Raw genomic sequence first — 115,343 nt, 5'->3', positions numbered from 1 at the left:
TTTTTTTACCGAATGCTACAATATCTGGTCTTGCTTTTTCACTAAAATGTTGGTGGCACCAGAATTTTCCGGTTAAACCAACCCCAGTCTGTACTTCGTCAAATATCAAAAAAGCTTCATTTTCATCTGCCAGTTGGCGAAGCTGAATTAAAAATTCTTCACGTAAATGATTATCGCCACCTTCTGACTGAATTGGCTCTATAATAATGGCACAAATTTCATCCTTGTTTTCGGCAAAAGCCTTTTTAATTTGTGCAATGGACAGTTCTTCGCTTTCAATTGCCGATGAAAGATTTTCGTTTTCTAAAGGGAATTTAGTTTGAGGGATACTTACACGAGGCCAATCGAATTTTGCAAACCATTTGGTTTTATCTGGCAAAGTATTGGTTAAGCTAAGCGTGTAGCCAGAACGACCGTGGAAAGCTTTTTCGAAGTGTAAAACCTTAAAACCTTTCTCTTCGGTATATCCTTTTGCAAAATTTTTCTGAACTTTCCAGTCCATGGCTACTTTAATCGCATTTTCTACAGCCAATGCGCCACCAGCAATAAAAAATGCATGCGGCAAATAACTCGGAATACCGACTTTTGAGAAAGTACTTACAAACTCTGCGTATTGTTGTGTGTAAACATCAGAATTTGATGGATTGGCCATTGCAGCCAATAATAGGTTATGCTTAAAATTTTCGTCATTTATCATTTTTGGGTGATTATAACCCAAAGGAACAGAAGCAAAGCAAGTGAAAAAATCAAGCAGGTTGCGGTTATATTTCGAATCGTAAATATAAGCACCTTTACTTTTCTCCATGTCATAAGTCAAGTCAAACCCATCGGCTAAAATGTGTTGTTTAAGCGTTTGGTTAACTTGCTCTGGCGATACACTAAGTTTATACATATTTTCATAATTTGGTATTTTCAAATGTAAAGAAATGTGCCAAATTATCAAATTTAAGAGGTTTTTGCAGGTCTAGGGCAAAAAGTAGGTTTAAAACGTTTAAAGTTAGATTTTAACTGAATTTTAACCGGTTACTAAAAAATGTGGAAAAATAAAGTCGTAAATTTTATCCTAGTATCCTTTTTTTGAACGGAAAATTTAAATCAGCCCTGCTCAATTATTATTAACTATCTTACAGCACATTAAAAAAATAATTATGAAATACGGTGTAGTGATTAGCTTCAATACTATTAAGCAAACTGGTAATATAAAAGACAATACAACAAATATCGAGTATGGTTTTCTAAAGGCCGACTGTCCTCATGCGGTAGAGATGTTAGATGAGGTTAAGTTTGATGTAGTTTTTGAAAAAAATAAAAACAAGGCGATAAATGTTCAGTTAGCTTAATCTTTATTAATTGCGTTGTAAAATGCTTCTCGGTAAGATTCGCCTAACGCAATATTTTGATTAGCAATTTGAATACGATTTCTTTCGATGCTATGTATTTTTCCAATTGATACAATAAAAGACTTGTGAATTCTAACAAATTGCGATGAAGGAAGTTGCTCCTCGGTTTTTTTCATCGTTTGCAACGTAATTATTTTTTCGTTTGTAGTATGAATAGTCACGTAGTTTTGCATAGCTTCTACATATAGAATTTCAGCTGTATTTATTTTTACCAGTTTATATTCGGTTTTAACAAAAATGTAAGGCACTTCTTTTTCTGCAACAATTAAGTCATCGCTTTTAATAGGTTTTTTTAGTGCATTTATTACAAATTGTGCTTTTTCGGCAGCTTTATAAAATCTTTCGAAAGAAATGGGTTTAAGAAGGTAGTCTATTGCATCATTTTCAAATCCTTCTAAAGCGAATTCTGCATACGCTGTAGTAAAAACAACCTTGCATCTGTCTTTTACAATTTTTACAAATTGAAGTCCGGTTAATTCTGGCATCTGGATATCGAGGAAAACTAAATCAATTCCTCCTTGCAAAATTTTATCTAAACCCTCCAGTGGATTTGTTGTGGTGAAACAGAGTTCTAAAAAGCCAACCTTATCTATGTAGTGTTTTAGTACATCTATAGCCAAAGGTTTATCATCTACAACAATACATCTAATCATAAAAGGTCGATAGTTAAGTTTACGATAAATTCGTTATTAAGCTGATTAATAGTTAACGAGTGTTTCTCTGGATAAATTAAAGATAGTCGTCGTTTTACGTTTGTCAATCCAATTCCACCCGTTTTATCTTTTTTAAATTGGTTTATTTGGTTAATGATTTGAAAATTAAGCCGATGTTTATCTACAATAATTAATAAGGTTATAGGTTTCTCTCTATCGTTAAATATACCGTGTTTAAAGGCGTTTTCAACAAAGTTGATTAAAATTAGTGGCGCTAACTTGAGTTCGCTTATGTCTCCTATCACCTCAAAACTTACAAAAGATGCGCCTTTTTGCCCAATCTTTTGCAGTTCGATTACATTTTCTAAGTACAGAATCTCCTTTGAAAGTGGCACGAATTGGTCGTCGCTTTCACGCAACATGTACCTTAACAACTCTGAAAGTTTTAGCAAAGCATTTGGTGCTTGGGGAGATTGTTGTTGGGTTAATGCGTAGATATCATTAATAGTGTTAAACAAGTAATGCGGATTAATTTGCGATTTTAGGAAAGCTAACTCGGTTTTAAACTGTTCCTTTTCTACAAGTTCCTTCTGTACGCTCATTGTGCGCCAATCCATCAAATAGCTTAGCAATAAACCTAAAAATATATTAACGAAGTTAGCGCTCAGAGTTATCATCAGTGCAAACCAAAAATTTAAGTCTAATTCATAACTTTTCCACCCAATTAACGGATACAGATGCTGTTCTAAATAATAATAGATTGGAGAAAAAATAACTAAAGTAACGATAATAGCTATTAAATATTTAACCAGATTTCCTTTCTTTAAAAAAATAGGGATAAGGAAAAGGTAATTCGTATAGAAAAATAATACCGAGCAACCTATCTGAAGGAATTTAACGGGTAAAACAATTCGGCTGAATAAATTCCAATCAAACGAAGTTCCCAATACTCCGGTTCCTAGCGATACCATTAGGGTTTGTATTAAAACCAGTATCCAATACCCTACATGCAAATACTTAAATCTATTATTCATCCGCTAAAAATAACTCAAATAACACCATTGTGGGATAATAATACATGAAAGGCCAAATCTTATTGACGAAAGCCGGCATTTTACACATGAAGTTAAAAGCTTTTTAAAATCCAGTTCGTCAACTGATTCACAGTTCTTGTCAATCTCTTTTCTTGATGAAAAATTGCTTTTAGACATTTGGAGCATAATTAGAAAACAATGAAAAAGATAGTACTAAAAAAGGTGAGCACTTTATTTATTTTATGCTCGTTCGCCATTTCTGCGAGCTATGGAAATACAGTTCAAAACATATCAAAGCAGAATAAAAACATAGAGGCTTACATTAAGGTATGGGGTTTAGTAAAATATCGCTCGCCTTTAAGTATTGCAGGTAAGTTTGATGTTGATAAAGTGTTTTTAGAAAATATCGAAGATGTTAAAGATGCTAATTTTGAAGAGCTTAACCTGCTGTTGTTAGATATGACTAACAATGCTGGCGTTTCAGTAAACAGCAGAAATGCATCAAAAAGTTGTACAAATTGCTTAACTAAAAATATGGATGATAAATGGATCGGGAATAAGCTATTTTCTAAAGAAACTAGATTGAAATTAAAAGGTCTTTACCACAATATTAACTTAAGCGAAAGTCATCATTATATAAATAAAGTTCATTACGAAACGGAAATTCTCAACGAGCCACAATATAAAGATTATGTCGCCTTTAAAGATGAAACTATGAATCTTTTAGCCTTAGCTAAGTCTTGGAGCGCCATTGAATATTTGTATCCTTATAAATATCAGATGGATAAAAATAACCATCAAATACTTTCAGAGATGATTCCAGTATTTAGAGCTGTAAAATCTAGGGCTAGTTATGAAAAAGCAGTTTTGGCCTTAGAAGCCAATATTAACGATACACATGCGGCTGGTTTTTTGGATCAGTTAAAAAGCAAAGCCGAAATTTTTAAAATAAATCTTTATCCGCCGTTTGACTATAAATGTTTAGAGAAGGGAATTGTAGTTGAAGAATTTTTAAATGATTCTTTAGAATGTGCTTCAACCTTAAAAAAGGGCGATGTAATTTTTGCAATTAATAATGTTAAAATTAAGAATTGGTTCAGTAAAAAAATGGAGCTGTTGCCAGCCTCTAACATGGCTGTAAAATATCGTTTGCTATCTATGGATTGGAGAGGGAATGTGTTTGCGTTTTATGATGTAAACGACGATACCTTAGATGTAAAGGTTTTAAGAGGCAATCAAAGATTATCGCTAAAACTTAACATGCTTAAGTTAACCAACAAAAATTCTTTAACGATTATAAACAAATACATAAAAAAACGTGTAAAAGAAGATGAGCAAGTAAAACCTTACGAGAATTTAGGTGATGATGTAGCGATTATTAGAGGAGGATATTTTTCTAGTGAACATTTGCCTAAAAACGAAAAAGAAGAAACGAAATTTTCTGAAGAACTGAAGAGCAAAAAAGCGATTATTTTCGATATGAGAAAATATCCAAATGGAGGATTGTTTTATTATTTTATTCCGATGGCTTTGGGAAAAAAATCGTTCGAGTTTGCCAAATACTACCGAGCAAATTTAGAAGATCCTGGATCTTTTTCATTAGTGCCGGGGTTAGAACTCTATCTCTCGAATGATTTGAAAACTGACGATAATCCATATAAGGGTAAAATTGTAATTCTTACTAATGAAAATACACAGAGTAAGGGAGAATGGTATACCATGATGTTAAGGCAGTTAAGCAAAAATACAACTGTTATCGGTAGCCAAACTGCTGGCACAGACGGCGATTTAAAACTGCTTAACATCCCGGGAGGTTATCAGTTTATATTTACTGGAAATGGCATATTTTATCCAGATGGAAGAGAAACGCAAAGAATTGGAATTGTACCAGATATTTATTTCAACCCCTCAATTTCAACAATTGCCAACGATAGCGATGCACATTTACAAAGAGCACTTGAATTTCTTAAACATGGAAAATAGAAAGTCAGAAGGATGAATTAAACTTGTCCTTCATGCCTAAAATCCCAAATAATCCGCCGGTGTGTAAGGCTAATATTTTTGAATCGGTTTTAATCTGACCTCGTTCTACCAAATCTTTAATCGCATAAAACATTTTTGCAGTGTAAACTGGATCTATTAACATTCCAGTTTCTGAGGTAAATGTTTTTATAAAGGAAATAAGTTCTGGCGTTGTTTTAGCGTAACCTCCAAAATGATAATTTGTATGCAAAACTAAATTAGCCAAGTCGTTTTCGTACTTGGCTATTTCAGTTTCTATAAAACTGCCACCTTTTAATACCGGTACAACATTTAGTGTAGTATTTAATTGGTTTTTATTTATGCCTTTTAAAAGACCGGCTGCCGTAGTGCCTGTTCCGGCTGCGCAAAAAATATGATCAAACGGCTGATCAAGTTCATCAATAATTTCCGCACAGCCTACGGTAGCTTCATAACTTGCCCCGCCTTCATCAATAAAGAAACATTGCTCATCATCCCCAAAGTGGGTATTAAAAAGGTCTATTTTGTTCTTGTAGCTATCTCTATCTGTAAAAATTAAGGTCATTCCGTACAGTTTGCACAGTAATAGCATTTCGTTCTGTACATTTTCGCCCCTCACAAAAGCGGTAGCTTTTAGGTTGAATCTGGCAGAAGCTGCTGCGGTGGCAAGTAGGTGGTTAGAATAGGCGCCCCCGAATGTTACCAGGTGATTTTTTTTTTGATTTTGCGCCACTTTTAGTAGGTACTTAAGCTTTCTCCACTTGTTGCCAGATATAAACGGATCAATTAAATCGTCTCGTTTTACCGAAAACGAAGGTAGCCAAGTGGTGCTAAAATGTTGCGTAGGACTGAAAATTTGCATATAAAAAAAGCCTTTTCAAATAGAAGGCTTTTTTCTGAAGTTGCAAAATTAATCTATAAAGCAATTTATTGAAATTGCCAGACTAATAACAACACAATGAATAAAATTTCTTTAAAACTTAACGGAAATAGATCTTTCTGATAAGATATGGAAAGAAATTCATTACAATTTTTACGTTTTGTGTAAAATTTTTCATAGGCTTTATTGTTTGAGTGCGATTATAACATCCCTTTAACAAAAAGTAAGCCAATTTGTTTTTTTATTTTTTCTAATTGTTAATACTACTTTTGCACCATGGAAAACCACAATATTTTAGAGCAGGAAGAAGAGCAGGATTTATTTGAACATTTTAATATTGTCGTAGATAAAGGACAGTCGTTGTTGCGAATAGACAAATTTCTTATGCTTCGCTTGGTAAATGCGTCACGCAATCGTATACAAAATGCTATTGATGCGGGTAACGTACTGGTAAATAAAAATACCGTTAAATCAAGTTACAAGGTTAAACCAGCAGACGAGATTTCTATTGTTTTCGCGCATCCGCCTAGAGATACAGAAGTTTATCCTGAAAATATTCCTTTAGATATTGTGTATGAAGATGAAGATTTATTGGTGGTAAATAAACCAGCCGGAATGGTTGTCCATCCTGGATTTAATAACTACACTGGTACCTTAGTTAACGCTTTGGCTTACCATTTTGAGCAGTTGCCAACCTTGCCGGGTAATGATGGTAGACCAGGTTTGGTACACCGTATAGATAAGGATACATCTGGTTTGTTGTTAATCAGCAAGAACGAGATAACGATGACTAAACTTGCAAAACAGTTTTTCGATCACTCGATTACGCGTAAATATGTAGCATTGGCTTGGGGAGATGTACAACAAGACGGAAGAATAGAAGGTTATATCGGGCGAAGCCTAAAAAACCGAATTATTATGGACATGTACGATGATGAAGAAAAGGGAAAGTGGTCGGTTACAAATTACTCAGTATTAGAAAAGTTGGGTTATGTTACCTTAATTAGTTGTCAATTAGAAACTGGACGCACGCACCAGATCAGGGCGCATATGAAACATATTGGTCATCCACTTTTTAGCGATGCCAATTATGGAGGTGATAAAATTTTAAAAGGAACAACATTTACAAAATATAAACAGTTTGTAGCTAATTGTTTTACAATTATGCCTAGGCAAGCACTACATGCGCAAACTTTGGGCTTTATACATCCAACAACGCAAAGATATTTAGAGTTTGAGGCGCCATTGCCAGAAGATTTCTCTAACGTATTAGCCAAATGGCGTAACTACGCTCAAAACGCAGAATAATCTATGTCGCATTTTATATTATTTAACGATGAATTTTTGCCAGCAGATGTTGCCATATTAAAAGCAACAAATAGGGGTTTTAAATTCGGCGATGGATTGTTTGAATCTATGCGAATGTGCAATGGCAAATTACAGTTGGCCGATGAGCACGCAGATAGATTAAAAGCTGGGATGAAGGCATTAAAGATGGACGGCTACAATTTGTTAGACGCTTATTTTCTACGCCAGAAAACAGGCGAGCTGCAACGCAAAAATAAGCTTCAAGGAAATTTACGCTTTCGGTTAACTATTTACAGAGATGGCGAGGGTTTGTACACGCCGCAAAGTAACAAGATTGGCTATTTGTTAGAAGTATCTATTTTAGAACAAAACAACTATGAGCTTAACCAAAAAGGTTTAATTATTGATGTTTACGATGAAATTCCTAAAGCTGTAAATAAATTATCGAACTTTAAAACTACAAATGCATTGCTTTATGTAATGGCAGGTTTGTTTCAAAAACACCATCGGCTAGACGAAGCACTTTTGTTAAATCAAAATGGCTTTTTATGCGAAAGTACAAGTTCTAATATTTTTGTAGGTTACCAAAAGCAGATTTATACTCCTGCCTTATCTGAGGGCTGTGTTGCTGGAGTTATGCGCACAAATGTAATTAGATTGGCCCGTATGGAAAATTTGCAAATTATTGAAGCCCAGATAAATCCGCAGATATTAAATGAAGCAGAAGAAGTGTTTTTGACGAACGCAACCGGAGGCATACGTTGGGTAATGGGCTACGGTAGAAAACGTTATTTTAATGAAGTAGCAAAAAATTTAAGTTTAAAACTTAACGCCTCCATTATTACTTAGCAGTTAAAATTCCCCTTGTTATTTTTGCTAGACCGAAATTGCGGCTTTATTTCCGTAAATTTGCCCAATTATAAATTAAGTAGAGAAAAGTGTCTTTAGAGCAATTAAAATTAAGCAAACCTTTAGTGTCGGCTATGACGGCGGCGGGTTACCTAAGCGCAAAAGAAATACAGGCAAGAACCATGTCTCGCATTTTAGGCGGACAAGACGTTATAGCCATTGCGCCGGATGGTAGCGGAAAAACCACAACCTATGTTTTAGCAACTTTAATGCGTTTAAAATATGGTTTTGAAGAGGCGCCCCGTGCTTTAATTTTGGTGCCTACCAAAGAACGAGTGCTAGAGGTTATAGAGCAGTTCAACTTACTTAACAGAAATCAAACGATACGTATTGTTGGCATACATGCCGATGCGAGCATGGAAGCCCAAGTTAATGAGTTAACTGATGGCGTCGATATCGTAGTGGCTGTTCCATCAAGAGCTAGAGCGGTGTATTTAAAACTTGGCTTAAACACTAACAAAATACAAATGTTTGTGGTTGACGATGCTTCCGAAATGGTAAAACAAGGTATGCAACTTCCTATAAATGAATTGGCAAATAGTATTCAGAAATGCCAACACCTGATATTTACCGATGTAATGCACGATCGTTTAGAAAAAATGATCGAGGCGTTTATGAGAATGCCTACCATTATTGAAGTTGATGATTTAGGCGAATCAGAAACGGAAACACATCATCAGCTTTTGTATCACGTACCTAATTTTAGAACAAAACTTAACCTTTTAAATCTGTTGCTTAAGGATGCTGAAGTATTCGATAAAGTAATTGTATTTGTAAACACGAGGTTAACTGCCCAAACTTTATCTAAAGATCTGTTTGATGGTAAAGCAAAAGATATTTTTGTTTACAAACCTTTGTTTTTTGATGAAGCTGGTTTTGATGATGTAGATGACTTTAAAAACGATAGCGAGGCGAGGGTGCTAATTGTTGCAAACGAAATTTTAACAGACATCGATTTATCAGAAATTCCGTTTATAATTCATTTTGAGCTACCTGTACAAAAAGAAACCTATCTAAATAGAGTAATCAAATATGGCGATGAAGAAATAGTAGCCTTAACCTTTGCTACAGATTTAGAATTACCTCAATTGAGGAAAATAGAACAAGCTATTGGTCGGAAGGTGGAGGTTGCAGAGCTCCCAGAAGACCTGCTAATTGAAGATGTAGTGAAACCTACTTCAAACAAAAATAAAATTGCAAAAGAGCAAGCTGAGCAAGAAGCATTTTTAGATGCAGCTTTTCATAAAAAGAAAGAAAGTAATGCCAAAACATCAAATTTTGGTATTGGTCAAAAAGCCATAATGAACAAAAAAAAGAAGCACGGTTAGTGCTTCTTTTTTTATATTTCTATTACCTCTAAACTTATTTTAGGGTTTGATTGTAAAGAGCTCTTCAAATTCTTTTAACTAAAAATTACAATTTTTTAGCCTCGTTCCAATAAACATCCATTTCTGCTAAAGTCATATCCTGTAAAGCTTTGCCATTTTCTTTCGCTTTGCTCTCTAAAAACTGAAAACGTTTGATGAACTTCTTGTTCGTTTTCTCTAAGGCATTTTCTGGATTGATATCTATAAAGCGAGCGTAATTAACTAAAGAGAAAAGTAAATCTCCAAACTCGCCTTCCGCTTTTTCAATATCGATATTTTCGTTTTCGGCAATGTTAAATTCATCTTTAAACTCCTGTAGCTCTTCTTCAACCTTTGCCCAAACCTGCTCTTTTTTATCCCAATCAAATCCAACGCCACGGGCTTTTTCCTGTATTCTACTTGCTTTTACCAGCGCAGGCAATGAAGTCGGAACGCCACCTAAAACAGATTTGTTTCCTTCTTTAAGTTTTATCTGTTCCCAATTACGCTTCACATCTTCTTCATCTTCTACTTTCACATCGCCGTAAATGTGTGGGTGTCTATTAATCAGTTTATCGCAAACACCATTAAGTACATCGGTAATGTTAAAGGCGTTTTCTTCATCCGCTATGCGAGCGTAAAAAACCAAATGCATCATTACATCACCAAGTTCTTTTTTTATCTCCTGTAAATCTCCATCTAAAATGGCATCAGATAACTCATACGTTTCCTCAATGGTTAAGTGGCGCAAGGTTTCCATGGTTTGTTTTTTGTCCCATGGACACTGGGTACGCAATGTGTCTAAAACAGTTAAGAGTCTTAGAAATGCAGTTTCTGGAGTGGCAGTTGCAGGCGGAATAATATTTATAGGCATTTAGTTTACAATATTTAATGCAATTAGCATTGTGGTAATAAAAAGTACAATTAAGCCAGCCAAAAATAAAACATCGGCAAGCCTTTCTAATTTAACGGATTGCGCTGTGTCGTTTCGCATAGCGAGGAAAGAAAATAAACAACTGCTCATAAAAATTACAATGGCTAAAGCAGCACCTTCATCTATAAAAGACGATTCTTTGAGGTTTGATATTTTTACGGATGTTAACACGATGAAGCAAAAGCCTAATAAATTGGCAGATGTATTTAGTATGTGTGGAGATCTGTTTTCTTTCATCTATTGGCAAAACTAACTATTCTGCTTCTTCTAGTTTTATTTTTTTAGTAATTCTGTAAGTTCTTCGCGGTCGCGGACTATCTTTTTCCTCCTCACCTAACAAAATTCCCCAAGCTTGCAATCCATCAACTCTTTCGAAAATAATTTTAAGCATAGCCATATATGGTATGCACAAAAACATACCGGAGATTCCCCAAATCATTTCGCCGATTATGATTCCGATAAAAGCAAAAAGTGCGTTTATCTTAACTTTAGAGCCAACTACTAAAGGCATTAACAGATTTCCATCTATCGTATGGATACCAATAAAGGCAAAAATTACAAATAATGCTTTTGTTGCACCAGCTGTTGCAAAGGTTATTAAAACACTAATGATTAAAGCGGTTGAAATACCTAAGTAGGGGATGATATTGAAAATACCAGCTATTAAGCCTAAAAGTATGGCATATTTTACACCTAAAACCGAAAGGGTAATAATCATCAGTAGCGAAACGATTAACATTTGAATAAATAAGCCAACTATATATTTTTTAATAATACGTTGAATTTCGTTTACTATTTCGGCAACTTTAGCTTGGTGTTCTTCAGTAAAAACACTTTTTAAAAACCTAAATAAGAGTCTGCGGTAATTAAGTATAAAAAATGTAAATAGTAAGGTAAATGCTAAAAACAATAAGCTAGAAGATAAGGTGAGTAGCGTAGAGCCAACTATTATAGCACTTGTAGAAAGTGATTTTTCAAAACCTTCTGTTATGTAGGATTTCTGTTTATTTACATTAATATCAAAAGTTTTGGCTACCCAATTTTGCACATCGTGAAAGGCCGCAGTACTTTGCTTTACCAGCAGTGGCCAATCGTTCCATAATTGCGCTAGCTGATTACCAAAGAAATAAATAACCCAATAGATAATTACAATCATCAGTATAACGGCCATTAAAGCAGCAATACTGCGTTTAAACCGCAATCTTTTTTCTAAAGCATTTGCAACTGGCAAAAGCAAAAACGCCATTAACAAGGAGAAAAACAGCGGTGCCAAAAGCGTTTTGCCTAATATGGCAAGATAACCGAGCATAATGATTGATAGTAGCACTAACGCCAGCTTGGCTACAAAAGGTAGGGTAATGTTTTTCATGATTTGGTGCAAATAAAAAGTGCCAAAAGGTAAATTTTCTGGCACTTAAATATAGCAGTATATTTTTTCTAATAACTACTAGCTTCGTTTAATAACGCAATTTCTTCATCATTTAACTTAATATTTATCGCTTCTTTAAACGAAGCTAATTGTTGCAAGCTGGTAACGCTAGCAATTGGTGCTGTAACCGAAGGGTTTTGGATTAACCAAGCAAGTGCAACAGATGCAGGCTTGCTCTTGTGTTTTTCAGCCACATTATCTAATGCGTTTAAAATATCAAAACCTCTTTGGTTTAAATACTTTTTAATTCCGCCCCCTCTGGCGCTTTTCTCCAAATCAGCTTCGCTACGGTATTTTCCCGTTAAAAATCCGCTAGCCAAAGAAAAATACGATATAACTCCTAAACCAAAATCATTACAAATTTGCTGATGTTCTTTTTCAAATTCTGCCCTGTCGATTAAATTGTAGCCGGGCTGGTAAACCTGATATTGAGGCAAATTATGTTTGCTTGAAGCTACCAAGGCTTCCTTTAGTCTTTCTGGCGAAAAGTTTGATGCCCCAATCCACCTCACTTTTCCTTCTTTTATTAGCGTTTCATAAGCTTGTAAGGGCTCTTCCACGCTGGTGTCTTCATCATCGAAATGAGAAAAATATAAATCGATATAATCTGTTTGCAAGCGTTTTAAAGATTCTTCAACCGCACCGATAATGTAGTTTTTCTTTAATGATTTTCCGCTGCCCATATCAGAACCAACTTTTGTAGAGAGGATAATGTCATGACGACGGCCACGTTTTTTCAGCCAGTTCCCAATAATCGTTTCAGACTCGCCACCACTATTTCCGGGCTTCCAAGTAGAGTAAACATCTGCAGTATCAATAAAATTGAATCCTTCAGCCACAAAGTGATCTAATATTTCTATAGATTTTTGTTCGTCTATCGTCCAACCGAAAACGTTTCCGCCGAAAACTATAGGTACAATCTCTAAATCCGTACTTCCTAATTTAACTTTTTCCATGTTTAATAATGTTGATGATTAGCTAACACAAAAAACAGGTTTCAGTTTGTACTTATAGTTGGTAAATTGTAAAATTGAAATGCTAAGCTAATTTAGTCGCTCTTAGCATTTCGCGTTTTCCTGGCGCTCCCGGTAGTTTTTCTATTATAAAACCGCAAGCCTTAACGGCTCGTTTTAACTTTCCGGTAATGGCGTAGCTTACAAAAACGCCACCTGGTTTAATCAAATTGCAAACTTGGTTTATAATTTCATCAGTCCACATTTCTGGCTGGTGCTGTACAGAAAAAGCGTCGTAATAAACTATGTCAAATCTTTGGTCGGTTTTAAATTCATCCAGCTTAGTATGCGCTATTTTTAAATCGCAATGCGATGATAATGTTTGAGCACTGTTTATAGCATCATCGTATTTGTTGATGAATTTGTCCCAAATAGCTGCTGGCACATAAGCTTTATAACCAGTTTCATCCAATACTTCTCGCGTTAGCGGAAAAGCTTCAATGCCTGTGTAATTTAGCCTCACAAAGTTTTCTTCGCAATGCGAAAAGCTTAAAATAAAATTTAATCCTGTGCCAAAGCCTACCTCCAAAACTGATATTTTGCTAGTGTCTTTTTGTCCGATAACATGTTTTAAACCAGCGTTTATAAATACATGTCTGCTTTCTTGTAAAGCACCGTGTGCAGAATGGTAGTGCTCGCCAATGGTTTCGTTAAATAAGGTGTTAGAACCATCAGCGGTAGGAGTAAGGATATTCATGATGCAAAATTAAATTAAATTACTGGATTGTTGAGCGCAGTAAATTCGTTTGCTTAACTATTAAAACTACATTCTAAATGTAAAATGCAGGCCACGTAAAAGTCTTTGTCCTTTATACATGATCCTTTATCTTTACCTTATGGATATTGAAACTTTTAGAGAATTTTGTTTAAGTCTGCCCGGTACCACCGAAGGTATGAAATGGGACCATCTTTGTTTTATGATCGAAGAAAAGATATTTGTTATCATCGCGATTGACGATGGGAACCGATTTTCAACTAAATGTACTCCGGAAGAATTTGATGAGCTAACCGCTCGCGATGGAATTCAGCAAGCATTTCACCTCGCAAAAAGACAATGGGTACAGGTAGAAAATCTAGAAGTTTTAAATGATAACGAATTAAAAGAGCGTGTAGAAACCTCTAGGGCATTGGTTTTAGCCAAATTGCCAAAGAAGATTAGAGAAAAGTACAATTAGCCTAATTTTTATCTAAGCAAAAGCTATTATACTTTAAAAACAGAAGTAAAACGACAAAAAAGCCTAAGTGTATCAACTGTGATGGAATAGAGTTCCATTCCTCAATCATGCCTGAACCGAAAATTAATACAATCATAATTGCAGCACCTGCAATCAAGGTTTGTTTGGTAAGCAATCCGAAAATCAGAAATAGGCCTAAAGCAAATTCTAGCACTGGCAAAACATAACTGAAAGGTAAAACAAGGATTTTGGGCAAAAGAGATTTTTCAAAATTGCCAACCATCCAATTGCTAAAAGTTTCTAGTTTCGGAAGTCGTACCAATCCGTGTGTAAACATACTGGCAGCCAAGCCAAATCTAGTTAACAAGAATGCAGTTTTTTCGTTTTCCATATTTATCGTGTTTGTAAGCAATATAAAAAACCGTCATTTCGATAAAATTTCTATCGGTGGAAAATTTCTAATGTTAGCGCAATGCCAATATTGTTATAGATTTTTCCTAGCCTTAGTCTCTCGAAATGACGGTTGTAAATTATTTTACAGTTAAAAAACTACCACAACCTAATTCTATCTTCTGGTTTTTTGTAAAGTTTGTCGCCAGGTTGTACGTCAAATGCTTTATACCAAGCGTCCATGTTTACTGGTGCACCAATTGTGCGGTACGGACCAGGCGAGTGCGTATCGGTTTTAATTAGTTGCGCCGCATTATCTGGTAAAATGTTACCTCTCCAAACCTGCGCCCACGCTAAAAAGAAACGTTGATCTGGTGTAAAACCATCAATTTTTTCATCACTTTGACCTTGTTTTGTCATCTTGAAAGCTGTGTAGGCAGCATTTAGACCACCCAGATCGCCAATGTTTTCGCCCATTGTAAACTTGCCATTTACATGTATGGTATCTAATACGGTATAGCTGTCAAATTGTTCGCCCAATTGTTTGGTTCTTTCCTCAAATTTCTTTCTATCTTCTGCCGTCCACCAGTTTTTAAGGTTGCCATCTTTATCATATTGGCTACCAGAGTCGTCAAAACCATGACTCATTTCGTGGCCAATAACTGCGCCGATACCACCATAATTTAATGCATCATCAGCATCGGGGTGGAAAAAAGGAAATTGTAGGATACCAGCAGGGAAAGTAATCGAATTCATGGTTGGACTGTACGATGCGTTAACCGTTGGGGGTGTCATTCCAAAACGTTCCCTGTCAACAGGCTTGCCTAATTGGTTTACGTTTTCGTTGTATGCCCATTTACTTGCATTAATTAGGTTTTGTAAATAAGTACCTCTATTAATTACTAAACCATCGTAGTTTCTCCATTTTGTAGTATAACCAACTTTTGGTGTAAAAGCATAAAGTTTTTCCAAAGCTTTTTGTTTTGTTTCATCACTCATCCACTCCAAGCCTTTAATGCGAATTTCGAAAGCTTTGCGCAAGTTTTCGATCATTACATCCATACGTGCCTTTGCTTCTGGTTTAAAATATTTGTCTACATAAAGTTGGCCTAATAGCTCACCAATAGTTCTGTCAGTTAGCGAAGACATTGTTTGCCAGCGAGGGGTTTGAACCTTTTGACCAGTTTGTGCTTGTGTAAATGCGAAATTGGCTTTTACAAAAGGAGAACTTAAATTGCCTGCAGCGCTTTTTAAAATATTCCATTCTAAATAAGTTTTCCAGTTGGCAACAGAAGTTGAGGTCAATAAGTTATCCAAACTTCTAAAAAAGCTTGTTGAATTTACCAAAACGGTATCCTGGCCATTTACTTTAAGTTGTGTTAAAGTATTTGTCCAATTGATATTAGGTGTAAGCTTGTTAAGCTCGGCAATAGTTAATTTGTTGTAGGTTTTGTAAGGGTCACGCATTTCTAAGCGAGTCATTTGCGCTTCTGAAAGTGCTTTCTCTATATCAAAAATAGTTCTCGATTTTTGCTCTGCAACTGTGGCGGAATAACCAATTAACTTAAATAAAGTGGTGATGTAGGTATGATACGCATCCCTTATTTTAACACTTCTGCTATCATTATTCAAGTAGTAATCTCTATCGCTAAGCGTGGTTCCGCCCTGCGATATATTTACCATGTATTTATTTACATTTTTGCGGTCCTGACCAATTCCAAATCCAAATAATGCGCCACCAATTCCGTTTGTACGCATATAATTAGCATGGCTTAATATACCTTGCAAATCGTTGATTTGTTTTAGCTTTTCAAGTTCAGCTTTAATTGGCGTATATCCTAATTTTTCAATAGTAATACTGTCCATTGCAGCCGCATAGAAATCTCCAACGCGTTTAGTAACGGAGCCTGCGGGCGCAGACTTATCTGCAACTGCAGTTTCTACTAATCCCTTTACGGCCTGCGCATTAAACTCACGTAACTCGTTAAAAGATCCCCACCTGGTTTCTTTTGCAGGTACTGGATTGTTCTTAATCCAGGTGCCGCTAGCATATTGATAAAAATCGTCACCTGGCTTAACGGTAAGATCCATGTTAGCTGGGTCGATAAATTTTTTGGGAGCGTTTTGGGCATTTACTGTAAAACTACATGCCATTATGCCGAGTGCAGCAAAATAGCTCTTCATTTGAACTTTCATACTTTATAATCCTTTAAAGCGGAAAAGTAGCAAATCGAGCTTAAACCAAAGAGATGTTAATAGAAATATTACTTGTTAAACCAATAATAAATTCTACTCAAGCTAAACTTGCGAAAAATCTCGTTATTGAAGATTGATAACCTGAACGATTTCATGTTTTTGAAGTTTTATAGTTATTTAACATTTTTTAACATCTTTTATTGTGTGTTACGAAAAAAATAGGTGTTAGGCATTAGTTTGTTAAATACGTAGATTTGATTAATCCTATAAATTCCTTATGCACAAACACGATATTAAAGCCGACGATAGTTGCTGTAGCCATAGCCATCAACATGAACAAAGCCACGATCACGATGGAGAGCACGACCACGATCACGGAGATGCAAGTGCATTTAAAACCTATCTTCCATCAATATTTAGCTTGCTGTTTTTGCTCGTCGGTATTGCATTAGATTATTTTAAGATTAGCTTTTTTGAACAACCGATTAGGTTAATATGGTATTTGTTGGCATATATTCCGGTAGCTTACCCGGTTCTTAAAGAAGCATTTTTTACCATAACCAGAGGTGAGATATTTACCGAGTTTTTACTGATGGGCCTAGCAACCATTGGAGCACTTGCATTGGGCGAATATCCGGAAGCGGTTGCTGTGATGTTGTTTTACACCGTTGGCGAATTATTTCAAGGGGCCGCGGTAAGCGGTGCCAAAAAAAATATCAAAGCATTGCTAGATGTGAGACCCGAAACAGCAAACGTTTTTAGGGACGGCAGATTTATAACCGTAAAACCAAAAGAGGTTAGCATAGGAGAAACAATCCAACTAAAAGTTGGCGATAAATCTGCTTTAGACGGGGTTTTGCTAAGCGACAGTGCAAGTTTCAATACGGCTGCGTTAACTGGCGAAAGTACACCAAGAACAGTTAAAAAAGGAGAAGAGGTTTTGGCCGGCATGCTTAACCTTGATAAAGTGGTGGATGTAAAGGTAACTAAAGAGTTTGCCGATAGTGCTTTATCTAGAATTTTAGAAATGGTACAATCTGCAACCTCACGCAAGGCGAAAACCGAGTTGTTTATTAGAAAGTTTGCGAAAATTTACACGCCTATTGTTTTCTTTCTGGCAGTTGCACTAATTATTTTGCCTTACTTTTTTGTAGCCGACTACCAATTTAAAACTTGGCTTTACCGATCGTTGGTTTTTTTGGTTATCTCTTGCCCTTGTGCGTTGGTAATTTCTATTCCTCTCGGCTATTTTGGAGGTATCGGTGCCGGTTCTGCAAATGGCATTTTGTTTAAAGGTTCGAGCTTTCTCGATACCATAGCACAAATAAAAACCGTAGTTATGGACAAAACAGGGACCTTAACTCATGGTGTTTTTAACGTAAAAACCATACAAACATCCTTACAAGAAGACGAGTTTTTTAAGTACTTAGCTTCTGCAGAAACCAAATCTACACATCCCATCGCTAAAGCTATTGTAGCCTACCATAACCAAGGTGCCATTTTTGATGTTGCCGAACTAACCGAAATTGCCGGACATGGGTTAACCGCAGTTATTAATAATCGTAAAGTTGCTGTTGGTAACACTAAACTGCTCAGGAAGCTAAATGTAGCTTATCCTAAAGCTATTGATGAAGAAGTTGAAACTACTGTGGTAATGGCAATTGATAATCAGTTTGTGGGTTATGTAATAATTGCTGATGAAATTAAAAAGGACGCAAAGTACGCCATAGACGAGCTACACCTTTTAGGCGTAACACAGATTGTAATGTTAAGTGGCGATAAAACTGCGATTACCGAAAAAGTTGCCAAAGAGCTAGGTTTGGATAAAGCTTATGGAGACTTGTTGCCCGAAGATAAGGTTGCCAGATTGGAAAAGCTTAAAAGCCAGAAAAACTTAATCGCCTTTGCGGGTGATGGGATAAATGATGCGCCGGTTTTAGCACTAAGCGATTTAGGTATTGCGATGGGTGCAATGGGAAGTGATGTTGCCATAGAAACCGCAGATGTGGTAATACAAAATGATCAACCGAGCAAAATTGCTACCGCTATAAAAATTGGCAGGGCTACAAAACGGGTAGTTTATCAGAATATTGGTTTGGCATTTGGTGTAAAGGCTATTGTTTTAATTTTAGGCGCAGGCGGATTAGCAACTATGTGGGAAGCCGTTTTTGCCGACGTTGGCGTGGCATTTTTAGCAATTTTAAATGCTATCAGAATCCAGAAAATGAAATTCTAGTTTTTTCTATCTGCCTATTAATAAGTATATTTGAGTGTATGAGTATTCATAAAACATATCCGGATTTAACTGACGAGAAAATTTACAGTTTTAACGAGATTGACGAATCGTTAACCTATAGTTATGCTCATTACCTAAATTGGCTTTTTGACGAAAGAGTAGAATTAATTAAAGGGAAAATTTTTAAAATGAGCCCGGCGCCATCTCGCGTACACCAAGAGATTTTTGGCGCTATGTTTAACCCAATTTACAGTTTTCTAAAAAATAAACCTTGCAAAGTTTACGGTGCTCCTTTTGATGTTCGTTTTCCTAAAACTAGCAAGGCTGATAAGGATGTTTTTACCGTCTTACAGCCAGATATTTGTGTTATTTGCGATTTAACTAAACTTGATGACAAAGGTTGCATTGGTGCACCAGACATTATAGTAGAGATTTTATCTCCGGGAAATAACAAAAAAGAACTGTTAAATAAATACCAAGTTTACCAAGAATTTGGCGTTAAAGAATACTGGGTAGTTAGCCAAAGTGATCAGAGTATTTTGATTTATACTTTAGATGCCACCGGAAAGTTTCAACCCTCTAAAATATTTACACTAAGCGAAGAAATTAGATCTTCAGTACTACCAGGTTTTGTTTTAAAACTGGATGACGTTTTTGAAGGAATTTAGGTCTCTGATTTAGCACAAGTTCTTCTTAACATTGCTTTTATTTGTTAAGCATTAAGCCATTTTCAGATAGCGGACTTTTAACTTATGTATTGCACTGTATTAAGTGAAATAAACCTGATTGAAGTGTAAAGCCCGAATCCCGATTTTTCTTCGGGAGAGGACTTGCAACAGAAAGCAGGGCTAACATTACTATAATTTGCTGTCGTTGATTTTCAAAGGCTAAATTAAGTTAATTTCAACTTTGTTCAATTTTTATAGCTTGTTGTAATTTAACAAAGTGGTCCATTTCAGCTTTGCTCTTTGCGCTTAAAAATGTATTTTTACCGCCTAAATTCGATACCCGCATATAAATGAGCATATCTACTAAATACAATCCTACAGAAACTGAGCATAAATGGTACAGCTACTGGTTAGATAAGAAATTTTTTCATTCAGAACCAGACGAACGTGAGCCATATACCATCGTAATTCCGCCACCAAACGTTACGGGCGTACTGCACATGGGGCACATGTTAAACAATACCATTCAAGACGTTTTAGTTCGTAAAGCTCGTATGCAGGGCAAAAATGCTTGTTGGGTTCCTGGAACAGACCACGCTTCTATTGCAACCGAAGCTAAAGTTGTGGCCATGTTAAAGGAGCGAGGAATTGATAAAAAAGATATCTCTCGCGAAGAGTTTTTGAAATATGCTTGGGAGTGGAAAGAGAAATACGGGGGCATTATTTTAGATCAATTAAAGAAATTAGGCGCAAGTTGCGATTGGGATAGGACACGTTTTACCATGGAAGACGATATGTCTGAAGCGGTGATAGATAGTTTCGTTCATTTATACAAAAAAGGGTGGATTTACCGTGGTATTCGTATGGTAAACTGGGATCCTGCTGGTAAAACGGCTGTATCAGATGAAGAGGTGATTCGTAAGGAAGTAAACCAGAAATTATATTACATAAGGTATGAGGTAAAAGCTGAAGGGCATGAGGCACAAAGCGGGCAAACATCTACCTTTCTTACTGTTGCTACTACTCGCCCCGAAACAATTATGGCAGATGCAGCAATTTGTATAAACCCACATGATGAACGTTTTAGCCATTTAAAAGGTAAAAAAGTTTATGTGCCATTAGTTAATCATGAAATTCCGGTTATTGAAGATGACTATGTAGATGTTGAATTTGGTACTGGATGCTTAAAAGTAACACCAGCACACGATTTGAACGATTATGAACTTGGGGTAAAACATAAACTGCCGGTTACAGATATCTTAAACGATGATGGTACGCTAAATGAATTAGCCGTTATCTTAGTGGGCGAAGATCGTTTTGTTGCTCGTAAGAAAATTGCCAAAATGTTGGACGAAGCGGGGCACCTAGAGAAAGTTGAGGATTACAAATCTCAAGTTGGTTTTTCTGAACGTACAGATGCGGCAATAGAACCTAAACTTTCTATGCAATGGTTTGTGAAGATGAAAGAATTGGCGCAACCTGCTTTGGATGATGTTTTAAACGGTGAGGTAAATTTAATCCCAAATAAGTTCGAAAACACTTATCGCCATTGGATGGAAAATGTTCGCGACTGGAACATTTCCCGCCAGCTTTGGTGGGGGCAGAGAATACCTGCATGGTACGATGATAAAGGTGATTGGGTAGTTGCAAAAACCAAAGATGAGGCATTAGAAGAGTTTTGGAAGAAAAAACATTTAGACAATGCAGAAGCTGATAAAGCAGGTTTTAAGAATCAGTTGGCACCGTTTTTAAAACAAGACGAAGACGTAATGGACACCTGGTTTTCATCGTGGTTATGGCCAATTTCTGTTTTTGATGGTTTTAAAAATCCTGATAACAAAGACATTAATTATTATTATCCGACCAACGATTTGGTTACCGCACCTGAGATTTTATTTTTCTGGGTTGCACGTATGATTATGGCCGGACATGAGTTTATGGGCAAAAAACCATTCACGAATGTTTACCTAACGGGAATTGTAAGAGATAAATTAGGCAGAAAGATGTCTAAATCTTTGGGTAATTCGCCAGACCCAATAGGTTTAATTGAAAAATATGGTGCCGATGGCGTTCGTGTAGGTATGCTTATGTCGTCTCCGGCAGGCAACGATTTGATGTTTGATGAAAGTTATTGCGAGCAAGGACGTAATTTTGCCTCTAAAGTTTGGAATGCTTTCCGTTTGGTAAAAGGATGGGAAGTTGATGAAAATTTAGAGAATCCGAATACGCAAGCCATTGCTTGGTTCGAAAGCCGTTTTAGCGAAGCTTTAAGCGAAATTGAGGCTGATTTTAAACAGTACCGTTTGTCGGAAGCATTAATGTCTACCTACAAATTGGTGTGGGACGATTTCTGCGCATGGTACTTAGAAATGGTTAAGCCGGCATATCAGCAACCGATTGATGCCGAAACCAAAGCAGCTACGGTTAAATATTTTGAGCAGATATTGAAATTATTGCATCCGTTTATGCCTTTCATAACCGAAGAGTTGTACCACGACGAATTGTTTGGCGAAAGATCAGAAATGGATTGTTGCATCGTTGCCGAATATCCAACAGTGGGCACAGCCGATGAAAAATTGCTTAAAGAAGCAGAGCTGATAAAAGGATTGGTTTCGGAGATTAGAAACGTAAGAAATACCCGTCAAATATCTCCGAAAGACGCTTTGCCTTTGCATATTAAAGTAAACTCGGATTTGGTTTACGAAAATTGGTTAAACATTGTATTTAAGCTAGCCAACATTAGCGAAGCTGAAATTGTAAATGATAAAGTTGCGGGTGCAGCAAGTTTCTTAGTTGGTAAGGATGAATTCTTTATCTCGCTAACGGAAAATGTTGATGTGGATGCTGAAAGAGAACGCTTAACAAAGGAATTGGAATACCTGCAAGGCTTTTTAAAATCTGTTGATGCTAAATTAAGCAACGAACGTTTTGTACAAAATGCGAAACCAGAAATTATTGCAAACGAACGCAATAAAAAAGCCGATGCAGAATCGAAAATTAACATCATTAAAGATAGCTTAACGGCGCTAAACGCATAATTATGAAAAAATTAGTTTATTTGTTATTTGTATCGATGGTTCTGTTGGCTTGTCGTGGCGAAGAGAAAAAAGTGGAGTCGCAGATTTTTATAGAAAAAGAACTAAGCGACTTTATTGCCAGCAACCCTAATTGGGGTAAAGACGAGGCCACCCAAGCCGAAACAACAGATAGATTTCAACGTAAGCTAATTAAATTGAGCAATGAACCTGGTTTTTTAAACGGAATGCCTTTAAAGTTTTCGAGCGTAACTGATACAACAGAAAGTGGCCAAGCTGTAAAAATTGCAAATTTTATTGCTTATAATGATAATAACAGGCCAATAGGTAGCGTACTAAACTATGCGTTATTGCACATTAAAGGCATCGTTTCTGATGAACAGCTTAAAAAATTAAAACTGAACGATAACTATACGTTGCAGGGAAACTTGCAACGCCAGGGTAAAAGGGCAGATGTTAAGTTTATAAAAGTGTCTGACTTTAAAGGTTACGATTTAGGAAAGTACACGTTCGTAATCACCAAATTCGACCCAATAGAAAAAAAGTAAATCATTTCCTCTAACGCAAAAAAGTTACGCTAAACGTTATCTTTTTTAAGCTAAAAATCATATCATTGGTAAGTGTTAAATCGTTTAACCAAAAACCAAATATCTTTTTAGTATATTAATTGTAGCGTTTAATGGAAAACAGCAGACGAACATTTATGAAGCAGTCGGCATTGCTGGCAGCAGCAACATACGCCGGCACATTGGGTGTTAGCGCAAAAAGCTACAAACGTATAATAGGCGCCAACGACCGGGTAAATGTTGGTATTGTTGGGTTTTCGGATCGTTTTAAGGAAACGCTTTTGCCCTGTTTCCAAAATCATAACAAAGAACTTAATTTCGATATTGTCGGTCTGTCGGATCTTTGGAATTACCGAAGGGATTTGGGCATAGGCCACCTGAAACAGAAACTCGGCGTAGATGCAAAAGCTTGCCGAAACAACGACGAGCTTTACGCCATGAAAGATTTGGATGCGGTGATTATAAGCACAGCTGATTTTCAGCATGCCTTGCACACTATAGAAGCGGTTAAAGCTGGTTGCGATGCGTATGTAGAAAAACCTTTTGCAGAAACTATGGACGATGCGAAGGCAGCTTTAAAAGCGGTTAAAGAAAGTAAAAAGATAGTTCAAATCGGTTCTCAACGACGCAGTGGCGAAAATTATAGCACTGCGGCAAAATATATACAAGACGGTAAGTTCGGTGCAATAACGGCGGTAGATTTAGTTTGGAATGTAAATCAGCCTGGCCGTTGGCGTCGACCGGCATTAGTTGCAAAGCTGAAACAAGAAGATGTTGATTGGAAAAGATTTCTCTTGAACAGGCCGTTTGAAGAATGGGATCCTAGAAAATATTTAGAGTATAGATTGTTTTGGCCGTATTCTTCGGGTATGCCTGGCCAATGGATGTCGCACCAAATAGATACCGTACACTGGTTTACTAAACTGAGTCATCCGCGTAGCGTAGTTGCTAACGGCGGAATTTATACTTGGAAAGATGGTCGTAAGAATTGGGATTCTATGGTGGCGGTTTTTGATTATGGCCAACCGAATACCTCTGATGGATTCCAAGTTACATTTACCTCTCGTATGCAAAATAGCGTAGGTGATGTGGGCGAAGTTTACTATTCAAACGGAGGTGAACTAAATCTAATCACTAATAAAGTTTCGCCAAAAGGCGGATTAGATGAAAAAACCGCTGCTGCAATGGGCCTTAAAGCCAATTTGTTAACTCCATTTGATTTATCTACGAAGGAAATTAAAACCGCTACGGGCGCAAGCATGGGTGGCGATACTTTAACATCAGCACACATGCGCAATTGGATGGAATGCGTAAGAAGCAGAAATACACCAAATGCACCGGTAGAAGCTGGCTATTCTCACTCTGTGGCAAATATAATGACCAACGCAGCCGTGCGTACAGGTGCAAAAGCAACTTTTGATGAGAAAAGACAAGAAGTTATTGCAAACGGAAAAGTATTCAAATATTAGTGTTTAATTTCTTCATTTAAAGTTTTCGTCAATCAGATTGAAGAATCTATCTAAAAAATAACATAAAGAAATATATGTTCAATCCCTTTAAAAAAATAAGCCTTTTATCTCTTTTAGCTATTGGCGCCATTACTGCAAACGCCCAAAAAACAACACCATTATTTGATGGTAAAACCTTAAATGGTTGGAAAAAAGTTGCTGGTACAGCACCTTACGTAGTCGAAGATAATATGATTGTCGGCACGATGATGAAAGGAACCCCTAATTCATTTTTAATTACCGAGAAAGAGTACGGAGATTTTATTTTAGAACTAGATGTGAAGTTGGAGGGAGCAGATAGCAATACGGGTGTGCAAACCAGAAGCCATTATGATCCTAATGGTAATAAAGGCAAGGGCTTGGTTTTTGGCAGGCAAATGGAAATTGATCCTACAAAAAGAGCGTGGACTGGAGGAATTTATGACGAGGCGAGAAGACTGTGGTTGTATCCACTAGAACTAAATCCAACGGCTAAAACAGCGTATAAGCAAGAAGAATTTAACCATTTTAGAATAGAGTGTATTGGCAATGAAATGAAAACCTGGGTTAACGGAATTCCGGTGGCCTATGTAATTGATACTTTGGATAAATCGGGAGTAATTGGCTTGCAAGTTCACTCAATTGGAGATAATAGCACAAACGAAGGCAAAAAAGTTTATTTCAAAAATATCAATATCCAAACTGAAAACCTAAAGTCAAAACCTTTTCCAAAAGATTTCTACTTAGTTAATCTTACTGCAAACGAATTATCGAAACCAGAACTGGCAAATGGTTATAAATTACTGTTTGATGGTAAAACAAACAATGGTTGGGTTGGCGCCTATAAATCCGTTTTCCCTGCAAAAGGTTGGGTTATAAATGATGGACTGTTAAGTGTTTTGCCCTCAGACGGAGGCGAGTCTACCAATGGTGGCGATATTGTAACCAAAGAACAATTTAGTGCCTTCGATTTATCGTTCGAATTTAAACTAACCGAAGGCGCAAATAGTGGCGTCAAATATTTCGTAACCTTATCAGAAAATAACAAAGGCTCTGCCATCGGTTTAGAATATCAAGTATTAGACGACGAAAAACACCCTGATGCCAAGCTAGGCAAAGACGGCAATAGAACTTTAGCATCATTATATGATTTAATGACAGCAGATAAGAAATTAGGGAGTAAAAGAGGAATTGGCGTTTGGAACAGGGGAAGAGTAGTGGTTTACCCAGACAACAGGGTTGAACATTATTTAAACGGAATAAAGGTGTTGGAATATGTTCGTGGATCTGAAGCTTTTAAAACCTTGGTTGCGGGTAGTAAATATAAAGATTGGCAGAATTTTGGTCAAGCTAAACAAGGGCATATCCTTTTGCAGGATCATGGTGATAAAGTAAGTTTTAGAAGCATCAAAATCAAAAAGTTGTAATGCACCGCAGATCGTTTTTTAAAAAATCAGCTTTGCTTGGAACCGGCATCTTAATGGCTGATCATCTTTATGCCGGCCTATCGTTAAAACCCTTAAATGTTGCTATGGTTGGCTGTGGCGATAGGGGAAAGGGTGTGCTTTCTGTAATCAAGCAAATGCCGACTAAATTTAACGTTGTTGCTTATTGCGATGTGTTGGATTTTAGACTGGCAGAAACAAAAAAGTATGTGCCGACCTCGGCTGTAGCGTATAAAGATTACCGAAAAATTTTAGACGACAAATCTATAGAAACAGTTTTTATTGCCACACCATTAAACGAACATTTTGGTATTGCAAAAGATGCTATAGAATCTGGCAAACATGTTTACGTAGAAAAAACAATGACCTACAACATAAAAGAGGCCTTGGCTTTACGTAAATTAATCAACCAGCATCCAAAACAAATCTTTCAAGTGGGTTACCAATATCGCTACTCGCCTTTGTATTTTAAGGTTAAAGAAATGATTCAAAGCGGTTATTTGGGCAAAGTTTCTCAAGTAGATTGCCGTTGGGACAGGAACTGGGATTGGCGTAGGCCAGTTGCCGACAAAACTTTAGAGCGTAAAATAAATTGGCGCATGTACAAAGAATATTCTGGCGGATTACCTGCAGAATTGCTATCGCACCAAATTGATTTTATTAACTGGGCTTTTGAAACACAACCAGATGAAATTGTTGCAACAGGAGGCGTAGATGTTTTTAAAGATGGAAGGGAAACGTTTGATAACGTACAAGCAATTTTACGCTATAACAAAGCCGGAATGATTGGCAATTACGGTGCAACTTGTGGAAATGCTCACGACGGCTATTTGTTTAAAATAAAAGGCACCAAAGGTTCGGTGTCTTTACTTACCAACACTGGCGTGTTTTATCCAGAAGCCGAAACTGCAAAAGAATTAGGAATTGTAGATGGGGTAACCGGCGCCACAAAAATTGTTATTAATACAGATGGAGGCATCCCAATTTTGGATAAACCAACCAAAGACGGCACCACTTACGCTTTAGATGAATTCCATAATTCAATTTTAACCGGAAAAATGCCCGTGTCCAATATCAATACGGGTACACAAGCTTCCATTTGCGTAGCAATGATAAATGAGGCATCTTACACGGGTAATAAACAGCTTTGGAAACAGGAATATGCTTAGTAAAGGTTGAAGTGTTATTTCTACGGCTAAAAAAAAAAATTAAAATTTAATGTTAAACTAAGTACATCTAATTAAAGGTAAAGTCGTTTCTACAAACTCAAAATTTTTATAGCTCCTTATAGCTCGGCAATTCTTCAACGAACAGAAACTTTCCGTTTGCGTGGTCTATTTTTGCGTAATAATGGTTTAAGCCATTAGTAACCACTAGCCAGCCCGTTTTATAAACAGAATTGTAGCGTGCAGCTTGGTCGAAGGTTGCTTGCGTAATAGCTACAGAAGGTGCTTTGCATTCAATCACCATTATTTTTTCGCCCAGCTTGTTATAAACCAAAATATCACTTCGTTTTCTGGTTTGGTTAAGGCTTAATCCGCCTTCAATTTGTAGTAAGGCAGAAGGAAAGCCCCTTTCGTCTATCAAAAAACGGATAAAATGCTGTCGCACCCATTCTTCTGGCGTTAACACCAACCGCTTTTTCCTAATCTCGTCAAAAATAAAAACCAGTCCATCTTTTTGGGTAATTTTAAACGGATAGTTAGGAAGGTTAAGTGGTGTTGGATTAAACATGGATTTTAAGGCGTGCTAACGTCAACTAATTGCGATTAATTTTGGCAAAGATACTTTTTAAAGGCTAATTTTTAGCAGCGCAAAACCTGTAGTTCTTCTTAAAAAGCCGTCCCGCCAATGCTACAATCCCCGAGAAAAATCGGGGTATTTCCGCTAATGTCGGGGCTATTTACATTGCTGCCTGCCTGTGGCTTGGTTTTACTTGTACTGACGTTAATTTTTAAACCCGATAGAGCGAATTAGCCCGGAGTGTAGCATAGCGAAACGAGGACTATAAGCGATAGCGGGACTGCAATTGGCGATACGCTGGTACATTCGTTTTCAAATAAAAAACCAGCGCTCAAATCTAACATCTCGACACAGCAAATGTAATTTAAATTGTATTTTTGCTATTGATGAGCGCCACAGAAATAATAAAAGATTTAAAAGCCAGAAAATTTAAGCCCCTTTACCTTTTACAGGGCGAAGAGCCCTATTTTATAGATCAAGTTGTTGATTACATTGAGCATCACGTTTTAAACGATGGGGAAAAAGGCTTTAATCAAACTGTTTTGTACGGTAAGGATACGGATATGGCCACCATTTTAACTGCCGCAAAACGATATCCAATGATGTCCGAATATCAGGTGATTATTGTAAAGGAGGCGCAAGATTTAAAATGGCCCAAAGATGGCGAGGGAAGTGGAAAAGAGGCGGAAGTGGTGCTAAATTATTTCGAAAAGCCGTTGCCAAGCACCATTTTAGTGTTTGCTTATAAATATGCTACTTTTGATAAACGCAAGAAAATATATAAAACGATAAGTAAAAGCGGAACAATTTTCCAATCAGATTTGGTTAGGGATTACAAGCTGGCACCGTGGATAGAAGAATTTATAAAGGAAAAAGGTTATAAAATTGCACCTCAGGCAGTGGCACTTATGGCCGAGTATTTAGGTACGGATTTATCTAAAATTGCGAATGAAGTTGAAAAACTTTGCTTAAACATTAGCAAAGACACAACCATACAAACCGATCATATACAGAAAAATATAGGTATTAGTAAAGAGTACAATGTTTTCGAGTTGCAAAAAGCACTAGCCACCAGAAACGTGCTAAAGTGCAACCAGATTATAAATTACTTTGCCGCTAATCCAAAAGCTAACCCAATGGTGATGATAATGGCAAATTTGAACGGCTATTTTACTAAGATTTTAAAGTACCATTACTTGCCAAATAAAAACGATGCAGCTAAAGAACTGGGCGTTAGTCCGTATTTTATTAAAGACTATGAAGTTGCAGCTAGAACCTTTAATGATGCCAAGACGTTTCAAATTATAAGTTTATTAAGAGAGTACGATTTAAAAAGTAAAGGTTTGGATAGTACCGGCAATGTAAGCGATGGCGAATTGATGAAAGAAATGGTGTTTAAAATGATTCATTAAATAAAGCATTAAATTTCTGTGTTTTATGGTTATTGTAACTATAAAGTTATGGTTATTAACGTTTTCTAACCTAGCATACCCGCTATCTTTACCAATCAATAACTAACCGAAAATTTCATGAAAAAAAACTTACTAACCATTTTAATGGTGGCTGGTGTTGTTGCTGTGGCCGATGCGCAAGTTAGACCAACTGGTGGCGCTGCTACAGATTCGACCCGACGTGCACCAGGTGCTGCTTTAGGCTCTGGAGTTGCTGCGCAACCGAAACCTTACGCTACCGTAATTACCAATAAGGCAGTTACCCGAAAAGGGATGATTACTAGCCATAAAATTGAGGACAAATATTTTTTCGAAATCGCTGATACGACTTTAGGTCGCGATATATTGGTTGTAAACCGTATTTCTAAATCAGGCGCTGATGTACGTGCTGCGCAAGGTTATGCTGGCGATCAGATTGGAAGTTCTGTTATTCGTTTCGAAAAAGGACCGAACGACAGAATTTTCATGCGTAAAGTTAGTTTCAGAACTTATAGCGCAGATAGTACGGCATCGATGTACCAATCGCTACAAAATTCAAACATCCAAGCTATTGCCGCATCTTTTAACGTTGCAGCTTATGGTCCGGATAAAAAATCTAGCGTGATCGACGTAACTGCTTATTTAAACAGCGATAATGAGATTTTCTATTTCAGCTCGCCTGCGGCTAAAACTAGGTTTAGACTAGGAACGCAACAGGCAGATCGCAGTTACATTTTGGGTGTACGTAGTTTTCCAACTAACGTAGAAATTAACGTAGTTAAAACTTATAGTTTATCTGCAGCAAGTGCTGGCGGTATGGGCGGCGGTGCTCCAGCAATGGGCGGTGGCGCATCATCTGGTTCTGCAACTATCGAGTTAAACTCATCTTTAGTTATTTTGCCTAAAGTGCCTATGACACCTCGTTATTTCGATCCGCGTGTAGGTTACTTTGCAGTTGGTTATACCGATTTCGACTTAAACCCACAAGGTGTTAAAGATTTACAATTAGTAAAAAGATGGCGCTTAGAACCAAAACCACAAGATGTAGCTAAATACAAAAGAGGCGAGTTGGTAGAACCACAAAAGCCGATTGTTTTTTATATAGATCCGGCAACGCCGAAAAAATGGGTACCTTATTTAATTGCTGGTGTTAACGATTGGCAGAAAGCGTTTGAAAAAGCTGGATTTAAAAATGCCGTTATTGGTAAAATGGCCCCAACAAAAGCACAAGATTCTACTTGGACTTTAGATGATGCTCGCCATTCGGCTATCGTTTATAAACCATCAGAAATTGCAAATGCCAGCGGACCAAGTATTTCAGATCCACGTAGTGGAGAGATTATGGAAAGCCACATTAACTGGTTCCATAATGTGCAGAAATTGGTGCACGATTGGTACATGATACAAACTGCAGCAGTTGATCCTCGTGCTCGTAAAATGACATTCAGCGATGAATTAATGGGCGATTTGATTCGTTTCGTATCTTCTCACGAAGTTGGTCATACCTTAGGTTTACGCCACAATTACGGTTCAAGCTCTACAGTTCCGGTAGAAAATTTACGTAATAAAAAATGGGTTGAAGAAAATGGGCACACACCATCTATTATGGATTATGCTCGTTTCAACTATGTTGCTCAACCAGAAGATAAAATCTCTTCGAAAGGTTTGTATCCTCGTATCGGCGACTATGATAAATGGGCTATCGAATGGGGTTATAAATATTTCCCAGATAGTAAAGGTGTAGCTGCAGAAATGAAAGTGTTGGATAAACTAACCACAGAGGCTGCTAAAAATCCTCGTTTATGGTTTGGTACAGAAACCAATTCTGATGATCCTCGTTCTCAAAACGAAGATTTGAGCGATAACGCCATGAAAGCGAGTGAATATGGTATTAAAAACTTAAAGGTTATACTAAACAGCTTACCAGAGTGGACAAAAGAAACTGGCGAAGGTTATGATAATTTATCGGTAATGTACGGTCAATTAACTACGCAGTTTGGTAGATATATGGGGCACGTGGCTAAAAACGTTGGTGGTATTTACGAAACGCCTAAAACTGTAGACCAAGCTGGTTTAATTTACGAACGTACGCCTGCCGCTAAGCAAAAAGAAGCAATGAATTTCTTGAATGCTCAATTATTTACTACGCCAAAATGGATTGTTCCGCAAACTGTTTTAGATAATATCGATCAAAATCCGTTAGAAGTAGTTTCTAGATTACAGGGAACTACGCTTTCTCGTTTGTTAAGTAATACAACATTGAGCAAACTGGTAGCTGCAGAAGCAACTGATGGTGCATCGGCTTATAAAATAACCGACTTTTTTACAGATATGAATAGCGCTGTTTTCGGTGAGCTTAAATCTAACACAGCAACAGATGTTTATCGTCGTAACTTGCAAAAAGCTTACGTAGAGAAATTAATCGCTATTGTAAAACCAGCACCAGCTCCTAGCGCAATTAATGCAATACTAGTAGGTAGAGGTGGCGTAAGTAGCGGTTTATCTGCTTCTCAAAGTGATGTTTTGTCTGTTGTAAAAGGTCAGTTAAGAGATTTGGATGGTACTTTAAAAGGTGCTGCAAATTCTCAGGCAGATTCGTTAACCAAATATCACTTGTTAGATCTTGCTGATCGTATTGAAAGTGCGTTGAGCAATAAATAACATTAATCAATATAATTAAAGCGCTCCAAAAGGGCGTTTTTTTTATGCCTAAATATTTATGTTAAAACTGTAAATTTGAAATCAAATAAATACACAAATGAAACATTGGTTAGTAAAATCAGAGCCTTTTAAATATAGCTGGGACAAATTTAACGAAGATGGACGTACTTTTTGGGATGGTGTGCGCAATTATCAAGCTCGCAACAACCTAAGAGAAATGCAAGAAGGCGATTTGGTTTTATTTTATCACAGCAACGAAGGTAAACATGTAGTTGGTGTAGCCAAAGTTGTTAAAGAAGCTTATCAAGATCCTACAACTGATGATAAAAATTGGGTGGTTGTAGATCTAGTACCGGTGCAAGCTTTAGATAATCCGGTTACCTTAGAGCAAATCAAAGCCGAAGAAAGTTTAAAGGATATTTCATTAGTTAGACAAGGCCGATTATCGGTTATGCCACTAAAGGCAACCGAGTTCGATAAGATTCTGGAAATGGGAACTAAATAATGAAACTTGTAATCGCTCTTCTTTTCTTCTCAACATTCGGTCTTTTCGCTAAAGCGCAAAATGGCGTTTACGAAATTAAAGTCGTCTCCAAAAAATACGCTACGGTGCGAGGTTTCCTTAAAAAAGTTTCGCCAGAAGGAATTGGGATAGAAGATTACAAAGGCAAGTATGTTATTTTTCGCCCTGCGGAAATTGAACGACTGAAAATAAGAAAGCGTGGCTTAACCATTGGCGAAGGAACTTTAAAAGGCGGTGGCGCTGGTTTAGTAGCTGGAGCCGCTATCTGGAGTTTAGATGAAGAGGGTAGGGCTTTTGAAGAAATGGCCATTATTACAGGAGCACTAGCCGGCTCGGGAGCAGTAATTGGTACGATAGCCGGTATAGTTTCAGATATCAAGAACACCAAAATGATAATTAAAGTAGCGAGTGATGAAGTTAAGTTCAGAACAGTTTATAAAAAGCTAGAACCTTATGTAAATACCGCTTACGTTGAGCATGTAAACTAATAGTTTTACGGAGTATTATCGATTTCATATCTTTTAAAGAATTTTAAATGAGAGTTATATTAATTATTGTTATACTAATATTTTCGAATAATATTATATATGCTCAAAATGTAAAACCATATTTGGCAATTGTAAAAACTGCAAATTCAAGGCAGAAAGGCATATTGCAAAAAGTAGACTCTACTAAAATTTTATTAAGAGCAGATACAGGTTTTGTAAGTATTAATGTGCAAGACGTAACCGCAATTAAAATTAGGGAGGTAAAAAAGCGATTTAAAGGCAAAAATTATGCATCTTATGATTGGGACACCTCAGAATTCAATCAAATACGTGATGGAAAACGCTTTAATAAATGGGGAGCAGAAGAACCAGATTTTAAAGATCAGGTAACAATGTCGGTATTTGGCGAGTTTTTTAACGGTATAATAAACTTTATTGCACTTCCAATTCACGCTATAAATCCAGCGATAGCAAATTATAGGTTTACGCCAACTTCTTCAAAAGCAGATCAGGAGAGTTTAAGTTATTTTTCAATAAACTACCAGCTAAATCCTAAAAATAGATTAGCGTTAAAAAAAGTTAGTACTAATAAATAGAAGAAATTAAACTGCGGGAAAAAACAACGCTTTAAGTTCGCTTGCGTCATTTGGTAGCATTTTACCGCCCAAAATTAAACGTAATTGCCTGCGGCGTAAAGCACCGTCAAAAAGTTCAATTTCTTCTTCTGTTTCAGGTTTTAAGGCCGGAACCGGAATTGTCCCTCCTTTTTGGTCTACTGCTACAAAAGTATAGTAAGCTTCGTTAGATTTTGCTCTTGTGCCAGACGGGATGTTTTCTGCCCAAACATCCAAGCGAACTTCTACAGAACTGTTAAAAGAGCGTGTAACCTTTGCCTCAATTGTAATAACATCACCAAGTTTAATAGGTTGTTTAAAAGAAACATTGTCAACCGATGCCGTTACTACAATATTATTGCAGTGTTTTTGTGCAGAAATTGCTGCCGCGATATCCATCCAATGTAAAAGTCTTCCACCCATTAAATTGTTTAGCGTATTGGTGTCGTTGGGCAACACTAACTCGTTCATTATAGTAAAAGATTCTTTTGGGTTTTTAACTTTAATACTCATAGCAATGGCGAAATTAATCAAAAAACAGCGTTAATCTAATTTTTTAATTTTAGATCGTTGCTATTGTAGGCCTAAAGGTTTAAGATTGCAAATAGTAAGGCAAAATAACCAAATCCCAGTAAATCTTAATCAAATAATAGATACCATTAAGCATATCATTTAAAACAAATATATTTGAGCATCACCTCTATTAGTTTATGGATTACGGATGAAAAAAACATCAGTTAATAAATTAATTGCTTATGAAATTACGCTTACTTTTCCTTTCCCTATTCTTTACTTTTAGTGCCTTTGCCCAAAATAAACTGTCTAAAAGCAAACAAGCCAGTAGCATAACGTTTGCTTATAAAATAACTGATAAAGAGGTTGTTAGCTTACTCAAAGACAATAAGGTTAACAATGATTTCTATCATACGTTAGTTAGTTCAGACTATTATCGCGATTACAAAAAAAGCGATTTACCTTACGGAAATTACCTGATGGTAAGTGCTAGCGGAGGTAATATCAATACAAGTTTGTTAAGCGAAAACAACGTTTTATTACAGTTTATTAATAACGAGAATGATTTTCAGTTTTACGTAACAGATATTAAAGGCAATTTAATTACCAATGCATTCGTAGAAATTGATGGCAAAAAAAAGGCAATTTACGATGCAGAAGCAAAATTGTATAGGAGCAAGCATAGTAAGGAAAATGGCAAGCCGAAAGAAGAAGGTATTATAAAAGTGGTGCATGAAGGTGTAAGTAATTTTTTTGAATACGATGTTGACGATGATAATTACTATGATGATGACAGGGAAGATTGGTCGTTCTTTAAAAAAGTAGCCTACTCTTTTCCCATCAAATATTTTTGGCGACCATTTAAAACCATTTTTAAAAAGAAAAGCAGTAACAAATCTTTGTATGCGGGCTATATGGTTTTTAACAAGCCGATGTACAAACCAAACGACACGGTAAAATTCAAATCTTTTATCATTAATGCCAAAGGCGGAAACCTAAAAAACAAATCAGCAGAAGTAATTTTGCAGATTGATGGCACTAGAAAGAACTTAGCTACAATAAATCCTTATAAGAATGGAGGTTACGAATATAGTTTCGTGCTTGCAGATAGTTTAAACTTAAAACTTGATAGGAATTATGGAATTAGTTTGGAAGAAAAATCTAAAAAGCCGAAGAAAGCATTTCGCATCAGTAACAACTTCCGTTATGAAGATTATGAACTGAAATCGATTGATTTTGTGCTTCGAACTGATCGGAATGAGCAGACAAAAGACAGTTTAATTACCGTTTATTTTAAAGCGACAGATGAAAACGAATTGGCAGTTCCTGATGGTAGGGTAGAACTCACGCTGACCACTAGTCATGTAAATTATTATGCAGATAAAAAAGTTTTCGTACCTGATACACTTTGGCAAAAGAACATTACGTTAGAGCCTGTTGGTGAGACCAAACTTGTTCTACCAGCAGATATTTTTCCAAGAGCTAACCTTAATTTTGACATTAGTGCCAAATTTTTGAACAGCAATAACGAAGTGAGAACGGCATCGAAATCTTTAACTTACAACGATTGGAAGAGCACAAAAAAAGCTGTTAAACCTGTCGAGATAAAGTCTGAATTTAGAAAGGATAGTTTGGCTATCACTTATTTGGTAAACAATAAAAGTGAAAGTCAGCAGGCCAAAATGACGAGTTTTACCGAAGATGATGTAGTGATCAATTCGCAAAACATTACTTTGCCTTATGTTACTAAAATTGATTACCGAGCAGAATATTATGAGATAGAAACGCCGAAAGATACTGCTACCATCGACATCACAAAACTAAAACCTGAACTGCAAATTAACGCCCTGCAAAATAAAGACAGTTTGCGTGTAGTGGTCATCAATGAGCATAAAGTGCCTTTTTGGTATACCATTTTTGCCGAAAACAAAGTTATTTTAAGAGGTTACACCAATCAACTTGATACATTGATTAAAAATGATAGCCGAAAAGCTAGTCACATACGCATTAATTATTTTTGGGATGGAGATGAAGAAACCAGCGAAGTTAGTGCATTCTATAACCCTTACCAATTAAACTTAAAACTGATTGCGCCAGATATGGTTTACCCTGGCCAAAAAGTAAATATGTTGGTGCAGGTTACAGATTTAAACCATAAACCCGTAGCCGAAACGGATGTTACTGCACAAGCCTTTACCTCAAAATTTACAGACGTTCCGGATGTGAGGTTACCTTATTTGGGTCGAAAATATCTAGCGCATAAAACCAACAAAATTAAAATAGAGGCCGATGAAGCTTACGGTAGCGTGAGCACAAAGTTAGATCAACTCACCTGGACCAAATGGAGCAAAAGTTTAGGCTTAGATACGATAGAATATTACAAGTTTACACACCCAAATCCAATTTATCATACCACAGAAACTACAAACGATACCACCACGCAGGTTGCCCCATTTGTGGTTCTTGATGGCGCAATTTTGCCTGTCACTATAGTCTATATCGATAATGTACCGGTGTATTTTAGCAAGGCACAGCAATTGCAACGTTATTCTTTTGTTGTAAAGCCAGGTATTCACCAATTTAAAATACGCACAGCTGATAAATTAATAACGGTTAGTCACAACATCACAGCTGGTAAAAAAACCATTTTAAGCATTCTGGCAGATACTATAAATAAACTGGTAACGGTAAACAAGCCTACAACGCTTACTACAGAAGAAAGCCAGCAATTGGATCATTACATGATAAGAGTTGCCAATCATTCTGATCTTAATAAAATTACTGTATCTGCCCTAAATTCTGATACTCGTTTATTGATAAATCCCAACAATCGTATTGAGAAAGAGCTTTTAGTTGGCCCGATACGAGAAAACCTATTGATTTTTGATAATGAAAAATGGCGTCAGAATTTTACAAAAGAAGCAGGATATACCTATACTTTTGAGCCGGGTTTAATCAAGCAAAAATCAAACAAAACAACCTATGCCTTTAATACCAAACTAAATGGAGGTGCCGATAACGGAAATACCAACTTCGCCAACGAGTACGCCTTAAAAAAGAAAGAAATTGATAAAATTTGGTTAGATTTTATGGATTTGCGCAGTCGTACTACACAGCTTTTGGATATCGATTATGTAGGGTTAAAATCTACCGGAAAATTGAGGTATGATATTGATACTGCTTTTACCAATCATATTCCATACATCAAAAACATTATTGCTTTTAAACCTAATCAGGCAAATTTTTTGCGCATTTACAAGGGCGATATCAATACAGATATTTACGAAAGCGGAAAATATAAATTGATGTTTTTGTTGAAGGATAACAGCTATTTTATTACCGATAGCATAAACGTAAAACCAAACGGCGCAAATTATTACAAATGGAGCAGTTTCAAGATCTCAGAAGCGGATGTATTTAGCCAGAAACTGGATAGTATGATTAAGTCTGTTCCGAGTTATGGCCTTCAGCCTATTTCAGAAAAACACCAGCAATTTTTTAACAGCCACTTATTCGATAAAAGTGAGTTGAAAAACAAAGTGCAGGGAAGAATTTTATCAAGCCAAACCAAAAAGCCGTTGCAAGGGATTGTGGTAAGAGTTGTTGGCTTAGATCTGCAAACCATCAGCGATGCTAAAGGATTATTCAGTTTTAAAACACCAGAAAAGGGAGGTGTAAAGATATCTGCAAGAAGATTTTATGATAAAGTATTTGATATAGTAAATGGTTCCGTTGGAGATATTCTAATAGATACAATTGACAATAATTTAAAAGAAGTTGAAGTAGTAGGATATGGTACAGTGAAAAAACAAAATATGACTGCAAGCGCAACAATGTCTGTCAATAATGAATTAAGCTATGCATTAGCAGGTTCAGCACCAGGACTGTTACTTGAAGAAGTTGTAATGTTAAGAGGTTCGTCAACGCTATCTGCCAACAAAAAACCTTTAATTATTTTAGATGGCGTACCTTTTGATGGCGATATCAGCAGTTTAGATAAGGATTTGGTAAAAGATGTTACCGTTTTAAAAGATGCCAGTGCTACAGCTATTTACGGTTCGCAAGCAGTTAATGGGGTAATTATCGTAAAAAGTAAAAAAGGCAATTTGGCAAGCAATCTAGTCGGAGAAGCAGTTGCACAACAACAAACAATGCGCACAAACTTTAACGATGAAGGCTTTTGGCAACCTAAATTAACTACAGACGAAAATGGTGTGGCTAAGTTTACGGTAAAATTTCCAGATGATATTACGAAGTGGAAAACACGTGTAATGGCAATGAATGGCAATAAGCAAACCGGTTACACAGAAGGAACTATCAAATCATTTAAGTCATTAAGTGCTAATTTCGTATCACCACTTTTTGCTACTGTTGGCGATAGTATTAATGTTTTAGGTAAGTTAATGAACTACACTCCGATGGAGGAAACGGGCATTCGTAAGTTCTCGTACAATGGTAAAGAACTTCGAAACTCCACCGTGAAATTTAAAAATTCATTAATTGATACTTTGGGGATTGTGGTAAAATCAAAAGATAGCTTGAATTTTGAATATACCTTGGCGCAAGAAAACGGCTACTTCGACGGCGAGCGTAGAAAAATACCGGTTTTTGAAGCGGGCGTGAAAGAAACCAAAGGCTATTTTTCTGCTTTGCTAAGAGATACAACAATAAACTATGCCTTTGATAAAAACTTAGGCAAAATAAAGCTCAGGGCAGAAGCTTCAGTTTTTCCGACTTTGTTGGATGAGATGACCAAACTGCGCAATTACGAGTATTTGTGTAACGAGCAATTGGCGTCTAAATTGAAATCGCTGTTGCTAGAGAAACGAGTACGTAAATACTTAGATCAAAAGTTTAACCACGAAAAAGACATTACTTTCATCCTTAAAAAACTGCAACAGAACAGAAAACCACAAGGAACCTGGGGTTGGTGGCAAAATACCGAGGAGCAAATGTGGATTAGCTTGCACGTAGTTGAAGCGCTATTGCAAGCTGAAAAAGAAGGTTATGCAGTCGACTTAAACAAACCGTTATTACAACGCTATTTAGTTGATAAATTAACAGATGGACCCAATTATAACGATATACAAGTAATTAAACTATTGCACTTGCTGGATGGCAAAAATTACATTAAAGATTGGGTTTTGGCATTTGAAGAAAAGGAAAAGAAACGCGATGCAGGCCTTTCAGCAGAGGTTTTAGCGTTGAAACAGAGAGAAATCAAAGTATCTACCTTTAGCTTGTTAGAAATGATCGAATTGAAGCAAATGGCAGGTTTAAAAATAGATTTAAGTGTGTTAACCAAGCTTAAAAAACAAACCATGTTTGGTAGTATTTATTGGGGAGAGGAGAGCATTCGTTTTTGGGATAATAGTATTCACAATACATTATTAGCTTATAGAATTTTAAAAAATGCCGGCGGTTACGAAAAGGAATTGGAGAAGATAGCACTTTACTTTTTAGAGCAACGTAAAGATGGGCAATGGCGAAATACCTATGAAGCATCATTAATTTTAGAGACTATTCTGCCTGCTTTTATTTCTACGAACGATAAAAGAGAACCCGCATCCATTAAAGTAAATGAGCAGGTAATCACTCAGTTTCCTTTCGATAGCGTAATCGCAAATCCCACTGATTTAATGGTAGAGAAGAAAGGCAAATCAGCAGTTTACTTTACGGCTTATCAGCAATTTCAAAATACAAAACCTAAAAAGGTAGAAAAAGATTTTAAGGTTACTTCTAGTATTTTGCAAAATGGAGAAATAGTAACCAAGCTAAAAGCGGGAACCCTGGCGAAATTAAAGGTGGAGGTTGAAGTAAAGGCAGATGCCGATTATGTGATGATCGAAATCCCTATCCCGGCTGGTTGCAGTTATGAGAATAAAATCCAGAATTTTTGGGGAGTTGAAACACACCGCGAATATTTTAAAAATAAAACTTCCATCTTTTGTACAAAACTAAAACAAGGTAAATACACTTTCGAAATAGATCTAATGCCAAGATATTCTGGTTCTTACATTTTAAATCCTGCAAAAGCAGAAATGATGTATTTCCCGGTTTTTTATGGTAGAGAAGGAATGAAAAAGGTCAATATAAATTAATTAACCTATCACTTTAATTATTTCGTGATTGCGAGGACGAAGCAATCTTATTGTGCAGATTGCTCTGTCCTTACCATGACTGTTATGGAAAAGATAATGTTGGTTCAGGTAGGTTTTGGCAACACAGCCTTCTGTAACTAAACCCGATAGAGCCAAATAGCCCGGAGTGAGGTACGAACGAGGACTATAGGCGATAGCGGGACCGAAGCTTACTAAAGCGAAGAGGAACGAACATTTTCAGTAATAAATTATTAAAACCTAAAACGTACAAATCATTATCCCATCAATTCTTTCATCAACTTATCGAAATTTGTTTTAAGCTCGGCAAGTTCTTCTTCAACTTTGCTTAGACGCTCTTCTAACTCATTATTGTTTTTGGGGTTTTCCTCCGCTATGTATTCTTCTTCAAAAGTTTCAATATCACCTGCAAATAAGTGCATATAGCGTTGTTCTTTTTGACCAGGCTTGCGAGGCAATTGTTTGATAAAACCATGTTCATCGCTAGCCAATTTTTCTAAAACTTGTTGCACTTCTTCCAAAGTATCAAATTCGTATAGTCTACCAGAGTTGGTATTAATTTCTCCAGGCGTTTGTGGTCCGCGTAAAAAAAGCAAACACATTACTGCAACTTCCGACGGTAAAACCGGGAATACGATGGCAAAATTATGTTTGTACTTAATGTTTCTTATAGAACCGCCAGTTGCTGTAGAAATTAAGCCAGCTATTTTTAGCGAGTTTAGAGCGGCGATAATGGTAGATTCATCGTAGTTTACTACCGGTTTACGAGAAGTTTTCTGGTTACAAGCTGCGGCTAAACCATTTAAAGTCATTGGGTAATAATCTGGTGTGGTTTTGCTTTTTTCCATCAAAGCACCCAATACTCTAATTTGTGCAGCATCAAGCGTAGGTAAATTCTTAGGTGTGTCCATTTCGCTAAGATATATTAAAACGCCAGAAATAAAAAGCTAATCCAGCCCCCAAATTATTACCTTTTTATCGTCCCCTGTAGAAATTAGGTGTTTTCCTTCGTTGCTCCAGATTATTTTATTTACAGAATGGCTATGCCCAAACTCGCCTTTTTCTAAGCTTAGAATTTTGTAAAGCTTAAAGTTTTCAGCATCCCAAAGTTTAATGCTTTTGTCTTGGCTTGCCGTAGCAAAATAGGGTAGTGTTGGATGAAAGGCGATACCATAAATGCCAAACATGTGTGCCGGAATGGTTTGTGCTAGTTCATAGCTTGGTAAATTCCATATTTTCAACTGGGCATCTCGGCTTCCGGAAATCAAATATTTTCCGCTAGGATGATAAGCTAATGAAGTTACAGGTAAAGTATGACTATCTAGGTTTTGCTTAATGCTATAATCAGCCAGATTATAAATTTTTATTAAATGGTCTTTACATCCGAAAGCGATTTCAGTTTCATCAGGAGAGATAGCAATGGCTCTAACGGTATCGTAAGCTGCCTGAAACCGAAAGATTTCTGAAAAATCGCTGAGCGACCAAACGGCAACAGAACCATCTTCGCCAGTAGTTAAAAGTTCGTTTTTGCTTTTTACAACTTGAATATTGAAAATGGGCTTGGTATGGGCGTTAACTCTTGCAATTACCTTATCCTCTTTAACATCATATACGCTAAATGCTCCACTTCGCTCGCCAACAAAAAGTTGGTTATTGTAATAGTGGAGGTAATAAACAGAGCTTTGGACAGGCATTTTAACTTTCACAAAAGCCATGGTTTCCAGCGACCATTCTACAACTCCTTTATCGTTTCCGGCACTAAAAAAAGTATTATCATCATCTGAATTGGCTAAAGCATAAACAGGATTTTGATGACCAGAAAGGGTTTTTAGGTGTTTGAGCATGTGAGTTATTTAGTTTTGATAAGTTTGATTTAACAGCTTTTTGTTACTGCTGTAAGCCATAATGAATTGGGATATCGTTAGAACATCGAACAACAGTTTGACCAGAAATAAATTAATTGGAGGGCCAAGGTATATGCTGCTATTTGAAAGTATTTCGAACAAAAGTATAACGGTAAATATGGTAGAAATAATACTAAGAGAAACACTTATATAACCAACATAAAAGTGCCATTTGGCGAATTTCAAATTATTTTTAAGTAAATGATATAACGTAAGCCAATTGAAAAGAATTGATGGTGTAAGTAATGCCACATCAATATAATTTCTACCGCTTCTTAACATTACCAATAAAACAATTGCTAAAACAAGATTGAAATAGGAAATGTATTTAAGCATTTTGATGTTGATATTTTTAAGAACTTTATTTTCTGATGAAGTCGTCCACTGTCATTAAGTTAATAGTTAGTTATAACGTTGGCGGGGACGCCAACATAGGAATAGTCTACTGGTGGCAACCCTAACATCGCTTAACTTAATAATATTGAAGAGCAACTAGCCTTAAGCCTTTAACCCTCTACCTTATTTATGCCTACTTTCTAGTTTCTTAGCAATGTCTTTGATCGATAATCCTTTTTCCTTTAGCAAAAACGTTAAATGAAAAAGTAAATCTGCTGCTTCTCCAATTAGGTCTTCTTCAGTTTCTGCTAATGCCGCAATAACAGTTTCTACACCTTCTTCACCTACTTTTTGGGCGATTTTATTTAAACCCTTGCCACGCATTTTGTTGATATACGAACCTTCAACAGGATTTTCATATCGATCATTAATAATATTTTCTAACTCAAAAATAAAATTCTGGTTGTATTCTGTTTTAAAACAACTTCTGCTGCCTGTATGGCAAGTTGGTCCAACCGGATTTACCTTAATTAGCAAGGTGTCGTTATCGCAATCAATATCTATCGATTTTACAAAAAGGAAATTGCCACTTTCTTCGCCCTTGGTCCACAAACGGTTTTTAGAACGAGAAAAGAAAGTTACCTTGCCTTCAGCCTGTGTTTTCTCAAATGCTTCGGCGTTCATATAGCCCAACATTAAAACCTCTAAAGTTTGCTCATGTTGTATTACTACAGGAACCAAACCATCACCTTTATTAAAATCTATGTTCATTTTTTTATCTAGTTTCGTCATTGCTAGGAACGAGGCAATCTTAAAGCGATGGGTTTATTTGCCCGCTATAGTAGAAAGAATGCTTCATGCCTTATAATGAAGAATGTATTTTTATATCCTTACAGGAATTTCGTTCCTTTTCAATTCTTGTTTCAAATCAGGTATAAGAATTTCGCCATAATGAAAAACTGATGCCGCTAAAGCAGCATCTACATTAGCCTGTTGGAACACCTCGGTAAAATGTTGCATGCTACCTGCTCCACCCGAAGCAATAATCGGAATGTTAATCATTTGGTTCACCTTACTTAATAACCCACAATCAAAACCGGCTTTAGTGCCATCATGGTCCATAGAGGTTAGCAAGATTTCTCCAGCGCCTAAACTTTCAGCCTGCTTTATCCAATTTTCTGTTTCTAATTCGGTAATCAATCGGCCTCCGTTTAAATGAACCATGTTTTTACCATTAACGTGTTTCGTGTCTACAGCTAAAACTACAAACTGCACTCCAAACCTTTTGGCAAGTTCCTCTATTAAAATCGGATTTCTAACCGCTGCCGAATTGATGCTAATTTTATCAGCTCCAGCATTTAACAAAGCTTCGGCATCAGCAATTTCAGTTATTCCTCCACCAATGGTAAAAGGAATGTTTAATTGCCTAGCCACCGACTTAACCATTTCAATCATCGTTTTCCTACGTTCATGAGTGGCTGTAATGTCTAGAAAAACCAATTCGTCTGCACCTTGCTTAGCATATTGTGCGGCCAATTCTACCGGATCGCCAGCATCACGTAAATCAACAAAGTTTACACCTTTTACTGTGCGACCGTCTTTAACATCAAGGCAGGGGATTATTCTTTTGCTCAGCATTTGTTTGTGTTTTCGTCATTGCGAGGTACGAAGCAATCTTTCTCGCAAAATAGATTGCTTCGTGCCTCGCAATGACGATTGTGTTAGATTTTATTTTTTTTTCTAGATGCAATTGTTATTAAAACTAAAGCTATTATAAAGGTCGAGATGCAAAGAAGGAAGCTCCAGAGTCCACTAACTCCCATAAGCTTTGTATAATTCCCTTTATAAATAAACATGTGCATTCCCCAAAGAAACATTACAAAACTAATAGGTATCAATGTTAACCCGGTAATTAACAGCTTCTTTGATTTCATTCGGTTATATACTTGTCAAGGCTTTCAAATTCCAATCCTTTATCTCTTCAATAGAAATACGGTTTTCGTAAATAGCTTTTCCAACAACAACGCTTCTAATTGGATATTTGGCCAAGGCACGTATATCATCCATAGAGCTTACACCGCCAGAAGCAATCAATTTAATCATTGGCGAGTGTTCTAGCAATTTTTGGTAAAGCTCTATTGCAGCACCACCTAATTTTCCGTCTTTGCTAATATCCGTGCACAAAAACCTAAAAAACCCTAAGGCAAGGCATTTGTCAACGTAGTCCATTAGCTTAATGGGCGAACTTTCCATCCAACCCGAATACTTTATCACCTCGTCTAAAACATCGATGGCAATCACTATGCGGTTGGCGTAATCATCTTTTTTAGCAAAAGCCTTACTTAAGTCTGGCAAAAAATCAGGGTTGCTAATAGCTTGCGTGCCAACAATTACCCTGTGGATGCCTGCGTCGAGTAAGTTGTTAACCTGTTCTATCGTTCTTATTCCACCGCCGTACTGCACACGCATTTCGGTTTTTTTAATAATATCGAATAAGGTTTTTTGATTGCTGAAATCGCCTTTGGCACCGTTTAAATCAATAATATGAATAAAATCTGTGCCGTTAGAACGGTATCGCTCAATCATTTCTTCAATAGAAACTTCGTATTCTGTTTTTTGGTTGTAGTCGCCCTCGCGTAAGCGAACAACTTTTCCGTCTAAAATATCAATGGCTGGGATAATGTACATTTTATGAACTAAGTTTTGAGAAATTTTTCAATAAACGCTCGCCAGCTTCGCCAGATTTTTCTGGATGAAACTGTACGCCGTAAAAGTTATCTTTTTGTATAGCAGCCGAAAATTTGTTTCCATAAGTTACAGCTGCAATATCAAAAGTAGGGTTATATTCAATAAAATACGAATGCACAAAGTAAAATTGTGTCTCAGAATCAACATTTTCAAACAATAAATTGTTTTTCAAATCAACATTGTTCCAACCCATGTGCGGAATTTTCATTCCTAAATTTTTGTCAAATAATTTTGTTTTTAACGGAATGATGGCCAGTAGGTTAGCATCTCCTTCTTCAGAGTGGTCGGTTAAAAGTTGCATACCTACGCAAATTCCAAGAACCGGTTTTTTTAAAGCTCTAATAGCATCTACTAAGCCAGTTTGTTGCAGTTTTTCCATTGCAGCGCCAGCGTGTCCCACGCCAGGAATAATTATATGGCTAAACTTTTCGAAATCCGCTACCGTATCAATCATTCCGTAAGTTATGTTTTGCCTCTCTAAAGCTGCGGTTAACGAGAAAATGTTTCCTGCCCCGTAGTTTACAATGCCAACCCCTAAATCTCCTGAAGAGGACTTTTCTTTTGTTTTATTTTCTTCCATTTATCTTTAATTAGAAAATGATTGTCAGTTTTCCAAAGGTGCTGTAGTCCTGCTATTCGCTTTACTCCTCCCGATGAAAAATCGGGATCCGTGTTCGCTACTATCAGGTTTGTCTTACAAAGCCAGTTTTTCAAACAATAAACAACGTGTTAAAGTAGATTCTAACGATAATACTAATACGAAAGGGTTCTATTTTTTCAAAACCAAAACTTTCATATGATTAGCACACATTCCAATAACAGGTTTGTATGCTGTTTTGTTAATTTTCGTGTTCAAATCATATCTTTTCAGCATAAAGGTAAACGACTTTAGTTCTTTGTTCTTTAGTTATTTATCTTTGCTCCTTGCTCATTTATCTTTGCTCCTCGCACATTTATCCTTGCTCCCTATTTACAATAAGCCTTTCGTGCTTGGCAACACCATCTTTTCCGCATCACGTTTTAATGCAACTTTAATAGCTTTTGCAAATGCCTTAAAAATAGCTTCAATTTTATGGTGCTCATTTTCGCCTTCTGCTTTAATGTTCAAATTACACTTTGCAGCATCACTAAAAGATTTAAAAAAGTGGAAGAACATTTCCGTAGGCACGTCGCCAACTTTCTCACGCTTAAACTCAGCATCCCAAACAATCCAGTTTCTGCCGCCAAAATCTATTGCTACTTGGGCCAGGCAATCATCCATTGGTAAACAAAAACCATAACGCTCTATGCCTAATTTATTGCCTATCGCGGTGGCAAATGCTTCGCCTAGGGCAATTCCGGTATCCTCAATGGTATGATGTTCGTCTATGTGTAAATCCCCTTTGGTAAGGATGTCTAAATCCATTCCTCCATGTCTGGCAATTTGATCCAGCATATGGTCGAAGAAGTTTAAGCCCGTTTTTATACTTGCTTTTCCGGTTCCATCCAAATCCAGGTTTATGGTAATATCGGTCTCGTTAGTTTTACGAATGTGTGTTACTTTTCTAGCCCCAGCTCTTAAAAACGTATAAATATCTTCCCATTTCTGTGTCTCTAGTACAATTACTTCCGATAGCGTTTCGTACTTATCTAAGGCTTCTGTGCTGCCTAATGCATCGTTTTGGCGTAAGAAAATTGCTTTTGATCCTAAGTTTCTAGCTAAAATAACATCGTTTAATCTGTCGCCTATAACAAAAGAGTTTGCCAGATCATAATCACCTGTTAGATATTTGGTAAGCAATCCCGTTTGAGGTTTACGTGTGGGTGCGTTATCTTTTGCAAACGTTCTATCAATCATAATTTCGCTAAAAACCACGCCCTCATTTGCAAAGGTTTCGATCATGAAATTATGTATCGGCCAAAAATTTTCTTCAGGATTTGAAGGTGTTCCCAAGCCATCCTGATTAGTAACCATTACCAAATCAAAATCCAGCTCAGCTGCAATTTTAGAGAGATAATAAAGTGATCGAGGATAGAATTTTAGCTTTGCAAAGCTATCAACCTGCTCATCGTCTGGCTCAATATTTAGCGTGCCGTCTCGGTCTATAAATAATACTTTTTTCATTATAATTTCTCTAAAATGCTAATCAGTTCATCGTTTTCTGTCGGTGTGCCAACGGTTATTCTTAGGCATCCTTCGCAAAGCGAAACCTTTGAACGATCTCGTACAATAATGCCCTTATCAACCAAAAGGTTATAAATTGCAGAAGCATCGTCAACTTTCGCCAAGATAAAATTCGCGTCAGATGGGTAAACCTTTTGCGCAATTTTAAGATTAGCTAATGCTTTGCTTAACCTATCGCGTTCGCTAACCGTCACCTTTATCCAGTCGTTTACCTGTTTAATGTTTGCCAAAGCAGCTAGCGCTAAATCTTGGGTAGCTTGATTAATGTTGTAAGGAGGTTTAACCTTATTTAGGATGTCGATAACTGGTACCGATGAGAATGCCATTCCCAAACGCAATGCGGCCAATCCCCAAGCTTTTGAGAAAGTTTGCAGCACAACCAAGTTTGCATATTCTGTTAACTCCTGAATAAACGTTTTTTGGCGGGCGAAATTTATATAAGCTTCATCAATGATCACTAAGCCTTTAAAGTTGGCTAAGATCGTCTCTATATCGCTTCTATCGATCGAGTTTCCGGTAGGGTTGTTAGGCGAGCATATGAAAATCATTTTTGTGTTGCTATCTATGGTCTCGGCAATTTTCTCTAAATCGAGCTGAAAGTTAGGCAACAAATCTACTTTCCTTAACTCCACATCGTTAATGTTTGCAGAAACCTCGTACATGCCATAAGTAGGGGGGAGGACAATTACGTTATCCTTTCCTGGATTGCAAAAGGCCCTAAACAAAAGGTCAATCGCTTCGTCGCTTCCGTTGCCCAAAAATGTGTTTTCAATGGGCACGCCTTTTATCTTACTAATAGCATCTTTCAAATCCAATTGCAACGGATCTGGATAGCGGTTATAATTTGCTGGCAACGGCGAACCGAAACTATTCTCGTTGGCATCTAAAAAGACGCTTGCCTGCCCTTTGTATTCGTCCCTCGCGGTGGAGTATGGCTTAAGGGTTTTTATGTTTTCTCGTTGTAGGTCTTTAATGTCCATTTTTAATTTTTTAGATTAAGGATGAAGGAACAAATGATTAAATAATTTTGTATTTCAACTCCATTCCAGTCATTGTCCTTTAGTCCTTCATCATTTCTTTTATCCTAACTTAGTTATTCTTCAATCTTATGGTTACCGCATTCTTGTGTGCTTGCAGTCCTTCGGCAGTCGCCAAGATCTCTACTGTGTGGCCAATATTTTCTAAACCTTTGTTTGTTAAATGCTGAAACGTAATCTTCTTAAGGAAAGTATCAACTGAAACACCTGAAAATGCTTTGGCAAAGCTACTTGTGGGTAGCGTATGGTTAGTTCCAGACGCATAATCTCCAGCGCTTTCTGGAGTTAGATTGCCTAAGAACACCGATCCGGCATTGATAATCAAAGGAATAAGCGATTCAAAGTTTTCGGTTGCCAAAATTAGGTGCTCGGGGGCATAAATATTGCTAAAATCCATCGCCTGTTGGCTGTTTTCGGCATAAATAATATAAGAATTTGCTATTGCTTGCGTTGCAATTTCCTTTCTCGGCAATTCGCCTACCTGTTTTCCAACTTCCTTAATTGTTTCAGCTATAATTTCTCTTGAAGTAGAAACCAAAATCGACTGACTATCAGTTCCATGTTCTGCTTGTGCAAGTAAGTCTGCGGCAACAAATGACGGAATGGCAGTGTCGTCTGCGAACACTAATACCTCTGATGGGCCTGCGGGCATGTCAATTGCAGTGCTTGGTTGCAGCTGTTTTTTTGCTTCGGTTACATAGCGGTTTCCGGGACCAAAAATTTTATCAACTTTGGTTACGCTATCGGTTCCGTAGGCCATTGCAGCAACGGCTTGCGCACCACCAATAAGATATATCTTTTCGATACCTAGAAGCTGTGCAACATACGCAATGTAGGTGTTAACTTTTCCATCGCTTTGAGGCGGAGAGCATACGATGATCTCTTTGCAACCCGCTATTTTTGCCGGAATACCTAGCATTAAAAATGTACTTGGAAGCACAGCCGTGCCACCCGGTATATAAAGCCCTACTTTTTCAATAGCTCTTGCCTCCCGCCAGCAAGTTACACCGGGCATAGTCTCAATTTTCTCTTCTGCCTTAAGTTGAGCTTTGTGGAATTTATAGATGTTCTGATAAGCGATATCGATGGCGTTTTTTACCGGTTCCTCAATTTTTGAGGCAAGCTCTTTTAACGTTTTGCCATCAATAAAAAGCGAAGGCAACCGCACTTTGTCAAACCGTTCGGCAAATTCAAAAAGTGCTTTATCACCACTGGTTTTTACAGTAGAAATAATCTCTTTTACGCGTTCCGAGACTATGTTGTCGTCTTCGACCGCTCGAGCGCAAAGTTCCTCTATTTTTTGTGAAGATAAATCTTTATAGTCGTAGATTTTCAATTTGTTAAGTTTTTGATTTAACTAATAGTTAATATTGTTTTTCGCCTATTTTAACGCTTTTTATTAAAATTAAGTGATAATTTTTTCGATCGGCATCACTACAATTCCCTGTGCGCCGGCTGCCTTTAGGTTGTTGATTTTTTCCCAGAAATCCTGTTCAGCAATTACCGAATGAACCGCTACCCAGCCTTCTTCAAACAATGGAACTATGGTTGGGCTTTTTACTCCAGGCAACAAATCTACTACAGCTTGAAGATTAGATTTCTCTACATTTAAAACCACGTATTTGGTAGCTTTTGCCCGTAGCACAGATTGAATGCGTTGCAACAGTTCCTGAACTTCTTCGTTCAGTTCCATCCCATTGCCGGCAATTAAAACCGCCTCAGAATCCATTACATTTTTAAATGGTTTTAGTCCATTGCTTTTTAGTGTTCCGCCAGTAGAAACGATGTCGAATATTGCATCGCTTAAGCCTAAACCCGGTCCAATTTCTACCGAGCCAGATATGTTTCTAATCTGCGCATCCACTCCATTTGCTTTAAGATACTTTTCTAAAATTACAGGGTAGGATGTAGCGATTGCTTTGCCGTCAAGCTGTTGTAAATCGCTAATAGTGCTAGTGCTAGGAACTGCAATTTTTAAGGTGCATTTTCCAAAACCTAATTTCTGCAAATAAGAAACATTGGCGCCCGATTCGATAATTACGTTTTCGCCAACAATGCCCAAATCGGCAATGCCGTCTTGCACATATTCTGGTATATCATCGTCTCTTAGAAACAATATCTCCAACGGGAAATTGGCAACTGTTGCAATTAGCGAACTTTTGTAGTTTTCGAAAGAAAGACCACAATTTTTAAGAATTTCAACTGATTTTTCGTTTAGTCTACCCGATTTTTGGATAGCAATTTTAAGTGTTTTCACTTTATATAAAATTAGGAATAAGAATATTTAATCTGTCTAAAAACCGTTTTGCGTACAAAACACACTACTATATATCGCCACAATGGCGATGGTGTAAATGTACGTGATGGTTTAAAACTTGGATCATTTATAATATTCTTTCCGTAATTTTGCGGAGAGATGCTACAAATATAGTGTTGTAAACCAAAAATCAAAAAATAAATGGCATTTTATTTGTCTTGATGAGGTTGTTATCACAATGTGATGATCGATTAAAACCTTTTAGATTTGAAAAAAAACTTACTCTTAGTAATCATTTGTTTATTCTTTGCCTCTTGCGGATGGTTTGACAGCACCCCAGAAATTGGAAAAGTATTAGCTGAGCATTTCGATAATAAGCTTTATAAAAATTTTGATACTGTTGCCTACGACCGCATTTTTAGCAAAAAACTGGACGAATTGGGAAAGGAATTATCCAATCCAAAACTAACAACAGCATATTATTTAGATAATAACAATAAACCTTTATTAGTAACTAAGTTTTTTATTAATGGTGGTTTAGATACGCTTAATCAATATTTGGAAAATAGCAAAGCCGATGGATTTAATCCTGAGGTTTTTTACAAAAGCGAAATTGCAAAACTATTATCGACCTTAAAAGCCAACGATTTTAAGAAAATAGACGATGTTTATCCTGTAATTGCAGAACTGGAATTAAAATCTGCAGATGCCTTGTTGCGTTATACCAACTATATGCAGTTTGGTAGCGTTAACCCTCGTAAAATATTTAATCGCTATTACATTGCCCTAAAAAGACCTGATAGTGCCAAAATGGATTCTGTTTTAAAAACGGATAATTTGGTGAAAACATTGGCAAGCGTACAGCCAAAAGCTAAAAGTTATTTAGATTTAAAAGAAGCTTTGGCTAACTATCGCCAATCTATTGGCAATGAAAACGACGAGGCAATAAAGAAAATCAAGCTTAACTTAGAGCGCTTACGCTGGAAAATGCCAATAGAAACTGATGAGGTAGTTCAGGTTAATATACCAGATTTTTCACTTACTTGGTTTAAAAATAATGATACGCTAACCCATATGAATGTTTGCGTAGGAGGAAAGCGTGAGGCGACCTATGCGGAAAAGATGAAGCGTTTTGCCAAGTCTGGAAGTTTAGATGATAAGCCGAGAAATCACGAAACCCCGCAATTAATAAGCGTATTCAACTCCATACAAGTAAATCCGGTATGGAATATTCCGGTTAGTATTGCGCAGAGCGAAATTTATTGGATGGCTAGAAAAGATCCTTACTATTTGTCTAATAGCAACATTAAAGTTTATTATAAAGGAAAAGTGGTAGGCGATCCTGATACCATTCAATGGAGTAAATACCCTAGAGAAAAACTACCTTTTCAGTTTAAACAAGGTTCAGGCGAGGGAAATGCTTTAGGAAAGTTTAAATTTATTTTCGATAACAGCTCGAGCATTTATTTGCATGATACCAACAATAAATATGGTTTTAAATTAGCTAACAGAGCAATTAGTCATGGTTGCGTGCGTATCGAAAAACCTTTGGATTTTGCTGAACTAATGGTTAAGAGCAAATCTCAGTACGATCAGTTAAGGATGGATGTAAATTTGCCACCTACAGATACGACTAGAAATAAGCAGTATCAAAAAATATTGGCAAAACGTGCAGATACGGTAAATAGATTTCAATTAAAACCATCTTGGTTCTCTACCAGAAAGAATATAGCTGTTGTGATCAGCTATTACACCGCATGGGCAGAAAACGGTAAAGTAGAATTCAGACCTGATGTTTACGACTACGACGAAACATTATGGACGGCTTTGAAAAGATATATGTAGGTTAAAACGTAAAAAATTTCTCGGCTTACCAAACAATTTTAGCCTATTTCTGCTTAATTGTGTATGAAGTTGAAGAATTATACGTCTCGCCTATATCTAGCCTGCTTAGTGGTATTTATCGCAATTTTGGTTTTCCAGTCTTGTAAAAAGAGCCATTCAGATATTGGAAAAGAAGTTTTTAAGGAAACCCGCAATAATGTTTTTAAAGAAGTAGAAACGGGAGTTTTTGTTGCTAAGTTTAGAGAAGCCTTTGCGAAAAAGGAATCAGGATTTAAAAACCCTAAATTTTTGAGGGCCTTTTACGAGCAAAACGATTATGAACCTGTTTTGCTGATGAAACATTTGCCCGCTGGTAAATTACGCGAAGCGGTTGCAACAATTACCAATGCAGGTACTCATGGCATCGATCCAGAAGTATTCAAATCGAAAAAACTAAATAGCCTATTAGCAACCATCTACGATAAAAAGGCAGTTAAAAGTGTAGATGAAGCATACAATGTGCTTATAGATTTAGAACTGGCCGCTGCCAATGCCTTTACCGATTATAGTAATGCGTTGCAATTTGGCTTAATTAGCCCTCGTAAAATTTATGCCCAATATTACATCAATACAAAAAGGCCAGACAGCGCAAGCTTTTTAGCGGTTTTTAATACACCTGATATAAAGGTGTTTTTAGATAGCGTACAGCCAAAAAGCCAAGAATATATCGCCTTGCAAAAAGCCCTAAACGGCAATTTTATTATCCCGAGCAAAACTGCGGAAGAATCTGATAGAATTTTAAAGGTTAATTTGGAGCGTTTAAGATGGAAAAACAGACCGGCCGATGGTAAGTATGTATGGGTAAATATACCCGACTTTTCTTTGGATGTTATGGAAAATAACAAATCTGTATTAAAGATGAAAGTTTGCGTTGGCGAGGGTAGAGGCAAGGAAAATATTGGCGATTTAAAAGAGTACGATGAAAACGACTTAAAAAAAGATCGATATTTTAACCGTGAAACTCCGCAGCTTAACAGCTTAATTCATAGCGTTCAGGTAAATCCTATTTGGAATATTCCAGAAAGTATTGCTACTAACGAAATTACTAAACATGCCAGTAACGATCCGCATTATCTTTCAAACAACAATATAGATGTTTTTAAGGATGGGAAAAAGGTAGAAGATCCTGAAACCATAGATTGGAGCCAAAGTGGAGCGGGAAAAATTTACGCTTTTAAACAACGACCAGGGGAAGATAATTCTCTAGGGAAAATAAAATTCCTCTTTGCTAATCAAAGCAGTGTTTATCTTCATGATACGCCTGCTAAAGAAATGTTTAAGCAGAATATGAGGGCTGTTAGCCACGGTTGTGTACGCGTAGAGCAACCGCTAGAACTTGCAAACGCATTGTTTGGTGCAGGGAATAAATACGAACTCATAAAAAAGGAAATGTCGGCTACTAACCCTGAGGCAAAGGATGTTGTACTGAAAGACAAAGTTCCTGTTTATTTGGTTTATTATACTTGCTGGCAAGATAGCAACGGTAAAATTCAGTACAGAAACGATATCTACGGACAGGATGAAGTGTTGTATACCTACATGCAGAAAATGATCTAATTTCATCGCTTTGCTAAAAATTTAACTAACAAAGCGATGAAATAGGTTAGTCCATTTGAGGTGCTAAATCAGTTACAGCGAAATTTGCTGCCAACGTATGGTCAAGATATTTAGAATGGTATTGTTCTGTACTTTTATTGATAAAAAGAACCGTCTTATCAACAATAGTGTTAATAACCTGATCTGCTAACTCTGGAGCAACTGCTGGGCAACCTTGGCTTCTGCCTAATCTTCCCAGAGCGTTTATTGTACCTTGACTAACATAAGGAGCTCCGTGCACCACAATCGAACGATTTCTGGCATTGTCATTAAACCCATCATCCATCCCATCAAGTTTCAAAGATTTTCCGTGTATGCCTCTGTAAATTTCGCCGGTAACATAAAAGCCTAAGCTACTCTCAAACGAGTCTTTGATGTTTGAAAAACGGCTAGTTTCATCTTCGCCACTATTTTGGCCATGCGCAACCCAAGTATTTAACAAGATCTGCTTTTTATCAAGATCTATTATGTATAAACGCTTTTTGGTGCTCAGTTGATCAAAATCCGCAATCGTTAAAATATCACGATCAGAAGTAACACCAGATTTTTTCAGGTTATAAAAGCCCGTTAATGCTTTTTCAAATACAGAAATGCTTAATCCAACATCTTTTAGATGCGCATCATTGTATAAAGTGCTAACATGATTGGTGTAAATACTGTCTGTCGGGTTAATAAGCGTTTCTGGCTGATTTGAAACCTTGTTGGGTGTAGATTTCCAACTTGTAATCGTTAAACAGAATGCAATAGATAGTATCCCTGTTAATCCTAAAATGTATTTTCTCATAGTTTTTCGGTATCTCTTTCACAATAATCTAAGTATGAGTTGTCTGCTATAGGCTTTCGTTTAAATTAAATTTAACTATACAAATATACGTAATTATTAAGCTAAGTATCAAGAATGATACGTTTATTGCTGTTGTATGACAGTGTAAAGCATTGTATAGCAGTCTTATTATGTCTTAGTATAGCATGATTAATATTAGCTCAGCTATTTTCGTTTTTGTTAATATTAAATAGAGGTAATAGTTTAGAAACGGTTTGGAGCTTTAAATTATTGTTTTCAAAAATCATCGTAAAAAACAACTAAAAAATAAAGTAGATAGGCTATTGTTCGCTAAATTCCATATTTTTTCTATCTTTGGTTTTTAATGAATTTCCTTTATCCGGGCTTTCTTTTTGCACTTTCAGCGGTCGCTATTCCGGTCATTATTCATTTATTCAATTTTCGCAAGTTTAAAAAGGTTTATTTCAGTAACGTTGCCTTTCTAAAAGAAATTAAAGAGCAGAATTCGTCTCGAGAAAAACTAAAAAATCTGCTAATAATGCTTTGCCGTATCCTGGCAATTATGTTTTTGGTTTTTGCTTTTGCAAGGCCTTTTTTACCATCGGCTAATAAAATAGACCATAACACTTCCAACATTGTTAGCGTATATCTGGACAATTCTTACAGCATGGAGGCTGTAAATAAGGAGGGGAATTTACTTGATGAAGCCAAGCGAAAGGCTAAGGAAATAGCAAAGGCTTTTCAGTTGAATGATCGTTTTCAACTACTAACGAATGATTTTGAAGGTAAACATCAACGACTATTAAATGCGGATGAATTTTTACAGGCAGTTGAAGAAGTTAAGATTTCTTCAGCTAACCGGAAATTACCGCAAGTTTTAAATAGGCAACAAGGCATTTTTACAGGTGCAAGCAATCGATTTGTTTACATCATATCAGATTTTCAAAAAGGATTTTCTAATAATCAGCAGCTAAAACCGCCCGCAAACATCAACGTTTCTTTGGTTAAACTTAACGCTAACCACCTGCCTAATGTTGCGGTAGATAGTGTTTGGATGCTTTCGCCCGTTCATCAGGCGCAAGCTACTGAAAAACTAATTGTGCAACTGCATAATTACGGCGACGAACAAGCTAAGAATATTCCGTTAAAACTAACCATCAATCAAACTCAAAAAGCAATAAGCAATATTACCATCCCGGCTGGAAAAACCGTTTTAGACACACTTTCTTACAGCGGATTAAACCTTGGTTGGCAGAAAGGCGTATTGAGCATAAAAGATTTTCCGCTAACTTTTGATGATAACCTAAACTTCAGCTTTAAGGTAAACGCACATCAGCAGGTGTTGTCTATTAATGGGCTAAAATCCGAAAAATATATAAAAGCCCTTTTTGGAGCCGATGATTATTTTGCATTAAGCGAAATGCCAGAGACAAATATTAATTATTCGGCCTTGCCAAAGTATAGTTTAATTATTTTAAACGAACTCTCAAATCCTTCGTCTGGTTTGGCACAAGAACTTAAAACTTTTGTTGCAAGTGGGGGCTCGGTAATAATTTTTCCAGACTTAACTGTCGACAAAAATATTTACTCCAATTTTTTAAATGCATTAAATCTTCCGGCAGTTGCCGAAATAAATACCACGCCAACAAAAGCAAGTTCAATTGAACTTAAAAGCCCGCTATTTAAAGATGTTTTTGAAACCTTGCCCCAAAATATAGATTTGCCACAAGTGGCTAAACATTTTGTTTTCGCAGAGCGAAGTAATAGCAATAAGGAAAATCTACTTCAGTTGCCGGCTGGAAAATCTTTTTTTGCTCGTTATCCTTTTAAAAGCGGTCAGTTCTATTTATCAGCTACGGCATTAAATAGTGAGGCTAGCAATTTTGCAAAACACCCTGTATTCGTTCCGCTGATGTATAAAATCGCTTTTGCCAGTGTACAAGATCAGCCATTATATTACGTTGCTACCAGAGATGATGTTATTGAAACACCGAAATTGACATTAGGTGCTAATCAATCGCTAAAAATGGTAGCCAATAATTTTGAGGTTATACCTGAGCTTAGAAATGCTAACGGTAAAACGTTGCTTTACGTGGCCGATCAGATTAAAAAGGCGGGTTTTTACGACCTTAAAAAAGCAGATTCGACTTTGGCAGTTATCGCATTTAACGATAATAGGTTAGAATCTGATATGCATTACGATAGCGAAGCCGACTTGCAGAAGCTGTTTGCCTCGAAAAATGTAACAGTGCTAGATCCAAAATCCGATAGCATTGCATCAGCTGTTGCAGCAAAAAATAACGGAACAGAGTTATGGAAACTTTGCCTAATTTTGGCACTTGTATTTATAGCTATTGAAATATTGTTGATCAAATTTTATCATACCCAAAAGAGAGCTAGCGAGCTCAGTGATGCAAATAAATTAAATATATTCTAATCAATAACATAAAAATTCATGAACCTCTTAGTTAAGGGAATTACCATTGTAGATCTAAATAGCAAGTTTAACCAGCAAATTTGCGATGTGCGTGTTGAAGATGGAAAGATTACATCCATCGACAAAAAATTAACTGCCCAAAATGGCGAAGAAGTTTTTGAAGGGAATGGTGCTATACTTTCGCCGGGCTTTTTCGATCTAAACTGCACTATTGGCGATCCAGGTTTAGAAACTAAAGAAGATATACAAACAGGAACCGCTGCGGCCAAAGCTGGTGGTTTTACCGGAATTGCCGTTTTGCCTACCACTAGACCAGTTGTTCAATCGAAAGGCGAAGTAGCATACATTTTAAACCGTGCCAAAAACAATTTGGTTGATGTTCACCCAATAGGAGCCATTAGCAATAACTTGGAAGGTAAAGAGCTGGCGGAACTTTTTGATATGAAAAACGCTGGTGCAGTTGCATTTTCTGAGGGTAGCAAAGCCATTAGCGATGACGGTTTTGTTAGTCGTGCTTTGCAATATTGTTTAGGTTTTGGTGGTTTGCTAATGCTTTATCCAGAAAATAAAGCAATTGCAGGAAAGGCTCAAGTAAATGAAAGTGCAAACAGTGTGCTTTTGGGTATGAAAGGCGCTCCGGCATTAGCTGAAGAAATGCAAATTTCCAGAGATATTTTCTTGGCAACTTATCACCAAGCTCCGGTTCATATCAGTAATATTTCTACTGCAGGCGCTGTTGCATTAATAAAAAAGGCAAAAAAAGATGGTGTGAAAATAACTTGCGATGTAGCTGCGCATCAATTAGTGTTTACCGAAGAACTGCAAAACGATTTTAATAGTAATTACAAGGTTAAACCGCCATTGCGTAGCAAAGCTGATAATAAAGCGCTAATTGCAGGTTTAAAAGACGGAACAATTGATGCTATATCTTCTCAACATCGCCCGCACGAAATAGAATTTAAGGATGTAGAATTCGAAATTGCCTCTTACGGTATCATCGGCTTGCAAACAGTTTTACCTTTATTGATACAAGCAGGATTAGACGCAAGCCTTATCGCAGAGAAATTGGCGCATAGTCCGCGTAGAATATTAAACTTACCTTTGGCAACAATAGCGCAAGGTGCAGATGCCAATTTTACCATTTACAACCCCACTGAAGAGTGGATTTACGATGCGAGTAACAACGCTTCTAAGTCTAGCAATTCTCCACTTCTAGGGAAAAAACTAAAAGGGAAAGTTAATTTGGTCTATAATAACAGTCAGTTTCAAAAATATTAAGCATTACCTTTACTAAGGTTGATGGAATTTTAATAAGATAAATCAAAATAAAATGAATAACAGTGTACAACAATCGCTTATTGCTTCTTTAGATCAATTTGCAAAAGCTAACAAAATAGAATCTTTAGCAATTGAAGAAAGATTAGTGGAGGTTTTTAGCAAAGACATGAACTTTTTAGAGAAAGTTGCAGAGTTCGATGAGGTTTTTGATGAACATCCGGATTTCGACGAATTGCGTGAAGTGTTTTTCGATTTGTTGATGATTAATTTCTTTACGAGTGATGTAAATAAGCTAGAAGAAGATTATTTAGACTCTAAGGAATGGGAAAATATCGAAGAGGAGACTATCGACCGAGGAACGGAGCTTTTAAACTTGTTGCTATATATTAACGAATGCCATGATGAGCAGATTAAGCCAGGTCTGGAAGATTTCTTAAAAGAGTTTTTGTTAGTTGAGGAAGATGAGTTCCAAGACGAATTCCATATTTACGAAGATTTAATTAGCAACCAACAGCTGGCAGAAAGTAGTGTAGAAGATATTTGTAGTAATGCTGATTTATTAGAGTTGAGCGAGGAAATGGAAGAACTCTTTGTGCCATTTATGACGTTCTTTTTGCAACCTAACACCAGCGAAGCAACGCAAGAAGAATTACTTAAATTTAGCAGTAACAAAAGCTTTGATGTTGCAGTCTATACTTTAATTACTAGCTTTAATAAAAATAGATAAACTAAAAACAATGGAACAACAACTTCTACAAGAACAGATAAAACCTAATGCATTAGCATTTAAGGTATCAGTAATTTTTGCTGCTTACATTCTAGTTACTATTATAGTTACCGGTTTGTTAAACTTAGATATGGGGCCAACTGCATCAGTTGCAACGAGGATAATTTCTGGAGCTTTAAATTGGTTGCCATTTATATTTGCTGTTTATTACGTTCAAAATACGCATAAAAAAGACTTAGGAGGTTTCATAACCTATGGTAGAGCTTTTTCTGCTGGTTTTAGATTTTCTGTTTACGCAGGTTTATTTACTGGTATTTTAATGTTTTTGTATTATCAATTTATAGATGCAGCTGCAATGGAGAAGATTGTTGATGCAACTGTAGCGGCTGCAAAAAATGATCAGGAGGCTAAAGGTATAGAAATGATGAGACCATACTTTACCATTAGTACAGCTTTTGGTGCGGCGGTAATGTTTACCATTTCCGGCCTAATTATTAGCCTAATAACTGCAGCAATTTTAAAGAAAGAAAAACCTTTGCATTACGACGAGGCTTAATAAGCTACTCTTCATAAAAATTTTCAACGTGCACATTTTGTCAATTTATTTGATGAAATTTGCACGTTGTTTTTTAAAGGTATTTTGATTTCGAACAAATCTAAATACTAAATACTCGATACGCATAAATGGATATATCAGTTGTAGTACCTTTATATAATGAAGATGAATCTTTACCCGAATTAGTCTCGTGGATTGATAAGGTAATGGTTTCAAATAATTTTTCTTACGAGGTTGTTTTGGTTGACGATGGCAGCACAGACAAATCTTGGGCTGTAATTGAGCAATTAAAGGAAAATTTTCCATCTGTTAAGGGAATAAAATTCAGGAGAAATTACGGTAAATCTGCAGCGTTAAATGTTGCTTTTGAAGTTACGCAAGGCGATGTAGTGATAACCATGGATGCCGATTTACAAGACAGCCCTGATGAAATACCTGAACTTTACCGACGGGTTAAAGACGAAGGATATGATATAATCTCGGGTTGGAAAAAGAAACGCTACGATCCAATCACAAAAACAATCCCTACAAAGTTGTTTAACGCCGCGACTCGTAAAATGAGTGGCATAGCATTAAACGATTTCAACTGCGGCTTAAAGGCATACCGCTCAGATGTTGTTAAAACTATTGAAGTATATGGCGAAATGCACCGCTATATTCCGGTAATTGCCAAATGGGCGGGTTTTAGCAAGATTGGCGAACAGGTTGTAGAGCATCGTGCTAGAAAATACGGTACAACCAAATTCGGAATGAGCAGGTTCATCAACGGATTTTTGGATTTGCTTTCTATATTCTTTGTGGGCAAGTTTGGAAAACGTCCGATGCACTTTTTTGGTTCTCTAGGTGTACTTAGCTTTTTCATTGGTATTATCATGGCCATTTATGTTATGGTAGAAAAACAAGTACTGATCTGGAAAAACCTTCCTTACCGAGATACAACCGACCAGCCATTATTCTACCTTGCTTTGGTAGCTATAATTGTAGGTTCGCAAATGTTTTTAGCTGGTTTTATAGCCGAACTTGTTGGTAGAAATGCTACCGAACGAAACCGTTATTTGATAGAGAAGGAAATAATTTAGAAGGTATAAGGCGCAACGTTTTTACCGCTCAAACCTCACCTTAATTCCTTCAACCTCCAATCTTAAAAAATGTTTTTCTCTATAATAATTCCACTTTATAACCGCCCGCAAGAAATAAACGAATTGTTAGCTACGCTTACCAAGCAAACTTACATGCAGTTTGAGGTTTTGGTTATTGAAGATGGATCTGTAAACGATGCCAAAAATATTGTAGCTTCTTATGCTGATAAGCTAGACGTTAAATATTTTTTTAAAGAAAATGCAGGTCAAGGCTTTGCCCGAAATTTTGGTTTCGAACATGCCAAGGGCGATTATTTTGTGATTTTTGATTCCGACTGCCTTATTCCCGAAGATTATTTAGAAATTGTTAGAGATTATCTTTTCGAGCATCAGTTAGATGCTTATGGCGGACCGGACGCAGCGCACCAAACTTTTACACCAGTACAAAAAGCTATCAGTTACGCCATGACATCGCCATTTACAACCGGTGGTATTAGGGGAAATAAAAAACATATCGGCCAGTTTCATCCGCGTAGTTTTAACATGGGTGTTTCTAGAGAAGTATGGGAGAAAGTTGGCGGTTTTATATTAACAAGATTGGGAGAGGATATCGAATACAGTATCCGTATCCATGAAAATGGATTTAAAATTGGTTTGATTCCTGCAGCTAAAGTTTACCATAAACGCCGCACAAGTTTTGCGCAGTTTTATAAACAACTGCACTTTTTCGGCAGAGCTCGTATCAATATTTACAAACATTTCCCGGCAGAGCTCAAATTAGTACACTTTTTTCCGGCAGTAGCGGTAATAGGAATGGCTACAACGTTATTGTTAAACGTTATTTATCCGCCTTTGGCGTATATTTTTAATTTCCTGGTGCTACTTTACTTTTTGTTGATATTTTTTCATGCTTGGCAGGTTAATAAATCAATAAAAATTGCATTTTTGAGTGTAGCAGCATCTTTTATCCAATTAACCGCCTACGGCTTCGGTTTTATACAGGATTTTGTTAAAAGAGTAATATTTAAACAATCATGATAGAGTTTTTAAAGCAACGTGCTTTTGTCGAGTTTTTAAAGGAGAGCACCTTCGCGGTAAACGAGGTAATTCATAAAGCTTGGCAAGTTACCAGTAGGCATTATTTTTCTATTGCTACGCTTTGCTTTTTGATGTTCATCACATCAAATGCTTCGGGATTGATGGCCTTTTTTTTAAAAGACGTAAATCCGGCCTTAAGTACGTTAATGGCTTTAGTATTCGTTTTGCTTTACTTTACCATCAATTTGTCGTTGTTTAAGTATATTTTTCATCTTTTAGACGATGAAGAAACGGATGTAACCATTGTGGGTACATTGCCAACCCGTTCGCAAATTATCCGTTTCGTACTTGCAACGCTTTATTTTACCATTTGTATAATTATTGCAGGCGTGTTCTTAATGCCAGTGCTCTATATCATAGATCCTATTTTAAGATTTATGGTTAGAAGTGGCTTTGTAGAAGATTTTCAAGCAGCCGGAGATGTAATTATTACCGTAGCTGTGGCAATAGGCGTCTTAGCCATTTTTATGATTTGGATTAGAATCTCTTTCTTCCCATTTTTTATTATAGATAAAAATGCAAAATCTTTCGAATCTATAAAACTGAGCTTAGCTACAACCAAAGGAAACTTTACGCAAATTTTATTGTTGTTATTGGTGTTGGCAGGCGCTTATTTTCTATATCTATTTTTTAGTTATTTGAAATGGCCTATAATTGCTTTTATAGTAAATATGGTTAGTTCGTTTTTAATTGTTCCACTATCTAGTGTAGCCCTAACGGTTGCCTACAGAAAAATGATGAGCAATTATAAAGGAGATAAAGATCCGGATATTATACACAATATTGTTTAACTCCTAAATTCCCTAATGGGATTTTAAAAAATTGCCTTAAATATGGTAACGACTAATATTAGCTTTAGTATTGACAATAGGAAGGAGAAGCCCCTTTAGGGGTTTGGGGTTTATGGGATTAAAAGCAGCGCTTAGTAAGCCATTTGCATCTTGGGTTGTACAAGGAATCAACAAATGGAAGAAAAATCCGATAGTTGCGCAAGAGAAAATACTTAAGCGATTAATTAATACTGCTCAAAATACGGCCTTCGGGAAAGATCATCATTTTAATGAGATTAAAACTTACCAGGATTTTAAGAAATATGTGCCAATAGGCGACTATGAAGCTCTAAAACCTTATGTTGATAGAGTTGTGGCAGGTGAGGAAGACGTGCTTTGGAAAGGGAAGCCCGCTTATTTTGCTAAAACTTCCGGCACTACATCTGGCGTAAAATATATTCCCATTTCCAAAGAATCTATGCCCGAACATATAAAGGCGGCCAGAAATGCGCTCTTGACCTATATCCACGAGACCGGTAACGCCGATTTTGTGAATGGTAAAATGATTTTCTTGCAAGGCAGTCCGGTGTTAACAAAAAAAAACGGCATAAACGTTGGCCGATTATCGGGTATTGTGGCGCATTTGGTACCGGCCTATTTGCAAAAGAACAGGTTGCCGTCTTACCAAACTAATTGTATAGAAGATTGGGAAGAAAAAGTGGATGCTATTGTTGAGGAAACCTTTAACGAGGATATGACCTTAATTTCCGGTATCCCACCTTGGGTACAAATGTATTTTGATAGGTTAAGCGCCAAGGCTGATGGAAAGAAAATCAAAGATATCTTTAAAAATTTTAGTCTTTTTGTTTATGGTGGCGTAAATTTCGAACCTTACAGGGCAAAAATTGAAACCAGCATTGGCAAAAAAATAGCAGCTATAGAAACCTATCCTGCTTCTGAGGGTTTTATCGCGTATCAGGATTCACAGCAAGACAAAAGTTTGTTGTTATTAGCAGATGCGGGAATTTTCTACGAGTTTATTCCGGCAGATGAATACTACAGTGAAAGTCCTACGCGTTTAAGTCTAGCAGAAGTTAAGGTTGACGTAAACTACGCCTTAATTTTGAACACAAACGCTGGTTTATGGGGTTACAGCATCGGCGATACAGTTAAATTCGTTTCTACAAATCCTTACAAAATATTAGTAACAGGAAGAATAAAACACTTTATTTCTGCTTTTGGCGAACACGTAATTGGCGAAGAAGTGGAACATGCCCTTTTATCGGTAGCAAATGAAGAGGGTGTAGAGATTACAGAATTTACCGTAGCACCGCAAGTTAATGCGCCTGAAGGGCAGTTGCCGTTTCACGAGTGGTTTGTAGAGTTTGAGAAAGCACCGGCAGATTTAACTGCTTTCGCTAAAAAAGTTGACGAAGCTTTACAGAAGAAAAATATTTACTACTTTGATTTAATTGAAGGCAAAATTTTACAGCCATTAATAATAAGAAATTTAGCTAAAGATGCCTTTGTAAACCTTATGCGTGCCGAAGGTAAATTGGGTGGGCAAAACAAAGTTCCAAGACTTAGTAACGATAGAAAATTAGCCGAAGTTTTGGAGAGATATATAACATAATTTGTCATTCCGAGGAACGAGGAATCTCTGAAATAGATGCTTCGCTTTGCTCTGCATGACAAAGATAAAATACTGTAAAGAAGTTTGAAACACATATCCATATTAGGCAGTACCGGATCAATTGGTACACAAGCCTTAGAAGTTGTTAGGGCAAACCCCGATCTGTATAAAATTGATGCTTTAACAGCGCAAAATAATGCAGCTTTATTAATTGAGCAAGCTTTAGAGTTTAAGCCAGAAATGGTGGTAATTACTTGCGAAGATCATTTTTCGAAAGTGAAACAAGCTTTGCCTGGTATCAATGTATTATGCGGAGAAGATGCCTTAATTGCTGCGGTAGAAATTACTACAACGCAACTGGTGCTAACTGCAATTATGGGCTCAGTTGGTTTAAAACCTACTATTGCCGCTATTAATGCCAAAAAAGACATAGGCCTTGCTAACAAGGAAACCTTGGTAGTGGCTGGCGAACTTGTAATGCAATTGGCCAAAGAAAATGGTGTGAAAATTATTCCTGTAGATTCTGAACACTCGGCAATTTTTCAATGTTTAGTAGGCGAGGAGCATAATCCAATCGAAAAAATATTATTGACTGCATCTGGCGGGCCATTTAGAGGAAAGGATTTGGCTTTTTTAGCTACTGTAAATAAAACACAGGCGCTAAAACATCCTAATTGGGTTATGGGTGCTAAAATAACCATAGATTCGGCATCGCTCATGAACAAAGGTTTAGAAGCGATTGAGGCGAAGTGGTTGTTTGCGCTATCTGCCCATCAAATCGAAGTTGTAGTGCATCCTCAATCTATTATTCATTCTATGGTGCAGTTTACAGATGGCTCTATAAAGGCGCAAATGGGCGTGCCAGACATGAAGTTGCCAATACATTATGCCTTAGCATATCCTCAACGTATTGCTACAAATTTCGAGCGTTTTAGCTTTCTAAACTATCCCGAATTAACATTTGCTAGTGCAGATACAGAAAGTTTTCGTAACCTTGGGCTTGCCTATAAAGCTATGGACAAAGGTGGAAACATGCCCTGTATCTTAAATGCTGCCAACGAAATAGTGGTTGATGCATTTTTAAAAGATAATATTGGCTTTTTGGAAATGAGCGACGTAATTGCAGAATGTATGGAGACAATTGCTTTCGTTGCTACGCCAACTTTGGATAATTATTTAGAAACCGACCAGCAGACACGTATATTTGCCACCGAACTCGTAACAAAACAGAAATAAACAAATCTCATACTAAATACTAAATACTAAATACTAAATACTAATACAATATATGGACGGACTGATTATGGCGGGCCAGCTTTTGCTGGGATTATCAATACTAGTTATTTTACACGAATTAGGACATTTTTTAGCGGCTCGTGCTTTCGGAATAAAAGTTGAAAAATTTTATCTTTTCTTTGACGCTTGGGGTTTTAAACTTTTTAGCTTTAAAGTGGGCGATACAGAATACGGGGTAGGTTGGTTGCCTTTAGGTGGTTACGTTAAAATATCAGGAATGATAGACGAATCTATGGACACCGAACAGATGGCTTTGCCTGCAGAACCTTGGGAGTTTCGTTCTAAACCAGCTTGGCAACGTTTAATTGTAATGTTGGGCGGTATCATTGTAAATATTATTGTTGGTATTTTCATTTTCTGGATGGTAACATTCAAATATGGCGAAGACTATATTCCAAATGATCAACTGACTAATGGTGTAAGTCCGGGTAAGGTTGGTCGTGCTATTGGTATACAAACTGGCGATAAAATTCTAGCCTTAAATGGCCAGAAAGTTATAAAGTTTGATGAACTGTTAAGTTCAAAGGTGCTTTTGGGTAGTCCGAAATTAACAGTTTCTAGAGATGGCAAAGCGATTGATCTCCGTGTTCCAGAAACGATTTTAGACAGTCTTTCTAAACATGGAATTAAAGAATTTGTAGCGCCGAGAAATCCAGTTCATGCAGTTTTGGCAGTAAACGACCATACGCCAGAAAAGTTATCGCTATTATCTCGCTTGATGGGTAAAAAACCAGCGCCTACTGTAGCTCCGGCATTTGATGCAGGGATTAAAAAAGGCGATAGCATTATTGCTGTCAATGGCAATCCAATTATATTCAGAGATCAAATAACAGACGTTGCTGATAAAAATCGTGGTAAACAAATAAACCTAAGTATTATTAGAGAAGGTAAAACGATTGAAGTTTCTCCTAAAGTTGCTGCCGACGGTACAATAGGAGTGGTCTTCGGTACAGCTAAACTACCTGTTAAACACATCGACTTCGGCTTTTTCGAATCGTTTGGTGTAGGTGCTGAAAAAACATGGACAACCTTTGCCGATAATGCGAAAGGTATCTGGAAAATGATAACTGGTAAGGTTAGCGCAAGAAATATCAGCAGTCCTATCGGTATTGCAAAGGTTTACGGAGCTGAATTTGAATGGGAGAAGTTCTGGAGCCTAACGGGATTAATTTCCATTGCCTTGGCGTTTATGAATCTATTGCCAATACCAGCCTTGGATGGTGGCCACGTAGTTTTTTTAATTATAGAAATGATTAAAGGCAAGCCACTAGGCGATAAGTTTATGGAACGAGCCCAAGTGGTAGGTTTTGTAATTCTATTAAGTTTAATGGTGTTCGCCTTTGGTAACGATATTTTAAAATTATTTGGAAAATAAAATAGGTGTAAGGTAGAAGGCCTAAATTGTAAGCTTGTCGTTTACCTTTAATCTTCTACCTTCTACCTTCTACCTTTTATGAATTATTTCGAGCTTTATAATCTTCCAGTTAGTTTTAATCCAGATCAAAATTTGGTTAAACAACAGTTTTATGCATTGAGCAAAAAGTATCATCCCGATTTTTATATAAACGAAACGGAAGAAAAACAGCAAGAAGTTTTGGAGCTTTCTACCCTAAACAACAAAGCATTTCAAGTATTAAAAGACGCCAATAAACGCTTGCAGTATGTATTGGATTTAGAAGGTCAGATTACAGAAGGGGAAAATTATGCATTGCCTCAAGATTTTTTGATGGAGATGATGGATGTAAACGAGGCCCTAATGGATTTGCAGTTTGAACCTGATGCAACTAAGAGCGTACAAATAAAGGCGCAAATTGAAGCATTTGAAAATGGATTGAAAACAGAGTTTGAAAAGCTTAGCCAACAGTTCGATCACGAAACTGCGGAAAGAACTGGTATTTTGGCGCAAATCAAAGACAATTTTTACCGAAGTAAATACCTTTGGCGCATTAAAGAGAGCTTGGCAAAAATGAGCTAAACTATTACTCAAAATCCGTTTGCTAAATGTAAAAATGCCAAATGATCTAATTTAAATAGCATTCTTTGCCTATTTTTGAAAAAATCATTTCATCATGAGCTCACTAAACATTTTTAGAAAAGTTGCCGTTGCAGAGGGTATCTCTTACCTTTTACTTTTATTCATCGCTATGCCTTTAAAATATTGGGCTGGTATGCCACTAGCGGTAAAATATACGGGTTGGGCACACGGACTTCTTTTTGTACTTTATGCCGCATGTTTAGTGTTGGCATGGCAAGAGCAAAAGTGGAAGTTCGGTAAAGTGGTTTTTATTTTTCTAGCATCTTTATTACCTTTTGCCCCATTTATTGTAGATAAAAAATTAGCGAAAGAAGATAACACTAAGCAAGTTTCTTAGCTATTTCCAATAGGGATTTTCATTCACTTTCGCTAGAATGTAATTTGCTAAATCCAGTTCGGTTGCATTTGCAGCAAAATCATAGCTCGGTCGGTTGGTTAGCATAAAATCTTTTAGTTTTATACCGCTTAACTTGGTTATGTTTGTTACCAAGGTTTCGTTAAATTTTTGGTCTACAACATTGTTTTTATAATCGTTGGTTAGTATGCGTTGTAATTTTCTGGCGTTTTTACCTTCTCTACTTAAGGCATTATAAATTTTATCAATACTAATTCCAATACCAGGAGGGAAGCCGCTAACATAAATCATGTCTTTGGTATCTCCCTTCCTGTAAATTTCTTTGTATTCTTCTTTCAAATTCTCGTACGTTTCTTCTGGAGAGATTTTTTTAGCCGTAATTTTAACTTCCTTTAAATTGATAACAGAGGGTTTTAAATTAACTACAATAAATTTTTGATTGCCGTAAATAAGCGTATCCGCTTTATGACCTTTCAAATTTGTAACTAATGTATCGCCCTGCTTCGCAAGAATGCTAAATTCTCCTCTAATATTACTGGTGGCTCTTGCCCCGCTGGTTTGATTTAAGATAAAAGCACTAGTTTTTCTCTGCTCGTTTGATTGCACAAAACCCATTACGCTGTTGTTTTGGGCATACACAGCAAATTTGCAGCATAAAATTAAGAGGGTTAAAATTGCGCTTCGCATACTATCAAATATATCTACATGAGGTCAATTTGCTCATTCTAAATTAGTTAAAAATAGTTAATTTTTTAATTATAAATCTTAATAGAGCGTTTAGCTGTTAGGTAGAATCGCATGGTTTTACCTATTTTAGCAATCAATAATCATCTTAAATGTATTTTATGAGAACTTTCCTTTCCGTTTTAGCACTTTTATTTGTGAGTAATGTTAATGCCCAAACCATTAAATTAGAAAAACTTTGGGAGGCAAAAGAACAGTTGCCCGTACCCGAATCGGTAGTTTATGTGGCAGAAAAAAAGGAACTCTACGTTTCTTTAATTGATGGAGAGGGAAATGTAAAAGACGGAAAAGGTGGCGTAGCTATTTTAAATTTAGATGGGTCTGTAAAAAACGCGACTTGGATTACAGGTTTAAACGCCCCAAAAGGAATGGCGATTTACAAAGGCAAGCTTTACGTGGCTGATATTACTGCCGTAGTTTGTATAGATTTATCTAATGGAAAAATTATAGAAAAGATTGAAGTGCCTAACGCTATTTTTTTAAATGATATTGCCATAGATAAAAAAGGTGTTGTATACGTTTCTGATACAAGAACGAATAAAATCCATCGCATTGCAAATGGACAAAGTACGGTATATCTTGAAAACGTTATGGCGGCAAATGGATTAAAATTTGTTAAAGACGATTTGTATGCCCTGGCAGGACCAGAATTGATAAAGTTTGATAAGAACAAAAATAAAACAGTAATTGCCAGCGGATTCGAAAAATCGGGCGACGGTTTAGAGCGCTTGCCTAACGGCGATTTTTTAGTTACCTGCTGGGCTGGGATTATTTATCACGTGCGTAAAGACGGTACCAAGGATAAGCTTTTAGATGTACAAGGTAAAATGAATACGGCAGATATCGGTTTCGACCCAAAAGCCAACACACTTTGGGTGCCAACGTTCAATGCCAACTCCGTTGTTGCCTATCAATTGAAGTATAAATGATTACGCTATTTTATTTTTAACTGTAGCGATTCGTTGTCTTGTTCCGTATAGGCAATAAACGTAATCAACATGAAAAGAAACCTTTACTTACTATTAGCGCTAACTTTCAGCTTATTTGGATCTTGCAAGAAAGATGATATTGTTGACCAAAATGCTTTTGAAAGAAGTTATAGAACTTGGTTAGCCTTTAAACAAGAAAGCAATAATACTTATAGTTATAAAGTTACTTTTGGTTCATGGACGGGTTATAGCACTAACACCGTTATTTCCGTTAAAAATGGAAAAGTGGTGGAGAGATCGTTCATTGCTCAAACCGTAAATTACAAACCAACCGGAATGGAGATTATTGAACGGGAAAAGTGGACTGAAGACGCTACCAATTTAAATACGCATGAAAATGGTGCCGCAACTTTAACGCTAGATGAAGTTTATGCTAAAGCAAAATCTACTTGGTTGCTGAAGCGAAAAAATGCAAAGACTACATTTGAGGCAAATAACAATGGCTTAATCTCGTCGGCTGGTTTTATAGAAGATGGTTGTCAAGACGATTGTTTTAACGGAATAAGGATAGTTTCTATACAAAAGGATTTTTAGCTTGGAGATCATTAGGATTGTTTAATGAGATATTTTCGGCTTGTTTTAATTTCACGAATACCGAAAAACTAGAACCCTTTCCTAATTCACTTTCGAAGGTAACTCGGCCACCTTGGCGCTCCATGAATTCCTTACAGAGCACCAAGCCCAAACCTACACCGCGTTCGTTATTGGTGCCATAAGAAGGCGCTGATTTAACGGAGAAAATATTTTCTTGCTTGTCCTTGGCAATACCGCAACCATTGTCGCTAACCGTTATTTTACAATCCTCTCCACATATCTGTGCATCTATAATTACTAATCCGCCCTGCGGTGTAAACTTTACTGCGTTGCTAATTAAGTTGCGTACAACCAATTGAAGCATATCTACATCTGCAACAACTTTTAGATGAGATGGTATTTGATAACTTAAGGAAATATCTTTTTTGGAAGCATAAATTTTCTCTACTTCTATAGTGCTTACCAATGTTGAAAGTAAAGATTGTTCACGTAAATTAACGTTTAAACCTTCCATCTGTGATTTGGACCAGTTCAGCAGGTTCGAAAGTAAATCCATCGCATCATTGGTGGATTTTAATAAATGTTGCTCTAGCGCTGGTCTGTCCTCATCATCTAGTTCTTTTTCGGCCAGCATTGCCATATAGTTCTGAACGTTGATTAAAGGCGTTTTTAAATCGTGGGAGATAACCGACATTAGCTTGTTTTTTTCGATATTCCGTTCTTCCAACTCTTCCTTTTGTAACAGAATCTGCTGTTTACTAGCTTCTATTGCAATTGTTTTTTCCTCAATTATTTTACGCTCATTGTCGTGGCTCTTTCTAATGAATTTAATAATGATGAAAATAGCAACCACCGGTATCGGGAAGGCAGTTACGCGATCGATGAATTGCCCTCTTCCAACCGAAAAGGGATATCTAACTAAGTCGGGATGGTAGAATTCTAAAATATGAATTGCCACAAAACACAGCATATAAAATAATAGCCATTTTAAGTGATGTTGATATGGCGAAATAGCCAGTACCATTAACAAATAAGCTGGCCAAATAAGATCTGTGGAGCCATGAATGCCAGAATTATAGAAGTAATTAACCCCAAACACTGCAATCCCCATCAGGCCAAAAACCACGGTATCGTGTGGTTTTAATTTAAATCGCGATTGGTAATATTGGTAGGCGAAGAAAATGGCGATAAAAAGGGCAGAGAAAGAGCCAACATACAGTCCGGCGAATAAATTATAAGGTGCGTAAATAACTAAAATGCCGAGTATACCTAGGCTAATGCCATGAAAAATTCTGCTTTCTAAAGAAAATTCAGATGGTTTACCGATAAGCTCCGACCAAAAAATATTTTTTCTTAATAAAGAGATATTGATCAGCGAACTGAAATTTGATTTTGGCATGGATGGGATGAATGATCTAAAAACCTTGTATCTTACTAATTTAAGAGCAGTAAATGCTTAATAATTCAGCTGCATTTTAAAGTATATAGCGTTACAGGGAAAACAAAACAATTTGCTCAAATTTAATACTATAGTTGTCAATTTCAATGCTTTTATTCTTTTTGTTGGCGGGATTTATAAGTTGGTTTTGGAGGGAAGATTTTAGTTCCTGTTCGGGGATATATCCAATGCTAAATAGGATGTTGATTTGCGTAATAAGAGAGGTTCAAGCGGTTTTGAGTAAGGATTGGAGGGTATTTCATTTTTAGGCACTGTGGTTTTCGGTTAGGAGACGTAAGCCTTGATTTATTCATAAGCTGTCCGTTATTTTTAATGGTATTCATGCGCTCGCGAAGCTCGGGTTTGGTTAAACTTTGTATAAAGACAAAGTTTAGAGGCAACGGTGGCGGTAAACCAAGGCAAGAAAGAGCAATGGGTAAACTTACAAATCGCATTACGATGCCCAGTCAAGCTGAGCACGACGAAACGCAACGCAGATCCTTCGAAACTCGTGGCCCGCCGTTCTTTCTGGCCTCCGCTCTTAGAGCAGTGCAAATAGCAGTTGCATTACCATTACGCAAAGATGGCCTAGCATATCACCGAAGCAGAAAGCAACAAAAGGCTTTGCTGTACCGATCGAGTTTGCATTATCAAGTAAGAAAGCAACGTGTGTGCGGGGAAAAGTAGGGTAACGTCTTTTTCTCACGAAATAAAGCCGTTGTTAGATTTATGCGAGGGGATTATGCAAGCCTTGATTTATTCATAAGCTGTCTGCTATTTTTAATGGTATTCATGTGCTCGCAAAGCTCTGGTTTAGTTAAACTTTGTATCAAGACAAAGTTTAGAGGCAACAGTGGCGGTGAGTTGAGGCAAGGAAGGGCGATGTGGTAATTTGCAAATCGCATTACGATGCCGAATCAAGCTGAGCATGACGAAACGCAACGCAGATCCATCGAAACAAGGGATGACAAATGTTGTGCTGCTAATATAGAGATCTCTCGTTGCTTAGCGCTATCGAGATTACGGAAACATACTAATCAACCAATAAACCAACCAAACAACCAACAAACCAAAAAACCAACCAACCAGCTACTTCTCTATCTCCTTCAAACTATCCATTTTCTTGTAAGCCAAGAAACCCTTAATATCTTCAAAATGTTCGCGAACACGTTTATTCCCAAATTCAAAAACTTTCTCCGCCAATCCATCTAAGAAATCCCTATCGTGAGAAACCAAAATCAAAGTGCCGTCGAAATCACGTAAAGCATCCTTAATAATATCCTTTGTTTTCATATCCAAGTGGTTAGTTGGCTCATCCAGAATTAAAACGTTTACCGGTTCCAATAAAAGCTTAATCATCGCCAAACGAGTTTTCTCTCCACCCGATAATACCTTCACCTTTTTTGTAGTATCATCGCCACTAAACATAAAAGCACCTAGTAAATCCTTAGTTTTAAAACGTGTTTCCGTTGTCGGAATCTGATCTATCGTATCAAAAACAGTTAAGTCTCCGTCTAATAACGAAGCTTGGTTCTGGGCAAAGTAGCCAATCTTCACATTGTGGCCAACCTTAAGTTCTCCATCAAAATCAATCTCACCCATAATTGCTTTAATCATGGTCGACTTACCCTCACCGTTTTTACCAACAAAAGCAACCTTTTGACCACGCTCGATAACCATATTTGCTTTTTGAAAAACCACATGGTCTCCATAGGTTTTAGTTAGCTCTTCAACCATAACAGGGTAATTGCCCGAACGGGGCGAAGGAGGGAACTTCAAACGTAAGGCCGATCTATCAACCTCGTCAATCTGTACAATTTCCAACTTCTCTAGCATCTTAACCCTCGACTGTACCTGCAAAGTTTTAGAGTAAGTACCTTTAAAACGATCAATAAACTCTTGGTTATCTGCAATAAAACGTTGTTGTTCTTCGTAAGCTTTAATCTGGTGCTCCCTACGTTCCTGGCGTAATTGCAAATAGTGTGTATATTTCGCCTTGTAATCGTAAATTCTGCCCATTGTAACCTCTATGGTGCGATTGGTAATGTTATCCACAAAAGCCCTATCGTGCGAAATTACAATTACTGCCTTTGCCGAGTTCAGTAAAAAATCTTCCAACCATTGAATACTTTCAATATCCATGTGGTTGGTAGGCTCATCTAAAAGAATAAGATCTGGTTTTTTTAGTAAAATCTTTGCCAGCTCAATACGCATGCGCCATCCGCCAGAAAATTCAGAAGTTTGCCTGCCGAAATCGCTACGCAGAAAACCTAAACCTTTTAAAACTTTCTCCACCTCCGCATCGTAGTTTACTTCCTCTATAGAATAAAACTTTTCACTCAGCTCAGATACTCGTTCAATCAACTTCATGTAATCATCCGTATCGTAATCGGTGCGAATGTTAAGCTGTTCGTTTAAGCTTTCCAGTTCATCACGCATGGCATAAACTTCGCCAAAAGCTTTCGATGTTTCCTCAAAAATCGTTACGTTATCTTCCGTTAATAAATGTTGCGGCAAATAGGCAATTACGGCATCCTTCGGACCAGAAATATGCCCAGAAGTAGGTTGGCCAGCGCCAGCAATAATTTTTAACAAGGTAGATTTTCCCGCTCCGTTTTTACCCATCAGGGCAATTTTATCGTTTTCGTTAATAGAAAAAGATACCTCGCTAAAAAGCGTAGTACCACCAAAGGATACGGAGATGTTATTTACGTCGATCAATGTGTTGATTTTTAAATTGAGCCGCAAAGATAATCGAAGAAATTTAGTTTAATAAATAATCTTGCCTAAGATGCGAAAATCAAATGCTCAACAACTTATCGGTTGCTTTGCTAAGATTCCATGAATATATTTTTTAGAAAAGCGAGGTCATTGCCAGTGGCTTAAATCAGCCCCGCCAACGCTACAATCTTTTTACCCCAAACCCCTTAAAAAGGGGCTGGTAAAAGTATTTCCGCTAATGTCGGGTTTAAACAATTAAGGCCAATGCAGGAAACAGAAAATGTAAATCGCATACGCAAATTGGTGATTTTATGCTAGTGTAATAGGCTTGTGGATCACAAAACTCCTGTCTTAATTTTGGCGTGCCTGTGCAACAATGTCTTGTGCAATTTTAGTTCCATATTGCTCAAACTTAACTTTATCGTCAGCACTCATTTTGGCTTTTAAGGGCTCTATTTTTTCTTTCCAAGGTGCAAATTTTTCGGCCATTTCCTTGCCTATCTCTTTCATTTTTACCTGATCGCCATTAGCTAGTTTTGCTTTCTTCTGGGCCTCTTTCATCCCTTGGTTAAAATAACTAAACCACTCTTGCGCTTCTTTTTGAATTTCAGGAGTAGAAAATGTAGGCATACCTTTCATCGCTTCATCTATATCCACTTTTTTCACCTCTACTTCGGTACTCGTTTTTTTCGTGGTATCATCAGTAGTTTTTTTATCATTATTACAAGCGGTTAATGCAACTACAGTTGTTAACAAAAGAAAAATTGTTTTAATGGTTTTCATAGGTTATGTATTAATTAAATAATTATGCTGTTTTTGTGAGGTGCGAACGTTTATTTCTTCGCATTAAATTTTTCATAATTCGCAATGCATTTTTCCTGATAATCAAAATTGATTGCATCGCCAAACGTTTCTAAATAGGTTTTTGGATAGGTTATATCGGCATTAATAAATGTTTTTACTGTTTTGCCTTTCACTTCTCTCTTAATCACACCCAAATATTTGTTTGTAAGCAGATTGATGCTTGATTCAAAAAGTCCTTCATTTGGGTTTTCTCTGCCAAGTTTATCATCCGTTCTACGCATCTGTACCAGTTGCATTTTTTTAGCAGTTTTGTTGTATTTGAAAACACTAATAAAACCCGAACGGTCGTAGTTGTTCCAAAATTCAAATCCAGTTTTGGTAGCTACCAAAGTATTGCCAAAATTTAAATAGTTTATAGGTTTGCTTTCAACCTTTTTATATTGCTTAGTGGATAACCACAAAACCAAAACTTTTTTGTCATCGTCTATACGTACGCTATCTTTCTTTAAATCACCATCAAAATCCTTTACAATTTTTCGGGTGCTTTGCGCATAAGCTGCCGACGTTAAAAACAGCAGTAAGAAAAGAAAATGATATCTAAGTTTTTCCATTTTTGAGTCTATCTTGAATTAAAGATGATGATTATATTTTTTTGTTTCTTAAGTGGTTATTATTTGATGCGTTTAGTTTATTATTCGTGGAATTTTGCCCAATATGCGTATTAGTAGTTGTGAGTTCGGAGTCCGGAGTCCGGAGTCCAGAGTCTTGAGTCGAGAGTAGGGAGTCCGGAGTCTTGAGTAATCCATATACCGTCACTTTAACATCTAACCCGTCATATAGACGCTAGGAGATACCTCTGTGTTATTTAGCGCTGGCTAAAACATATAACTGCCGATGAACTAATGATAGAAATGAACTAATCAACTAACCAAGTTCAAACAATTATTTCCATCATTTTAATTCATTTTTTCAAATTAAATTGCAAATTTAACCCGCTATGTTTCGCGTCTCGCTTTTTCTTGCCTTATTCCTTGTTGCGCTAAATGCAAAGGCTACTGTTTTTACCGTAACAAGTGGAGCAGATAGTGGTGCGGGAACATTGAGGCAAGCATTAAGCTTAGCAGCCGCAAACGGCAATGCAGAAACCGACTATATACATTTTGCAACAGGCGCAAGCAAAATAAGCATCACAAGTCCCTTAATTTTATCATCTTCATTAGTAATCGATGGTACAACTTTTCCGGGTGCTAAATTAGGCGTTTCGGATGCTAAAGTTACCATAGAAACCCTAAACGAGTACATAACTAACCAATTGGGTGCTTTTAATGGAACAAACGTTCACGACGTAGAAATTTACGGACTATGTTTTTCAAACTTTGGCTCGGGCCAGCGTGGGGTTAGAACAATCAACATTACAGGGAGTTCAGCAATTAATATTGGGGCTGTCGGCAAAGGCAATATATTCCTGTTTTGCGATTATGATATCTATATGTTTAAAACCAATAAGATTAAAATTTCGGCTAATTGGTTTGGTATTACTCCAGATAAACTTAGCGTTACAGGAACAGCATTTGGCGGTACGGTTGATCTCCGCCTTTGCGACAACATTATGTTAGGCGGAGAAACAAAAGCCGAAGGCAACTCTTGGGGTTATAGAAACTATGGCGTAATGATTTCGGGCATTAACCCCTCTACACAATCGGTAGAAAAAGTAGGCGAGCTTTGCCAAGTTAAAAACAACAACTTCGGTACCGAGGGATTACCCTCAGGAATAGGCAGCGCCAACAACTTTCAGGATTTTAAAAGAATTGAAATTATAAACAACAATGTAATTTTAAGTGGCGGTTTTAGCCTAAAAAACATTTTAGTCTCCGGTGTTATTCAAGGTAACAGAATAGGTTTAAATAGCGATATGACCAAAGCCTACTGTTATTCTATGATTGATCTGCAAAATTGTAACAATATTAAAATCGGAGGTAAAAACGCCAGCGAGCCCAATTTAATGGCTTACCGCGTAAATTTCGGCGCCGGGACCAGTGCGATATACGCCTCTAATTGCGGGGATATCCTGTTAGAAAGAAATTCAATTTATTGCGTTTCCGCAACGCCTATATTATATCGGTCAGAAAATTCAAAGGTAGAAATTCCCAAAATAGCAATTACCAGTTTCAACAATGGTGTAATTACAGGCACCGCAACACCCAACGCCGAAGTTGAAGTTTTTTCTGACGGGGAGTGTGCCCAATGCGAAGCAAAAACATATCAAGGAACAACCTTTGCTACCGCCGAGGGCACTTGGTCTATGCCCGTTACCAGCAACTCAGGTTTTACAGCTTCGGCAACCTTAAATAACAGAACCTCTCAGTTTTTAGGTATCAGCGTAAACTTTGCTAATGTAGTAACTACTAATGCTACCTGTGGATTATCAAACGGAGCTATCAAAGGCATTCAAGTTGCCGGTGCTACCCATTACGAGTGGCTAGACGCAGACAATAATGTGATTGGAAACCAACCAGACATAACGGGACTTAAAGCAGGTACTTACGCATTTACCGCCTTTCTCGGGCCAGGTTGCAAAACAGAAAAAAGGTTTTTAAACGTATTAGATGCACAACCAAAGATACAAGATAGATTTTTGGCCAAAGTAGATGCCAGTTGTAATGATGAAAATGGCGCTATCAACGGATTATCCTTAATTAATGCGGGTAACTTTACCATTAAGTCGCTAACGTGGACAAATGAATTAAACGAAGTAAAAGGCAGTACGCTTTCAATAAACAAACTAAAGGCAGGTAGCTACACGCTAAAAATCGTTACTAACGATAACTGCGAGTTGGTTTACGGCCCTGTGCAAATCAAAAACATTGGAGCCCCGATTATTGATATTTCTACCATCGAAATCACATCTTCTAATTGTATCTCGGCCACAGGAAGCATTAAAAATATAAATGTTAGTGGTGCCGGTGTAATTAGCTACAAATGGCGAAACGAAAAGCAGGAAATCATTGCTACGACCAAGGATTTGATAGCTGTACCTCCGGGCAAATATCACCTAGAGGTTAAAGACGAGAGTATTTGTACCTCCATCTCCACTTACACCATAGCCGAATTAAATGGCATTAGCTTAAACGAAGAAGCAGTGCAGGTTAACGATGCCAGTTGTATGGCAAACGATGGTAAAATTGGCAATATCATAGCCACATCGGCCGATGCAACTTTTAGTTACCAATGGTTTGATGAAAATAATACTAGGGTAGGAGACAACGCAAAATTAGAAAATGCAAAACCCGGCGTTTACTATTTAAGGGTTGCCAACAGTACCTGCTTTAAAGACAGCAAAAAATATACAATAGCAAAACAACTGCCCGTAGTTTACCCAGTTTTCGCCTTCTCAAAATCTTCGGCCTCTTGTGGCTTAAATAATGGTAGTATCAGCATTAGGCCAGCACCAAATGCACCCATTATTAAAACATTACGTTGGGTAGATCAAAGCGGAGCAAGCATTGGCAACACGACCGAAATTACAGGATTAAAAGAGGGAGATTACAATTTGTACCTCACAGATCCTAATGGCTGCGAAACATTTTATCAGAAATATACCATAGATAGGATAGCCCCAATAAATGTAAATGTTAAAGATGAAGATTTAACAATGGATCAATGCGAAAGTGGCAAGGGCGCAGTAAACCTGGTAACAGTAACGGGAGGTATGCAACCCTATACCTACCAGTGGACAAATGAACTTAGTCAAACCATTGGTAACCAATCAACACTAACTAATTTAAAACGGGGTACTTATACCTTAACCGTTACCGATGCAAGTGGCAATGCTTGTAGTACGGCAATTACAACAGTTATCATAAGCAATGTTAACGAAGCTCCGCCTATGCCAAAGGTTGGACCCGTAAATATCTGCGCATTTGGAGAGGCGTTAATCGTGGTAGCCAACCCAGCAGTAGGCACTTACAGGTTGTACGACGATAAAAATGCAATCACACCAATCGCAACGAGCAATACCGGCACCTTTAACCTAAATATTAAAGATGAAAAAACTTTATACATGAGTTATGCCTTTGCCAATTGCGAGAGCGAAAAAGCACCTATACCTATAAAAGTAACGCAGGGCGGAATCGATATCCCGAATAGTTTTAGCCCTAATGGCGATGGTATAAATGATAAATGGCTCATAAAAAACATCGATAAATTTCCAAAAGCCCAAGTATCAGTTTTTAACCGTTACGGCACCGTGGTATTTAATTCATTAGGCAATGCCAGCATTTTTGATGGTGCCAAGGCTGGAGAGTTATTAGCACCTGGAACTTATTACTACGTAATTAAATTTGGTAGTAACTGTAAAGAAATTAGCGGTAGTTTATTGATAATAAAATAGATGGATTGTTGCCAAAGAGCAAGGAGCAAGGAATAAAGAGCAAGGAGCAAAGATTAAGGAGCAAGGAGAAAGGAGCAAGGAGCAAAGAACAAGGAGTAAGGAGCAAAGAGCAAGGAGTAAGCAGTCTTTAGCAACGACAAACGACAAACGAACAACGAAGAAATGTCATTCCGACTTTGGAATATGGTGTTAGTAAAATCTCTTTGAAACGATATTTTACCAATATAGTACCGAGATACTACCGAAGCATCGTGCAATAGGAACCGAGGGATCATTGGCTGGGCAAGCGATCAAAAAGGAAGGGTTATTAAGGTTGGTGTTATCATCAACCTCATTAGTCTTATGTCATCGGAAAAGTCTTTAAGTTGAGGGTTGAAAAAGGTGGCTAGAATTAATATGGTAAATGAGCGTTAACAGCAGACGAATTAGGTTTAGAAATTACAAGCTATCAAGAGCTAAATTAACTAATAAGAAATTTTAATGAGGTTAATTTTTGGGTCTCTACTTATTTAAAATCGGCTGAATTTTAAAATGTAATATTGCCTTTCAATCAAATGAAGCATGTTTTTGAATTTTGTTAATGATGCCTCAACTGTGCTTTATCTATACTTCATCTATACTTGATCTATACTTGATCTATGCTTGAGCCATGGATGAGGGTATTTATAGGCTTTAGGGTTTTATTTGAATTTAACCCTTGGCTTGGGTAAAGATAGGGCTGTGGATAACCTAAGTAACTCAACCATCCGTCATTCCCTATACCTAGCTATATAGTCTCGGCATAATGCGCTTAAAAAGCTATTTGACTATAGTGCTACAGCTAAAACCGGAGTTGATAAAATCGCAACTACCAAGAACGACAGACGAAAAACGATTTGTACACTTGAGTACGGGAAACCGTAATTAAATCATAGTATTTTTTTTACTTTTATGGAAAATTAAACATTAATGTTCATTTCGATTTAATACATTGTTGTGGCAAAAAAAAATAATATATTACCCAACTATTGAGTATAACTATTTAAATTTTAATGGCTTTTAACGAAGATTCACGCGTAAAAATTCCTGCACTATTACATTTGGTTCGTTTAGGCTATACCTACATTTCTAGAAAAGAGCAATTTAGGCAAGAAGAAACAAATATATTCCCAGCAATTTTTACAAAAAGTATTTGTAAAATTAACCCTAGTGTTGATGAAGCGGATGTTAGTAGATTATTAGAAGAATTGACCTTAAAACTCGATTTTGATGATTTAGGTAGAGATTTTTATAAAAGTTTAACCGCAACATCAGGTATTAAGCTTGTTGACTTCGAAAATTTCAATAATAACAGCTTCCATGTAACTACAGAATTAACCTGTAAAAACGGAGAAGAAGAATTTAGACCAGACATTACCATCTTAATTAACGGAATGCCATTGGTATTTATCGAGGTTAAAAAGCCCAATAATAAAGACGGTGTTCTAGCAGAGAGAAAACGTATAAACGACCGCTACAAGAACAAGAAATTTAAGCGTTTTGCCAATATCACCCAAATGATGTTGTTCTCTAATAATATGCCTTATGAGGATGGTGTGATAGAGCCTTTGCAAGGAGCTTATTATGCTACATCTGCTTATACTGATTTGCAATTCAACTATTTTAGGGAAGAAGAAAATTTAAACTTAACCCATTTAATGGCTTCTGAAAGTGATGAAATAGAAAATCTAATTTTAAAGGATAACAACATCATAGCGATAAAACATTCGCCAGAATTTATTACCAATAAACATTACAACACACCTACCAATACCATTTTAACTTCTTTGCTTAATAAAGATAGGTTAGCCTTTATCCTAAAATATACTATTGCTTATGTTGATGAAGAGATTAAGGGTAAAATCGTTACGCTTAAGCACATCATGCGTTACCCGCAAATGTTCGCCACAAAAGCAATTGAGCATAAACTGAATGAGGGAGTTAAGAAAGGAATTATCTGGCATACGCAGGGAAGTGGCAAGACAGCTTTGGCTTTTTACAACGTTAAATTTTTGACGGATTATTTCCAAAAACGAAACATCATTGCCAAATTCTATTTTATTGTTGATCGTATTGATTTGGCTAACCAAGCTAGTACTGAGTTCGGTAATAGAGGATTAGTAGTTTATCGGGTAAACTCTAGAACTGAATTTTTAGAAGACATCAAAAAAGTAAGTGTAGTACATAATAGTTCCGGCGATCGTGAAATTTCTGTTGTCAACATTCAAAAGTTTACCGAAGAAACTGTTGCCGTAAAAGATTTAGCTTACGATATAAACATTCAACGGATTTATTTTATTGACGAAGCACACCGAGGCTATAATCCTAAAGGAACAGCATTGGTAAATCTACTTCGTTCTGATGAAGACGCCATTAAAATTGCTTTAACAGGAACGCCGTTGTTGAGAGAAGTAGCTAAAGAATTTGATAGCAAAGCATTATTTGGAGAATACATTCATAAGTATTATTACAACATGTCCATCGCCGATGGCTATACTTTGCGTTTAATACGAGAAGGTATTGATACTACCTACAAAATGCAAATGAAAGAAGTGTTGGAACAGATCCAGCTTTTGCAGGGTGATATTGATAAGAGCGAAGTATTTGCCCACCAGAAATTTGTGAAACCGATGTTGGATTATATCGTAAAGGATTTAATCCAGTTTAGAAAAACCGAAGGCGACAATAGTTTGGGTGCAATGGTAGTTTGTGATACGAGTAAACAAGCGAAAGGATTGTTTGCATATTTCGAAGAATTATACGGCGAGCAAGAGGTACAATCGTTGGGAATGGTGGCTGAACCAAACGATGGTTACGGTAAAAAGCAAAAAGATTTAAGAGGTGCTTTAATTCTACATGATGTAAATTCTAAAGATGACAGAAAAGAACAAGTAAAACAGTTTAAAGCTGGCGAAGTTGACATTCTATTTGTTTACAATATGCTGCTCACGGGTTTCGACGCCAAAAGGTTAAAGAAATTGTATTTAGCAAGAGTAGTTAAAGACCATAATCTATTACAGACCTTAACCCGTGTAAACCGCCCTTATAAAAAATACAAATACGGTTATGTAGTTGATTTTGCTGATATAAGCTCTGCCTTTCGCGAAACAAACGATAATTATTTCAAGGAATTGCAAAATGAGTTGGGCAACGAAATGACCAACTATACCAATCTTTTTAAATCGCAAGAAGAGATTGAAGCTGAGATTTTAGAGATAAAAGAAAAACTTTTCCATTTCGATGCAGTAAATGCAGAAGTTTTTAGCCAACAGGTAAGCGACATAAAAGACAAACAGGATTTATTAGATTTAATCAAGGTTCTAGCGAATGCCAAAGAACTTAAGAATATCATCCGCTTAAAAGGCTTGGATGAACAGCTAGATAAGCTAGACTTCTTTAAACTAAACCAATTACTAAGTGTAGCGCAAGCACAATTAGATAAGCTCAACCTCATAGATAATATAAATAGCGAAGCCGATACCACCAATTTATTGAATTCGGCTTTAGAAGATGTAATCTTCTTATTTACTAAAGTAAGCGAAGAAGAACTCATTTTAGCTGACCAGCTACGGGGCCAGTTAAAACGTACTAGAGAGGCTTTGTTATTCAATTTCGACCAAAAAGACCCTGCTTTTATATCGCTTCGTGAAGAATTGGAACGAATATTTAAGAAAAAGAATTTAGGAGAGGTAGACCAAGAAGATATGCGTGATAATATTTTGCTCCTCAAATCTATTTACGATAAGGTAACGGAACTGAACCGTAAAAACAACTTACTAAAAGCTAAGTACGAGCAAGATGAAAAATATGCCCGCTTACATAAACGTTTGGTAGAAAACAGTAGCATCAGTGCTAAAGAAATTCAATTGCACCAAGCCTTGATGAACATAAAACAACAAACCGACGACCAGTTGCTAAATAACCGTAATATTATGGATAACGAGGCTTTCTTTAACCGTTATCTGCTCAATTTGGTAGCTACAGAGTTTGTGAAGAACCAAAAAATCAAGTTAGATTTTAATACCACCAAAACCATTAATACCATGATTGCAGGCGAATACCTGCAACAATATAATAACTACATTTAATGACTGACTTAACTTTTATTACCAAAACCAAACAGCTTATTGATAGCTTAAAAAGCGTTTGTGCCAATTATGGCTTGGGCAACGATGGCAACGAGTTTAAAATTATTACACAGATTTTTCTGTATAAGTTTATGAACGATAAATTTGCCCACGAAGCTAAAAAGTTGGAAGATTTTAAATTAGCCGAAGCACCTAACTTTCAGGAAGCATTAGAAGCTTTGGATGAAGAGCAATACAACTTTTTGTTTGCCTTTATCAATGCCAATACGCCACAACTCTATCCGCACCAAACCATTACCTATTTACACAATAAGCAAAACAGCAACGATTTTGCTAAGCTGTTTGACGATACGCTACGTGAAATTAGCATCAACAATGCAGAAATCTATTCGGTAAAATCGGCAAGTGGTGCAAAAGATAAAATGTTTGATGAGTTAAGCAATTTCATTAGTGATGCCTCGCAACGCGATGTTTTTTGCAAAGCTTTAATCAGCAAATTGTTTGAGTTTAGCTTCGAGGGAATGTTTAACGAAAAATACGATTTCTTTGCCACCATTTTCGAATACCTGATTAAAGATTACAATACTGATAGTGGTGGTAAATATGCCGAATACTACACGCCACATGCCGTTGCCCGTATCATGGCTTCTATTATGGTAAACGATAAACCAAAGGGCGTAAAAGTGTACGATCCGAGTGCGGGTTCTGGAACTTTATTGATGAATATTGCCCACGCCATTGGCGAAGATAATTGCAGTATATATAGTGAAGATATCTCGCAAAAATCTAGCAATATGTTGCGTTTAAATTTAGTGTTGAACAATTTAAGCCATAGCATACCACATATTATTAAAGGCAATACCATTTTAGAGCCTTATTACCGAGAAGAAAAGTTCGATTATATCGTTTCCAATCCACCCTTTAAATTGGATTTCTCTGATTTTAGTGTCGCCTTAGATAAAGACATCAACAAAACCCGCTTCTTTGCAGGTATTCCAAATATTCCGAAAGCTAAAAAAGAAAGCATGGCCATTTACCTGCTATTTATACAGCATATCATGTACAGTTTAAGTGCAAAAGGGAAAGGAGCTATTGTGGTGCCTACAGGTTTTATAACTGCCCAAAGCGGAATTGAACGAAAAATACGTGAAGCCATGATAGAGCGTAAACTATTGCGTGGGGTGGTAAGTATGCCGAGTAATATTTTCGCTAGTACAGGTACCAATGTAAGCGTTTTATTTTTAGATAACCGAGCCGATGCTGAACATATTGTATTGGTTGATGCCAGTAAACTAGGCGATACTATTAAAGAAGGGAAAAACCAACGTACGGTTTTAACGCCAACTGAAGAGCAAAGCATTATTGATGCAATGAACCAAAAGCAAGCAATTGACGATTTTAGCGTAGTGGTTTCTGCTGAGGATATTAAAGCTAAAAACTATTCTTTCTCTGCAGGGCAGTATTTTGAAGTGAAGATTGATTATGTGGATATTACTGCTGAGGAATTTTTAAAAAAAATGGAGGGGTTTGAGAATAGGTTGAGCGGTCTTTTTACGGAGGGCAATATTTTGGATAGTGAAATTCAGAAGCAATTGAAGGGGTTGATGTATGAAAGAGGTTAGTTTGAAAGAGTATATTCAAGAGATATCAATGGGTCCATTTGGTTCTAATATCAAAATAGATAATTTTATTTCATCAGGAGTTCCTGTGTTAAATGGCTCAAACTTGACAAATCATAAATTAGTTGAGCACGGTTTCAAATATGTATCCGAGAAGAAAGCAAATTCGTTAGGAAAAGCTAATGCAAAACGAGGTGATATCGTTATTACTCATCGAGGAACTTTGGGGCAGGTTGCTTATATTCCGTTTGATTCTAAGTTTGAAAGATACGTAATTTCTCAAAGTCAATTCAGAGTTAGATTTAAAGATTCGATTAACCCGATTTATTTTGCCTATTTGATGCTTAGTAAATACGGACAAAAGAAGCTTCTTTCGTTTAAAAATCATGTTGGGGTACCTGCATTAGCTCAAGCCACCACTAATTTTAAGCTACTTAAGCTTTTTATACCTGACATTTTAACTCAAAATAAAATCGCTTCCGTTCTTTCCGCATTAGATGATAAAATAGAGCTGAACAATAAAATAAATGCGGAATTAGAAGCCATGGCCAAAACGCTTTATGATTATTGGTTTGTACAGTTTGATTTCCCTGGTGCAGATGGCAAACCTTATAAAACATCTGGTGGCGAAATGGTTTATAGTGAGGTTTTGAAAAGGGAGATACCGAAAGGGTGGACGATTGAGAAACTATCATCTTGTTGTGAAATTGTTGATTGCCTGCATTCAAAAAAATCAGATTATTACTATGAAAATGAAGCCTGTTATTTACTACAGCTTGAAAATATTAAAGATGATGGCTTGATTGACGTGTCTTCTAAATACTTTGTTTCAAAGGATGAATATGAAAGATGGACTAAAAGAATTGAGGTTAAAGATCATGATTTAGTAATTACAAACGCTGGAAGGGTTGCAAGTTTATCACAAATACCTAAAAATATGGTAGCTGGCATTGGCAGAAATATTACCGCGATAAGACCAAAAACAATTGATCCAACTTTTTTATATTACTCCTTTCAAGGTGCTGAAATGAAACGGCAAATTATAATAAACACTGATAATGGTACATTTTTTCAAAGTTTAAATGTTAGAGGAATAAAAGAATTATTAGTAACTCGGCCTCCAAATTATTTAGAAGATAATTTTGAAAAATTAGCCCTTAATATAAGAAGAAAAAGGGAGCTAAATAATCAACAAAACCAGGAACTAGCTTCGTTAAGAGATTGGTTATTGCCAATGTTAATGAATGGGCAGGTTACGGTTAAATATGCTTATGAAATGGTGGGAGAGGAGTTGGGAATGGTTGCGGAGGGGAAATAAGATTATAAAACTATCAATAATTAACTAAAAATACTGGGGGCAGTTGATACGGTCGGAATGTTACGTTTGGCTAAAAAGTACCACGCTAGAAATTACGCTAGGTGGAGAAGGTAATACCAATTTCCAAATAATTTGAAAGAATTAGTACGGAGAATGTAAATAACGGCCAGATGGCTGTGAAGAACCGGGAATTAGAACTGATGAATTGTTTACGTAGCATTGTAATGATGTTTACTGTTGATGAAACAAAGGTAACAATTTCTATACCTGAATAGAGTAGCGTTGAAATAACTCAGCAATGGGTAAAGCTTCGAGGTTTTTAAAACCTGAGCATGTACATTCTTAACCTGCTACGTAGCCTGCCCCCTTTTTTAAATGAAAGAATTAGAAGAATGGTTTAAGCTAAAACGGTATCCTCATATTGGGTTACCAATAACGATTAAGGATTATAATCGTGTGAAGAATTATGTCTCAAATCCAACAACAATAGCTAAGCATAGTTTTTTCCCGCTCATTAATAAATCTATACTCAAAAGAAGGTTCAGATCAAATAACTTAATTAAGGTTAGGAACCCTAGTGGTAAATGGGAAAGGATTGCCGACAACCCTAAAGTTAGGGAAACGTATTTTGCATCTCACTTAGACGCTTTAATATTTTCAAAATATAATTCGCTATTGACGGAAGCTTACGAAAACTATATCAAAGATGAGCCATTCAATGATGCCGTTGTTGCATATAGGAAAATACCAGTTGAAATAGGTAAAGAGGGAAATAAATGTAATATTGATTTTGCTAAAACAGCATTTGAATTCATAAAGGCAAATAATGATAAGAAGCTCACGGTAATTGTTGCCGATATTACTTCTTTTTTTGACAACCTCGACCATAAAATTTTAAAGCGTAAGTGGATAGAAGTTCTAAACGGCAAGCAGAATCCCAGACTAATAACATTACCCTCCGACCATTACAATCTTTTTAAAGGGCTCACCAAAATTAGATATGTTATAGCACAACAGCTTTTTGAACATTACGGCAAAACTATGATCGTAAGAAGAGGGATTATTAACTCGTCGACTGAAAAAGAATATTTTAGGAAAAGCATACCGGACCTCAGATTTGCCAAAGAAAAAAATGCAGTGGCATATTGCAATGAGAAAGAATTCATCGCCAACAATTTAAACCTGATAATAAGTAAAAAAAATAATGCTGGTATTCCGCAAGGTAGTCCTATAAGTGCGACTCTAGCAAATATCTATATGTTAGATTTTGATAAAGAAATTTCTAAAGAAGTAGATGAAATTTCTGGATTCTACCAGAGATACAGCGACGATTTGATAATTGTTTGTGATATGGAGCATGAAGATGAAATTATCAATGTATTAAATCGGGTAGTTGCCAGCAATAAAGTCAAACTTACAATAGAGCCTAAAAAGACTAAGGTCTATAGATTTGAAGATCTCGATGGCAAATTTACAGGTTATGCGGTTGATCATGAGACGAAAGAGCCAGCGTTTGGAAAGCCTTTAGAATATTTAGGCTTCTCTTTCGATGGGCGACGAGCGTTAATTAAAAATACCGGATTTTCCAAATTTTACCGTTCAATGAAAGGTGCAATAAACCGAGGTGCCGATTATGCTAAGCATAGTAAAAACCCAGATAATAACTTATTTAAGACACGTTTGTACAAACGATTTACTTACAAAGGTGCAGGTAGAAAAGTAGTTTATAGACCTTCAAAAAAGGACAAAAATGTTTATGAGGCATCTAAAACTTATTACTGGGGAAACTATCTAAGTTATGTCTATAAAACTAATGATACTTTGAAAGAATTAAATGGTGACAATTCTATAAAAAATCAGAGTAGAAGGTTTTGGTACAAATTTAATTTCCTTTTAAAACAAAGTGAACTAAAAATAAAAAAGTAACTCATTATCCATTAACAACTAAATTATAAGTAGATTTTTTTAACGCTCTATGGTACCAAATAACATTACTAGACATCACGTTTTACAAGCCATTGAAGATATTGATAAAAATGGGTTAAGATACCCCTTAGGCAAATCCATGGTCTATGATTTGGTATACAATGGTAAGCCGTATCCTCCAAAGCATGTGGTTGTTGTAGCTAATGAATACGCGAATGGCAAATTATTGGGGCACAAGGAACTTGACACTAAGGAGGCTCAGAATTTCTTGAAAGGCCTCGGAGATGAATTTACTATAGTGCTGAAGAATAACGACCCTGTCTTAAAACTAATTGAAGATTATAAAGACGATCTGCTGAAAAAGGGTCTATCTGATGAAATTTATAAATGGGAATTATTGGCTACCTATGGTGGTAGGCCAAATTTGGATGCCGTTGATTTTGGCGCAGAAATTAAAAGCATCAACTACAAGAACTTGATTTACCACAATGGTATCGCTGTTAGAAACCATATTGTTATTGATAATGGTGATCTTTATCGTGAATGTTTCATAAAATTGTTTGATGAGAATATTGAACTCGAACATCGGATCCTCGCTTTTCAGACACAGATAAGTATTATTTATAGAGGTATGGGAGAAACGCTATCACATCATCACGATGAGCGTTCTATAGCAACCTTTCTCACTGTCAAATTCCCGAATAAGTACTCTTTTTATAAAAATTCTTTCTATATCAAATATTGTAAGCTAAAAAATATTGCTACAGCTAAAAAGAATCAAATATATGTCCATTATCTAGCCTTGATGGACGAATTTATCGATGGATATATTAGGCCTGATTCTGAGCTATTGGATATAATAAATACATCGTTACCCAATGGTGTCTTCGATGACAAAAATCACAGGCTTTTAGCACAGGACATCTTATATAAAATGTTGGATAAAAAAGCACCTTCTTTTACCAACACAATACTTGAGCTTGAAGCTTCGATGTTAGAAAGTGAAAATGTACTTAACAAATTTTCGATAAACAAGTCGAGACAATATTTCAAAGACAATGGATTTGATTCAAGAAAGAAAGACAGTTTCGTATGGATTGCAGATGCTGAACGTAAAATTGGAAATAAAAAAGCGCATTATGAAATCTCTATCCGTACTAGAGGTGAAATGAAAAATAATTTCTTTGTTGACCTGCATTTTGAAGATTTCGATAAGTTTAAATTTATTGGGTTGATTGGGAACGATCTTCCGGAAAAACTTGAATGGGTTGATTGGCAGGAGGGAAGTAAAAGTATTGGAACAGTACTAGGTATTTCGCCAACCGACGAAGACCTAGTTGAAAAATTAATGGAGCAGTTGCTTTATATGGAAACAAATATTGGTCAAATCGTAAGAGAAACGATGGATAAAGAAATTAACTCATCAGACGATGGTGCTGCAAGTGTGGGCCCTTCAAAAAATTATCCCTTAAACCAGATTTTATTTGGCCCTCCTGGAACAGGTAAGACCTACCATACTATTAATAAAGCACTTTCTATCATTGAAAGCAAATCGGAGGAAGTATTAGCTTTGGAAAGTAGGGAGGTGTTAAAAGAAAGATATCAATCCTATGTAACAAATGGGCAAATTGTGTTCACTACCTTTCACCAAAGTATGAGCTATGAAGATTTTGTGGAGGGTATAAAACCGGAAATAGAAAAGAACGAAAATGGGAAACGAAGCGTTGTTTATGATGTTAAGGATGGGATATTTAAGGAAATATGTACCAACTCAATAACTCCAAATCAAGTTGGTTTTGATTTAGCTTATGTCAGTTTATCAACAGAACTTTCCAGCATTGACGGGGGTATATTGGAGCTGATTACGCCAAAAGGTAAGAGTTTTGGAGTTTCACTTAATTCAAATGGTAATCTATCTTTACATACTGGCTTGCAAAAGGAAAAACAAGGAACATTAACTAAAGAAAATTTAAAAAAGCAAATTGCCGGTGAGGAAAAATTTATTGGCTGGGAAGGTTATTTTATTGGGGTTATAAATTATCTCAAACAAAAACATAATTATACTGAAAAAACAAGTGATGAAAAAAAATATGTCCTGATCATAGATGAGATAAATAGGGGTAACGTTTCTTCAATATTTGGGGAGCTAATTACTTTAATTGAAGAAAGTAAACGCAAACCTGTTATTGTAGAGCACGAAAATAGATGTAGAGAAACTATCGAGGTAGTTTTACCTTATAGCAAACAAAAGTTCTCGGTACCCAGCAACCTGTACATTATTGGCACCATGAATACAGCAGATAGAAGTGTTGAAGCTTTAGATACTGCTCTGCGTAGGCGTTTTGCATTTGAAGAAATGATGCCAGAGCCTTCGAGAATTACTTATGATGGTGCTTTAAAAGAAAGCGCTGGAATATTGGAAGGCGTTGATCTGGCTACGGTTTTAACGAGAATCAATGAACGCATAGCAATCTTATTAGATGTAGACCATCAAATTGGTCATAGTTATTTAATTAACGTATATGATACACATGCTTTGGCCAACGCTTTCAACAATTGCATCATACCACTATTGAAAGAATATTTTTATCACGATGATGAGAAAATGGCGATGGTTTTGGGCGCTGGTTTTGTAAACGCAAAGAAGCAAATTGACAATGTACAATCGTTATTTCCTGTCATGGACGATTTGGAAGTTTACGCCATTGATGGTAAGCGCCAATTTGAGTTGAGGCCGATTACCGGTGAGACCATTATTGCAGCTTTACAAACTTTATTGAGTGGTGGCTAAGCTTAAACTGATTCAGGTATTTGAGCATCAGCGATTGTTTAAAAACAATACGTATGATGGGGTACGCTTTGAGGATAGGTACTTTAGTGCTTTGCTAAAACTGAACGAACTTCACAACAGCAAATACTTTACGCCAATTTACGAAGGCATTAAATTTGACAGTTACGTTGGTGTGCTGCAAGTGGATGACCTAGTAATTGAAGTACTGCCCAAAGTAGAGGGAAGTACTGCCGAAAATAACCAATGGCGAGATGTGCTGATAGAAATGTTGCAGGTAACGCATCAGTTAAAGGTTAATCAGCTAGGGCAGGCAAGCGTAGCTAAGCAGAGCATTCATTTATTAGATATTTATTTCGACTGGTTTTTAACTGAGGTAGAGCAATTGGTACATGCAGGTTTAATTAAGCAGTATCGCAAGGAGACCAAGAATACGTTAGCTTTAAAAGGGAAGTTGGAGTTTGCCGGGCATATCCGTAAAAACTTGGTGCATCAGGAAAGGTTTTACACCATGCATCAGGTATATGATACAGACCATGTATTGCATCAGGTAATGAATGAGGCTTTACAGGTAGTAGAAACTATGTCTAAAGGTACGTATCGCTACGGGCACTGTAAGGCTGTTCAACTAAACTTTCCAGAGGTAGGCGCTTTGGCGGTTGTGGCGCAGACTTTTGAGAAAATCAACTTTAACCGTAAAAACCAAGCCTACAAAACGGTGATTGCTTTGGCAAGGCTGATTATTTTGAACTATTCGCCCAATGTGAAACACGGCGATGAGCAGATGTTGGCCCTCATGTTTGACATGAATGATTTGTGGGAGAAGTATGTGTTGGCTAAACTTCAACAGCAGGCAAATCAAGAATGGTTGGTAAAAGGGCAAGACAGTAAACAATTTTGGGAGCGCAAAACCATGCGTCCAGATATTGTTTTAAAGCATATTTCGAGTGGCGAAACCATCATTATAGATACCAAGTGGAAGAATTATGCTTACGACCGTATTGGTATGGACGATTTGCGGCAAATTTATGTGTATAACGAATTTTGGGAAGCTAAAGTTGGTATGCTGTTGTATCCTAGTCCGAAGGAAAGTAAAATTGTTGTAAAAGGTACTTACGCCAGAAACGGTTATTTAGGGCGAATTGCTTTGGTAACGGTATTGGATGAAAAGGGTAGGTTGGATAAGAATTTGGGAAAAAAAGTGTTTATGATGATCGAAGATAGTTTGTCTGTAAATCAATAAATAGGTTGCTGAACATTCTTTTAATTATTTTATATTTATCGGGGTTTAGTTGTAACAGAACTCACTTGCTTGTCAATTTATCTGCCAGCTATTCGAGATGTTCCGCAGGGCATCTTGAACTAAAGATAAGGACGATTTGTAATCCGAAGGTTAAAGGCCAATGCCTTACGCATGGCCCCGCCGTTCTTTCTGTCCCACGCTCTGTTGGACACTGCGAAACAGCAGTACCGTTGCTAATTGCGCCTCCTGGCCTAACGTATCACCGAAGCAGAAAGCAACAGACAGCTGTGTAATAGCTTTTGGGTTTGCATTTATGAGGTCGAGTAAGGGTGATTTGTAAATGGCATTAAGATGCCCAGTCAAGCTGAGCATGACGAAACTTGTTGCAGATCCCTCGAAACTCGACTGCCTAGCGTAGACATGGGGATGGCCTATCGTAGGCAGGCAAAATAGAAGCGCTTGGGTAATTTGTGAACGGTATTAAGATGCCCAGTCAAGCTGAGCATGACGAAACGTTGCGCTGGTCCCTCGAAACTCGACTGCCTACCGTAATTATGGGATGTTCTACCGTGGGCAAGCAAAATAGAAGCGCTTGGATAATTTGCAAATCGCATTACGATGCCCAATCAAGCTGAGCATGACGAAACGTTGCGCAGGTCTTTAGAAACCCAATACCTGCCATAGTACGCGGATTAAAAAAAGTTTAAAAATGCTCATCTGCTATTTAATCATGTAGCAAATGCTAACATTAGCCCCTTTTGCTAATTGCTATAAAACCAAGACAGCTCACAACAACCATTAAGTGAGGTAAATAGTCATCTAAAGGGCAATACACTGTTCTAAATGAAATTGGCGTACCATTAAGGCGATAGTTTCCGGAGTGGGTAGTGCTCCCAGAACCCGAGTATCCAGCATAGCAGCGAAAAGGCGTTACATTTGGTGTGCCCGTCTGAATAGCGTATTCGGTGCTAGCATTACTCCCTGGCGGACAACTTAATCGGTAGAAAATAGCATCAGAAAAAAATCTGGGGGGAGAAGGAACGCCATTAATAGGAATATAGTAAATTCTTGGCTCAGCAACGCCAGAGGTGATGTAACAACCATCTGCAGCTTTGATTTTTTCACTTGAGAGTAGGATAGTAACGGCTAATAATGTTAATCTAAATAGGAACGTACGCATATAGCGGCAAATATGCGCTATTTATTTAGCCACAATTTTTCTCAATATTTAATTTTCAACAACTGAAAGTTTTAAACTTTGATTATCAAGATGGTTTATTATAGCGTTAACAATAATTAATCGGTTAATAAACGGCATTAAAAGCGGATTTGTCAAAACAAAAAAAGCCTTAGATTTCTCTAAGGCTTTGATACGTACCCAGCGCCGGAGTCGAACCGGCACGGTTTCCCACAGGTGTTTGAGACCAGCGCGTCTACCAATTCCGCCAGCTGGGCATTTGCTTAATAGCGGGACGCAAATCTATGGTTTACTGCGCTAACATCCAAAATATTTTCAGGTTTTTTATAGAATTATTTAATCGTTTGCTGGCTTTTTCGCTACTGTGTTCATTTTCATCTAATTATAATTACGATTAAGCATTTTAATTAACAATCAATACCAAATATCCCACTAATAAACGTAGATTGCCATACCACTATAAATGTCTTTTCTAGAGACAAACGGCAAAATCGTTCAAATCATAAAACAACTTTCATAGCTCGTTGTTAATATTTTGACGCTCCTATACTGCCGTTCTTTTTTATAAAAAATAATTACCTGCCTAATCATTAGGTAAATTATTAATGCATTACCGATTACGTAGAACTACACCAACATATGAAAATAGCATATATTTCAACTTATCCTCCTAGAGAGTGTGGATTAGCCACCTTTAATAGTAACCTTATTAAAGCAATCAACGCTAACTTTACTAATCAAAACATTACAGAAACAAGTGTAGTGGTTGCGTTAAACAATGCAGATGACTTTGATGAATACAGTTATCCGCCGGAGGTTAAATCTATTATAAGACAAAATATACAGAGCGATTATAGCGATGCGGCAAATTTTATTAACGAAAGCGATGTAGATGCTTGTATTTTACAGCACGAGTTCGGCATTTACGGAGGCGAAAGTGGGGTATATGTATTGCCTTTCATTAATCAAATAGAAAAACCGATTATATCTATTTTACATACCATTTTAAATACTCCTACTTTTCTACAAAAGTCTATTATTAAGGAAATAGCCAAACGTTCGGCTAAAATTGTAGTAATGAGCCAGAAGGCAGTTGGATTTTTACAAGATATCTACGATATCCCATTAGCAAAAATACAGGTAATTGAGCATGGTGTGCCAGATTTGGAAGCGCCTGCTGTTAATCCTGTTAATGAAATTGATGCTTTAAGAGGGAAAAAAATATTGTTAACCTTCGGACTGATCAGTCGTAATAAAGGTTTAGAAACAGTGGTAAAAGCCTTACCAGCAATTGTTCAAAACCATCCTGATGCGGTGTATGTCGTTCTAGGAAATACGCATCCTGGCGTTGTTAAAAATTCTGGCGAAGAATATAGAGATTACCTAAAGCAATTGGCAAGCGATTTAGGAGTGGAGAAAAACCTGGTGTTTTTAAATAAGTTTGTGGAGGAAGCGGAGTTGATAAATTATCTGACAGCTGCTAATATATACGTTACACCATACTTTAACGAAGCGCAGATTACAAGTGGCACACTTTCATACGCTGTTGGCGCTGGTGCTGCTGTAGTTTCTACACCTTATTGGCATGCGCAGGAGTTGTTGGATAATAACCGAGGACGTTTGTTTAATTTCAAGGATCATGTTGGGCTTGCCTCCATCGTTAATGATTTGTTGGATAACCCTACCAAAATGAGTGCGCTTAAAGCTAATGCTTACGAGTACGGATTAAAACTGAGGTGGCCTAAAATTGGTAAATCTTTTATCACAGTAGTAGAAAATGCGGTTAAACACCCGGATTATAGCGAGAAAATTTTAAGACAGATTATAGATAGAACCTTAATACCTCAGCTAGATTTGTCTTATGTTAAAAGATTGACCGACGATACAGGTATTTTTCAGCATGCGAAGTATGGGATCCCCAACAGAAAAGAGGGGTACTGCATAGACGACAATTCAAGAGCGTTGATTATGGCATTAATGGCTTATCAGGAGCGGAAAGATGAAGACGCCTTAAATCTGATGCCGATCTATTTGAGTTATATTCATGATTTGCAATTGGATAATGGAAATTTCAGGAATTTTACCAGTTTTAGTCGACAGTTTTTGGATGAGGAAGGTTCTGACGACTCTTTTGGAAGAACTATCTGGTCGCTTGGCTACCTAATTAACGCCGCTCCGAACCGTTCTTACGCAGAGTTTGGTTACGAGTTGTTCTTTAAAGCTGTTCCTCATTTCAAAAATCTAACACATTTACGAGGAATATGTAATACCATTACCGGATTGAGTTATTACCTGAGAACACATCCTTATGATGAGCGAATCTTAAATGAACTTAATCAGCTAACAGTAAAACTAATTGCATCTTATAAAAATACCAAAGGCGATGATTGGCATTGGTTTGAAGATCACATGACTTACGATAATGCGATTTTTCCTTTAGCATTGTTTCATGTGGTAGAAATTACTGGCGATCCGGAAGTGAAGGAAATTGCCCATGAGTCTTTAAAATACCTGGAGAAAATTACCTTTAATTTAAGCACTATCAATCCCGTAGGTAATGATGGATGGCATTTACGCGGTGCCGAGAAAGCACCTTTATACGACCAGCAGGCTATTGAAATAATGGCTATGGTTTGCATGTATTTTCAAGCCTTTATTGTTACTCGAGAGACGGAGTATATGAAAAAGATGTTTACGAGTTACATGTGGTTTCTTGGAGAAAATTCTCTTAGAATTCCTTTGTACGACTCTGAAACCAAAGGTTGCGCAGACGGCTTACAGGCAAATGGGGTAAACAGAAATCAGGGAGCTGAAAGTACCTTAGCTTATCTTGTTTCGCATTTAACAGTTTTACAAGCTTTTAAGTACGACCATCATTTAGCCGGAGCGGTTAAGGTTAAGTCGATCATAAATAATTGAGGGTAGCGGTTCTTTCGCCAATAGCTTGGCGAACGCCTCCAACGGAGTATGGGCCATGGGAGCAGGTTGCTTCTAATGTTACCGAAGGTTTGGTTGATCTAGGCTTGGATGTTACCTTGTTTGCTACCGGTAATTCTATCACTAAGGCAAAACTGTTATCGATAACCGAGCAAGGTTACGATGAAGATAAAACATTGGATGCTAAGGTTGTAGAGTGTTTGCATATTAGTAATGTAATGGAGCGGGCAAGTGAATTTGACATTATTCATAACCATTTTGATTTTTTACCACTCAGTTATTCGAGTCTGATTAAAACGCCAATAATTACCACTATACATGGTTTTTCTTCGAAGAAAATATTGCCGGTTTACCAGAAGTATAATAACACCACAAGTTATGTTGCTATAAGCGAAGCAGATAAAGCGGTTGGATTAGATTATCTTGCTACCGTGTATAACGGACTAAATGTAAACGAGTTTACTTTCGTAGCGCAACCAGATGATTATCTACTTTTCTTTGGTCGCATACACCGGGACAAGGGAACCTTAGATGCGATAAAAATTGCCGAGCAAAGTAAAAAAAAGTTATATATAGTTGGTTTGGTGCAAGATCATGATTATTTCGAGTATGAAATTAAACCCAGGTTAAGCGATCAAATTGAATATTTAGGATTAGCTGGGCCAGAGCGTAGAAATGAGTTGTTGGGCGGTGCTTTAGCTTTGCTTCATCCGATTGCATTTGATGAACCTTTTGGTTTAAGCGTAGCTGAAGCTATGCTGTGCGGTACCCCAGTAATTGCATATAATAGAGGCTCGATGCCTGAACTAATTTTGAACCAGAAAACTGGGTTTTTAGTGTCGAATGTTGAGCAAGCTGTAGATGTTGTTAACGACCTACATCAAATTAAAAGACTGGACTGCCGTACTTGGGCAATAGATAAGTTTTCTAAAGAGCGAATGGTGCAAGATTATTATACCTGCTACCAAAACATTTTAAATCGCTAGGATTTATAAATAAGTTCGATAGTTAGGAATTGATGGTCAAATTTTACATCTCGGTTTTAGGGTTTACATCAACTTGTACGTTTTAGTTAATACGTTGTTTTTAGTAGAATTTTGCAACCTAGCCCCGATTGTAACGGCATTATTTGCTGTTTTAAACAGCAAATGATATAGTGTAAAGCGGGAAGAGCGTTGATTGGAAAAGGGAAATTGCGCTTCTTATTATCTGGATATTTACAAAAAAAACTTACGAAGTTTTTGGCAAGTGCCGATCAAAACTTCGTAAGTTTAACTGTTTTTTTTAATTTCCGTTTGCTATAATTCTGTCTAAAAGCTCGTTTAAATCTACCGTTGCAAATGAAGATGAATAATCTGACAATCCGTAAGGGATAACCAGTTGACCATTGTTTATGATAGAACCGCAAGAGTAAACAACATTCGGAACGTAGCCTTCACGCTCGTCTGGATTTGGGGTTAGCAACGGTTCATTTAACCTACCAATTTCAATCGTTGGATCATTTAGATCAAGCAGGCATGCACTTAGGCAATACCTACGCATTGGCCCAACAGCGTGGGTGATTACCAACCAACCTTTTTCAGTTTCTATCGGAGAGCCACAATTACCTATCTGCACAAATTCCCACGAATATTTAGGTTCTTGAAGTAGGATAGGGTTTTCCCAGATATTTATTTTGTCTGAATACATGATGTAATTATTTATACCATCTATACGAGACAACATAGCATATTTACCGTTTATTTTTCTCGGGAACAATGCTAAATTTTTGTTCTGTGCGCCTTTACCGAATAATGGCCCTATTGTAAAGTCGTAAAAATCTTTAGTTTTTAACAGTTTAGGGATGATGATATGACCATCATAAGCGGTGTAAGTTGCGTAATAAGCAGATGTTCCATCATCGTGCGTAAATTTGGTAAAGCGGGCATCTTCTATACCTTTACGCTCAAATTCTGAAATTGGGAAAATTACCCTATCGGAGATATCGGTATCCATTGAGAAAACGATTTCGTAATACGAATCTGAAAGCCATAATACTTTTTCAAATTCTACGTCTTTTTCAGGATCTTGTTCTAAAGCTTGCGCCTCGCCGATAATCTTTTTCAGGGTTGCGTAATCGAACTGATCATCTAACTTAGCGTTGAGTTTATCCAGCACATCTTTGTCGATTAGAGACATTAGGCCTTTTTCTAGAAATAGCTTTTTGTTGTAAGTAGCATTTCTAATAATTTCTGCCTCGTCTATGTAATCTCCTGCCGGGATAACCGTGATGTTATTATGCCTATCTATTAGCGCTCTTCTGAAGATTATTGAAGAAATATGTCCTTCTCCAACAGCTCTGAAACTTATAATTAAGCGTTTTTGACCATCTTCTAAGTCAGATTGGTCTGGATCTTCGATGATGGAAGGATTAAAGAATGCGGCAGACTCAATTGAATACTCGTGCGTAAAATAAGATCCAATTAACAGCCTGCGATGCTCTTCAATTTCGCGGTAATCGATGTCCATTGAAGAAAATAGGGTTTTAAGCTTTTTGCAATGCCTAAGCAGTATTTTTGTAATGTTACGATGCCTTTTACTGTATTCTTGCAATAGCGGCGAAATGATGCCAAAAACCTGCTCGTTACTTAAAGTAAGCACTTTGGTAATTACATCTTTTCCGCGTTCATCGCCATTAAAAAAAAATCGGGCAATTACTCGCTTAGGGTCTGGATAAACTTTAACGTACTTTCGTTCAATTGGAATTCTCATGCTAATTTTTTAGGGTGTGCTATTTAGATTTCTAGTTTTCCTTCAACCGAATCATCCATGGTTTTACCTGTAACAATAGAAGCAGCCATTTTAATAAAGGCAATAGCTTCACCATGTTTGGTATCCCAATAATAAACATTTGTTGGCACAACTTTTAACAAAGCGATATTTGGATCGTCTTTACCATTTTGAAACCACACTTTTAAAAATGGATTCCACAACTCATCTATTTTAGCCTGGTCTCTTAACACCTCAGTGATGCCATAAATGCTTAAAAAACCCGAGTTTTTGTTTTCTTGAAAGAAAAGTTGGGTAAAGGGGTCGTGTTTTATTTCTTCGTTTTTATTGCTGTCAACCATGCTTACAAACCAAAGGTTGCCTTCGTCGTCTACTTCTTGTACAGACATAGGACGAACAGAAACAGGTAGTCCGGTTTTTATGTTGGTGCAGAAAAAGCAGTTTTCGGCACTGGTAGCCAAATCTTTTAATTTTTTAACAGCTTCTTTACCCTCTAGGGTTTTTATATGATCTGCTGTGTTTTGCGTGTTGTTTGCGCTGTCTCTCGAATTGTTTTCCATAGGTAGATGATTTGATTTTATTTTGATAGGGCTTTTAAAACGCTGGCAGTTACTAAAGCGCCGAATAAGTAATAGCCAACCGTTAATATTTTTGTTTGTTGCGTTCTAGTAACCGGTTCTGGATTTAAACCCATAGGCTCTGGAAGTTTTAATGCAGCTACGCCAGCACTTACACCAAGTATAATAGCTTTTGGCCAGATAAAATGTTTATTACCACCAATTAAACTATAGTACATTGCGTTTGAAGCTAAATCAGCTTTCAGTGTAGTATTATGTAATTCATCTTTATCCATAATGGGCGTGCCGTAGGCGAATAAAGTTTTGTTTAGGGCCTCTTCGCCAAGCAAATTTATGCGAGGCACATTGCTAAAATTTTTTCTCATGGTTTCGTGCAACACATTTAATGCTACAGAACCTGCAAAACCGGCTAATAAATTTTTAATCAATCCCATAATATTTAATTTTTTATACTTACCCATGCTATAGCTTCGTCTATTTCTGCCAAAGAAAAGCCCTTTGCTTCTCCTGGGGTTACATAGCTAAAACCATCTGTAAACTTTTCTACCGACTTCTGATCTGTTACGATAGCCATTTTTTTCCAAGCTGTTAAATGTTTTAGGCCAGCAACCATATCCTGAAACCAAGCACCAGCGGTAAAGTTTTCTACTTTGGTTTCTAAAACAAGTATGTAATAGATTTCCCCGAATTTATCTGTTAATGATTCTAGTCCTGGTAAAAGGACATTTTTAAGGTCATCTGCATCAACTTCGCCTTCGGCTTTTACGCCAAACACGTGAGCCGGTAAATTTTCTAGTTTAGTTAACATGTTTTTTTGTTTTAAAGGATGATGTGTAGCTGTAACAAATATCGCTTGGCTTATGTTTTTTGGAATGTTAATCTCTTTTTCTAAAACAATTTTTAGTTAGAATGGTTGCCGGTTGATTTTTTATGAAAAATAAAAATCAATATGGTGCTGTTTTTGTTGTAGCTAGGATGATATTTTTATATTTGCCTAAGGATTTTTAAATGGACAAAAAAATTTACGTTGTAGAAGATAACGATGATATACGCGAGCTGGTAACTTATTTACTTGAAAGTGAGGGGTATGGTGTAGATAGCTTTGCTACTGTTAAGGCTTTTGAAGAACGAAAAGATAAAGATTTACCGACTTTGTTTTTACTAGATGTAATGTTGCCCGACGGTAATGGAATGACGATTTGCGAAAAATTAAAAGATGACGAGCAATCTGCAACCATTCCTGTTTTGCTAATGTCGGCCCATAAAGATGTTGCCTTTATGCGTAAGGAAAGCAGAGCTGATGATTTTATAGCTAAACCTTTCGATATTGACGCGTTAGTTAAAAAAGTAAACGATCTTATTGCTTAATTATTAAAATTAGGTATCAATATAAAAAAGGGAAGAATTAAATCTTCCCTTTTTTTGCGCCCTCTTTTGTTTCGCTAGGTTCGTCGCCAGCTTTTCCATATTTAGGCGATGCACCTTCGCCATTTTGATCAAAAGAAGCTTTTCCTTTCGCATCACCAGCTGTTTTTCCTTTTTCTTTATTCTCTGTTTCTTGATTTTCTTTTTTCGAGTTTTCCATGATTTTGGTTTTTATAACCTGAGATTTTATTAGAACCTAGGTATTTAATTAAAAAAATTTTTTTAAGAGGTTGATGCTTTAGATGGTGATTCTTCCGCCAGCAACGGGTAAAGTTGCTCCGGCAATATAACTTGCATCATCGCTAGCTAAAAATACATAGGCACAAGCAACCTCTACGGGTTGTCCCGGTCGGCCCATAGGCGTATCCTGACCAAATTTTTCAGGATCTGGCATAGTGGATGGGATCAATGGTGTCCAAATAGGTCCTGGCGCTACTGCGTTAACCCTTATACCTGTACCTTCCATTAATAATATCTGGCTCAAATTAGCCGTAAAGTTTTGAATAGCACCTTTGGTGGCAGCGTAAGGCAAAAGCACTTCTGATGGATTATACGCATTTACCGATGTGGTGTTAATAATGCTACTGCCCTTTTTCATGTGTTTTACGGCAGCTTTGCTTAAATAAAACATGGGATGAATGTTGGTATCGAAAGTTTTAACCCACTCTTCGGTAGGGATATCGTCCAATTTCTCTCTTCCCATTTGAAACGCAGCATTGTTTACCAAAATGTCTATTTGCCCAAATGCTGCAACAGCTTTTTCTATAATTTTTTTACAATGATTTTCTTTTCTAATATCGCCTTTCACCAAAACTGCCTTTTGACCAGCTTTTTCAACCCAATTTGCGGTATCTTTAGCATCTACAGTTTCTACATCACTTAAATAACTGATTAAAACATCTGCACCTTCTCTGGCAAAAGCAATAGCAATAGCTTTTCCAATTCCCGAATCGCCACCCGTTATAATTGCTTTTCTACCTTTTAGCTTTCCACATCCTTGGTAAGAATGTTCGCCATGGTTCGCTGGTGGATCTAAAGCAGCCTCTGTTCCTGGTGGCGTTTGTTTTTGCTTAGGAAAAGGCGGTACAGGGTATTTTTCGTCTGGATTTTCGATGTTTTCTTGTTTCTTCTGCTTTTTCATTCTAAATCAATTTTCGGGGATAAAAGATTCTTGTTTGAAAAGGAACATCCCCAATTTCAAATAGTTTTATTTAACTGGCCTACACACACTAAACATTTTAAAAATAGGGTTGTTCTAAAGATGTTATCAAATTGATTTTTATGAGTTTAACAGCCTACCAAAAAAAGCGTTCGTTTACTAAAACTAAAGAGCCGCAAGGCGGAAAAAGCACCGGTAAAGAACTGCGGTTCGTAATTCAGAAACATGCAGCGTCTCACCTGCATTACGATTTTAGGTTAGAGATGGACGGGGTGTTAAAAAGTTGGGCGGTACCTAAAGGTCCTTCAAATGATCCAAAAACCAAACGCTTGGCAATGATGGTAGAAGATCATCCGTTCGACTATAAAGATTTTGAGGGAATTATTCCGGAAGGAGAATATGGTGGAGGCACGGTTATACTGTGGGACGAAGGAACGTACGAGGCTTTAGAAGCGAAGGAAGAAGATGTTAAGGGCCAAGAAAAATATTTGCTAAAGGAGATAAAAAAAGGCTCCGTTAAAATGATTTTACATGGCAAAAAGCTTAAAGGCGAATTTGCTTTAGTAAAAACCAAGGGCATGGGCGAAAATGCTTGGCTTTTAATAAAACACAACGACAAGTACGCCAGTGAGGTTGATATTACGATTAAAGATAAATCGGTACGATCTAAAAAAACATTAGAGCAGGTAAAAAAAGCACATGAAAAGGCCCAGCCTAAACTTAAAGATGCCAGTGCGCAATTAGGCAAAAAGATTAGCGAGAAAAAAGTTAAGGCGAAATCAGAAACAGACAACTTAAAATCGATATTGGCAACTGCCAAGAAACAAAAATTTACCTCGAACTTAAAGCCTATGCTGGCAACTTTGGTTAACAAACCTTTGGAAGATGATGAAAATTGGCTTTACGAAATAAAATGGGATGGTTACAGAGCGATAGCATTTAAAAATAATTCCTCCGTTAGTCTAAAATCTCGCAACGACAAATCATTCGATGAGAAATTCCATCCGATATATAACGAGCTAAAAGCATTAAAAATTAATGCAGTTTTAGATGGAGAGGTGATAGTGGCAGACGAAAAAGGAATGGCTGATTTCGGTGCCCTGCAAAATTGGCGTAGTGACGAAGACGGCTTGCTGATTTATTACGTTTTCGATATAACATGGTATGAAGGTTATAACCTCAAAGATTTGCCATTAACAGCTCGTAGGGCATTGTTAAAAAAGGTTTTGCCCGAAAGTGACCGGATTAAACTGAGTAAGGATTTTGATACTTCTGGTATAGATTTTTTAGCTGCTGCGAAAAAAATGGGTTTAGAAGGGATTATAGCAAAAAGCAAGGACAGCGTTTATGAAACCGACCATAGAAGTGGAAACTGGTTAAAAATTAAGGCGAATAAAAGACAGGAAGTTGTAATTGCAGGTTATACCAGAAATGACGATTCTACGAAATCTTTTAGCTCGCTTTTGGTAGGCGTGTACAAAGGAAAGAAATTAGTTTACACGGGTAAAATTGGTACAGGTTTTTCTGCGAAGACGCAAAAAGAATTGTTAGCACAGTTTAAACCGCTTGAAATAGATAAGCCTGCATTTTCTGCCGAGCCAGATATTAATAAAGCCAGCAGGTTTAGGCCAAACCCACCAAAGGCTATAGCTACTTGGTTGAAACCCGAACTGATATGCGAGGTAAGTTTTACAGAGATGACTGCGGATGGTGTAATGCGACACCCGTCTTTTGAGGGAATGCGTGAGGATAAAAAAGCCAAAGAAGTAATGTTGGAGGAAGAAGTGCCTGTGGAAAAGGTTCAGAAAACCTCAGCTAAAAAGGGCGAAGACGGTGGATTATTAGACGCTGGTGAAGAAACGCAACTTCTTAAAGTGGGCGGAAAAGAAATTAAATTTACAAATCTAAGTAAAGTCTACTGGCCGATAGAAAAAATTACAAAACGCCAATTAATAAATTATTACGATGAAGTTTCAAGCTATATTTTGCCGTATTTAAAAAATAGGCCACAGTCTTTAAATAGGCATCCTAACGGGATTGATGGGCAAAGTTTTTACCAAAAAGATGTAACAGGTAAGGTGCCGGATTGGATTGACACCTATTTATATCATGCTGGCGATAGCGATGAAGATAAACACTTTCTGCTAGGTAACAACAAGGCAACTTTACTTTATATGGCCAGTTTAGGATGCATTGAAATTAACCCTTGGAATAGCACTATAAAAAAACCTGATCATCCAACATGGTGTGTGCTTGATTTAGATCCTGATAAACAGAGTTTTAACCAGGTAATTGAGGTGGCGTTAGAAACTAAGAAGGTTTTAGATGAAATGAATGTACCGAGTTATTGCAAAACAAGTGGTTCTACCGGTCTGCACATCTATATTCCTTTAGGTGCAAAATATACTTACGAGCAATCAAAGGAGTTTGCAAGGATTATTGTAACGTTAGTAAACAGAAGATTGCCAAAGTTTACCAGTTTAGAACGAGCCATTAAAGATAGAAAAGGCAAAATGTATTTAGACTTTTTACAAAATAGGGCAGGAGCCACCGTTGCTGCACCTTACTCTGTACGACCAAAACCGGGCGCTACTGTTTCTATGCCATTAGAGTGGGAAGAGGTTAAAAAAGGATTGAAGCTAAAGGATTTTACTATTTTTAATGCAATGGAGCGTATAAAAGCCAATGGTGATATTTTTAAACCTATACTCTCGAAAGGCATAGATCTGAAAAAAATCTTAAAAGATTTTGCTGCCAAAACAGAACAGGAAGAAGAGTGATAGCCAGCAACTATGCTCGTTTTTTTGCTCCGCCCAAGCTTTGCATTAATTGATCGTAAAGGTTATCGCTGGTAGCCTTTTTAGGTTTAAGTTTTTTAACCACCGTACGTTTGCCTTTGGCTTTTGCTTTAATTATTTTTAGTAATTCGTTAGTGTATTCGTCTTTAAAAGCCGCAATATCAAATGGGGCGCTGTATTGTTTAATTAAAGCTAAGCCTACGTCCATTTCTTTTTTGGTTACTGTGGTGCTTACTTTCTTTATGTCTGCCAGGGATCTTATCTCTTCCTGAAAGCGAATTTTAGTGATAACGATTACGCCATCCATTGGGTGTATTACACAAAGATTTTCTGTGCTTCTTAATACAAATCTGGCAACGCCAGCTTTTTTAGATTTTTCTAAAGCTTTAAGCAAAAGGGCGTAGGCTTTTGTTCCTTGTTTTTCTGGTTCGGTATAATAAGAAGTTTCGTAATAAACAGGGTTGATGTCTTTTATGTCGACAAAATTTTCAAGCTCTATGATTTTATTTTTTTCTGGTGCTGCTTCTTCAAAGTCGTGCTCATCAAGAATAACGTAGCGATCTTTTAGAAAATACCCTTTTACAATTTTATCAAAAGGAACTTCTTTTCTGCTGTCTTCGTTTATTCGTTGATATTTAATCTTGGCATGGTCACGTTCGTCGAGCATATCTAAATCCAAATTGCTGTTTTGCACACCTGAGTATAATTTTACGGGTATGTTAACTAAACCAAAACCTATTGCGCCTTTCCAAATAGCTCTCATAACTTTTTTCTTTATAAACAGCCGTCGTTTTTTATTGTTTTTGAGAAGCAGCGGTTTCAGCATAAATCCTTTTAGGTGTTAAACATTTTGGCGTAATTGCAGTTAGGTAAATATGAGCGTTAAAAACTATACTGCAGAAGAAGAAATCATCAAAATTCCTCGTTTTGAGGAGAGTGCTGGTTTTTATACCACCAAGCAGCGTAGTAAAACGATGGCTAAGATTCGTGGCAAAAACTCTGTGCCAGAGATGATGCTTAGGAAAGCACTTTGGGCGAGGAATATTCGGTTCAGGATACATAGAAAGGATTTGCCGGGAAAGCCAGATTTGGTTATAGACAAGTACAGACTAGCAATATTTGTTGATGGCGACTTTTGGCATGGCTACGATTGGGCAAAACGAAAACCGAAAAGTAATTTGGGTTTTTGGATTCCTAAAATTGAGAGAAATATGCAACGCGATCGGTTTGTAAACAGAAGTTTAAGCGATATTGGTTATACTGTAATGCGATTTTGGGAACACGATGTGAAAAGCAATTTATCGGTTTGCCTGAACCAGATTATGCTTTATATAGAGGCTGCTAAAAATCATGTTATTCCTGCTAAAGAATAGATTGACTGAATGTTGGTTTTGTCTTCGAGAAAATGCCCTCCCTAATATGAAAGAATTTACCTTTAATGCTACTAGGCAGTTTGCAAGCTGCGGTAAATAGTAAGGTAAACCCAGGTTATATAAACCCAATTGTAGTGGGCACGAAGCCTAGGAACGACGGCGAAGTAAAACGAATAGTGGGGCATATTAGGCCAAGTACTGCTGAAACTGCTTTTCAGAAAAATGGTCTTACTTACAAGGTTTGGTAGTTTCTGAAAAACTTATAATACCTCTTTTATTTTTACCGCAATCCTCTCGATTAAGGGTGTGGTTACTGAATTTCCGGCTTGCATGTAAAGTTTGCTATCGGCAAGGTAACTTGGTAAAATATAATTTTCTGGGTAGCCCTGAAAAGAAAAACATTCTCTAGGGGTAAGTTTTCTGATGCCAAATGCATCTTTAACCAAAGGTACATTATGCCCACCGGCACCCATGTTTGCCGTTAAAGTTGGGCATACGTTGTTTTTATTCTCCCTTACATAAACCCTGCGCCATTGGTAAAGTGTATTTACAGAGGTCATTGATTTTTGTAAGGTTGGGTAGTACATATGGCTTTTGCTATAATAATATTTATCTGGCTGTTTGCCTGGTTCTAAAATGTTGTGTATAGTTTTTGTTAAAGGTATTGCCTCTGGGAAATTAAAATTGGCGTGGTTAGGTACTTGCTCAGGGTCAAAAGCAACGATGAATATACGCTCCCTGTTTTGCGGAACGTTGGCATGTGTCATAGAGTTTAATACCTTGTAGCTAACCTTATATTTTAGTTTTTCTTGTAAAATTTCTAAAATAACTTTAAAAGTATTGCCATTATCATGTGTTACAAGGTTTTTAACATTTTCTAAAAAAACTACTTTGGGTCTGTGCTGTTCGATTATTTGTTGAATGTCGAAAAACAGCGTTCCTCTAGTTTCAGAAAAACCTTTGCGGTGACCTGCAATAGAAAAAGCTTGGCAAGGAAAACCACCACATAAAATATCAAACGACTCGGGTATGTAGTCCTTTATTTCGTCCTTAGTGATATCGCCATAGGGAATTTTGCCAAAATTTGTGGCATAGGTAACTTTTGCATTTGGTTCGTACTCGCTTGAGTAGGTACATTTTCCGCCAATATTCTGGAGTGCTAACCTAAAACCGCCGATTCCGGCAAATAAATCTATAAAAGTAAAATGTGTTTTTTTCTGTTCTGGAAAAGGGATCGGAATGGGCTCAAAAATACTATTGTCGAGTGCTTTACTGATTTTACTTTCAGCAAATTCTTCTCCGTCGGTCTTAGCGTTTAATATTTGCTTGGTATAAAAAATAGCGTCGAGCTTAAGCTTTTTATCATTATTATCAGCGCTTCTTTGCAAATAGTGTGTTAACGAAGCATCTAAATGATCTAGCGTTTCTTTTTTGGATTTATGTTTGTTTATCAGTAATTCTGCTAACGATATCTTGTCCTTCAAATCCATTTCTATTGGTGTTACGCTATGATTTTATTTGCCTGCAAGATAAAAAAATCTAAGCTATTTAGGATGTGATATTTTAGATTCTGCTTGAATAAAATAAGCAAGGAAATTTACAATGAAAATGCTAAATTGTAATTATAAACCGCTAAATGAGTAAATTAACCCATAACGAAGACAGCCATTATTCTGTAAACCATAAATGCAGTTTTAATGCTACAGCGATTGAATTGGAGCATATAGATAAGGCTTTAACGTTTGCTTACAGCATGGTTTATGGCGAAGGACATCATCGCAGCCATAGAACAGGCGGAATTTCTCGCAGAAAAAAGGGAGAGGTTTTTTGTAATACGTTTCAAGGTAAACTAGCGGAAGTTGTGTTGTATAACTTGTTTCAAATTTACTCCTTAACAGTAGATGAAGTAGATTTTGGTATTCATGGAAAAGGAACCTGGGACGATTGCGATTTGAAAGTAAATGGAAAACGAGTAAACATTAAATCTGCCGCTAGTTTTGCTAACCTTTTATTATTGGAGGCCCAAGATTGGGATGAGAACGGAAATTATTTGCCAAACACTTTGGCTGGAGAAAATGCACAGTACGATTACTTTGTATTGGTGAGGTTTAAGCCCGATATAAAAAATATTTTTCAATCAAAAGGGATGTTCTATTCAAACGAAATTTACGGTTTAACGGAAATCAAAGCACTTCTGTATAGCGTGAACTGGTTTTATGATGTTGCAGGTTGTATGAGCAATCTAACTTTAAAAGCATTGGTTGCGCAACGCTATCTAATACCACAAGGCGCAATATTAAATGGCCATATTAAAATGGATGCTAATAATTATTATATCCAAGCTGGAGATTTGAAGCCCATTTCTTTTTTAGTAGCTAAACTAAAAGGCTAAAAAAAATCCGATTGTGTTTTGCACAATCGGATTTTGATAATTGATTTGTCTTTTTATTTATCCTGCATTTTACTAACTGCAGTGTTTAAAGCGCTTTTTATTTTTTCTGTAGCACCTTTTAATGCGAGGTCGTAAGTATTGCCCAAATCGCTAGCCACAATTGGAGGTTTACCATCTAATCTTGCTTCGATTAAACACTTTTTATCATTTAATCCTGCTTTGCTACCATTTTCGTCAGAAAGATGAACCTCTACGCGAGAAACATGATTGCTATAACGGTCTAAATCTTTGGTTAACTGTTCTTTAATTTGAATTTCGTAAGGTTCGTGAATCGTTAAATTCTTATCGGCATTTAATTGAATATTCATATTTAGGTTTTTAAGTATGTAATATTAACAAATATAGAAGAGCCTTGTTTTTGCAGTTGTATGCTTTTTATAAACAAAAAACCTTCCTGTTTTTTAAGTAGGAAGGTTTATATAGCACTAAAGGATGCGTTATACGCTGAATATTAAATTTATAGGTAAACGGAACCGGGTAGATTTTGCGAATTAGCAATTAAAGCGCTACAGTCATTTTTGATAAAAATGTTTTTTCATCTTCACTCAAAAATTGGCTCAATTTATTGTAAACATTTTCATGATAAGCATTTAGCCAATCGATATGCGATTTTTCTAAAAGTTCTTTTTTAACTAAAGTCGTATCGATAGGGGCTAAAGTTAAAGTCTCAAACGCATAAAACTCGTTAAATATATTGGTTTCGTCTGCAATGGTTAAAACCAAGTTTTCTATACGGATGCCATGTTTTCCGGGGCGATAAATTCCAGGTTCGATGGAAGTAATCATGCCTAATTCTACTGCAACTGGGGTGGCCGTGGCGTTAAAAACCTGTGGTCCTTCGTGTACATTTAAAAAGTAACCTACACCGTGACCGGTTCCATGACCATAGTTTAAGGCATAATCCCACATCGGTCTGCGGGTAATTGCATCTATCTGGTAACCGCAGGTGCCTTTCGGGAAGCGAGTTTTGCAACCTTCTATCATAGCTTTTAAAACTAAGGTATAATCGGTTTTTTCTTCTTCTGTATTGTTACCCATTGGCAAAACACGTGTAATATCTGTAGTGCCGTAACGGTATTGGCCTCCAGAGTCTACTAAGAAAAGCCCGTTAGCCTCAATGGCCACATTGCTTTCTGGTGTTGATGCGTAATGTGGCAACGCTCCATGCGCCTTGTAGCCAGCAATGGTATTAAAACTCTCGCCTACAAAATCGCCTTGCGCAGCTCTAAATCCTTTTAATTTTTCGGCTGCTGAAAGCTCGGTAATTTCTGATTTGCCTACATTTTCTGTAACCCATTTTAAAAACTGCGTAATTGCTACGCCATCTTTAATCATCGCTTTGCGTGTGTTTTCTATCTCTACGCTGTTTTTAATTGCCTTTAAATGAGTAGAAGGATTAGTTTCGAAAACTTGCTTTACCGAATGTGGAATTAATTTATAAAGTGCAAAACAGTTACGTTTTGGGTCAATTAAAATTGCGCTTTCGGCAGGCAGGTATTGTAAATCCTTCGCAATGGTATCGTAAGCTAAAAGCTGTACGCCATTTTTTGACAAGGATAATTTATCAGCCTCTGTTAATTTATCAGGTTGAATGTACAAAGTTGCTTGTGTAGCAGAAACCAATGCAAAACTTAAAACAACGGGGTTAAAACTTACATCTGCTCCGCGAATGTTAAAAAGCCAAGCCAAATCGTCTAACGAAGAAATTAAATGAAAATCGGCATGCAGTTTTTGCATTTGAGCTCTAACGGCAGTTAATTTTTCGCTTACCGATTGGCCAACAACGTCTTCGGATACCAAAAATGCTGGTGCCGTTGGCAGTGCTGGTCGGTTTTCCCATATTGGGCTTAAATAGTCTTTATGCAAAAAACCAATTTCTTTATAGGCTAATTGGCGTTGTAGCAACTGACCAAGTACAACAGAAACCAGTTTTTCATCGAAAGCAATTGTATCGCCCTTGGCTAAGTTTTCGCCTAGCCAGGTAATATATTCCGGCATATGCTGAACTTTTAGTTTTACCAATTCAAATCCACTTCCCTCAAGTTCTGCCTCTGCTTGTTCAAAATACCTAAAATCTGCCCATAAACCTGCAAAATCTTGGGTAATTACCACCGTACTAACCGAACCTTTGAATCCAGTAGTAAAAGAAATACACTTATAATGGTCTGGTAAATATTCGCTAATGTGCGGATCGGCAGATGGAATAATATATGCGGCAACGCCATCGGCTTTCATTTGCTCGCGAATAGCGTTTAGTTTTTCGATATAAGTCATGTACAAATTTGTAAAAGTTATGGTAAAGTTTAAAATCTTTGAGCGTTAATGACTTTTCAATTATGCTAAAAAAAAATAGCCTACCGTTTTTAAGCAGTAGGCTAGATTCGTGTTAGGGATGAATTAATGTCCTTTACGGTGAATATTTAACCAATGGTGAATATTTTTAATTAATGGTTGCAATACTACAATTAAAGTTGAAAAGTTTTTTATAACATTTTTGATGCAAACTTTACAGATTTTAACTTTTTGGGGTTAAAAAATTGGTTAATATTGATAGATTATTAACTAATTTTAACTTGTTTTGCGTATATGTTAAATTTTTGAGTTAATATTGAGCTTGTGATAATTTGCAAATGAAGGTTTTACAGTTCACATTACCGGTAGCGCATGATAGGGCAATAATTGTTCAGGAAGATATTATGCCTCATTTTTACCCTCATTTGCATAGGCATAATGAAGCGCAGTTGATTTGGATAAAAGAAGGCGAAGGGACGTTGGTAGTGGATAATCATCTTTACGCATTTAAGGCTAATGATGTTTATTTGCTTGGCGCAAACCAGCCGCATTTATTTAAGAGCAATGCAGAATATTTTCAGGAAGAAAGTGGATTGCAAATTCAAGCTTTGATGATTTTCTTTGATCCGGCAGGAAGATTACTGCCTGTTTTTGATCTTCCCGAAATGCAGTTGGTGAAGTCGTTTTTACAACAATTTCAAGGCGGATTTAAAGTGCCATCTAAACATTGCGACGTGATTATATCGCAGATGTTGGCCGTTCAAAACTCACAAAATCAAGAATTATTAACCAACTTTTTGCAGTTAGTTAATAATTTGTGTCAATATAGTGGTAAAGAGCAGCCTTTGGCGCAATCACGTTCGGTAAGTTTTTCTGAGAACGAAGGAATTAGAATTGCGAACATCTTCAGTTATATAATGCAACATTACGAGCGATTAATTACCCTAGAAGAAGTGGCGGCGCAAGCACACATGACACCGCAGGCTTTCTGCAGGTATTTTAAAAAGCACACTCGACAAACCTTCGTTTCTTTTTTAAATGAAATGCGAATTAATGAGGCTTGTAAGAAATTAACAAGTGGCAGATATGAGAATATTGCCACCGCTGCCTACACTTGCGGATTTAATAGTGTTACTAATTTTAACCGAGTATTTAAAGCGGTTAAAGGCGAATCGCCGAAGGCATATTTAGAACACTACTTTAGTAATTTTTAACACCAAAAAATAACTGTAAAATTTACGAAGGTTAATATTCGTTTATTTTCCATCAAAACACGATAAAAATATTTAGTACTACCAACTTAAATTTGATAAAAAAATTAAACTATGAAACAAGTTGCTTGGGAAGGCGTATATCCGGCGCTACTAACTCCTTTTACAGAAAACGATACAATCGATTATCCTTTGTTCCAAAAAAACCTTGATGCGCAATTAGCCGCAGGCGTTGATGGAATTATTATTTGTGGCTCTTTAGGAGAGGCAAGTACCTTAACTAGAGAAGAAAAAGCTGAGTTTTTGACTTATTGCGTTAAAGCTGTTGCAGGTAAAGTTCCTGTTATTATAAATGTAGCTGAGCAAATAACCAAAGTTGCTATAGAAATGGCACAAGAAGCTGAGCAGTTGGGTGCAGATGGCATTATGCTATTACCTCCACTAAAATATAAAGCTGATGACGAAGAGGTTGTAACTTATTTCCAAGCAGTTGCTACAGGTACGAACTTGCCAATTTTAATTTACAACAATCCGGTTGATTACGGAATTAAAGTTTCTATCGCGATGTTTGAGCAATTATTGCCTTACCCAAATATCCAAGCTGTTAAAGAAAGCACAAGAGATTTGGCAAACATCACTAACATGATTAACAGATTTGGCGACAGATTTAAAATCTTGGGTGGTGTAGATACAATTTCGTTAGAGGCTTTATTGTTAGGTTCTCACGGTCTTGTTGCTGGTTTGGTTGATGCTTTCCCAGCAGAAACTGTGGCAATTTATCGTTTGGTTAAAGCTAAAAGATATGATGAGGCTCTGGCAATTTACAGATGGTTTATGCCATTATTAGAATTAGATATTCACCCTAAATTGGTACAATACATTAAATTAGCTGCAACCGCTGTTGGTATTGGTTCTGAATATGTTAGAGCACCAAGATTAGTTGTTAAAGGCGAAGAAAGAGAAAGAGTGCTTAAGGTAATCAATGATGCCTTGGCTAATCGCCCTATTTTGCCAGACTATTTAAATTTAGAAGTTGAAGTAGCTTAGGGCTAATCAATTTATAATTAGAGATTGCAAGTGGCATTTCCATAAGAAGTGTCGCCTGCAATTTTTCGCTTTAAAAGCAATAAAACACAGGTTTAATTAGCGTCGTGGCTTATTAAATCAAAAAAACAAAAAATATGTATAAGGATACTACAATAGCAGAACTAGATCAGGTTATAGCAAATTCGGTTAAAGCTTTTCATCAATATAAAAACTATAGCTTAAAACAACGTGCAGATTTTATGCGTGCAATTGCTGCGGAGATTGAAGCGTTGGGCGATGAACTGATTGAAACTGCAATGGCAGAAACTAATTTGCCACAAGCACGTTTACAAGGCGAAAGAGCTAGAACGATGTTTCAGTTAACAAGCTATGGAGCTGCAGCGGAAGCAGGAAATTGGCTAGAAGCAAGTATAGATACTGCATTGGCAGAGCGTACACCTCCAAAACCAGATGTACGTAAAATGTTGGTGCCACTTGGTCCGGTTGTAGTATTTGGTGCAAGTAATTTCCCTTTTGCTTATTCTACAGCCGGTGGCGATACTGCTTGCGCTTTTGCAGCGGGCTGTCCGGTTATCGTAAAAGCGCATCCAGCGCATTTAAAAACATCAACATTAATGGCTTCGGCTATAGAAAAGGCAGCAGAAAAGTGCAGTATGCCAAAAGGTATTTTTGCACACGTTTACGGTGCTGGTTTTGAAGTTGGAGAGTATTTAGCTAAGCATGATGCTATAAAAGCGATCGGTTTTACTGGTTCGTTTGGTGGTGGTAAAGCTTTGTTTGATTGGGCTAACCAGCGTAAAAACCCAATTCCGGTTTTTGCCGAAATGGGAAGTGTTAATCCTGTTTATTTATTGCCAGAAAAATTGGCTACAGAGACAGAAAGTTTGGCTAAACAATTAGCAGGTTCGGTTACTTTGGGCGTTGGCCAATTTTGTACTAATCCGGGTTTAATTGTGGCAGTTGCCGATGATGCTTTAACAACTTTCAAGTCGCTTTTAAAGCAAGAAATAGAGATTTTAACGCCTGCAACTATGTTGCACCAAGGTATAGCCGATAATTATAGCACCAAGTTAGCCACTGCATTAAATCAAAACGGAGTTGAGGTGGTTGCACAATCTACTACCGAAGCTACCAAAGCGCAAGGTAAAATTAGCATTGCTACCGTTTCTGGCTCAACATTTTTAAATAATCCAGTTTTGCATCAAGAGGTGTTTGGTCCGTATTCTTTAATTATAGAATGTGCTGATGAAGCTGAATTATTAGCGGTTACAAAAGCAATGGAAGGTCAGTTAACGGCAACATTAATGGCTACGC

At 36.9% G+C, this 115,343-nt stretch carries 93 protein-coding genes and 1 tRNA gene (2 of these 94 running past the window's edge); 53 read left to right on the top strand and 41 right to left on the bottom strand.

From position 1 onward, the window contains the following. Window positions 1-892, bottom strand: partial view of an L-lysine 6-transaminase gene (lat, locus tag DUT69_RS13815; protein ID WP_113653836.1) — the 5' portion only. The gene continues 440 nt to the left of window position 1, outside the view; the window shows 892 of its 1,332 coding nt (coding positions 1-892); the start codon lies at window positions 890-892; its stop codon lies off the left edge, out of view. A 256-nt stretch (window positions 893-1,148) separates the two neighbouring features. Between lat and DUT69_RS13810 the strand changes: the two genes are divergently transcribed. Continuing rightward, complete coding sequence (locus tag DUT69_RS13810) at window positions 1,149-1,340, top strand: hypothetical protein (protein ID WP_113653835.1); 192 nt, start codon at window positions 1,149-1,151, stop codon at window positions 1,338-1,340. On the opposite strand, the gene DUT69_RS13805 is transcribed toward DUT69_RS13810, so the two are convergent. Together DUT69_RS13805 and DUT69_RS13800 are read right to left on the bottom strand one after the other, a co-directional pair. Continuing rightward, complete coding sequence (locus DUT69_RS13805; RefSeq protein ID WP_113653834.1) at window positions 1,337-2,053, bottom strand: LytR/AlgR family response regulator transcription factor; 717 nt, start codon at window positions 2,051-2,053, stop codon at window positions 1,337-1,339. The genes DUT69_RS13810 and DUT69_RS13805 overlap by 4 nt on opposite strands. After that, window positions 2,050-3,024, bottom strand: a complete 975-nt coding sequence (locus tag DUT69_RS13800; RefSeq protein WP_162796317.1) for a sensor histidine kinase — start codon at window positions 3,022-3,024, stop codon at window positions 2,050-2,052. The genes DUT69_RS13805 and DUT69_RS13800 overlap by 4 nt, the downstream gene beginning before the upstream one ends. Before the next feature lie 261 nt (window positions 3,025-3,285). Between DUT69_RS13800 and DUT69_RS13795 the strand changes: the two genes are divergently transcribed. After that, window positions 3,286-5,070 carry a S41 family peptidase gene (locus DUT69_RS13795; protein WP_113653832.1) on the top strand — a complete coding sequence of 595 codons (1,785 nt, stop codon included), beginning with the start codon at window positions 3,286-3,288 and terminating at the stop codon, window positions 5,068-5,070. Window positions 5,071-5,074: 4 nt separating this feature from the next. Here the strand turns inward: DUT69_RS13795 and DUT69_RS13790 are convergent, their stop codons facing one another. Then, window positions 5,075-5,950: a 1-aminocyclopropane-1-carboxylate deaminase/D-cysteine desulfhydrase gene (locus DUT69_RS13790; RefSeq protein ID WP_113653831.1), complete on the bottom strand. Its 876-nt coding sequence runs from the start codon at window positions 5,948-5,950 to the stop codon at window positions 5,075-5,077. A gap of 294 nt (window positions 5,951-6,244) precedes the next feature. Here DUT69_RS13790 and DUT69_RS13785 point away from each other — a divergent pair, with 294 nt between their 5' ends. From DUT69_RS13785 to DUT69_RS13775, 3 genes are all read left to right on the top strand, one after another. Next, a complete protein-coding gene (locus tag DUT69_RS13785) occupies window positions 6,245-7,276 on the top strand; it encodes an RluA family pseudouridine synthase (RefSeq protein WP_113653830.1) in 1,032 nt (343 codons plus the stop codon). 3 nt (window positions 7,277-7,279) lie between these two features. Next, entirely contained in the window at window positions 7,280-8,125 is an 846-nt protein-coding gene (locus DUT69_RS13780; protein WP_113653829.1) for an aminotransferase class IV, read from the top strand. A gap of 89 nt (window positions 8,126-8,214) precedes the next feature. Continuing rightward, window positions 8,215-9,513, top strand: a complete 1,299-nt coding sequence (locus DUT69_RS13775) for a DEAD/DEAH box helicase (protein ID WP_113653828.1) — start codon at window positions 8,215-8,217, stop codon at window positions 9,511-9,513. Between the two features lie 85 nt (window positions 9,514-9,598). Here DUT69_RS13775 and mazG read toward each other — a convergent pair whose 3' ends face one another. From mazG to mnmD, 5 genes are all read right to left on the bottom strand, one after another. Beyond that, entirely contained in the window at window positions 9,599-10,405 is an 807-nt protein-coding gene (mazG, locus tag DUT69_RS13770; RefSeq protein ID WP_113653827.1) for a nucleoside triphosphate pyrophosphohydrolase, read from the bottom strand. Next, a complete protein-coding gene (locus tag DUT69_RS13765) occupies window positions 10,406-10,702 on the bottom strand; it encodes a hypothetical protein (protein ID WP_113653826.1) in 297 nt (98 codons plus the stop codon). 16 nt (window positions 10,703-10,718) lie between these two features. Beyond that, on the bottom strand, window positions 10,719-11,834 hold the full coding sequence (locus tag DUT69_RS13760; protein WP_113653825.1) for an AI-2E family transporter: 1,116 nt from the start codon (window positions 11,832-11,834) through the stop codon (window positions 10,719-10,721). A gap of 68 nt (window positions 11,835-11,902) precedes the next feature. Then, window positions 11,903-12,850 (bottom strand): aldo/keto reductase, encoded by a 948-nt coding sequence (locus DUT69_RS13755; RefSeq protein ID WP_113653824.1) that lies wholly within the window; start codon window positions 12,848-12,850, stop codon window positions 11,903-11,905. A gap of 82 nt (window positions 12,851-12,932) precedes the next feature. Continuing rightward, complete coding sequence (gene mnmD / locus DUT69_RS13750; protein ID WP_113653823.1) at window positions 12,933-13,604, bottom strand: tRNA (5-methylaminomethyl-2-thiouridine)(34)-methyltransferase MnmD; 672 nt, start codon at window positions 13,602-13,604, stop codon at window positions 12,933-12,935. A 139-nt stretch (window positions 13,605-13,743) separates the two neighbouring features. Between mnmD and DUT69_RS13745 the strand changes: the two genes are divergently transcribed. Continuing rightward, on the top strand, window positions 13,744-14,082 hold the full coding sequence (locus tag DUT69_RS13745) for an MmcQ/YjbR family DNA-binding protein (RefSeq protein ID WP_162796316.1): 339 nt from the start codon (window positions 13,744-13,746) through the stop codon (window positions 14,080-14,082). 1 nt (window position 14,083) lies between these two features. Here the strand turns inward: DUT69_RS13745 and DUT69_RS13740 are convergent, their stop codons facing one another. Both DUT69_RS13740 and DUT69_RS13735 read right to left on the bottom strand, forming a co-directional pair. Beyond that, on the bottom strand, window positions 14,084-14,473 hold the full coding sequence (locus DUT69_RS13740) for a DoxX family membrane protein (protein ID WP_113653821.1): 390 nt from the start codon (window positions 14,471-14,473) through the stop codon (window positions 14,084-14,086). Between the two features lie 158 nt (window positions 14,474-14,631). Further along, complete coding sequence (locus DUT69_RS13735) at window positions 14,632-16,656, bottom strand: M13 family metallopeptidase (RefSeq protein ID WP_394341258.1); 2,025 nt, start codon at window positions 16,654-16,656, stop codon at window positions 14,632-14,634. A gap of 289 nt (window positions 16,657-16,945) precedes the next feature. Here DUT69_RS13735 and DUT69_RS13730 point away from each other — a divergent pair, with 289 nt between their 5' ends. From DUT69_RS13730 to DUT69_RS13700, 7 genes are all read left to right on the top strand, one after another. Beyond that, on the top strand, window positions 16,946-18,904 hold the full coding sequence (locus DUT69_RS13730) for a heavy metal translocating P-type ATPase (protein ID WP_113653819.1): 1,959 nt from the start codon (window positions 16,946-16,948) through the stop codon (window positions 18,902-18,904). Between the two features lie 38 nt (window positions 18,905-18,942). Further along, window positions 18,943-19,572 carry a Uma2 family endonuclease gene (locus DUT69_RS13725; RefSeq protein ID WP_113653818.1) on the top strand — a complete coding sequence of 210 codons (630 nt, stop codon included), beginning with the start codon at window positions 18,943-18,945 and terminating at the stop codon, window positions 19,570-19,572. A 350-nt stretch (window positions 19,573-19,922) separates the two neighbouring features. Further along, on the top strand, window positions 19,923-22,610 hold the full coding sequence (locus DUT69_RS13720; RefSeq protein ID WP_113653817.1) for a valine--tRNA ligase: 2,688 nt from the start codon (window positions 19,923-19,925) through the stop codon (window positions 22,608-22,610). Between the two features lie 2 nt (window positions 22,611-22,612). After that, window positions 22,613-23,155, top strand: a complete 543-nt coding sequence (locus DUT69_RS13715) for a hypothetical protein (RefSeq protein WP_113653816.1) — start codon at window positions 22,613-22,615, stop codon at window positions 23,153-23,155. A 131-nt stretch (window positions 23,156-23,286) separates the two neighbouring features. Beyond that, on the top strand, window positions 23,287-24,642 hold the full coding sequence (locus tag DUT69_RS13710; protein ID WP_113653815.1) for a Gfo/Idh/MocA family protein: 1,356 nt from the start codon (window positions 23,287-23,289) through the stop codon (window positions 24,640-24,642). A gap of 74 nt (window positions 24,643-24,716) precedes the next feature. Beyond that, on the top strand, window positions 24,717-26,087 hold the full coding sequence (locus DUT69_RS13705; RefSeq protein ID WP_113653814.1) for a 3-keto-disaccharide hydrolase: 1,371 nt from the start codon (window positions 24,717-24,719) through the stop codon (window positions 26,085-26,087). Next, entirely contained in the window at window positions 26,087-27,274 is a 1,188-nt protein-coding gene (locus tag DUT69_RS13700) for a Gfo/Idh/MocA family protein (RefSeq protein ID WP_113653813.1), read from the top strand. Before DUT69_RS13705 ends, DUT69_RS13700 begins: the two co-directional genes overlap by 1 nt. Window positions 27,275-27,380: 106 nt before the next feature. On the opposite strand, the gene DUT69_RS13695 is transcribed toward DUT69_RS13700, so the two are convergent. Beyond that, window positions 27,381-27,839 carry a type I restriction enzyme HsdR N-terminal domain-containing protein gene (locus DUT69_RS13695; RefSeq protein ID WP_113653812.1) on the bottom strand — a complete coding sequence of 153 codons (459 nt, stop codon included), beginning with the start codon at window positions 27,837-27,839 and terminating at the stop codon, window positions 27,381-27,383. 395 nt (window positions 27,840-28,234) lie between these two features. On the opposite strand from DUT69_RS13695, the gene holA reads away from it, so the two are divergent. The 5 genes from holA to DUT69_RS13670 all read left to right on the top strand — a co-directional run bounded on the left by holA (window position 28,235) and on the right by DUT69_RS13670 (window position 33,546). After that, window positions 28,235-29,260: a DNA polymerase III subunit delta gene (gene holA, locus DUT69_RS13690; protein WP_113653811.1), complete on the top strand. Its 1,026-nt coding sequence runs from the start codon at window positions 28,235-28,237 to the stop codon at window positions 29,258-29,260. Between the two features lie 117 nt (window positions 29,261-29,377). Next, complete coding sequence (locus tag DUT69_RS13685; RefSeq protein ID WP_113653810.1) at window positions 29,378-31,939, top strand: zinc-dependent metalloprotease; 2,562 nt, start codon at window positions 29,378-29,380, stop codon at window positions 31,937-31,939. Window positions 31,940-32,036: 97 nt separating this feature from the next. Beyond that, window positions 32,037-32,444, top strand: coding sequence for an EVE domain-containing protein (locus tag DUT69_RS13680; RefSeq protein ID WP_113653809.1), 408 nt, complete (start codon window positions 32,037-32,039; stop codon window positions 32,442-32,444). Then, entirely contained in the window at window positions 32,444-32,950 is a 507-nt protein-coding gene (locus DUT69_RS13675; protein ID WP_113653808.1) for a hypothetical protein, read from the top strand. Before DUT69_RS13680 ends, DUT69_RS13675 begins: the two co-directional genes overlap by 1 nt. A gap of 47 nt (window positions 32,951-32,997) precedes the next feature. Next, window positions 32,998-33,546, top strand: coding sequence for a hypothetical protein (locus DUT69_RS13670; protein WP_113653807.1), 549 nt, complete (start codon window positions 32,998-33,000; stop codon window positions 33,544-33,546). A gap of 6 nt (window positions 33,547-33,552) precedes the next feature. On the opposite strand, the gene DUT69_RS13665 is transcribed toward DUT69_RS13670, so the two are convergent. Continuing rightward, on the bottom strand, window positions 33,553-34,077 hold the full coding sequence (locus DUT69_RS13665) for an acyl-CoA thioesterase (protein WP_113653806.1): 525 nt from the start codon (window positions 34,075-34,077) through the stop codon (window positions 33,553-33,555). A gap of 242 nt (window positions 34,078-34,319) precedes the next feature. On the opposite strand from DUT69_RS13665, the gene DUT69_RS13660 reads away from it, so the two are divergent. Beyond that, window positions 34,320-40,178 carry an alpha-2-macroglobulin family protein gene (locus DUT69_RS13660; RefSeq protein WP_113653805.1) on the top strand — a complete coding sequence of 1,953 codons (5,859 nt, stop codon included), beginning with the start codon at window positions 34,320-34,322 and terminating at the stop codon, window positions 40,176-40,178. 275 nt (window positions 40,179-40,453) lie between these two features. Here the strand turns inward: DUT69_RS13660 and DUT69_RS13655 are convergent, their stop codons facing one another. The 10 genes from DUT69_RS13655 to hisG form a co-directional block, all read right to left on the bottom strand. After that, the gene (locus tag DUT69_RS13655; protein ID WP_113653804.1) at window positions 40,454-41,107 is read right to left on the bottom strand and encodes a YceH family protein; all 654 of its coding nucleotides are present in this window, start codon (window positions 41,105-41,107) and stop codon (window positions 40,454-40,456) included. A gap of 36 nt (window positions 41,108-41,143) precedes the next feature. Further along, the gene (locus DUT69_RS13650) at window positions 41,144-42,040 is read right to left on the bottom strand and encodes a WD40 repeat domain-containing protein (RefSeq protein WP_113653803.1); all 897 of its coding nucleotides are present in this window, start codon (window positions 42,038-42,040) and stop codon (window positions 41,144-41,146) included. Between the two features lie 579 nt (window positions 42,041-42,619). Continuing rightward, complete coding sequence (gene hisIE, locus DUT69_RS13640; RefSeq protein ID WP_113654187.1) at window positions 42,620-43,207, bottom strand: bifunctional phosphoribosyl-AMP cyclohydrolase/phosphoribosyl-ATP diphosphatase HisIE; 588 nt, start codon at window positions 43,205-43,207, stop codon at window positions 42,620-42,622. A 111-nt stretch (window positions 43,208-43,318) separates the two neighbouring features. After that, window positions 43,319-44,074 (bottom strand): imidazole glycerol phosphate synthase subunit HisF, encoded by a 756-nt coding sequence (gene hisF / locus DUT69_RS13635; protein ID WP_113653801.1) that lies wholly within the window; start codon window positions 44,072-44,074, stop codon window positions 43,319-43,321. A gap of 300 nt (window positions 44,075-44,374) precedes the next feature. Next, the gene (hisA, locus tag DUT69_RS13625; protein ID WP_113653799.1) at window positions 44,375-45,124 is read right to left on the bottom strand and encodes a 1-(5-phosphoribosyl)-5-[(5-phosphoribosylamino)methylideneamino]imidazole-4-carboxamide isomerase; all 750 of its coding nucleotides are present in this window, start codon (window positions 45,122-45,124) and stop codon (window positions 44,375-44,377) included. 1 nt (window position 45,125) lies between these two features. Further along, window positions 45,126-45,764 (bottom strand): imidazole glycerol phosphate synthase subunit HisH, encoded by a 639-nt coding sequence (gene hisH / locus DUT69_RS13620; RefSeq protein ID WP_113653798.1) that lies wholly within the window; start codon window positions 45,762-45,764, stop codon window positions 45,126-45,128. A gap of 390 nt (window positions 45,765-46,154) precedes the next feature. After that, window positions 46,155-47,288 carry a bifunctional histidinol-phosphatase/imidazoleglycerol-phosphate dehydratase HisB gene (gene hisB / locus DUT69_RS13615; protein WP_113653797.1) on the bottom strand — a complete coding sequence of 378 codons (1,134 nt, stop codon included), beginning with the start codon at window positions 47,286-47,288 and terminating at the stop codon, window positions 46,155-46,157. Continuing rightward, window positions 47,288-48,328: a histidinol-phosphate transaminase gene (hisC, locus tag DUT69_RS13610; RefSeq protein ID WP_113653796.1), complete on the bottom strand. Its 1,041-nt coding sequence runs from the start codon at window positions 48,326-48,328 to the stop codon at window positions 47,288-47,290. Before hisC ends, hisB begins: the two co-directional genes overlap by 1 nt. Window positions 48,329-48,437: 109 nt before the next feature. Beyond that, on the bottom strand, window positions 48,438-49,721 hold the full coding sequence (gene hisD, locus DUT69_RS13605) for a histidinol dehydrogenase (RefSeq protein ID WP_113653795.1): 1,284 nt from the start codon (window positions 49,719-49,721) through the stop codon (window positions 48,438-48,440). Window positions 49,722-49,790: 69 nt separating this feature from the next. Then, window positions 49,791-50,642 carry an ATP phosphoribosyltransferase gene (hisG, locus tag DUT69_RS13600; protein ID WP_113653794.1) on the bottom strand — a complete coding sequence of 284 codons (852 nt, stop codon included), beginning with the start codon at window positions 50,640-50,642 and terminating at the stop codon, window positions 49,791-49,793. Between the two features lie 267 nt (window positions 50,643-50,909). Between hisG and DUT69_RS13595 the strand changes: the two genes are divergently transcribed. Further along, complete coding sequence (locus DUT69_RS13595) at window positions 50,910-52,487, top strand: L,D-transpeptidase scaffold domain-containing protein (protein WP_113653793.1); 1,578 nt, start codon at window positions 50,910-50,912, stop codon at window positions 52,485-52,487. Between the two features lie 63 nt (window positions 52,488-52,550). Then, window positions 52,551-54,083, top strand: coding sequence for a L,D-transpeptidase scaffold domain-containing protein (locus DUT69_RS13590; protein ID WP_113653792.1), 1,533 nt, complete (start codon window positions 52,551-52,553; stop codon window positions 54,081-54,083). A 46-nt stretch (window positions 54,084-54,129) separates the two neighbouring features. Here DUT69_RS13590 and DUT69_RS13585 read toward each other — a convergent pair whose 3' ends face one another. Beyond that, window positions 54,130-54,906 carry a murein L,D-transpeptidase catalytic domain family protein gene (locus tag DUT69_RS13585; RefSeq protein WP_113653791.1) on the bottom strand — a complete coding sequence of 259 codons (777 nt, stop codon included), beginning with the start codon at window positions 54,904-54,906 and terminating at the stop codon, window positions 54,130-54,132. A 364-nt stretch (window positions 54,907-55,270) separates the two neighbouring features. Between DUT69_RS13585 and DUT69_RS13580 the strand changes: the two genes are divergently transcribed. The 12 genes from DUT69_RS13580 (at window position 55,271) to DUT69_RS13525 (ending at window position 68,152) form a co-directional block, all read left to right on the top strand. Further along, window positions 55,271-57,343 (top strand): BatA domain-containing protein, encoded by a 2,073-nt coding sequence (locus DUT69_RS13580; RefSeq protein ID WP_113653790.1) that lies wholly within the window; start codon window positions 55,271-55,273, stop codon window positions 57,341-57,343. Between the two features lie 18 nt (window positions 57,344-57,361). Further along, on the top strand, window positions 57,362-58,621 hold the full coding sequence (locus DUT69_RS13575; protein ID WP_113653789.1) for a dihydroorotase: 1,260 nt from the start codon (window positions 57,362-57,364) through the stop codon (window positions 58,619-58,621). A gap of 52 nt (window positions 58,622-58,673) precedes the next feature. Next, window positions 58,674-59,348: a hypothetical protein gene (locus DUT69_RS13570; protein ID WP_113653788.1), complete on the top strand. Its 675-nt coding sequence runs from the start codon at window positions 58,674-58,676 to the stop codon at window positions 59,346-59,348. Window positions 59,349-59,358: 10 nt separating this feature from the next. Next, window positions 59,359-59,904, top strand: a complete 546-nt coding sequence (locus DUT69_RS13565; RefSeq protein WP_113653787.1) for a DUF4199 domain-containing protein — start codon at window positions 59,359-59,361, stop codon at window positions 59,902-59,904. Window positions 59,905-60,032: 128 nt separating this feature from the next. After that, window positions 60,033-60,983 carry a glycosyltransferase family 2 protein gene (locus DUT69_RS13560; RefSeq protein ID WP_113653786.1) on the top strand — a complete coding sequence of 317 codons (951 nt, stop codon included), beginning with the start codon at window positions 60,033-60,035 and terminating at the stop codon, window positions 60,981-60,983. Between the two features lie 69 nt (window positions 60,984-61,052). Continuing rightward, window positions 61,053-62,021, top strand: a complete 969-nt coding sequence (locus DUT69_RS13555; protein ID WP_113653785.1) for a glycosyltransferase — start codon at window positions 61,053-61,055, stop codon at window positions 62,019-62,021. Beyond that, entirely contained in the window at window positions 62,018-62,872 is an 855-nt protein-coding gene (locus DUT69_RS13550; protein WP_113653784.1) for a hypothetical protein, read from the top strand. The genes DUT69_RS13555 and DUT69_RS13550 overlap by 4 nt, the downstream gene beginning before the upstream one ends. A 112-nt stretch (window positions 62,873-62,984) precedes the next feature. Next, window positions 62,985-64,484, top strand: a complete 1,500-nt coding sequence (locus DUT69_RS13545; RefSeq protein ID WP_113653783.1) for a GH3 auxin-responsive promoter family protein — start codon at window positions 62,985-62,987, stop codon at window positions 64,482-64,484. Between the two features lie 84 nt (window positions 64,485-64,568). Continuing rightward, window positions 64,569-65,720 carry a 1-deoxy-D-xylulose-5-phosphate reductoisomerase gene (locus DUT69_RS13540; RefSeq protein ID WP_113653782.1) on the top strand — a complete coding sequence of 384 codons (1,152 nt, stop codon included), beginning with the start codon at window positions 64,569-64,571 and terminating at the stop codon, window positions 65,718-65,720. A gap of 52 nt (window positions 65,721-65,772) precedes the next feature. Further along, window positions 65,773-67,155: an RIP metalloprotease RseP gene (gene rseP, locus DUT69_RS13535; protein ID WP_113653781.1), complete on the top strand. Its 1,383-nt coding sequence runs from the start codon at window positions 65,773-65,775 to the stop codon at window positions 67,153-67,155. Window positions 67,156-67,233: 78 nt separating this feature from the next. Further along, on the top strand, window positions 67,234-67,755 hold the full coding sequence (locus DUT69_RS13530; RefSeq protein WP_113653780.1) for an iron-sulfur cluster co-chaperone HscB C-terminal domain-containing protein: 522 nt from the start codon (window positions 67,234-67,236) through the stop codon (window positions 67,753-67,755). A gap of 94 nt (window positions 67,756-67,849) precedes the next feature. Beyond that, window positions 67,850-68,152: a DUF3817 domain-containing protein gene (locus tag DUT69_RS13525; protein WP_113653779.1), complete on the top strand. Its 303-nt coding sequence runs from the start codon at window positions 67,850-67,852 to the stop codon at window positions 68,150-68,152. Here the strand turns inward: DUT69_RS13525 and DUT69_RS13520 are convergent, their stop codons facing one another. After that, window positions 68,153-68,785, bottom strand: a complete 633-nt coding sequence (locus DUT69_RS13520) for a hypothetical protein (RefSeq protein ID WP_162796315.1) — start codon at window positions 68,783-68,785, stop codon at window positions 68,153-68,155. A 230-nt stretch (window positions 68,786-69,015) separates the two neighbouring features. Here DUT69_RS13520 and DUT69_RS13515 point away from each other — a divergent pair, with 230 nt between their 5' ends. Further along, entirely contained in the window at window positions 69,016-69,843 is an 828-nt protein-coding gene (locus DUT69_RS13515) for an NHL repeat-containing protein (RefSeq protein WP_113653777.1), read from the top strand. A gap of 69 nt (window positions 69,844-69,912) precedes the next feature. Further along, window positions 69,913-70,437: a hypothetical protein gene (locus DUT69_RS13510; protein WP_113653776.1), complete on the top strand. Its 525-nt coding sequence runs from the start codon at window positions 69,913-69,915 to the stop codon at window positions 70,435-70,437. Here DUT69_RS13510 and DUT69_RS13505 read toward each other — a convergent pair. Beyond that, window positions 70,418-71,836 (bottom strand): sensor histidine kinase, encoded by a 1,419-nt coding sequence (locus DUT69_RS13505; protein ID WP_113653775.1) that lies wholly within the window; start codon window positions 71,834-71,836, stop codon window positions 70,418-70,420. The two genes, DUT69_RS13510 and DUT69_RS13505, sit on opposite strands and share 20 nt — an antisense overlap. A gap of 381 nt (window positions 71,837-72,217) precedes the next feature. On the opposite strand from DUT69_RS13505, the gene DUT69_RS13500 reads away from it, so the two are divergent. Then, complete coding sequence (locus tag DUT69_RS13500) at window positions 72,218-72,562, top strand: hypothetical protein (RefSeq protein WP_113653774.1); 345 nt, start codon at window positions 72,218-72,220, stop codon at window positions 72,560-72,562. A gap of 402 nt (window positions 72,563-72,964) precedes the next feature. Here the strand turns inward: DUT69_RS13500 and DUT69_RS13495 are convergent, their stop codons facing one another. The 3 genes from DUT69_RS13495 to DUT69_RS13485 form a co-directional block, all read right to left on the bottom strand. Continuing rightward, a complete protein-coding gene (locus DUT69_RS13495) occupies window positions 72,965-74,596 on the bottom strand; it encodes an ABC-F family ATP-binding cassette domain-containing protein (protein WP_113653773.1) in 1,632 nt (543 codons plus the stop codon). 351 nt (window positions 74,597-74,947) lie between these two features. After that, window positions 74,948-75,379, bottom strand: a complete 432-nt coding sequence (locus DUT69_RS13490; protein ID WP_113653772.1) for a hypothetical protein — start codon at window positions 75,377-75,379, stop codon at window positions 74,948-74,950. A gap of 50 nt (window positions 75,380-75,429) precedes the next feature. Beyond that, entirely contained in the window at window positions 75,430-76,011 is a 582-nt protein-coding gene (locus tag DUT69_RS13485; RefSeq protein ID WP_113653771.1) for a hypothetical protein, read from the bottom strand. A 386-nt stretch (window positions 76,012-76,397) separates the two neighbouring features. Between DUT69_RS13485 and DUT69_RS13480 the strand changes: the two genes are divergently transcribed. The 7 genes from DUT69_RS13480 (at window position 76,398) to DUT69_RS13450 (ending at window position 92,790) form a co-directional block, all read left to right on the top strand. Next, window positions 76,398-79,790 (top strand): gliding motility-associated C-terminal domain-containing protein, encoded by a 3,393-nt coding sequence (locus tag DUT69_RS13480; RefSeq protein WP_113653770.1) that lies wholly within the window; start codon window positions 76,398-76,400, stop codon window positions 79,788-79,790. Window positions 79,791-80,821: 1,031 nt separating this feature from the next. After that, the gene (locus DUT69_RS19460; RefSeq protein ID WP_113653769.1) at window positions 80,822-83,896 is read left to right on the top strand and encodes a type I restriction endonuclease; all 3,075 of its coding nucleotides are present in this window, start codon (window positions 80,822-80,824) and stop codon (window positions 83,894-83,896) included. Beyond that, window positions 83,896-85,518, top strand: coding sequence for an HsdM family class I SAM-dependent methyltransferase (locus DUT69_RS13470; protein WP_113653768.1), 1,623 nt, complete (start codon window positions 83,896-83,898; stop codon window positions 85,516-85,518). The genes DUT69_RS19460 and DUT69_RS13470 overlap by 1 nt, the downstream gene beginning before the upstream one ends. Beyond that, window positions 85,505-86,833 carry a restriction endonuclease subunit S gene (locus DUT69_RS13465; RefSeq protein ID WP_113653767.1) on the top strand — a complete coding sequence of 443 codons (1,329 nt, stop codon included), beginning with the start codon at window positions 85,505-85,507 and terminating at the stop codon, window positions 86,831-86,833. The genes DUT69_RS13470 and DUT69_RS13465 overlap by 14 nt, the downstream gene beginning before the upstream one ends. A 375-nt stretch (window positions 86,834-87,208) precedes the next feature. Then, on the top strand, window positions 87,209-88,759 hold the full coding sequence (locus DUT69_RS13460; protein ID WP_113653766.1) for a reverse transcriptase domain-containing protein: 1,551 nt from the start codon (window positions 87,209-87,211) through the stop codon (window positions 88,757-88,759). Between the two features lie 49 nt (window positions 88,760-88,808). Then, window positions 88,809-91,550, top strand: a complete 2,742-nt coding sequence (locus DUT69_RS13455) for an McrB family protein (protein WP_113653765.1) — start codon at window positions 88,809-88,811, stop codon at window positions 91,548-91,550. Continuing rightward, the gene (locus DUT69_RS13450; protein WP_162796314.1) at window positions 91,543-92,790 is read left to right on the top strand and encodes an McrC family protein; all 1,248 of its coding nucleotides are present in this window, start codon (window positions 91,543-91,545) and stop codon (window positions 92,788-92,790) included. Before DUT69_RS13455 ends, DUT69_RS13450 begins: the two co-directional genes overlap by 8 nt. 748 nt (window positions 92,791-93,538) lie before the next feature. Here the strand turns inward: DUT69_RS13450 and DUT69_RS13445 are convergent. Further along, window positions 93,539-93,970 (bottom strand): hypothetical protein, encoded by a 432-nt coding sequence (locus DUT69_RS13445; protein ID WP_113653763.1) that lies wholly within the window; start codon window positions 93,968-93,970, stop codon window positions 93,539-93,541. Between the two features lie 195 nt (window positions 93,971-94,165). Next, window positions 94,166-94,245 (bottom strand) — tRNA-Leu (locus tag DUT69_RS13440). 382 nt (window positions 94,246-94,627) lie between these two features. On the opposite strand from DUT69_RS13440, the gene DUT69_RS13435 reads away from it, so the two are divergent. Then, complete coding sequence (locus tag DUT69_RS13435; protein WP_113653762.1) at window positions 94,628-96,907, top strand: glycosyltransferase family 4 protein; 2,280 nt, start codon at window positions 94,628-94,630, stop codon at window positions 96,905-96,907. Further along, a complete protein-coding gene (locus DUT69_RS13430; RefSeq protein ID WP_113653761.1) occupies window positions 96,904-97,911 on the top strand; it encodes a glycosyltransferase family 4 protein in 1,008 nt (335 codons plus the stop codon). The genes DUT69_RS13435 and DUT69_RS13430 overlap by 4 nt, the downstream gene beginning before the upstream one ends. A 298-nt stretch (window positions 97,912-98,209) precedes the next feature. Here the strand turns inward: DUT69_RS13430 and DUT69_RS13425 are convergent, their stop codons facing one another. Genes DUT69_RS13425 through DUT69_RS13410 form a run of 4 tightly spaced genes read right to left on the bottom strand, consistent with a single transcriptional unit; the run spans window position 98,210 to window position 101,080 of the window. Then, on the bottom strand, window positions 98,210-99,676 hold the full coding sequence (locus DUT69_RS13425) for a glycoside hydrolase family 130 protein (protein WP_113653760.1): 1,467 nt from the start codon (window positions 99,674-99,676) through the stop codon (window positions 98,210-98,212). A 23-nt stretch (window positions 99,677-99,699) separates the two neighbouring features. After that, a complete protein-coding gene (locus DUT69_RS13420) occupies window positions 99,700-100,254 on the bottom strand; it encodes a pyridoxamine 5'-phosphate oxidase family protein (protein ID WP_113653759.1) in 555 nt (184 codons plus the stop codon). Window positions 100,255-100,271: 17 nt separating this feature from the next. Next, window positions 100,272-100,706 carry a hypothetical protein gene (locus DUT69_RS13415; protein ID WP_162796313.1) on the bottom strand — a complete coding sequence of 145 codons (435 nt, stop codon included), beginning with the start codon at window positions 100,704-100,706 and terminating at the stop codon, window positions 100,272-100,274. A 5-nt stretch (window positions 100,707-100,711) separates the two neighbouring features. Next, the gene (locus DUT69_RS13410) at window positions 100,712-101,080 is read right to left on the bottom strand and encodes a SpoIIAA family protein (RefSeq protein WP_113653757.1); all 369 of its coding nucleotides are present in this window, start codon (window positions 101,078-101,080) and stop codon (window positions 100,712-100,714) included. Window positions 101,081-101,280: 200 nt separating this feature from the next. Between DUT69_RS13410 and DUT69_RS13405 the strand changes: the two genes are divergently transcribed. Next, entirely contained in the window at window positions 101,281-101,640 is a 360-nt protein-coding gene (locus DUT69_RS13405) for a response regulator transcription factor (protein ID WP_113653756.1), read from the top strand. 37 nt (window positions 101,641-101,677) lie between these two features. Here DUT69_RS13405 and DUT69_RS13400 read toward each other — a convergent pair whose 3' ends face one another. Next, window positions 101,678-101,857, bottom strand: a complete 180-nt coding sequence (locus DUT69_RS13400; protein ID WP_113653755.1) for a hypothetical protein — start codon at window positions 101,855-101,857, stop codon at window positions 101,678-101,680. Between the two features lie 78 nt (window positions 101,858-101,935). Further along, on the bottom strand, window positions 101,936-102,838 hold the full coding sequence (locus DUT69_RS13395) for an SDR family oxidoreductase (protein WP_113653754.1): 903 nt from the start codon (window positions 102,836-102,838) through the stop codon (window positions 101,936-101,938). Window positions 102,839-102,978: 140 nt separating this feature from the next. Between DUT69_RS13395 and ligD the strand changes: the two genes are divergently transcribed. Beyond that, window positions 102,979-105,636, top strand: coding sequence for a DNA ligase D (ligD, locus tag DUT69_RS13390; protein ID WP_113653753.1), 2,658 nt, complete (start codon window positions 102,979-102,981; stop codon window positions 105,634-105,636). A gap of 10 nt (window positions 105,637-105,646) precedes the next feature. On the opposite strand, the gene ku is transcribed toward ligD, so the two are convergent. Then, on the bottom strand, window positions 105,647-106,417 hold the full coding sequence (ku, locus tag DUT69_RS13385; RefSeq protein ID WP_113653752.1) for a non-homologous end joining protein Ku: 771 nt from the start codon (window positions 106,415-106,417) through the stop codon (window positions 105,647-105,649). A 112-nt stretch (window positions 106,418-106,529) separates the two neighbouring features. On the opposite strand from ku, the gene DUT69_RS13380 reads away from it, so the two are divergent. Next, window positions 106,530-107,027: a very short patch repair endonuclease gene (locus tag DUT69_RS13380; protein WP_113653751.1), complete on the top strand. Its 498-nt coding sequence runs from the start codon at window positions 106,530-106,532 to the stop codon at window positions 107,025-107,027. Between the two features lie 65 nt (window positions 107,028-107,092). Further along, a complete protein-coding gene (locus DUT69_RS13375; RefSeq protein WP_113653750.1) occupies window positions 107,093-107,275 on the top strand; it encodes a hypothetical protein in 183 nt (60 codons plus the stop codon). 12 nt (window positions 107,276-107,287) lie between these two features. Here the strand turns inward: DUT69_RS13375 and dcm are convergent, their stop codons facing one another. Then, window positions 107,288-108,517, bottom strand: coding sequence for a DNA cytosine methyltransferase (gene dcm, locus DUT69_RS13370; protein WP_113653749.1), 1,230 nt, complete (start codon window positions 108,515-108,517; stop codon window positions 107,288-107,290). 146 nt (window positions 108,518-108,663) lie between these two features. Here dcm and DUT69_RS13365 point away from each other — a divergent pair, with 146 nt between their 5' ends. Next, window positions 108,664-109,419: a hypothetical protein gene (locus DUT69_RS13365; RefSeq protein WP_113653748.1), complete on the top strand. Its 756-nt coding sequence runs from the start codon at window positions 108,664-108,666 to the stop codon at window positions 109,417-109,419. A gap of 53 nt (window positions 109,420-109,472) precedes the next feature. On the opposite strand, the gene DUT69_RS13360 is transcribed toward DUT69_RS13365, so the two are convergent. Together DUT69_RS13360 and DUT69_RS13355 are read right to left on the bottom strand one after the other, a co-directional pair. After that, a complete protein-coding gene (locus DUT69_RS13360; RefSeq protein WP_113653747.1) occupies window positions 109,473-109,787 on the bottom strand; it encodes an HPF/RaiA family ribosome-associated protein in 315 nt (104 codons plus the stop codon). A gap of 190 nt (window positions 109,788-109,977) precedes the next feature. Further along, the gene (locus tag DUT69_RS13355) at window positions 109,978-111,753 is read right to left on the bottom strand and encodes an aminopeptidase P family protein (protein WP_113653746.1); all 1,776 of its coding nucleotides are present in this window, start codon (window positions 111,751-111,753) and stop codon (window positions 109,978-109,980) included. Window positions 111,754-112,109: 356 nt separating this feature from the next. Here DUT69_RS13355 and DUT69_RS13350 point away from each other — a divergent pair, with 356 nt between their 5' ends. The 3 genes from DUT69_RS13350 to DUT69_RS13340 all read left to right on the top strand — a co-directional run. Next, complete coding sequence (locus tag DUT69_RS13350; RefSeq protein ID WP_113653745.1) at window positions 112,110-112,985, top strand: AraC family transcriptional regulator; 876 nt, start codon at window positions 112,110-112,112, stop codon at window positions 112,983-112,985. 111 nt (window positions 112,986-113,096) lie between these two features. Continuing rightward, window positions 113,097-114,029, top strand: coding sequence for a dihydrodipicolinate synthase family protein (locus DUT69_RS13345; protein WP_113653744.1), 933 nt, complete (start codon window positions 113,097-113,099; stop codon window positions 114,027-114,029). A gap of 134 nt (window positions 114,030-114,163) precedes the next feature. Continuing rightward, window positions 114,164-115,343: the 5' portion of an aldehyde dehydrogenase (NADP(+)) gene (locus DUT69_RS13340; RefSeq protein ID WP_113653743.1), read on the top strand. Its footprint extends 302 nt past the window's final position; only the first 1,180 of its 1,482 coding nucleotides appear in the window; the start codon lies at window positions 114,164-114,166; its stop codon lies off the right edge, out of view.

The organism is Pedobacter namyangjuensis (genome assembly GCF_003313325.1).
GTDB classification, from domain to species: Bacteria; Bacteroidota; Bacteroidia; order Sphingobacteriales; family Sphingobacteriaceae; genus Pedobacter; species Pedobacter namyangjuensis.
Note: the sequence above shows the minus strand (reverse complement) of the source record. Positions and strands in the feature narration are given on the sequence as shown.

Excerpts from the sequence above, each read along its gene's own strand:
- DUT69_RS13780 (WP_113653829.1), top strand. The coding sequence starts at position 7,280 with ATGTCGCATTTTATATTATTTAACGATGAATTTTTGCCAGCAGATGTT.
- hisC (WP_113653796.1), bottom strand. The coding sequence starts at position 48,328 with ATGGACATTAAAGACCTACAACGAGAAAACATAAAAACCCTTAAGCCA.
- DUT69_RS13800 (WP_162796317.1), bottom strand. The coding sequence starts at position 3,024 with ATGGTATCGCTAGGAACCGGAGTATTGGGAACTTCGTTTGATTGGAAT.
- DUT69_RS13730 (WP_113653819.1), top strand. The coding sequence starts at position 16,946 with ATGCACAAACACGATATTAAAGCCGACGATAGTTGCTGTAGCCATAGC.
- DUT69_RS13400 (WP_113653755.1), bottom strand. The coding sequence starts at position 101,857 with ATGGAAAACTCGAAAAAAGAAAATCAAGAAACAGAGAATAAAGAAAAA.
- DUT69_RS13685 (WP_113653810.1), top strand. The coding sequence starts at position 29,378 with ATGAAAAAAAACTTACTAACCATTTTAATGGTGGCTGGTGTTGTTGCT.
- DUT69_RS13810 (WP_113653835.1), top strand. The coding sequence starts at position 1,149 with ATGAAATACGGTGTAGTGATTAGCTTCAATACTATTAAGCAAACTGGT.
- DUT69_RS19460 (WP_113653769.1), top strand. The coding sequence starts at position 80,822 with ATGGCTTTTAACGAAGATTCACGCGTAAAAATTCCTGCACTATTACAT.
- DUT69_RS13345 (WP_113653744.1), top strand. The coding sequence starts at position 113,097 with ATGAAACAAGTTGCTTGGGAAGGCGTATATCCGGCGCTACTAACTCCT.
- dcm (WP_113653749.1), bottom strand. The coding sequence starts at position 108,517 with ATGGATTTGAAGGACAAGATATCGTTAGCAGAATTACTGATAAACAAA.
- DUT69_RS13680 (WP_113653809.1), top strand. The coding sequence starts at position 32,037 with ATGAAACATTGGTTAGTAAAATCAGAGCCTTTTAAATATAGCTGGGAC.
- DUT69_RS13735 (WP_394341258.1), bottom strand. The coding sequence starts at position 16,656 with ATGAAGAGCTATTTTGCTGCACTCGGCATAATGGCATGTAGTTTTACA.
- hisIE (WP_113654187.1), bottom strand. The coding sequence starts at position 43,207 with ATGAACATAGATTTTAATAAAGGTGATGGTTTGGTTCCTGTAGTAATA.
- DUT69_RS13405 (WP_113653756.1), top strand. The coding sequence starts at position 101,281 with ATGGACAAAAAAATTTACGTTGTAGAAGATAACGATGATATACGCGAG.
- DUT69_RS13465 (WP_113653767.1), top strand. The coding sequence starts at position 85,505 with ATGAAAGAGGTTAGTTTGAAAGAGTATATTCAAGAGATATCAATGGGT.
- DUT69_RS13425 (WP_113653760.1), bottom strand. The coding sequence starts at position 99,676 with ATGAGAATTCCAATTGAACGAAAGTACGTTAAAGTTTATCCAGACCCT.
- DUT69_RS13695 (WP_113653812.1), bottom strand. The coding sequence starts at position 27,839 with ATGTTTAATCCAACACCACTTAACCTTCCTAACTATCCGTTTAAAATT.
- DUT69_RS13395 (WP_113653754.1), bottom strand. The coding sequence starts at position 102,838 with ATGAAAAAGCAGAAGAAACAAGAAAACATCGAAAATCCAGACGAAAAA.
- DUT69_RS13785 (WP_113653830.1), top strand. The coding sequence starts at position 6,245 with ATGGAAAACCACAATATTTTAGAGCAGGAAGAAGAGCAGGATTTATTT.
- DUT69_RS13675 (WP_113653808.1), top strand. The coding sequence starts at position 32,444 with ATGAAACTTGTAATCGCTCTTCTTTTCTTCTCAACATTCGGTCTTTTC.
- DUT69_RS13510 (WP_113653776.1), top strand. The coding sequence starts at position 69,913 with ATGAAAAGAAACCTTTACTTACTATTAGCGCTAACTTTCAGCTTATTT.
- DUT69_RS13515 (WP_113653777.1), top strand. The coding sequence starts at position 69,016 with ATGAGAACTTTCCTTTCCGTTTTAGCACTTTTATTTGTGAGTAATGTT.
- DUT69_RS13570 (WP_113653788.1), top strand. The coding sequence starts at position 58,674 with ATGAATAACAGTGTACAACAATCGCTTATTGCTTCTTTAGATCAATTT.
- ligD (WP_113653753.1), top strand. The coding sequence starts at position 102,979 with ATGAGTTTAACAGCCTACCAAAAAAAGCGTTCGTTTACTAAAACTAAA.
- mazG (WP_113653827.1), bottom strand. The coding sequence starts at position 10,405 with ATGCCTATAAATATTATTCCGCCTGCAACTGCCACTCCAGAAACTGCA.
- DUT69_RS13445 (WP_113653763.1), bottom strand. The coding sequence starts at position 93,970 with ATGCGTACGTTCCTATTTAGATTAACATTATTAGCCGTTACTATCCTA.
- DUT69_RS13380 (WP_113653751.1), top strand. The coding sequence starts at position 106,530 with ATGAGCGTTAAAAACTATACTGCAGAAGAAGAAATCATCAAAATTCCT.
- DUT69_RS13525 (WP_113653779.1), top strand. The coding sequence starts at position 67,850 with ATGAGCTCACTAAACATTTTTAGAAAAGTTGCCGTTGCAGAGGGTATC.
- DUT69_RS13660 (WP_113653805.1), top strand. The coding sequence starts at position 34,320 with ATGAAATTACGCTTACTTTTCCTTTCCCTATTCTTTACTTTTAGTGCC.
- DUT69_RS13375 (WP_113653750.1), top strand. The coding sequence starts at position 107,093 with ATGCTACTAGGCAGTTTGCAAGCTGCGGTAAATAGTAAGGTAAACCCA.
- DUT69_RS13480 (WP_113653770.1), top strand. The coding sequence starts at position 76,398 with ATGTTTCGCGTCTCGCTTTTTCTTGCCTTATTCCTTGTTGCGCTAAAT.
- DUT69_RS13580 (WP_113653790.1), top strand. The coding sequence starts at position 55,271 with ATGAATTTCCTTTATCCGGGCTTTCTTTTTGCACTTTCAGCGGTCGCT.
- DUT69_RS13765 (WP_113653826.1), bottom strand. The coding sequence starts at position 10,702 with ATGAAAGAAAACAGATCTCCACACATACTAAATACATCTGCCAATTTA.
- DUT69_RS13500 (WP_113653774.1), top strand. The coding sequence starts at position 72,218 with ATGCGCTCGCGAAGCTCGGGTTTGGTTAAACTTTGTATAAAGACAAAG.
- DUT69_RS13655 (WP_113653804.1), bottom strand. The coding sequence starts at position 41,107 with ATGGACACACCTAAGAATTTACCTACGCTTGATGCTGCACAAATTAGA.
- DUT69_RS13555 (WP_113653785.1), top strand. The coding sequence starts at position 61,053 with ATGTTTTTCTCTATAATAATTCCACTTTATAACCGCCCGCAAGAAATA.
- DUT69_RS13760 (WP_113653825.1), bottom strand. The coding sequence starts at position 11,834 with ATGAAAAACATTACCCTACCTTTTGTAGCCAAGCTGGCGTTAGTGCTA.
- DUT69_RS13420 (WP_113653759.1), bottom strand. The coding sequence starts at position 100,254 with ATGGAAAACAATTCGAGAGACAGCGCAAACAACACGCAAAACACAGCA.
- DUT69_RS13435 (WP_113653762.1), top strand. The coding sequence starts at position 94,628 with ATGAAAATAGCATATATTTCAACTTATCCTCCTAGAGAGTGTGGATTA.
- DUT69_RS13470 (WP_113653768.1), top strand. The coding sequence starts at position 83,896 with ATGACTGACTTAACTTTTATTACCAAAACCAAACAGCTTATTGATAGC.
- DUT69_RS13485 (WP_113653771.1), bottom strand. The coding sequence starts at position 76,011 with ATGGAAAAACTTAGATATCATTTTCTTTTCTTACTGCTGTTTTTAACG.
- DUT69_RS13490 (WP_113653772.1), bottom strand. The coding sequence starts at position 75,379 with ATGAAAACCATTAAAACAATTTTTCTTTTGTTAACAACTGTAGTTGCA.
- DUT69_RS13505 (WP_113653775.1), bottom strand. The coding sequence starts at position 71,836 with ATGCCAAAATCAAATTTCAGTTCGCTGATCAATATCTCTTTATTAAGA.
- DUT69_RS13550 (WP_113653784.1), top strand. The coding sequence starts at position 62,018 with ATGATAGAGTTTTTAAAGCAACGTGCTTTTGTCGAGTTTTTAAAGGAG.
- DUT69_RS13530 (WP_113653780.1), top strand. The coding sequence starts at position 67,234 with ATGAATTATTTCGAGCTTTATAATCTTCCAGTTAGTTTTAATCCAGAT.
- DUT69_RS13560 (WP_113653786.1), top strand. The coding sequence starts at position 60,033 with ATGGATATATCAGTTGTAGTACCTTTATATAATGAAGATGAATCTTTA.
- DUT69_RS13795 (WP_113653832.1), top strand. The coding sequence starts at position 3,286 with ATGAAAAAGATAGTACTAAAAAAGGTGAGCACTTTATTTATTTTATGC.
- DUT69_RS13745 (WP_162796316.1), top strand. The coding sequence starts at position 13,744 with ATGGATATTGAAACTTTTAGAGAATTTTGTTTAAGTCTGCCCGGTACC.
- DUT69_RS13360 (WP_113653747.1), bottom strand. The coding sequence starts at position 109,787 with ATGAATATTCAATTAAATGCCGATAAGAATTTAACGATTCACGAACCT.
- DUT69_RS13755 (WP_113653824.1), bottom strand. The coding sequence starts at position 12,850 with ATGGAAAAAGTTAAATTAGGAAGTACGGATTTAGAGATTGTACCTATA.
- DUT69_RS13715 (WP_113653816.1), top strand. The coding sequence starts at position 22,613 with ATGAAAAAATTAGTTTATTTGTTATTTGTATCGATGGTTCTGTTGGCT.
- hisB (WP_113653797.1), bottom strand. The coding sequence starts at position 47,288 with ATGAAAAAAGTATTATTTATAGACCGAGACGGCACGCTAAATATTGAG.
- DUT69_RS13350 (WP_113653745.1), top strand. The coding sequence starts at position 112,110 with ATGAAGGTTTTACAGTTCACATTACCGGTAGCGCATGATAGGGCAATA.
- holA (WP_113653811.1), top strand. The coding sequence starts at position 28,235 with ATGAGCGCCACAGAAATAATAAAAGATTTAAAAGCCAGAAAATTTAAG.
- DUT69_RS13415 (WP_162796313.1), bottom strand. The coding sequence starts at position 100,706 with ATGGGATTGATTAAAAATTTATTAGCCGGTTTTGCAGGTTCTGTAGCA.
- hisH (WP_113653798.1), bottom strand. The coding sequence starts at position 45,764 with ATGGAAGAAAATAAAACAAAAGAAAAGTCCTCTTCAGGAGATTTAGGG.
- DUT69_RS13700 (WP_113653813.1), top strand. The coding sequence starts at position 26,087 with ATGCACCGCAGATCGTTTTTTAAAAAATCAGCTTTGCTTGGAACCGGC.
- DUT69_RS13410 (WP_113653757.1), bottom strand. The coding sequence starts at position 101,080 with ATGTTAACTAAACTAGAAAATTTACCGGCTCACGTGTTTGGCGTAAAA.
- rseP (WP_113653781.1), top strand. The coding sequence starts at position 65,773 with ATGGACGGACTGATTATGGCGGGCCAGCTTTTGCTGGGATTATCAATA.
- DUT69_RS13455 (WP_113653765.1), top strand. The coding sequence starts at position 88,809 with ATGGTACCAAATAACATTACTAGACATCACGTTTTACAAGCCATTGAA.
- DUT69_RS13520 (WP_162796315.1), bottom strand. The coding sequence starts at position 68,785 with ATGGGTTTTGTGCAATCAAACGAGCAGAGAAAAACTAGTGCTTTTATC.
- DUT69_RS13565 (WP_113653787.1), top strand. The coding sequence starts at position 59,359 with ATGGAACAACAACTTCTACAAGAACAGATAAAACCTAATGCATTAGCA.
- DUT69_RS13670 (WP_113653807.1), top strand. The coding sequence starts at position 32,998 with ATGAGAGTTATATTAATTATTGTTATACTAATATTTTCGAATAATATT.
- DUT69_RS13805 (WP_113653834.1), bottom strand. The coding sequence starts at position 2,053 with ATGATTAGATGTATTGTTGTAGATGATAAACCTTTGGCTATAGATGTA.
- ku (WP_113653752.1), bottom strand. The coding sequence starts at position 106,417 with ATGAGAGCTATTTGGAAAGGCGCAATAGGTTTTGGTTTAGTTAACATA.
- DUT69_RS13665 (WP_113653806.1), bottom strand. The coding sequence starts at position 34,077 with ATGAGTATTAAAGTTAAAAACCCAAAAGAATCTTTTACTATAATGAAC.
- mnmD (WP_113653823.1), bottom strand. The coding sequence starts at position 13,604 with ATGAATATCCTTACTCCTACCGCTGATGGTTCTAACACCTTATTTAAC.
- DUT69_RS13650 (WP_113653803.1), bottom strand. The coding sequence starts at position 42,040 with ATGCTCAAACACCTAAAAACCCTTTCTGGTCATCAAAATCCTGTTTAT.
- DUT69_RS13710 (WP_113653815.1), top strand. The coding sequence starts at position 23,287 with ATGGAAAACAGCAGACGAACATTTATGAAGCAGTCGGCATTGCTGGCA.
- DUT69_RS13740 (WP_113653821.1), bottom strand. The coding sequence starts at position 14,473 with ATGGAAAACGAAAAAACTGCATTCTTGTTAACTAGATTTGGCTTGGCT.
- DUT69_RS13365 (WP_113653748.1), top strand. The coding sequence starts at position 108,664 with ATGAGTAAATTAACCCATAACGAAGACAGCCATTATTCTGTAAACCAT.
- hisA (WP_113653799.1), bottom strand. The coding sequence starts at position 45,124 with ATGTACATTATCCCAGCCATTGATATTTTAGACGGAAAAGTTGTTCGC.
- DUT69_RS13720 (WP_113653817.1), top strand. The coding sequence starts at position 19,923 with ATGAGCATATCTACTAAATACAATCCTACAGAAACTGAGCATAAATGG.
- hisF (WP_113653801.1), bottom strand. The coding sequence starts at position 44,074 with ATGCTGAGCAAAAGAATAATCCCCTGCCTTGATGTTAAAGACGGTCGC.
- DUT69_RS13725 (WP_113653818.1), top strand. The coding sequence starts at position 18,943 with ATGAGTATTCATAAAACATATCCGGATTTAACTGACGAGAAAATTTAC.
- DUT69_RS13460 (WP_113653766.1), top strand. The coding sequence starts at position 87,209 with ATGAAAGAATTAGAAGAATGGTTTAAGCTAAAACGGTATCCTCATATT.
- DUT69_RS13790 (WP_113653831.1), bottom strand. The coding sequence starts at position 5,950 with ATGCAAATTTTCAGTCCTACGCAACATTTTAGCACCACTTGGCTACCT.
- DUT69_RS13545 (WP_113653783.1), top strand. The coding sequence starts at position 62,985 with ATGGGATTAAAAGCAGCGCTTAGTAAGCCATTTGCATCTTGGGTTGTA.
- DUT69_RS13705 (WP_113653814.1), top strand. The coding sequence starts at position 24,717 with ATGTTCAATCCCTTTAAAAAAATAAGCCTTTTATCTCTTTTAGCTATT.
- DUT69_RS13355 (WP_113653746.1), bottom strand. The coding sequence starts at position 111,753 with ATGACTTATATCGAAAAACTAAACGCTATTCGCGAGCAAATGAAAGCC.
- DUT69_RS13585 (WP_113653791.1), bottom strand. The coding sequence starts at position 54,906 with ATGAGAAAATACATTTTAGGATTAACAGGGATACTATCTATTGCATTC.
- DUT69_RS13575 (WP_113653789.1), top strand. The coding sequence starts at position 57,362 with ATGAACCTCTTAGTTAAGGGAATTACCATTGTAGATCTAAATAGCAAG.
- DUT69_RS13590 (WP_113653792.1), top strand. The coding sequence starts at position 52,551 with ATGAAGTTGAAGAATTATACGTCTCGCCTATATCTAGCCTGCTTAGTG.